General features: G+C 54.4%; 104 protein-coding genes and 1 other RNA gene (2 of these 105 running past the window's edge). 60 read left to right on the top strand and 45 right to left on the bottom strand.

Going from position 1 to position 115343, the window contains the following annotated elements:
- On the bottom strand, positions 1-917 hold the 5' end (the start) of the coding sequence (gene gyrB, locus H7F20_RS10435) for a DNA topoisomerase (ATP-hydrolyzing) subunit B (protein ID WP_185786128.1). 1030 nt of this gene lie to the left of the window's left edge; the window shows 917 of its 1947 coding nt (coding positions 1-917); its start codon is at positions 915-917; the stop codon falls past the left edge of the window.
- 216 nt (positions 918-1133) lie between these two features.
- On the bottom strand, positions 1134-2804 hold the full coding sequence (asnB, locus tag H7F20_RS10430) for an asparagine synthase B (protein ID WP_185786127.1): 1671 nt from the start codon (positions 2802-2804) through the stop codon (positions 1134-1136).
- 241 nt (positions 2805-3045) lie between these two features.
- Here asnB and H7F20_RS10425 point away from each other — a divergent pair, with 241 nt between their 5' ends.
- Positions 3046-3579, top strand: a complete 534-nt coding sequence (locus H7F20_RS10425) for a DUF2911 domain-containing protein (protein WP_185786126.1) — start codon at positions 3046-3048, stop codon at positions 3577-3579.
- 126 nt (positions 3580-3705) lie between these two features.
- On the opposite strand, the gene H7F20_RS10420 is transcribed toward H7F20_RS10425, so the two are convergent.
- The 4 genes from H7F20_RS10420 to H7F20_RS10405 all read right to left on the bottom strand — a co-directional run bounded on the left by H7F20_RS10420 (position 3706) and on the right by H7F20_RS10405 (position 11452).
- A complete protein-coding gene (locus tag H7F20_RS10420; protein WP_185786125.1) occupies positions 3706-5328 on the bottom strand; it encodes an amidohydrolase in 1623 nt (540 codons plus the stop codon).
- Positions 5329-5415: 87 nt separating this feature from the next.
- Positions 5416-6543, bottom strand: a complete 1128-nt coding sequence (locus tag H7F20_RS10415) for an OmpA family protein (protein WP_185786124.1) — start codon at positions 6541-6543, stop codon at positions 5416-5418.
- 112 nt (positions 6544-6655) lie between these two features.
- Entirely contained in the window at positions 6656-8428 is a 1773-nt protein-coding gene (locus H7F20_RS10410; protein ID WP_185786123.1) for a TonB-dependent receptor domain-containing protein, read from the bottom strand.
- A 3-nt stretch (positions 8429-8431) separates the two neighbouring features.
- Positions 8432-11452: a tetratricopeptide repeat protein gene (locus H7F20_RS10405; RefSeq protein WP_185786122.1), complete on the bottom strand. Its 3021-nt coding sequence runs from the start codon at positions 11450-11452 to the stop codon at positions 8432-8434.
- Between the two features lie 153 nt (positions 11453-11605).
- On the opposite strand from H7F20_RS10405, the gene H7F20_RS10400 reads away from it, so the two are divergent.
- The 5 genes from H7F20_RS10400 to ppgK all read left to right on the top strand — a co-directional run bounded on the left by H7F20_RS10400 (position 11606) and on the right by ppgK (position 16948).
- Complete coding sequence (locus H7F20_RS10400; protein ID WP_185786121.1) at positions 11606-12289, top strand: cell division ATP-binding protein FtsE; 684 nt, start codon at positions 11606-11608, stop codon at positions 12287-12289.
- 225 nt (positions 12290-12514) lie between these two features.
- Positions 12515-14188 carry an aryl-sulfate sulfotransferase gene (locus tag H7F20_RS10395; protein WP_185786120.1) on the top strand — a complete coding sequence of 558 codons (1674 nt, stop codon included), beginning with the start codon at positions 12515-12517 and terminating at the stop codon, positions 14186-14188.
- Positions 14189-14242: 54 nt separating this feature from the next.
- Positions 14243-14923, top strand: a complete 681-nt coding sequence (locus tag H7F20_RS10390) for a sulfotransferase family protein (protein ID WP_185786119.1) — start codon at positions 14243-14245, stop codon at positions 14921-14923.
- 51 nt (positions 14924-14974) lie between these two features.
- On the top strand, positions 14975-16108 hold the full coding sequence (locus H7F20_RS10385) for an MFS transporter (protein ID WP_255444060.1): 1134 nt from the start codon (positions 14975-14977) through the stop codon (positions 16106-16108).
- 81 nt (positions 16109-16189) lie between these two features.
- Positions 16190-16948, top strand: coding sequence for a polyphosphate--glucose phosphotransferase (ppgK, locus tag H7F20_RS10380; protein WP_185786117.1), 759 nt, complete (start codon positions 16190-16192; stop codon positions 16946-16948).
- A gap of 63 nt (positions 16949-17011) precedes the next feature.
- On the opposite strand, the gene typA is transcribed toward ppgK, so the two are convergent.
- Positions 17012-18808, bottom strand: coding sequence for a translational GTPase TypA (typA, locus tag H7F20_RS10375; RefSeq protein WP_185786116.1), 1797 nt, complete (start codon positions 18806-18808; stop codon positions 17012-17014).
- A gap of 288 nt (positions 18809-19096) precedes the next feature.
- Here typA and kdsA point away from each other — a divergent pair, with 288 nt between their 5' ends.
- Positions 19097-19915 carry a 3-deoxy-8-phosphooctulonate synthase gene (gene kdsA / locus H7F20_RS10370; protein WP_185786115.1) on the top strand — a complete coding sequence of 273 codons (819 nt, stop codon included), beginning with the start codon at positions 19097-19099 and terminating at the stop codon, positions 19913-19915.
- Between the two features lie 6 nt (positions 19916-19921).
- Here kdsA and H7F20_RS10365 read toward each other — a convergent pair whose 3' ends face one another.
- Positions 19922-20281, bottom strand: coding sequence for a DUF1801 domain-containing protein (locus tag H7F20_RS10365; protein ID WP_185786114.1), 360 nt, complete (start codon positions 20279-20281; stop codon positions 19922-19924).
- A 94-nt stretch (positions 20282-20375) separates the two neighbouring features.
- Between H7F20_RS10365 and H7F20_RS10360 the strand changes: the two genes are divergently transcribed.
- The 3 genes from H7F20_RS10360 (at position 20376) to H7F20_RS10350 (ending at position 22580) form a co-directional block, all read left to right on the top strand.
- Positions 20376-21491 carry an Sb-PDE family phosphodiesterase gene (locus H7F20_RS10360; protein WP_185786113.1) on the top strand — a complete coding sequence of 372 codons (1116 nt, stop codon included), beginning with the start codon at positions 20376-20378 and terminating at the stop codon, positions 21489-21491.
- Positions 21492-21583: 92 nt separating this feature from the next.
- The gene (locus H7F20_RS10355; protein WP_185786112.1) at positions 21584-22216 is read left to right on the top strand and encodes a hypothetical protein; all 633 of its coding nucleotides are present in this window, start codon (positions 21584-21586) and stop codon (positions 22214-22216) included.
- Between the two features lie 10 nt (positions 22217-22226).
- The gene (locus tag H7F20_RS10350) at positions 22227-22580 is read left to right on the top strand and encodes a transcriptional regulator (protein WP_185786111.1); all 354 of its coding nucleotides are present in this window, start codon (positions 22227-22229) and stop codon (positions 22578-22580) included.
- Here H7F20_RS10350 and H7F20_RS10345 read toward each other — a convergent pair.
- Positions 22525-23736 carry an NAD(P)-dependent oxidoreductase gene (locus H7F20_RS10345; protein WP_185786110.1) on the bottom strand — a complete coding sequence of 404 codons (1212 nt, stop codon included), beginning with the start codon at positions 23734-23736 and terminating at the stop codon, positions 22525-22527. The two genes, H7F20_RS10350 and H7F20_RS10345, sit on opposite strands and share 56 nt — an antisense overlap.
- 140 nt (positions 23737-23876) lie before the next feature.
- Between H7F20_RS10345 and ssrA the strand changes: the two genes are divergently transcribed.
- From ssrA to H7F20_RS10265, 16 genes are all read left to right on the top strand, one after another.
- Positions 23877-24273, top strand: a transfer-messenger RNA (tmRNA) gene (gene ssrA / locus H7F20_RS10340).
- Positions 24274-24522: 249 nt separating this feature from the next.
- On the top strand, positions 24523-25647 hold the full coding sequence (xerA, locus tag H7F20_RS10335; protein WP_185786109.1) for a site-specific tyrosine recombinase/integron integrase: 1125 nt from the start codon (positions 24523-24525) through the stop codon (positions 25645-25647).
- 96 nt (positions 25648-25743) lie between these two features.
- Positions 25744-26724, top strand: a complete 981-nt coding sequence (locus H7F20_RS10330; RefSeq protein ID WP_185786108.1) for an alpha/beta hydrolase — start codon at positions 25744-25746, stop codon at positions 26722-26724.
- Between the two features lie 80 nt (positions 26725-26804).
- Positions 26805-27545 (top strand): DUF6090 family protein, encoded by a 741-nt coding sequence (locus H7F20_RS10325; RefSeq protein WP_185786107.1) that lies wholly within the window; start codon positions 26805-26807, stop codon positions 27543-27545.
- A 148-nt stretch (positions 27546-27693) separates the two neighbouring features.
- Positions 27694-28131, top strand: a complete 438-nt coding sequence (locus tag H7F20_RS10320) for a hypothetical protein (protein ID WP_185786106.1) — start codon at positions 27694-27696, stop codon at positions 28129-28131.
- A gap of 131 nt (positions 28132-28262) precedes the next feature.
- The gene (locus H7F20_RS10315; protein WP_185786105.1) at positions 28263-29105 is read left to right on the top strand and encodes a hypothetical protein; all 843 of its coding nucleotides are present in this window, start codon (positions 28263-28265) and stop codon (positions 29103-29105) included.
- 67 nt (positions 29106-29172) lie between these two features.
- Positions 29173-30402: an agmatine/peptidylarginine deiminase gene (locus H7F20_RS10310; RefSeq protein ID WP_185786104.1), complete on the top strand. Its 1230-nt coding sequence runs from the start codon at positions 29173-29175 to the stop codon at positions 30400-30402.
- Positions 30403-30547: 145 nt separating this feature from the next.
- Positions 30548-30913: a hypothetical protein gene (locus H7F20_RS10305; protein WP_185786103.1), complete on the top strand. Its 366-nt coding sequence runs from the start codon at positions 30548-30550 to the stop codon at positions 30911-30913.
- Positions 30913-31563: an amidohydrolase family protein gene (locus tag H7F20_RS10300; protein WP_370588522.1), complete on the top strand. Its 651-nt coding sequence runs from the start codon at positions 30913-30915 to the stop codon at positions 31561-31563. The genes H7F20_RS10305 and H7F20_RS10300 overlap by 1 nt, the downstream gene beginning before the upstream one ends.
- A gap of 159 nt (positions 31564-31722) precedes the next feature.
- Positions 31723-32130, top strand: coding sequence for a nuclear transport factor 2 family protein (locus H7F20_RS10295; RefSeq protein WP_185786101.1), 408 nt, complete (start codon positions 31723-31725; stop codon positions 32128-32130).
- Between the two features lie 78 nt (positions 32131-32208).
- Positions 32209-33138 carry a nuclear transport factor 2 family protein gene (locus H7F20_RS10290; protein WP_185786100.1) on the top strand — a complete coding sequence of 310 codons (930 nt, stop codon included), beginning with the start codon at positions 32209-32211 and terminating at the stop codon, positions 33136-33138.
- A gap of 65 nt (positions 33139-33203) precedes the next feature.
- A complete protein-coding gene (locus H7F20_RS10285; protein ID WP_185786099.1) occupies positions 33204-33572 on the top strand; it encodes a hypothetical protein in 369 nt (122 codons plus the stop codon).
- 135 nt (positions 33573-33707) lie between these two features.
- A complete protein-coding gene (locus H7F20_RS10280) occupies positions 33708-34256 on the top strand; it encodes a DUF4440 domain-containing protein (protein ID WP_185786098.1) in 549 nt (182 codons plus the stop codon).
- Positions 34257-34337: 81 nt separating this feature from the next.
- Positions 34338-35174, top strand: coding sequence for a hypothetical protein (locus H7F20_RS10275; protein WP_185786097.1), 837 nt, complete (start codon positions 34338-34340; stop codon positions 35172-35174).
- A 102-nt stretch (positions 35175-35276) separates the two neighbouring features.
- A complete protein-coding gene (locus tag H7F20_RS10270) occupies positions 35277-36191 on the top strand; it encodes an amidohydrolase family protein (protein WP_185786096.1) in 915 nt (304 codons plus the stop codon).
- A 4-nt stretch (positions 36192-36195) separates the two neighbouring features.
- The gene (locus H7F20_RS10265; RefSeq protein WP_185786095.1) at positions 36196-37473 is read left to right on the top strand and encodes an amidohydrolase family protein; all 1278 of its coding nucleotides are present in this window, start codon (positions 36196-36198) and stop codon (positions 37471-37473) included.
- Positions 37474-37481: 8 nt separating this feature from the next.
- Here the strand turns inward: H7F20_RS10265 and H7F20_RS10260 are convergent, their stop codons facing one another.
- On the bottom strand, positions 37482-37934 hold the full coding sequence (locus H7F20_RS10260; RefSeq protein ID WP_185786094.1) for a hypothetical protein: 453 nt from the start codon (positions 37932-37934) through the stop codon (positions 37482-37484).
- A 172-nt stretch (positions 37935-38106) separates the two neighbouring features.
- Between H7F20_RS10260 and H7F20_RS10255 the strand changes: the two genes are divergently transcribed.
- Positions 38107-39489 (top strand): sodium:solute symporter, encoded by a 1383-nt coding sequence (locus H7F20_RS10255; RefSeq protein WP_185786093.1) that lies wholly within the window; start codon positions 38107-38109, stop codon positions 39487-39489.
- An 87-nt stretch (positions 39490-39576) separates the two neighbouring features.
- On the opposite strand, the gene H7F20_RS10250 is transcribed toward H7F20_RS10255, so the two are convergent.
- A complete protein-coding gene (locus H7F20_RS10250; RefSeq protein WP_185786092.1) occupies positions 39577-41445 on the bottom strand; it encodes a hypothetical protein in 1869 nt (622 codons plus the stop codon).
- A 196-nt stretch (positions 41446-41641) separates the two neighbouring features.
- On the opposite strand from H7F20_RS10250, the gene H7F20_RS10245 reads away from it, so the two are divergent.
- The 8 genes from H7F20_RS10245 to H7F20_RS10210 all read left to right on the top strand — a co-directional run bounded on the left by H7F20_RS10245 (position 41642) and on the right by H7F20_RS10210 (position 49681).
- Entirely contained in the window at positions 41642-42685 is a 1044-nt protein-coding gene (locus H7F20_RS10245; protein WP_185786091.1) for a peptidyl-alpha-hydroxyglycine alpha-amidating lyase family protein, read from the top strand.
- Entirely contained in the window at positions 42678-42941 is a 264-nt protein-coding gene (locus H7F20_RS10240; RefSeq protein ID WP_185786090.1) for a hypothetical protein, read from the top strand. The genes H7F20_RS10245 and H7F20_RS10240 overlap by 8 nt, the downstream gene beginning before the upstream one ends.
- A gap of 50 nt (positions 42942-42991) precedes the next feature.
- On the top strand, positions 42992-43501 hold the full coding sequence (locus H7F20_RS10235; protein WP_185786089.1) for a hypothetical protein: 510 nt from the start codon (positions 42992-42994) through the stop codon (positions 43499-43501).
- A 154-nt stretch (positions 43502-43655) separates the two neighbouring features.
- Positions 43656-45332, top strand: a complete 1677-nt coding sequence (locus H7F20_RS10230) for a hypothetical protein (protein WP_185786088.1) — start codon at positions 43656-43658, stop codon at positions 45330-45332.
- A gap of 277 nt (positions 45333-45609) precedes the next feature.
- Complete coding sequence (locus H7F20_RS10225; protein WP_185786087.1) at positions 45610-46374, top strand: DUF6090 family protein; 765 nt, start codon at positions 45610-45612, stop codon at positions 46372-46374.
- Between the two features lie 48 nt (positions 46375-46422).
- A complete protein-coding gene (locus H7F20_RS10220; RefSeq protein ID WP_185786086.1) occupies positions 46423-47592 on the top strand; it encodes a P1 family peptidase in 1170 nt (389 codons plus the stop codon).
- Positions 47593-47662: 70 nt separating this feature from the next.
- Positions 47663-48421, top strand: coding sequence for a DUF6090 family protein (locus H7F20_RS10215; RefSeq protein WP_185786085.1), 759 nt, complete (start codon positions 47663-47665; stop codon positions 48419-48421).
- 114 nt (positions 48422-48535) lie between these two features.
- Positions 48536-49681 (top strand): hypothetical protein, encoded by a 1146-nt coding sequence (locus H7F20_RS10210; RefSeq protein ID WP_185786084.1) that lies wholly within the window; start codon positions 48536-48538, stop codon positions 49679-49681.
- On the opposite strand, the gene H7F20_RS10205 is transcribed toward H7F20_RS10210, so the two are convergent.
- The 8 genes from H7F20_RS10205 to H7F20_RS10170 all read right to left on the bottom strand — a co-directional run bounded on the left by H7F20_RS10205 (position 49671) and on the right by H7F20_RS10170 (position 58840).
- Positions 49671-50363, bottom strand: a complete 693-nt coding sequence (locus H7F20_RS10205) for a DUF998 domain-containing protein (protein WP_185786083.1) — start codon at positions 50361-50363, stop codon at positions 49671-49673. The genes H7F20_RS10210 and H7F20_RS10205 overlap by 11 nt on opposite strands.
- An 18-nt stretch (positions 50364-50381) precedes the next feature.
- Positions 50382-51995: a hypothetical protein gene (locus tag H7F20_RS10200; protein WP_185786082.1), complete on the bottom strand. Its 1614-nt coding sequence runs from the start codon at positions 51993-51995 to the stop codon at positions 50382-50384.
- Positions 51996-52190: 195 nt separating this feature from the next.
- A complete protein-coding gene (locus tag H7F20_RS10195; protein WP_185786081.1) occupies positions 52191-52880 on the bottom strand; it encodes an SMUG2 DNA glycosylase family protein in 690 nt (229 codons plus the stop codon).
- Between the two features lie 73 nt (positions 52881-52953).
- Positions 52954-55731: a carboxypeptidase-like regulatory domain-containing protein gene (locus H7F20_RS10190; RefSeq protein ID WP_185786080.1), complete on the bottom strand. Its 2778-nt coding sequence runs from the start codon at positions 55729-55731 to the stop codon at positions 52954-52956.
- Positions 55715-56497 (bottom strand): GLPGLI family protein, encoded by a 783-nt coding sequence (locus H7F20_RS10185; protein ID WP_185786079.1) that lies wholly within the window; start codon positions 56495-56497, stop codon positions 55715-55717. Before H7F20_RS10185 ends, H7F20_RS10190 begins: the two co-directional genes overlap by 17 nt.
- The gene (locus tag H7F20_RS10180; RefSeq protein WP_185786078.1) at positions 56494-56913 is read right to left on the bottom strand and encodes a hypothetical protein; all 420 of its coding nucleotides are present in this window, start codon (positions 56911-56913) and stop codon (positions 56494-56496) included. The genes H7F20_RS10185 and H7F20_RS10180 overlap by 4 nt, the downstream gene beginning before the upstream one ends.
- A 162-nt stretch (positions 56914-57075) precedes the next feature.
- Entirely contained in the window at positions 57076-57540 is a 465-nt protein-coding gene (locus H7F20_RS10175) for an N-acetyltransferase (protein ID WP_185786077.1), read from the bottom strand.
- A 1-nt stretch (position 57541) separates the two neighbouring features.
- Positions 57542-58840, bottom strand: coding sequence for a phosphoribosylamine--glycine ligase (locus H7F20_RS10170; protein ID WP_185786076.1), 1299 nt, complete (start codon positions 58838-58840; stop codon positions 57542-57544).
- A gap of 350 nt (positions 58841-59190) precedes the next feature.
- On the opposite strand from H7F20_RS10170, the gene H7F20_RS10165 reads away from it, so the two are divergent.
- Positions 59191-60570, top strand: coding sequence for an exonuclease domain-containing protein (locus H7F20_RS10165; RefSeq protein ID WP_185786075.1), 1380 nt, complete (start codon positions 59191-59193; stop codon positions 60568-60570).
- A gap of 109 nt (positions 60571-60679) precedes the next feature.
- Here the strand turns inward: H7F20_RS10165 and H7F20_RS10160 are convergent, their stop codons facing one another.
- The 6 genes from H7F20_RS10160 to H7F20_RS10135 form a co-directional block, all read right to left on the bottom strand.
- Positions 60680-60862, bottom strand: coding sequence for a hypothetical protein (locus H7F20_RS10160; RefSeq protein WP_185786074.1), 183 nt, complete (start codon positions 60860-60862; stop codon positions 60680-60682).
- Between the two features lie 220 nt (positions 60863-61082).
- Complete coding sequence (locus H7F20_RS10155) at positions 61083-62498, bottom strand: rhodanese-like domain-containing protein (RefSeq protein WP_185786073.1); 1416 nt, start codon at positions 62496-62498, stop codon at positions 61083-61085.
- 47 nt (positions 62499-62545) lie between these two features.
- Positions 62546-63352: an aldose 1-epimerase gene (locus H7F20_RS10150; RefSeq protein ID WP_185786072.1), complete on the bottom strand. Its 807-nt coding sequence runs from the start codon at positions 63350-63352 to the stop codon at positions 62546-62548.
- 2 nt (positions 63353-63354) lie between these two features.
- Positions 63355-64650: a M20/M25/M40 family metallo-hydrolase gene (locus tag H7F20_RS10145; protein WP_185786071.1), complete on the bottom strand. Its 1296-nt coding sequence runs from the start codon at positions 64648-64650 to the stop codon at positions 63355-63357.
- Between the two features lie 6 nt (positions 64651-64656).
- A complete protein-coding gene (locus tag H7F20_RS10140; RefSeq protein WP_185786070.1) occupies positions 64657-65664 on the bottom strand; it encodes a PLP-dependent cysteine synthase family protein in 1008 nt (335 codons plus the stop codon).
- A 59-nt stretch (positions 65665-65723) separates the two neighbouring features.
- Positions 65724-66965, bottom strand: coding sequence for an ABC transporter permease (locus H7F20_RS10135; RefSeq protein WP_185786069.1), 1242 nt, complete (start codon positions 66963-66965; stop codon positions 65724-65726).
- A gap of 9 nt (positions 66966-66974) precedes the next feature.
- On the opposite strand from H7F20_RS10135, the gene H7F20_RS10130 reads away from it, so the two are divergent.
- Positions 66975-68183, top strand: coding sequence for a DUF1343 domain-containing protein (locus H7F20_RS10130; RefSeq protein WP_185786068.1), 1209 nt, complete (start codon positions 66975-66977; stop codon positions 68181-68183).
- On the opposite strand, the gene H7F20_RS10125 is transcribed toward H7F20_RS10130, so the two are convergent.
- A complete protein-coding gene (locus tag H7F20_RS10125; RefSeq protein WP_185786067.1) occupies positions 68180-69064 on the bottom strand; it encodes a sterol desaturase family protein in 885 nt (294 codons plus the stop codon). The two genes, H7F20_RS10130 and H7F20_RS10125, sit on opposite strands and share 4 nt — an antisense overlap.
- Before the next feature lie 73 nt (positions 69065-69137).
- The gene (locus H7F20_RS10120; protein ID WP_185786066.1) at positions 69138-69629 is read right to left on the bottom strand and encodes a YkgJ family cysteine cluster protein; all 492 of its coding nucleotides are present in this window, start codon (positions 69627-69629) and stop codon (positions 69138-69140) included.
- A gap of 70 nt (positions 69630-69699) precedes the next feature.
- On the opposite strand from H7F20_RS10120, the gene H7F20_RS10115 reads away from it, so the two are divergent.
- Both H7F20_RS10115 and H7F20_RS10110 read left to right on the top strand, forming a co-directional pair.
- Positions 69700-70407: a bifunctional 2-polyprenyl-6-hydroxyphenol methylase/3-demethylubiquinol 3-O-methyltransferase UbiG gene (locus tag H7F20_RS10115; RefSeq protein WP_185786065.1), complete on the top strand. Its 708-nt coding sequence runs from the start codon at positions 69700-69702 to the stop codon at positions 70405-70407.
- Between the two features lie 35 nt (positions 70408-70442).
- Positions 70443-71249, top strand: a complete 807-nt coding sequence (locus H7F20_RS10110) for a hypothetical protein (protein WP_255444059.1) — start codon at positions 70443-70445, stop codon at positions 71247-71249.
- Position 71250: 1 nt separating this feature from the next.
- On the opposite strand, the gene H7F20_RS10105 is transcribed toward H7F20_RS10110, so the two are convergent.
- Positions 71251-71883, bottom strand: coding sequence for a 7-carboxy-7-deazaguanine synthase QueE (locus tag H7F20_RS10105; protein WP_185786064.1), 633 nt, complete (start codon positions 71881-71883; stop codon positions 71251-71253).
- Positions 71884-71989: 106 nt separating this feature from the next.
- On the opposite strand from H7F20_RS10105, the gene H7F20_RS10100 reads away from it, so the two are divergent.
- The 5 genes from H7F20_RS10100 (at position 71990) to H7F20_RS10080 (ending at position 77172) form a co-directional block, all read left to right on the top strand.
- On the top strand, positions 71990-73498 hold the full coding sequence (locus tag H7F20_RS10100) for a helicase HerA-like domain-containing protein (RefSeq protein WP_185786063.1): 1509 nt from the start codon (positions 71990-71992) through the stop codon (positions 73496-73498).
- A 33-nt stretch (positions 73499-73531) separates the two neighbouring features.
- Positions 73532-74080: a hypothetical protein gene (locus H7F20_RS10095; RefSeq protein WP_185786062.1), complete on the top strand. Its 549-nt coding sequence runs from the start codon at positions 73532-73534 to the stop codon at positions 74078-74080.
- Between the two features lie 102 nt (positions 74081-74182).
- Positions 74183-75697 (top strand): PD40 domain-containing protein, encoded by a 1515-nt coding sequence (locus H7F20_RS10090; RefSeq protein ID WP_185786061.1) that lies wholly within the window; start codon positions 74183-74185, stop codon positions 75695-75697.
- A gap of 108 nt (positions 75698-75805) precedes the next feature.
- Positions 75806-76657 (top strand): alpha/beta fold hydrolase, encoded by an 852-nt coding sequence (locus H7F20_RS10085; RefSeq protein WP_185786060.1) that lies wholly within the window; start codon positions 75806-75808, stop codon positions 76655-76657.
- A 92-nt stretch (positions 76658-76749) separates the two neighbouring features.
- Positions 76750-77172 (top strand): VOC family protein, encoded by a 423-nt coding sequence (locus tag H7F20_RS10080; protein WP_185786059.1) that lies wholly within the window; start codon positions 76750-76752, stop codon positions 77170-77172.
- 4 nt (positions 77173-77176) lie between these two features.
- Here the strand turns inward: H7F20_RS10080 and H7F20_RS10075 are convergent, their stop codons facing one another.
- Genes H7F20_RS10075 through H7F20_RS10050 form a run of 6 tightly spaced genes read right to left on the bottom strand, consistent with a single transcriptional unit; the run spans position 77177 to position 82353 of the window.
- Complete coding sequence (locus H7F20_RS10075) at positions 77177-77368, bottom strand: hypothetical protein (RefSeq protein ID WP_185786058.1); 192 nt, start codon at positions 77366-77368, stop codon at positions 77177-77179.
- A gap of 43 nt (positions 77369-77411) precedes the next feature.
- Positions 77412-78383 (bottom strand): aldo/keto reductase, encoded by a 972-nt coding sequence (locus tag H7F20_RS10070; protein ID WP_185786057.1) that lies wholly within the window; start codon positions 78381-78383, stop codon positions 77412-77414.
- A gap of 19 nt (positions 78384-78402) precedes the next feature.
- The gene (locus H7F20_RS10065) at positions 78403-79434 is read right to left on the bottom strand and encodes a DUF3500 domain-containing protein (protein ID WP_185786056.1); all 1032 of its coding nucleotides are present in this window, start codon (positions 79432-79434) and stop codon (positions 78403-78405) included.
- Between the two features lie 32 nt (positions 79435-79466).
- The gene (locus H7F20_RS10060) at positions 79467-79955 is read right to left on the bottom strand and encodes a GNAT family N-acetyltransferase (protein ID WP_185786055.1); all 489 of its coding nucleotides are present in this window, start codon (positions 79953-79955) and stop codon (positions 79467-79469) included.
- 17 nt (positions 79956-79972) lie between these two features.
- On the bottom strand, positions 79973-80575 hold the full coding sequence (locus tag H7F20_RS10055; RefSeq protein WP_185786054.1) for a DUF2306 domain-containing protein: 603 nt from the start codon (positions 80573-80575) through the stop codon (positions 79973-79975).
- A 47-nt stretch (positions 80576-80622) separates the two neighbouring features.
- Positions 80623-82353: an alpha/beta hydrolase-fold protein gene (locus H7F20_RS10050; RefSeq protein ID WP_185786053.1), complete on the bottom strand. Its 1731-nt coding sequence runs from the start codon at positions 82351-82353 to the stop codon at positions 80623-80625.
- Between the two features lie 171 nt (positions 82354-82524).
- On the opposite strand from H7F20_RS10050, the gene H7F20_RS10045 reads away from it, so the two are divergent.
- A complete protein-coding gene (locus tag H7F20_RS10045; protein ID WP_185786052.1) occupies positions 82525-82686 on the top strand; it encodes a hypothetical protein in 162 nt (53 codons plus the stop codon).
- Between the two features lie 6 nt (positions 82687-82692).
- On the opposite strand, the gene folD is transcribed toward H7F20_RS10045, so the two are convergent.
- Positions 82693-83571: a bifunctional methylenetetrahydrofolate dehydrogenase/methenyltetrahydrofolate cyclohydrolase FolD gene (folD, locus tag H7F20_RS10040; RefSeq protein WP_185786051.1), complete on the bottom strand. Its 879-nt coding sequence runs from the start codon at positions 83569-83571 to the stop codon at positions 82693-82695.
- A 163-nt stretch (positions 83572-83734) separates the two neighbouring features.
- Positions 83735-85066, bottom strand: a complete 1332-nt coding sequence (gene ffh, locus H7F20_RS10035) for a signal recognition particle protein (protein WP_185786050.1) — start codon at positions 85064-85066, stop codon at positions 83735-83737.
- Positions 85067-85253: 187 nt separating this feature from the next.
- Between ffh and H7F20_RS10030 the strand changes: the two genes are divergently transcribed.
- The 5 genes from H7F20_RS10030 (at position 85254) to H7F20_RS10010 (ending at position 93989) form a co-directional block, all read left to right on the top strand.
- Positions 85254-86027, top strand: coding sequence for a DUF6090 family protein (locus H7F20_RS10030; RefSeq protein WP_185786049.1), 774 nt, complete (start codon positions 85254-85256; stop codon positions 86025-86027).
- Positions 86028-86406: 379 nt separating this feature from the next.
- Positions 86407-89439: a SusC/RagA family TonB-linked outer membrane protein gene (locus H7F20_RS10025; RefSeq protein ID WP_185786048.1), complete on the top strand. Its 3033-nt coding sequence runs from the start codon at positions 86407-86409 to the stop codon at positions 89437-89439.
- A gap of 13 nt (positions 89440-89452) precedes the next feature.
- Complete coding sequence (locus H7F20_RS10020; protein WP_185786047.1) at positions 89453-90943, top strand: RagB/SusD family nutrient uptake outer membrane protein; 1491 nt, start codon at positions 89453-89455, stop codon at positions 90941-90943.
- Positions 90944-90962: 19 nt separating this feature from the next.
- Positions 90963-91757, top strand: coding sequence for a hypothetical protein (locus tag H7F20_RS10015; protein WP_185786046.1), 795 nt, complete (start codon positions 90963-90965; stop codon positions 91755-91757).
- A gap of 168 nt (positions 91758-91925) precedes the next feature.
- On the top strand, positions 91926-93989 hold the full coding sequence (locus tag H7F20_RS10010) for a tetratricopeptide repeat protein (protein ID WP_185786045.1): 2064 nt from the start codon (positions 91926-91928) through the stop codon (positions 93987-93989).
- Between the two features lie 159 nt (positions 93990-94148).
- Here the strand turns inward: H7F20_RS10010 and H7F20_RS10005 are convergent, their stop codons facing one another.
- Both H7F20_RS10005 and H7F20_RS10000 read right to left on the bottom strand, forming a co-directional pair.
- Complete coding sequence (locus H7F20_RS10005; RefSeq protein WP_255444058.1) at positions 94149-94622, bottom strand: hypothetical protein; 474 nt, start codon at positions 94620-94622, stop codon at positions 94149-94151.
- 51 nt (positions 94623-94673) lie between these two features.
- Entirely contained in the window at positions 94674-96446 is a 1773-nt protein-coding gene (locus tag H7F20_RS10000; RefSeq protein ID WP_185786044.1) for a hypothetical protein, read from the bottom strand.
- A gap of 122 nt (positions 96447-96568) precedes the next feature.
- Here H7F20_RS10000 and H7F20_RS09995 point away from each other — a divergent pair, with 122 nt between their 5' ends.
- From H7F20_RS09995 to H7F20_RS09980, 4 genes are all read left to right on the top strand, one after another.
- A complete protein-coding gene (locus tag H7F20_RS09995) occupies positions 96569-97066 on the top strand; it encodes an RNA polymerase sigma factor (RefSeq protein ID WP_185786043.1) in 498 nt (165 codons plus the stop codon).
- 210 nt (positions 97067-97276) lie between these two features.
- Positions 97277-97765, top strand: a complete 489-nt coding sequence (locus tag H7F20_RS09990) for a hypothetical protein (protein WP_185786042.1) — start codon at positions 97277-97279, stop codon at positions 97763-97765.
- Between the two features lie 141 nt (positions 97766-97906).
- Positions 97907-98818: a FecR domain-containing protein gene (locus H7F20_RS09985; protein ID WP_185786041.1), complete on the top strand. Its 912-nt coding sequence runs from the start codon at positions 97907-97909 to the stop codon at positions 98816-98818.
- Positions 98799-101366, top strand: coding sequence for a TonB-dependent receptor plug domain-containing protein (locus H7F20_RS09980; RefSeq protein WP_185786040.1), 2568 nt, complete (start codon positions 98799-98801; stop codon positions 101364-101366). The genes H7F20_RS09985 and H7F20_RS09980 overlap by 20 nt, the downstream gene beginning before the upstream one ends.
- Here the strand turns inward: H7F20_RS09980 and H7F20_RS09975 are convergent.
- A complete protein-coding gene (locus tag H7F20_RS09975; RefSeq protein WP_185786039.1) occupies positions 101357-102235 on the bottom strand; it encodes a Brp/Blh family beta-carotene 15,15'-dioxygenase in 879 nt (292 codons plus the stop codon). The genes H7F20_RS09980 and H7F20_RS09975 overlap by 10 nt on opposite strands.
- A 115-nt stretch (positions 102236-102350) precedes the next feature.
- Between H7F20_RS09975 and H7F20_RS09970 the strand changes: the two genes are divergently transcribed.
- Both H7F20_RS09970 and H7F20_RS09965 read left to right on the top strand, forming a co-directional pair.
- A complete protein-coding gene (locus H7F20_RS09970) occupies positions 102351-103091 on the top strand; it encodes a bacteriorhodopsin-like (protein WP_185786038.1) in 741 nt (246 codons plus the stop codon).
- Positions 103092-103222: 131 nt separating this feature from the next.
- Positions 103223-103993: a DUF6090 family protein gene (locus H7F20_RS09965; protein WP_185786037.1), complete on the top strand. Its 771-nt coding sequence runs from the start codon at positions 103223-103225 to the stop codon at positions 103991-103993.
- Between the two features lie 65 nt (positions 103994-104058).
- Here H7F20_RS09965 and argS read toward each other — a convergent pair whose 3' ends face one another.
- On the bottom strand, positions 104059-105843 hold the full coding sequence (gene argS / locus H7F20_RS09960) for an arginine--tRNA ligase (protein WP_185786036.1): 1785 nt from the start codon (positions 105841-105843) through the stop codon (positions 104059-104061).
- Positions 105844-105978: 135 nt separating this feature from the next.
- On the opposite strand from argS, the gene H7F20_RS09955 reads away from it, so the two are divergent.
- Together H7F20_RS09955 and H7F20_RS09950 are read left to right on the top strand one after the other, a co-directional pair.
- A complete protein-coding gene (locus H7F20_RS09955) occupies positions 105979-106428 on the top strand; it encodes a hypothetical protein (RefSeq protein ID WP_185786035.1) in 450 nt (149 codons plus the stop codon).
- On the top strand, positions 106425-107852 hold the full coding sequence (locus H7F20_RS09950) for an SDR family oxidoreductase (protein ID WP_185786034.1): 1428 nt from the start codon (positions 106425-106427) through the stop codon (positions 107850-107852). Before H7F20_RS09955 ends, H7F20_RS09950 begins: the two co-directional genes overlap by 4 nt.
- A gap of 1 nt (position 107853) precedes the next feature.
- On the opposite strand, the gene ctlX is transcribed toward H7F20_RS09950, so the two are convergent.
- Positions 107854-108783 carry a citrulline utilization hydrolase CtlX gene (gene ctlX, locus H7F20_RS09945; protein WP_185786033.1) on the bottom strand — a complete coding sequence of 310 codons (930 nt, stop codon included), beginning with the start codon at positions 108781-108783 and terminating at the stop codon, positions 107854-107856.
- A 110-nt stretch (positions 108784-108893) separates the two neighbouring features.
- Between ctlX and H7F20_RS09940 the strand changes: the two genes are divergently transcribed.
- Both H7F20_RS09940 and H7F20_RS09935 read left to right on the top strand, forming a co-directional pair.
- Positions 108894-109718, top strand: coding sequence for a LytTR family DNA-binding domain-containing protein (locus H7F20_RS09940; RefSeq protein ID WP_185786032.1), 825 nt, complete (start codon positions 108894-108896; stop codon positions 109716-109718).
- 123 nt (positions 109719-109841) lie between these two features.
- Positions 109842-110975, top strand: coding sequence for a serine hydrolase (locus H7F20_RS09935; protein ID WP_185786031.1), 1134 nt, complete (start codon positions 109842-109844; stop codon positions 110973-110975).
- A 65-nt stretch (positions 110976-111040) separates the two neighbouring features.
- On the opposite strand, the gene H7F20_RS09930 is transcribed toward H7F20_RS09935, so the two are convergent.
- The 4 genes from H7F20_RS09930 to H7F20_RS09915 all read right to left on the bottom strand — a co-directional run.
- Positions 111041-111955, bottom strand: coding sequence for a dimethylarginine dimethylaminohydrolase family protein (locus tag H7F20_RS09930; RefSeq protein WP_185786030.1), 915 nt, complete (start codon positions 111953-111955; stop codon positions 111041-111043).
- A 66-nt stretch (positions 111956-112021) separates the two neighbouring features.
- On the bottom strand, positions 112022-113308 hold the full coding sequence (locus H7F20_RS09925) for a citrate synthase (RefSeq protein WP_185786029.1): 1287 nt from the start codon (positions 113306-113308) through the stop codon (positions 112022-112024).
- 91 nt (positions 113309-113399) lie between these two features.
- Positions 113400-114968, bottom strand: a complete 1569-nt coding sequence (locus H7F20_RS09920) for a glycogen synthase (RefSeq protein ID WP_185786028.1) — start codon at positions 114966-114968, stop codon at positions 113400-113402.
- Positions 114969-115024: 56 nt separating this feature from the next.
- Positions 115025-115343: the 3' portion of a PQQ-dependent sugar dehydrogenase gene (locus H7F20_RS09915; RefSeq protein ID WP_185786027.1), read on the bottom strand. Its footprint extends 2228 nt past the window's final position; only the last 319 of its 2547 coding nucleotides appear in the window; its start codon lies off the right edge, out of view — the gene reads right to left on this strand; the stop codon is at positions 115025-115027.

Raw genomic sequence — 115343 nt, 5'->3', positions numbered from 1 at the left:
GCGTATTTCTTGAGGGTGGTGGTCAGCCCCCGGCGGAAACCGGAGAGGTGCGTCCCCCCTTCGTGGGTGTTGATATTATTTACATAGGAATGCAGGTTCTCCGTGTAGGAGTTGTTGTAGACCATGGCAACTTCCACGGGGATGTCGTTCTTCTCCCCTTCCATGGAAATCACGTTTTTGATCAGCGGTTCCCGGTTACCGTCCAGGAAGCGGATAAATTCCTTGAGCCCTTCCTCCGAATAGAAGCGTTCACTCAGGTACTCGCCTTTCTCCTTGACCCGTCGGTCGGTAATGGTAATGGATACGCCTTTGTTCAGGTAGGCGAGCTCCCGCATCCGGTTCGACAGGGTATCGTAACTGAATTCGATGGTCTGCTGGAAGATATCCGTGTCCGGGTGAAAAGTAACGATGGTACCGTTCAGGTCCGATGTGCCGGTGCTTTTGACCGGGTACAGGGAGCGCCCGCGCTGGTATTCCTGTTCCCATATCTTGCCTTCCCGGTAAACCGTTGCCTTCAGGTGGTTGGACAGGGCATTCACCACGGACACACCTACCCCGTGCAACCCGCCGGAAACCTTGTAGGAATCCTTGTCGAATTTACCCCCTGCACCGATTTTGGTCATGACCACCTCCAGGGCGGACACGCCTTCTTTTTTGTGCAGGTCTACGGGGATCCCCCGGCCGTTATCCTCAACTGTTACCGAATTGTCTTCATTGATCGTCACGGAGATGGTATCGCAATGCCCCCCCATGGCCTCGTCGATGGAGTTGTCCACGACCTCGTACACCAGGTGGTGCAGGCCCCGGACGCCAATATCGCCGATGTACATCGAAGGGCGCATGCGCACGTGCTCGATGCCTTCGAGGGCCTGGATACTGTCTGCCGAGTAGCTTTTTCCTTTTACTTCTTCACTCATTCGTTTTGCGGTTGTTTTTCCTGCAATTTTGCAATCCTACAAATATAGCAAATACCCCTGCAAACAGGCGGGTTTCGGCATTTTTAACCCCTCTTAGTTATCAACAATTTTTGTGGAAAAATCCCCCGTAATTCCCCACCCCGGCCAAAACGGAAAAAGCACCGCCAAAACGGTGCTTTTAATTGCTGTATCGGTAGAAGGCGCGCTGATACCGGCCTATTTTTCATAGGCATCCGCGTGGACACGGGCCACGGCCCTCCCGGAAGGGTCATTCATGTTGCGGAAAGCCTCGTCCCACTCCAGGGCGATCCGCGTGCTGCAGGCTACTGAGGGCTCCTGGGGGACGCTTTTGGCTGCAGCGTCGCTTGGGAAATGCGACTCAAAAATACTCCTGTAGTAATACTCTTCCTTGGAAGTCGGGGTTTGTATGGGAAAACGAAAATGGGCGTTGGCCAGCTGTTCGTCGCTCACGGCCTGGCCGACCACCTCCTTGAGCGTGTCGATCCAGCTGTATCCCACCCCGTCCGAGAATTGTTCCTTCTGGCGCCAGGCGACGCTTTCGGGCAGGTAATCCTCAAAGGCTTTGCGGACCACCCACTTCTCCATCCGCTCCGGGGTGATCATCTTGTCTTTTGGGTTGAGCCGCATGGCCACATCCATGAATTCCTTGTCCAGGAAGGGGACGCGCCCCTCGATGCCCCAGGCCGCCAGCGACTTGTTGGCCCGGAGGCAGTCGTACATGTGGAGCTTGTCCAGCTTCCGGACCGTTTCTTCGTGAAAATCCCTGGCACCGGGCGCCTTGTGGAAATACAGGTACCCGCCGAAGAGTTCGTCAGCCCCTTCCCCGGAAAGGACCATTTTGATGCCCATAGACTTGATGACCCGGGCCATCAGGTACATGGGGGTCGACGCGCGTACCGTGGTGATGTCATAGGTTTCCAGGTGGTAGATCACGTCCCGCAGGGCATCCAGGCCTTCCTGAATGGTAAATTTGATCTCGTGGTGGACTGTCCCGATATGGTCGGCCACTTTCCGGGCGGCCGCCAAATCCGGGGAACCTTCCAGGCCCACGGAAAATGAGTGCAGCCGGGGCCACCAGGCATCCACCTGGTCATCCGACTCGATCCGTTTTTGCGCATATTTCTTGGCGATGGCGGAGGTAACGGATGAATCCAGCCCCCCCGAAAGCAACACCCCATAGGGGACATCGGACATCAGCTGCCGGTGTACGGCGTCCTCCAGCGCTTTTCGCAGGGCGGCGATATCCGTCGGGTTTTCCTCCACGGCCTCATAGTCCATCCAGTCCCGGCTGTACCAGCGCTGGTAGCCCGCCCCATCGCTCATCAGGTAATGCCCGGGGGGGAACAGCTCGATTTTTGTGCAGGTTCCTTCCAGCGCCTTCAGTTCGGAGGCCACGTAAAAGGTCCCGTGGGGGTCCCAGCCGATATAGAGCGGGATGATGCCCATGTGGTCCCTTGCGATAAAATAGCGGTCTGCTTCACTGTCGTAGAGCGCAAAGCCAAAGATGCCGTTCAACTCGTCGAGGAAGGCCGGGCCCTTCTCTTTATAGAGGGCCAGGATGACCTCGCAATCCGATTCGGTACGGAAGGTATACGACCCTTCGAATTGCTTCCGGAGTTTCTGGTGGTTGTAAATCTCACCGTTCGCGGCCAGGATCAGTGTCCCGTCCTGACTGTAGAGGGGTTGCTTGCCGGAGGCAGGATCCACGATGGCCAGGCGCTCATGGGCCAGGATCGCCTTTTCGGAGACATGGATGCCGTTCCAGTCGGGACCCCGGTGGCGGACCACCCGGGACATTTCAAGCAATTGGGGCCGCAGGGTCTCGGCAGGTTGTTTCAGATCGAAGGCACATACTATTCCGCACATGATGTATTATTTTATAGTGGAAGCAAATATGCGTTACATATTACATATTAGAAACATAATAAGGTTAAATGAGTATCAATTCGAATAATTATCTTTTAAATTGTTCCATATTGACATAATTGATGCTTAATCCGGGTAAGGATTGGTAAAAGTGTAAGCAATGAAAATTTTAACGACCCTTTAGAAGTATACCGGGCAAAAAGCCCCTAATTTTAACACACTTAAAAAAAACACCAACAACATGAAACGAATAGTTACCATTTTCGCCCTGGTCATCGCCATGGTTTGCACGGCTGGTCTGCAGGCTCAGGAATTCCCTGGACTCGACAAAAGCCCCCTGGATATTGCCCTTTACCCGGGTCGTGAGCCCGGAAAAGTAGTCCGGGTCATCTACAGCCGGCCCCAACTCAAGGGCCGTTCGCTTTCCGACCTGGCGCCCAGTGGCAAGGTTTGGCGTACCGGTGCCAACGAAAACACGGAAATTACCTTTTACCAGGATGTGAATTTCGGCGGAGCGGATATCACTGCCGGCACCTATTCCCTCTTTACCATCCCCGGGGAAAATGAGTGGACGGTAATACTCAACAAAAACCTGAACCAGTGGGGTGCCTATTCCTATGAGGAGGGTGCCGACGTGGCGCGCATCAAAGTGCCGTCTGCGGCGGAAGGCAATTCCTTGGAGCCTTTTTCCATCGCTTTTAAGGAAGTCGACAACGGCATCCATATGGTCATGGGATGGGACAAGACCCGCGTGGCGGTCCCGATTACCATGTAAGGTTCAAAACTTGCAGGCGTCCCAGGCAAATGTGGCGCTCAAGGTTTAAGCCGGCCCCCGTGTAGGGGCCGGCTTTTTTTGTCCCTGCTCCTGGAAGCCCCTCCTGAAAGGCTCGGCCGGGTAGCTTCAATACACTTTAACGCCGTCGATAAAGGTGTCGGTGACCCGGATGTCCCTGAGCTGCCGGGGGGGCAATTCCATCAGGTCCCCGCCCAGGATGACAAAGTCTGCCCGCTTCCCCGCCTCGATACTGCCCTTTTCACCTTCCGTAAAATTGGAATAGGCCGCCCAGCGGGTCATGCCCTTCAGCGCCTGCTCCCGGGTAAGCGCATCGTTCATCTGAAAGCCGCCTTCCGGGTAACCCTCAGCGTCCATGCGGGCTACCGCCGCGTAGAAGGTATCCATGGGGTTGACCTTTTCGACGGGAAAATCCGTGCCCAGGGCTACCAGGCCGGAAGCCTCCAGTAGTTTTTGGAAAGCATAGGCCCCCTCCATGCGCTCCGGGCCCAAACGGTCTTCGGCCCAGTACATGTCGCTGGTGGCATGGGTAGGCTGGACCGAAGGCAGGATTTTCGGGCTGAACAGGCCAATGTCTTCCGTATCCACGATCTGGGCGTGCTCCACCTTCCAGCGGGAGTCGTCAATGCCTTCCAGGGCCCGGGTATAGGCCCGCAATACGGCTACATTGGCGGAATCCCCGATTGCATGGGTATTCATTTGATAGCCGGCTGCCGCTATCCGCCGGGCAAGGGCCTCAAGGTCTTCCGCCGGGGTAATCATGGCCCCGTAATGGCCAGGCTGATCCGAATAGGGAGCCTTCAGGGCGGCACCCCGGGATCCCAGTGCCCCATCCGCGTAAACTTTCACCGAGCGCACGTTCAGTTTCGGCGTTTTGTAGATCCCCCGTTCCAGGAAATAATCCAGGTTTTCGGGGGTGTTGCTAACCATGGCGTATACCCGGATGCTGAGTTCTCCGGCCTGCTGGAGGCTGTCGATGAGTTCGATTTCACCCCGGCCGAGACCGGCGTCATTCACCGTCGTCAGGCCGTTTTCCAGGCACAGGGCCTCGGCCCGCTGCAGGGCGCGGATAAGCGCCTGTTTGTCCGGTACGGGCCATTGTCGGTACACCAGGTCCATCGGGGTATCGACCAGTATGCCCGTCGGCTCCCCATTTTCGAGGACCACTTCGCCCCCCGGTACCCGGGTTTCCCCAGTGATCCCGGCCAGGTCCAGGGTTCGCTGGTTGACCAGCAGGGCGTGCCCGTCCACGCGGACCAGGGCAACGGGGATATCCGGGAACAGGGAGTCCAGGGCCTTTTTATCCGGGAATTCCTTTACTTCCCAATCGTTCTGGTCCCACCCAGTACCCATGAGGTAATCGGGACGGGTGGCCTGGTAGGCGGCTGACAGGCTATCGAGGATGGCTTCAAAACTCGTGGTCCCCACCAGGTTCACCAGCTCCTGATCCAGGCCCAGGCCCAGGAAGTGGCAGTGTGCGTCAATCAGGCCCGGGACGATGGTCTTTCCCCCGGCATCCAGCATCCATGGGGCCGCATAAGCCGCACGGATGGAATCGTTGCTGCCCACAGCCAGGAACTCCCCGTTCCGGACGGCAAAGGCTTCTGCTTTTGAAAAAGAACTGTCAACCGTATACACCCGGGCATTGAAGACGATCAGGTCGGCCTCCCCGGTGGGGGGCTGGCACCCTGCCAGCAGGGCCAGGCATAAAAGTGTAAGAAATCGGTTCATGGATCTGTATTTAATTGGTGCGGGATTTGACCGCGGAATCTCTGAGTGGGACTTGCCCCCGGATCAGGGAGCCGAGGCTAAAGATACTTAATTCTCTGAAGGCAATGCGGGTCCCTTGGTGTGGATTATGAATTCTACCCTGCGGTTGCGCCGCCGGCCGGATTCCGTGGTATTCCGGGAAAGCGGCAGGGAGGCGCCATAGCCCGTCCATTGGATGCGGTCCGCCTGGATACCCAGCCCCTGCAGGTGGTCGGCAACCGCCCGGCAGCGCCGTTCGGAGAGCTGCTGGTTATAGGATGTGGCCCCCATGGAATCGGTATGTCCGCGAAGCTCCAGGGTCAGCCCGGTATCGGCCGCAAGCACCCCGTACAGGCCTGCAAGGGCCTCCCGGCCGGCTTCGGTGAGGCGGTGCGCATCAAATTCAAAAAGCAGGGCCGGCAACACCAGCAGGCTGTCGCGGGGAAAATCTGCTGCCGGGTTGTCCCGGTACCCCGGGGCCCCTTGGCCTGCTGGTTCCACGGACACCCCGTCCAGGTAGTAGTAGGCCCCCTTATTGGATCGGCGTCCCGTATCAAAGGTACGCGTCCTGGCATTTGGCAACAGGTTCCCGATCATCAGGTACTGTTCCGTCCCCCTGGCCGTAAAAACAGTGTCGATGTGCATCCAGTCCTCCATATCTGTATAAAAGGAGTGGGCGGCCACCTCCAGCAAATGGGCTTTGGCCTCCGGGTCGCCCAGCCAGTGACGGCGGGTCAGGTTCTTCTTGGTAGCCACCCGGATGGGTTTGGCTGTGAACAGGACCCCCAGGGTCTTCAGGGCAAAATCAGATCGTTCGGCCAGGCTGAGGGAAAATCGCAGCCGGTACTGCCGGCCTGCCTCGAGCCCACGGGTTAGGCGGGTTTGCACATACTCCCGGTAGTCCCCCGGGGCATAGGCATAGAATCCTGCATAGCCCTCCCCTTCCGCGGCCGCCTGCCTCCCGTTGAAGTTCTCAGGTGTTCCCATGTCCTCGCTGCAGTTGTTGAAATAATCGGTAGATCCATCGGTGGGGCATTCCCAACCGATCAGGTCGGCCCCAAAGTTCCCCAGGAAGCGCGGACAGCTGCGATAGGCTTCAAACCCCGGGTTGGGCACCAGGTTCTGAGCAGGGAGCTGACCTATCACGGTCAGCGCCAAAAGGGGGGTGAGGATGATTTGCGGGTACAGGCCTTTCATTGCCGGTCTATAGGTACTTCAAGATAGGAAATCCCATAAAACTGCGGGCCGCTGACGGGCCCGCTTCGACAAAATACCTCTCAGGCCGGTCAGGCGGCCGGGCCGGGCCGGGTTACAAGTCGAATTTGTAGCTGACCCCTCCCAGGACCTGCAGGCCCTGGACCCGGAAATTCGCCCATCGCTGGTACTCGTTGCCTGCCAGGTTGCTGCCGCGGGCAAAGATCGAAAGTTGCGGGTTGATGTGGTATCCAAGGCGGACATTCGCATCAAAATAACCGTCCAGGGTGAGTTGCTGGGCCGGGAACTGATTGGGCGGGACCCCCGGCTGGGCGCGGGATGCAAAATCCTCCCGTTCCCCCACGTAAAAAAGGTTGGCCCCCAGGTACCAGCCCGAATCATTCTGGTAGTCGAGGGTAAGGCTGCCTTCCAGGTTGGGCAGGTTCCAGGCCGGGTTGTCGGTTTCGGTATCGTACTCGTAAACCGAGGCATTGACCCCCAGGCTGAAGTTCCGGTTGACGCTGAACTGCAATTCCCCGAAAACCCCCAGGGTACGGATATCGTCATAAAATACCCGGAAGGAATTTCCGTAGATATATCCCTTTTCGTCGTTGCGCGCTTCATTGATCGGGTTGAGGATGAACAGGGGCCTGAAATTTTCGGCCGTGTACGACCCCTTCAGGTTGTAGCTCACCGATGGGGTGAGCTGCCCCTTAAGCCCCAGGTAGGCCTCGTATTGCCGGTCTGTGGGGGTGACCTCCAGGGTGGGGGATACAAAGGGGTTGACCTGGCTGAAATCGTAATAGGAATTCTGGTCCAGCCCCCCGTCGACACCGCCGTAGGCGATGACGTTTTCCTCCAGCACGTTGTAGGAGGCCTCCACGGAAGGGTAGATGTAGAAATTGTTTTCGTTGTTCTCCAGGTCCAGGCCGGTGACGATCCGCGCCCCCAGGCGGAGCTTGAGGTTGTCCCTGAGCATCAGCAGCCCGGGGCGGATACCCGCAATCAGGTACTGGTAATCGATATCGGAATCGTTGACAAACTGGTTCTGGGGGGCGTTTTCGAAATGCCCGCCCAGGTAATCCAATTCAATGCCCAGGCCAAAGGATTCCTCGGTGATCGGGAATTCAAAGGCAGCATTGAACTTCAGGCGGTTTTCGGCCGATTCCACGGCATCCCAGAACCGGCTGACGGTTAGCCCGGCATCCGTAAAGTAGGTCTCTTCCATGTGCACCTTGCCTTCCAGGCTGCCCCGGAAATAATCCTGGACCTCATCGATGCCCGCTACCGTTTGGGTGCCGTTGAGCAACAGGGTGGTATCCACCCCGTACCAGTTGTACCGGCGGTGTTCCACGCCGCCCGCGGCACTCCACTCCCAGTCGCGGTCCCGTTCGGAGTAGGTGACATCGAGGCCCGTGTTGTAAAAATCCGTATCAAGTGGGGTGCCATCGATATCCCCCCGGGAGGACAGGTGGTTCAACCCGACATCGATCCGCTTGTTCCCCCGGTCGAAATCCCGGCTGAGGTAAAAATCCGCCAGGGCGTTGTTGTAATTCCCCAGCCCAAGTGAGGCGTAGCTGTTGAACAGTTTTTCGGGTGCCTCCCGCTCCACCGCAGCTGCCTGGCCTTTGGCCGGGGTAAAGGTGGAGGCCACGGGCACGGAGTTGATCTGATAGTTGACCTCTTTTTTCTGCAGCACAATGGAATCGGTGAGGCTCGGGAGGGTCTTTATCTTCCGGGCATCGGAAACGGTCGGGGTATAGGATCGCACCACCGTGACGGTCTCGGTTCCGAGGTCTTCATCGTCCTGGGCCAGGCCGGTACCGGCATATAGAAGGGCCAGCACCAGGCCCGCATTTCGGATCAGGTATTTCATCATAGTGTTCATTCCTTAACGATTACCATCGGGGGTTATGGACGCGTTGCGCCTGGCTTCCCGCGTTTTGATCTGGGCGAGTTCCGTCCGGGCCTCCGCCACGATCTCCGGGAACGCCCCAAAATTGGAAATGACGTTTTCCAGGATATAGGTGGCCTGGAAGGCGTCTTCGAGTTGTTCAAAATTCTTTGCCATGAGGATCAGGCCTTTGCCCCCCCATTCCTTATAGGCGGCAAAATCCCGCGCCAACCGCTGCACAGACTGGTTGGATGCCTCATAGGCCCCATCCTCGCGTTTGAAAAAGGCGTCGAAATACAGGGCTTCGGCCGCCGTGCTCCCCGTGGCAATGGAAAGGACTTCGGCGTAGGCCTGCCGGGCCTTCTCCCGGTTCCCGGTTGCCCAGGCGGAACGGGCGATCATCAGGCGGGCATCGCTGCGGATCCGGTCGTCCAGGGAAGGGCTTGCCAGTACTTTTTCCGCATAGGCCAGGGTTTGGTCATAGGCTTTCTGCTCAAAGTATCCCTTCATCAGGTTGGATTGCGCAAAGGTGCGGTTCTGGGGGATATCGGCCGTCGCCTCCAGACGCTCCAGGTAGGGCATGGCTGCTTTATAATCGTTGCGGGAAACGAGGATTTCGCACACCCGGGTGAGCGACTGTTCGGCCCGCTCGCCACGGCCCGCATCGGTGACCACCTTGAAATGCGACAGCGCCTTGTCGGCCTCTCCGGCGGCAAAGGCGATCTGCCCTAGTTTGAAATGGGCCTCCACCCGGTTGGCCCCATTGGGGAATTGCTGCAGGTATTTTTCCAGGGCCCGGGTGGCCGCCGGGGTATTCCCCTGTACCAGTTGCCTGTCTGCCGCTTCGTAGCTCGCGGCCTCCAGTTCGCTGTCGGTGACCTCCACAAAATCCAGGCCCCGCACCCACGCGGCGTACTGGTCTACCTGGCCGAGGTCCACATAGATAAGCTTCGCAGTGGCCACGGCCTGTATCGCTTCCTGGGAATTCGGGTAGTCCGCGGCCACCTGTTTGAATATGCCCAGGGCCTGCTGGTTCTGCCCGCTGTTGAAGTACACCAGGCCTTTCCGCATTTTGGCAGCGGGTACCAGGCTGCTTCCCGGGGATTCCCGGATCAGCCGGTCATATGATTCAATGGCGCGTGCGTCGGCCCCCGATTGCACATATGAGTTCCCGAGCTCAAAGAGCGCATCGTCCTTGAGGCTGGAATTCGGGAAGCGGCCAATAAAGGTGCCCAGCGCTTCCCGCTTGGTTTCTTCCTGCCCCAGGAAGCCATAGCTGATGGCTTTCTGGTAGGCGGCGTAATCCCGTTCGGGGCTCCCGGTGGCCAGGGCATTGTCGTACGCCTCGATGGCCGGGCGGTACCGGCTGCTTACAAAATAGCTGTCCCCCAGGCGCATCCAGGCATCCGTCTTCATGGGGCCTTCCGGCGCACTCCCTGCATACCGCTGCAGGTGGGTTGCGGCATTGCCGTAATCCTTCAGCTTGAAATAGGTATACCCCATCTGGTAATCCAGTTCCCGGTATTCCTCCAGGGATGCGGCTACCGGGCTGGCCCGGAACTGGGCATACTGGGTAAGGGCCTGTTCGAAACTTCCCGTGGCAAAGGCGGACTCGGCCTTCCAGTAGCGCGAACGTGCAGTAAACCGTGCATCGGCCGCCGCCTGGATGGCTTTTTCAAAACTCATCAGCGCCCCGCTGTAATCCTCGGCGAGAAACTGTTCCACCCCATAGAGGAAAGCCACCTTCTGGTAGGTTGCCTTGCTGGCATACCCCGGGTTCTTTTCCAGGAGCTCCATGGCGCCGCTGAAATTCCGGGAGGTGATGTAGGAATCCACCAAAAGCTCACGTATTTCCTCGTGGCTGTCGGCATTCGGATAGGTTTTCATGTAATCTTGCAGCACCTCGGGCACGGGCTGGTAGGGGTTTCCGATCTCGTAGCTCAGGCGGGCGTAATTCAGGAAGGCGTCCTGCCGGATCTCCGGGCTGAATTCCATCTGGGAGGCATTCCGGAAGGCGTTGAGTGCCTCCTGCTTCTTGCCGAGTTCCAGGTAGCATTCCGCCAGGTGGTAGTAGGCATTCTGGGCCACGCTGTCGTTGCCGCCCACGATCTTGTTGAATTGCTGGGCGGCATTCTGGAAATCGCCCTGCTTGTAATAGGCATAGCCCAGCAGGTAATAGTCCGTGTTGTTCCAGCGCCCGCGGTTGCCCTGGTATTTTTCCAGGTAGGGGATGGCCTCCGCATACCGGCCGAGGTTGAAGTAGCTTTCGCCGATAATCTTGTTCAGCTCGGACACTTCCCGCCGGTCGGATTTGGGCAGTTGCTTCTCTGCCTGTTCAATGGCCTGCTCGAAATTCCCGAGCTTGAAATTCATGTCGGCCTGGTAGTAGGACAGCTTTTCCTCGAGCACCTCCTGGTCGGTGATCTGGTCGAAACGCTGGTTGGCCTCCTCGTAATCGTCCTGCTGATAGGAAATATACCCCAGGTAATACTTGGCCTGGGAACCGTACTCCTGGGAATTGCTGACCCGTTGCAGGTAGCGTTCGGCCTCGTCTGGTTTATGGGAGGAAAAGAGGGAATACCCCATGTTGAAATCGAAACGCTCGCGCTCCCGCCGGGAGAGGGAGCTTTGGTCTACCATCCCGTACCATTTCATGGCATAGGGGTACCGTCCGTTTTCGAAATAGTAATCCGCCACATCCATAAATGCCGAATTCCGGCGTACCGAGGTGGGATAGCGCGCCACGAAATCCTCCATCAACCGGTCTGCGCCCAACTGGTTCAGACGGACCGCCGCATTGGCGATATAATAGGCGCTGTTGGCTTCTGTTTCCGGATCGTCGGTCCGGTCCTTAACTTCCTGGAACAGGGTCTGGGCTGCCTGGTATTGCTTGCTGTTGTAGAGGGCAAGGGCATCCTGGTAGGTCTTGTTCTCGTGCGTATACACCGCGGATTCCTGCCCGGTTCCCTGTGCCCAGTAAAGGGCGCAGGCGAGCAGCACGGCAAATCTCTTTCGCATAATGTTCTCTTGGCGTTAGAATAACCGAATTTCCCTTAATAACGGTAAAACCGGCTCCGCAGTATGCGGGGCGGAGCCGAATTACGCGAAATAACCCCGCAGGTGCCAGCCGTATGGGTGGAACTTATTACTTTTATATCAACAAAACTCCACATGGCCGAAAGCGTATTATCCCTCAAGGACGTAGCCGTCTACCAACAGGACAACCTGGTCCTCAACGACATCAGCCTGGAAGTCCGCCCCGGGGAATTCGTCTACCTGATCGGAAAAACGGGGAGCGGGAAGAGCAGCTTTATGAAGACCCTCTATGCGGACCTCCCCCTGCGGGAAGGCAACGGCCGGATCGTGGGGTTCAACCTGAAGACTTTGAAGGAAAAAGACATCCCCGCCCTTCGGCGGAAGCTGGGGATTGTCTTCCAGGACTTCAAGCTGCTGCCGGACCGGAACGTCCACAACAACCTGGAGTTTGTCCTGAAAGCCACCGGCTGGAAAGACCCTTCGGAAATGGCCGCCCGCATCGAGGCCGTCCTGGACAAGGTGGGCATGAAAACCAAGGGGTTCAAATTCCCCCACGAGCTGTCAGGGGGCGAACAGCAGCGGATCGCCATTGCCCGGGCCCTCCTGAACGACCCGGAACTCATCCTGGCCGACGAACCCACGGGCAACCTCGACCCCCAGACCAGCGTGGAGGTGATGAAGGTCCTGCAGGAAATCAACAAGACCGGGCGGACCATCCTGATGGCCACCCACGATTACGCCCTGATCCTGAAATATCCTTCCAAGACCCTCAAGTGCGACGGAAACAAGGTGTTTGAGGTCATCCAGAAGGCGGGTTGAGGCCCGGGGGAAAGCCGGCAGGTAACACCTTACTTTTTCCGGGACAGGCCGGGCCATTTGTAAGCTGTTTCCTATAAAATCCATTTGATTATATGGCGGCTTTCAAAAAATAAATCCTTTTCTGAGGGCTCACCTTTTTTTTAATTATCTTCCAGAGGTTTTACAGGTTTCCGTACCCCCCTTGCCGTGTAACCTGCGCAGACCAACCAACTAACAACCACCTTTATGAAAAACTACCTGATTATTGCCCTGGGCGCCCTGTTGCTCCTGGGCACCTCCTGTAAACAAGAACCCGCCAAACAGGAACAGGCCCCTGATGAGGCCATGGCCGTACGGGAATGGCAACCCGAGGACATGCGGAACATGACCGGCCTCACCGCCGAACGGGGCGTCATCCTCGATACGGACCACGATTTGGAGGGCTATGTGCTTTTCGAACCATTCCTCACTACGTCAACCTTTCTGATAAACAAGGACGGGGAGGTTGTTCACCGCTGGGACACCGACCTGACTTCGATGGATTCGTACCTGCAACCCAACGGTCACCTGTTCCGCCTGGAGCGGGACGAAGAATTCCCCACTTTCGCCGCGGGCGGACAATCGGGACGCATCCGGGAATACGACTGGGATGGCAACATCGTCTGGGACTACAAAATGGCCAACGAGAAAGAATTGCTGCACCACGACTTCGAGATAATGCCTAACGGGAACATCCTGGCAATCGCCTATGAGGTGGTGCCGGCCGAAGAGGCCTTGTCCCTTGGGCGCGACCCGGAACACTTGCCCAAAGCCGGTCTCTGGCTGGACAAGGTCGTGGAGATCAAACCCACGCGGCCTTCAGGGGGTGAAATCGTCTGGACCTGGTACATGAAGGACCATCTGGTGCAGGACTTTGACAAATCCAAAAAGAATTTCGGCGACCCGGCCCAGAATCAAAGAAAAATCAACATCAACTTCCACAGCACCGAAGTTGGGGGAGAACCCGCAACCGAGGAGCAGATCAAACAGATGATTCAACAGGGCATGACCACCTCGAATGCCACGCCAGAAAACCAGGGTTCGGACATTACCCATACCAACGCCATCGGCTACAATGCCGAACTGGACCAAATCGTGTTGAGCATGCCGGGAATGAATGAAGTGGCTATAATAGACCACAGCACCACCATGGCCGAAGCCAAAGGCAGCACCGGCGGGCGGTGGGGCCACGGCGGCGATCTGCTCTACCGCTGGGGCAACCCGCAAAATTATGGGAAAGGGACCGAAGCAGACCGGAAACTGTTCGGTCAGCACGATGTCAAATGGATCCCCAAAGGCTTGCCCGGGGAAGGCCATCTGACCGTATTCAACAATGATATCTATGACGGGAAAGCCAAACTGCCAACCATATGGGCGGGATTCCCAACGGCCAGCCCACCCGAATTCGCCATGGCGATCGGGGACGTGGGCAACTACAGTGCCGTATGGGAATTTGTGCCCCCCACCGATGCGGAAGGTGCTTATACCATGAAGGACAATGGCACATTCGGACCTGACGAGCCGGTTTGGACCTATACGGCACCCGATACCTATTCCTTTTACTCGGCATTCATTTCCGGGGCACACCGTCTGCCCAACGGGCATACCTTCATAACACAGGGAATGAACGGACGTTTTTTTGAAGTTACCCCGGAGAAGGAAATCGTCTGGGAATTCTGGACCCCTTTTGCCGGGGACCACCGCCTTCCCGACGGATCTTTCCCGCAGCCCGCCGGGCCCATGCGCTACGCGACTTTCCGCAGTACGTTGCTGCCAGCGGATTACCCGGCCTTTTCCGGCCGTGAACTCGCCCCCCTGGACCCCCAGCCCGAACCGTTTAAAATGGCGCCCCCGGAACCGGAGGCATCCGAAGGACAGTAGCCATCCGTACAAAAACATGCGATCAAAACCAATAACCAAATAACTCAACGAAATATGTCTATTAAAATTATTGGTGCCGGATTTCCTAGAACCGGTACGACGACCCTGAAAAATTCCCTGGAAACCCTGGGATTCAATCACGTGTACCACATGAAGGAGTTACTGGTCAACCCGGAAAAACTCCACTACTGGAAGACCCTGGATGAAACGGGCACCACCGACTGGGACGGGCTCTACGATGGCTATGATGCCACCGTCGATTTCCCGGGATACCCGTGGTACAAGGAGCACATGGAGCGCTATCCGGAGGCCCGCGTCATCCTGACGGTCCGGGACTTCGAGTCCTGGTACAAGAGCGTTTCGAGCACGGTACTGAAAGCCGGGCCGCAGACGCCAGGGGAAAAATTGAAGATGATGGGCAAACTCATCGGCAGCGCCCGCGCCCGGCGGGTGGTCAAGTGCATCAAATTCTTCAAGAACAAATTCTTTGCCCGGGAATTCGAGGGCCGTTTCGAGGACAAGGCCTTTGCCGAAGCCAAGTGGAACGAGCACATCGAATCGGTGAAAAAATTTGTCCCGGAGGATAAACTCCTGGTCTATGATGTGCGGGACGGGTGGAAGCCACTCTGCAAATTCCTGGGGGTTCCCGAACCCAAGGATCCGCTGCCCCACCTGAACAAAAAGGAGAATTTCAAGGAGATGCTTCCCAAGCTGATGAAGGGAGAAATGGTCTAAAGCCGGGAGGATTCCAACCCACATATGTATGTAAACCGATGGGAGGTTAAGTTGAGCCTGCTGCTTATCAGCAGCCTCACGATCGCCTCCATGATAACTATTTCCTCGAGCTTGCCGGACATGAGCCGGGATTTCAGCGAGTACCCCAACGGACAGGCACTGGTAAAACTTTCCCTCTCCCTGCCGGCCCTCTTCATTGCCCTGACTGCCCTGCTGGCAGGCAGCTATATTGACCGAAAGGGGCGCAAACCCCTGTTGGGCATGGCCCTCGTGGCCTATGCCATTACCGGTAGTTCCGGCTACTGGTTGGATGACCTGTACGGCATCCTGATCGGCCGGGCATTGCTGGGCGTTTGCGTGGGCATCACCATGACCATTGTGACCACGCTGATCGCGGATTATTACCAGGGAAAGGCCCGACAGCAATTTGCAGGGATCCAGATTGCCGTCATGTCCCTGGCCGGGATCCTCTTTATCAGCCTGGGAGGCATCCTGGCGGATATCCGCTGGAATGTCCCCTTCCTGCTCTACCTGTTTTCCCTGCTTATCCTCCCCCTGGCCCTCCGGTACATAAAGGAGCCGGAACAGCCGGTGGAATCCGCGGAACAGCCGGTGGATATCCCGGTGCCGAAAGTCATCTGGATCGTTTTTTTCGCGGTGATGCTGATGTGGATCCTCTTTTTTATCATCCCCGTCCAGATCCCGTTTTACCTGAAGGGCCTGGGGGTTGAAAAGAACTCCCTCATCGGCGTGGCCATCGCCAGCAGCACGTTGTTTTCTGCCGTGGCTTCCTTTTTCTATGCGAAACTAAAATCCCGGCTTTCGTTTGCCCAACTGTTTTTTGCAGGCTTCGGCCTGATGTCCGTAGCCTTCCTGGTCGTCGCCTTTTCGGGCACCTATGCCCTGGTGATCGTCGGGATGCTGCTGGCGGGTATGGGCATGGGGTTGCTGATACCCAACGCGAATATCCTGGTGATGCAACTGGCGCCTCCTGCGGTCCGCGGCAGGCAGATCGGCAGGCTGACTACCTTCTGGTTTATGGGGCAGTTCCTCTCCCCCCTGATCCTGCTCCCGTTTATCAGCAGCTACGACCTGGAAACCGTATTCCTGGGGATCGGTATCCTTACCGGGTTGCTGGGGCTGCTTTTCCTGCTGAGCGGCCGGTTCTGGAAGCAGGCCGGATAATCCGGAACCTGTTGGCAGGGAAGGACCCCTGCAGGAAGCCGATCTTTTTTGTTACTTTGCACCCAAACCAAACAGACGTACATGGAAGTACTGGGAATTGATGTTGGCGGATCGGGAATCAAAGGCGCCATGGTCCATATGGAAACGGGGGAAATGCTCTCCGAACGGTATCGCATCCCCACCCCAAAATCCCGGAAACCGGACGCAATGGCCAAGGTCATCGCCGAAATCGTGCAACACTTCGATTATAAGGGGCCCGTGGGTTGCGGTTTCCCCTCCGTCATTAAAAAAGGGGTCTGCAAATCAAAAGGCAACCTGCACAAATCCTGGAAAGGGCTGAATGTGGAAGACCTTTTCGAAGAGGCTACCGGACTGGATTTCACGGTGATCAACGATGCGGATGCCGCCGGGTATGCCATGATGAACTACGGGATCGGGAAAGGCATGCAGGGTTTGGTGGTGATGATCACCATCGGCACCGGGTTGGGGAGCGGAGCCTTCCTGGACGGCCGGCTGATCCCTAATTTCGAACTCGGGCAAATCCCTTACGGGGACTACGACAAGATCGAATCCTGGGCGGCTGCATCTGCCAAGGAAAAAGGGGACCTCAGCTTTAAAAAGTGGGGAAAGCGCTTCAACAAGTTCCTCGAACTCGTGGAACTCATCGTGGCACCGGATACCATCGTACTTGGCGGCGGCACCTCAAAAGACTTTGACGAGTTCAGGAAATGGATCAAGATCGATACCCCGGTCATCCCGGCCGGGCTTCAGAACCACGCCGGCATCATCGGGGCTGCAACCGCCTGCCTGGTATGCCACCCGGAACTCAACGAGGGATAAACTTACCCAACGGTTCAAATACCCCCAATACCCTTTTCCGGTACTGACCGTTTCTGTCCGGCCCTAGTCTTTGGAGCGCTTGCGGTCGGTTTCCTTTAGCAGGATCTTACGCAGCCTCAGGTTTTTCGGGGTCACCTCCACATATTCATCCTTCTGGATATACTCCAGGGCTTCCTCCAGGGAAAACTTCACGGCGGGTACAATGCGCGCCCTATCGTCAGACCCGGAGGCCCTTACGTTGGTCAGCTTCTTGGTCTTGGTCACATTGACCACCATGTCGTCCCCGCGGGAATTCTCCCCGATCACCTGGCCTTCATAGATGTCTTCCCCCGGGTCGACAAAGAACCGTCCGCGTTCCTGCAGCTTATCGATGGAATAGGGAATCGCCTTACCCATTTCCATGGAAACCATGGAACCGTTCTGCCGCTGGGGAACCGCCCCTTTCATGGGCTGGTATTCCAAAAACCGGTGGGCCATAATGGCCTCCCCGGCCGTGGCCGTCAGCAACTGGTTCCTCAGGCCGATGATCCCGCGGGACGGGATGATGAATTCACAGACCATCCGCTCGCCCCGGGATTCCATCCGGGTCATTTCCCCCTTGCGCAGGGCCACCATCTCCACGGCCTTGCCTGAGACTTCCTCCGGAAGGTCAATGGTCAGCGCCTCTACCGGTTCGCAAGCCACCCCGTCTATCTGTTTGATGATCACCTGGGGCTGCCCGATCTGCAGTTCGTACCCCTCCCGCCTCATGGTCTCGATGAGTACGGAAAGGTGCAATACGCCCCGCCCGTAGACGATGAATTTTTCGGCGCTGTCCGTTTCCTCCACCCTAAGGGCCAGGTTCTTTTCGAGTTCCCGCTCCAGGCGTTCCTTGATGTGGCGGGAAGTCACATATTTCCCGTCCTTGCCAAAAAACGGGCTGTCGTTGATCGTAAAGAGCATGCTCATGGTGGGCTCGTCAATGGCAATGCTGGCCAGGGCCTCCGGGGCTTCGGCATCGGCAATCGTATCCCCGATATCAAAGCCTTCCAGCCCTACCAGGGCGCCGATATCGCCGGTCTGCAGTTCCTGCACCCGGGTCCGGCCCAACCCCTCGAAAGAGTAAAGTTCCTTGATCCGGGAACGCACCTTGCGCCCGTCCCGCTTGACCAGGGTGATGTCCTGCCCTTCCCGCAGGGGGCCGCGCAGCAGCCTGCCGATGGCAATCCGCCCGGTATAGGAAGAGTAATCCAGGGAAGTAATGAGCATCTGGGTGGTTCCCTTATCCGGGTCAAAAGTCGGGATGTGGTCCAGTACCATTTCCAGCAAAGGGGCGATGGTGCCGGTTGGCTCCTTAAAATCCTCCCCCATCCAGTTTTCCTTGGCCGAACCATAAACCACGGGGAAGTCCAGTTGCCACTCCTCCGCACCGAGCTCGAACATCAGGTCGAATACCTTTTCGTGCACCTCTTCCGGGGTACAGTTCGGCTTGTCCACCTTGTTGATGACCACGCAGGGTTTCAGCCCCATGGACAGGGCTTTCTGCAGGACAAAACGGGTCTGCGGCATGGGGCCTTCAAAGGCATCCACCAGCAGCAGCACGCCATCCGCCATGTTCAGCACCCGCTCCACTTCCCCGCCAAAGTCGGCGTGGCCAGGGGTGTCGATGATATTGATCTTGGTATCCTTGTAGGTTACCGAAACGTTTTTGGAAACGATGGTGATCCCCCGCTCCCGTTCCAGGTCGTTGTTGTCCAGGATCAGGTCGCCGGTCTGCTCGTTTTCACGGAAGAGCTGGCAGAAGTGCAGGATCTTGTCTACCAGGGTGGTTTTTCCGTGGTCTACGTGGGCAATGATGGCAATGTTGCGGATGTCTCGCATGGTCCGATTTTTTAAGGCGACAAAGATACACCGAATTCCGCTCGGTTGTCCAAATCCCCCCAAATTTCCCAGCGTTAGCTAAAATGCTGGTTTTTTGCGGGTTCCGCGCGTAAATTAAAATTGGGTGGGTGGTGGGATTCCCCTTTAGTTCTGTGTCCGCCGCTACTCCTCCCCCAACCCGGTCTCCCGCAAGCGCTCCCGGCCGGCTCCCTCGGGGTTAAACTCCGGCGAGGAATTCCCGATAAGTTGGCCCATTCAAAATAGTATCTTTGTAAAAAACTCTCAGCAATGGACCTCTCCACCATCCCGCAAATCAAACATACGGACAGCAATAATTTTTTCCTCCTTTCGGGGCCCTGCGCCATTGAAGGGGAGGAAATGGCGCTGCGGATCGCGGAAACCATCGTCTCCATTACCGATGAACTCCGGATACCCTATGTTTTCAAGGGGAGTTTCAAAAAGGCCAACCGAAGCCGGGCGGATTCCTTTACGGGTATCGGGGATGAAAAAGCCCTGAAGATCCTGCGGAAGGTATCGGAAACCTTCGGGGTTCCCACAGTGACGGATATCCACGAGGTGTCCGATGCGGCCATGGCGGCCGAATTTGTGGACGTCCTGCAGATCCCTGCCTTCCTGGTCCGACAGACCGACCTGTTGGTAGCCGCCGCCGAAACCGGCAAGGTGGTCAACCTGAAAAAAGGGCAGTTTATGAGCCCTGAAAGCATGAAACATGCCGTGGGCAAGGTCACTGAAACCGGCAACCAGCAGGCCATCATCACCGACCGGGGCACCATGTTCGGCTACCAGGACCTGATCGTGGATTTCCGCGGGGTTCCCGTGATGCGCCAATATGCCCCTGTGGTACTGGACGTGACCCATTCCCTCCAGCAACCCAACCAGGCATCCGGGGTTACCGGGGGCCGGCCGGAGCTCATCGGCACGATGGCCCGGGCCGGCATCGCAGCCGGGGTGGACGGCATCTTTATCGAAACCCACTTTGACCCGGCCAATGCCAAGAGCGACGGGGCCAACATGCTCCCCCTGGACCAACTGGAAGGCCTGTTGACGCGGCTGACCGCCATCCGGAATACAATCAACGCATTCTGACAACGGTTACTTCCGCAAAGGCTTCAACCGGACGGAATAGGCCTCCCGGAGGACGTCGGCCAGTATATCCGCATCGATATCCTCCTCCCTCCTGTAGCGCAGGGAACGCATGAATTTACGGCCTTTGGATTCCATCTTGTCCAGGTGGCGCGTCAGGTGGGCTGCCCGGGCAAAGCCCAGGTCCACGTAATCCCCGGACTGGTTCAGGTAACAGAAAGGCCGCCCTTCCACGTAATAGAACGGGATGCGGTACTTAAAACGCATTTCGGCCCCGGGCACCTCCGCTTCGATGAGCACCTGCAATTGCACCAGGATACTGCGATAGGGCTCCCTTGCGCTCAGGATATAGGTTTCTGCGGGATTCATTTTACGTGCATTACGCCCGCTAAATATATTGATAATGGCAGGATAACCTTATCCGGCCCGGAGTCTGTATATTTAGGGAAACAATCAGACCACCATGAAAACGCAACTCCTTTTTCTTTCCCTGTTGCTGGGTTTTGCCACCCTGCACGCCCAGGACCATTCCCATGCGGGTGCTACCCCCATGGAGTATCCGGATATCCCGGGATACCAGACCCTGGTTACCGACCTGCACCAGCATACCGTTTTCTCTGATGGCAGCGTCTGGCCCGATATCCGGGTAGGCGAAGCCCTCAGGGAAGGTATGGATGCCATCTCCCTGACCGAACATCTGGAATACCAGCCCCATGCCGCCGATATCCCGCACCCGGACCGGAATCGCTCCCATGAGATCGCCCTGAAGGAAGCGGCCGACCACGACCTGATGATCATCCGGGGGTCGGAGATCACCCGCCAGGCCCCCATGGGCCACAGCAACGCGGTATTTATTTCGGACGCCAACGAACTGCTTTCCCAGAGCGCCGAGGTATCCTTTGCCCAGGCCAGGGAACAGGGGGCCTTTATCTTCTGGAACCACCCGGCCTGGTATGCACAGCGCCCGCAGGGGAACCCGGTCCTGAGTGATTTCCAGAAGGCACGGATCGCCGCCGGGGAACTGCACGGCATCGAGGTGATCAATACCAGCGATTATTCGCAGGAAGCCCTGGCTATAGCCCTGGAACAGAACCTGACTATCATGGGCACCAGCGATATCCACGGGCTGATCGATTGGGATTACACCGAGAAGGGGAACCACCGGGCAGTCACACTGGTCTTTGCCCGGGAAAGGTCCCCGGAAAGCCTGCGGGAGGCCCTGTTCGCGGGTCGCACTGTTGCGGTATTCAATGAATTGCTTGTGGGCCGGGAGGCCTACCTGCTCCCCTTGCTGAAAGCATCTGTGGAAGTGGTTTCCGCCGCCTATATCCCGGGTACCCAGGTGCTCCGGGTGGAGCTTAAAAACAACAGCAGCAGCGACCTGCTCTTTGAAAACGCCATGGAATACAGCTTTTACAGCAGTTCCCCGGTGTTTACGCTCCCCGCCGGGGGGAGTTACGTGCTGCAAATCAAAACCCTGGAGGAACTTGCAAGCATCGAACTGGCACTGAAAGCCCTGGGCGCCTACACGGCCCCGCAGGTGCAGCCGGTAGTACGGTGGGAAATAACCCCCGAGTAGGACCCAAACAGAGAAAAAAAGGAGGATCATCGAACGCCAGGTTTGGGGCGAATCCGGAAATATGCGAACTTTGATTTTCAAAGTGCTTTCCTATGGCTTCAAATAAATACGAGGAGGACCTCAGCGAAATCCGGAACCTGATGAACCGGTCTTCCCGCTTCCTTTCCCTTAGCGGGCTGTCGGGGATCCTGGCCGGTGTCTATGCCCTGGCCGGTGCAGGCATAGCCGCATGGCGGATCCGCGCATTCAACGAAACCCATACCCTGGCCGACATCATCGAGTACCCGTTCCGGGACGAGAACCAACTGGTCGCCGAGTTGTTCCTGATTGCCATGGGGGTCCTGGGCCTCGCCTTGCTGACCGCCCTGCTCCTTTCCAGGCAAAAGGCCCGGAAGACAGGCGAGAAAATATGGAGCGCCTCCACCCGGAGGCTGCTGGAGAACTTTTTTATCCCCCTGCTGGCCGGGGGCCTGTTCTGCCTGGCCTTGTTGCAATACGGATTTGTTGCCCTGATTGGCCCGGCCACATTGGTGTTTTATGGCCTTGCGTGCCTGAATGCGGGCAAGTATACCCTGGGGGATATCCGCTACCTGGGACTCACCTGTATCGTCCTGGGCCTCTTTGCCACCCAGTTCCCGGGCTATGCGCTGATTTTCTGGGCCCTCGGGTTCGGGCTGTGCCATATCCTGTACGGCGGCATCATGTACTACAAATACGAAAAATAAACAACGGGGTTTGGGACTGATAGACGGCATTGACAAGGTTTTTGACCACCGGATCCGCCTCGGTATCATGTCCGTCCTCATGGTAAACGACCACATGGATTTTACGGGGCTCAGGGAGCTCCTTGGAGTTACGGACGGGAACCTGGCAAGCCATATCAGGGCGCTGGAAACAGCGCACTACCTGCAGGTGGAAAAAAAGTTTATCAACCGCAAACCCAATACCCGTTATGCCGCCACGGAAACCGGGAAAGAGGCGTTTGGGAAACACCTCACGGCCCTGGAAAAACTCCTTGGGGGGCAGGCGGATATCAGGGGGTATTCACCCCGTCCACATAATCCTGCAAATACGCATACCGGTCGGTAAGCCGTCCTCCCCGGGTCATCCGGGCGCGTTCCAGGATGCCTTCCGCATCCCCGTCAAAGAAGGCGGGGATCACCTGCTTCACAAACGCGGCGCCAAACCCCTCGCTGGCATCGCGCGGCAATTCGGCCGGCAGGTTGTCCACGGCCATAACGGCAACAGCACGGGGATTCCTGAAATCCGTTTCCGATTCCGTCATGGGGTCGTACCCGTAAACCGGGTTGGCAATGGTCGAGGCCCGGATAGTAGTTGCCACCGGGCCGTCGATATCACAGCTGATATCGGCCACCACCCGGATCCGGAATTCCGGGTCTTTGACGTCTTCCCTGGTGTACAGGTAGGGGGCGCCCTGCCCGTAAAAATGGCCGGCAATATACAGGTCCGTCACCCGGGCAAACCGGAAAAAATTGGACTTGTACGCCTCCGGGTTTGCAAAAAAGTCGGCCTTGTTCCCGCGTACCCCGTCTTTCCGCCTGTTGTAGTCGGACGCATCTATCTGGCAATACACGGGTTCGGCGAACTCCCGCTCCAGGTAGTCCGCCACGGTAACCTGCCTGAGGCCCATGCCATCGAGCATTTCCCTGGCCCCGCTGCCCACCCGGCCCCTGCCGGTCAGCAGGATTTTGATGGCAGGTAGTTGAAGCTTGCGCAACTCGGCAATCAGCGCTTCCCGGTCCGCAAGGGATTCGGCTTTCGGCAGGTCAAAAGTGCCGTATTTCATGCCATAGGCCCGGATGCCGTTATACGCCCCGACAATCCCCGCATAGCGGCCAAAAGCGACCAGGCGAACGCCCTTTTTATTGGTGAGTAATTCGTGGTCGTACAGTTCGATGTGCTTCTCCAGCACGGCCCGGAGCAGGTCCCGGTTATAGGGCTGCTTTTTGATGGTGTGGGAGAAGAAAAAATACTTCTTGCCGGGGATCAGCGCCTCCACCGGTACCTCCTTCACCCCCAGCAGCACGTCGCAATCCGATACATCGGAAACCACCGGGATCCCGGCCTTTTGGTATTCCGCATCCCCAAAAACCCGGATGGGCGACTCCTCCGCCACAATTTCAACCGCATCAAAACGCTGCAGGACTTTTTGGCAGGCCCCGGGGGACAGGACTACCCGCCGGTCCGGCGGGTTCTTGCGTTCTCTGATCAATCCAATCTTCATAGTGCTGCTTTGGTATGGAATTTGCGCTAAAATAGCGGGAAAGTCAAGGGTAAGCAAACGACCGCCGACCGAATTTGGCAACACGGGAGAAACCCCCGGATTTGCGTATCTTTGCCCCCCTGACACGTTCATTGAATTATGGGGCCGACTGGTTTTGACAGCAAGACCAATGGCGATGTAAGCATGCCGAGCGCTGGGATACAGCTCGTAAATCTCATGTTTCACACTTTTAATTGGCGATAATAATTACGCTCTCGCCGCATAATCCGAATTAGAGTAGGATAATGCCTCGTCTCCGCAAGGCGGAGAAGCGAGATGTCCCGGGATAGCCCTTGTTGACGGCGATCCACTCAGGGGCACCATAAAAGTCAACATAGTGTGGTTATTGCTTCGCTAACCGCATAAACCCAAAGAAGCTAAGCGCGTAATAGGCCGTCCCCGGTCAGTTGCGCGTCGACAATCAATCGGGGACTAAGCACGTAGAAAGCATGGTTATTGCTTGTTTGGACGGGAGTTCGAATCTCCCCGGCTCCACAATCACTCGCAAACCCCGCCGGGAAACCGGTGGGGTTTCGTGTTTCTGGGAACCGCGTCAAGCTCGCTTGAACGGGGGGAATAGAGACACGAAACCGCCCTGGCGGAGCCAGGGCAGGGTTTGCATTTGCAGCATGGGAGCCTGTGGAGATCACCGAGCGAAGCGAAGGTAATCTCCCTTCCCTTTCCATAGCGAACTGCTTGTTTTTAGCACCTTCACATATAAAATTAAGGCAGTCATGTTTCACCTCCATGCTCAACAAAAGCATCACCCTAAAGCACCTGTTAATTGGAGACGAACGCTGCATCGGGTTGCAATTCAAAGCCGATCGCGTTTTAATAGCCCTGGTGGAGCAATTGCCCGATGTGGCCTGGTCCGACCCGTTCGGCATGTACTTCATACCGAATACTCTCCAGAACCTTAAACTCCTATTCAGCAAATTCAAGGGGATTGCCTGGATCAACGGGAATTATTTCTTCGGTTCCAAACCCATCCCCGATTACCAGCCGGCCGATCGGTTTGCCCAGCGTCAGGAAACCTGGGAACGTCTCAAGGCCGAAAATTTTCCCAAAGCCTATCTGGACAAGCTCGAGTTGAAAAAATACGCCGACAACACGGCCCGGAACTACATCTCATGCTTCAGCGCCTTCATGCGACATGTAGACCCTACCCCGCTGGAGGAGGTCGATGAAAATACCATCAGGGACTACCTACTGGAGCTGGCCCGGGGAGACAAATCGGATTCCTATATCAATTTGTCTATCAACAGCATTAAGTTCTATTACGAAGTGGTCCTCGGCATGCCCAACCGGTTCTACAGCATTGAGCGCCCTCGAAAGACGCGCAAATTACCGGAAGTGCTTTCGGTGAAAGAAGTACTTGCGCTTCGGGCCGCGATCTCCAACCTGAAGCACCGGTGCATAGTGGGCTTGCTCTATGCCTCCGGATTGCGCCGGGCAGAAGTGCTCTCCCTTAAGTCGGACGATCTGCATTTTAAGCGCAAGCTGGTACATATCCGCCAGGGCAAGGGAAGGAAAGACCGGTACTCGGTGCTCAGCCCCAACCTCATCCCGGAACTTGAGGAATACCTTGAGCGCTATCAGCCCAGGGACTACTTATTTGAGGGGCAATGGGGAGGCCCCTACTCGGCTACCAGCGTGGTGCGCATTGTAGCAGCTGCCGCCGAAAGGGCGGGCATAAAAAAACGCGTTACTCCCCACATGCTTCGCCACAGCTTTGCCACCCACCTGCTGGATAAGGGCGTGGATCTGCGTAAAATCCAGGTCCTGTTGGGCCACAACTCGAGTAAAACCACCGAGATTTATACGCATGTTGCAGAAAGTTCCTTCAAGGGGATTGTGGATTTGTTATCTTAGACATAGATCGCATATAGTGCATAACGCACTATATTCATACGTTGTAGCATATTATAAATGATGAACTTTAAAAACATATTTAAAACCTGCATAGGCATGATATTATTTCTGCCTTTAGTAGCTAATGCCCAAAACAAAGCTTATATATCCAAATTAGTAACTACCGACAGACTTACCGTAGAATATATAGATTTCGGTGGTGAAGGCACCCACATAATAAATATTCAAGGCGCCCATAATTTTTTTGATGAAAGTTCTGACGAACCATTTATAGTTGAAACAAACAATAATTGGATTAATTTTTGTCAATCCTTCTCTGATAAATATCATGTGTTAGCGCCTTTAAATAGAGGATTTGGTCAAACTGACGATGCTCCAGAAAATTGGAGTGTTAAGTCACAGGTTGAAGATTTAATTTCCTTTATGGATTATTTGAAAATTGAAAAAGCATTCTTTTTCGGAAAAGGGCCTGCTGCAAAGAACATGCTTTATCTCTCAGAAAATTATCCTGAAAGAGTTCTTGGCATTGTATTCGTTCAGGCCATGATGGTTTTTACTGATATTAAAGACTCAATTGCTGCTGAATACAAATATTATGATGAGGTTAAATCGTATGAATCATCAGAATTTAAGAAATTCAAACCAAGCAGTAATAAAGAGGTTTTTCGCCCTAGAATATTTTCAGACTCTATCCTAAAAATCAATAACCCAACTCTTTACTTCTTTCATGAAAAGTATGATAATCGAACTTTATGGCAAGGCAGGATAGAAAGGTTTATTCAGAGAGTAGAAAAAAATCCAAATTATGATTGGACTAGCTACAGTAAGTCTAATGAGGTAAATTCTTATTTTAAAGAATTGGCCTCGGATAAAAAAAGGATGAAATATATTCAAGAGTATTTTGAAAATAACAATCCATATCCTCAAATGAATTCAGCTATAAGAAGAGCATATGGAAATCACCTGGTTCAGTTCAATGAATCAAATGATAATTCAGATTCTTGGTGGACATTGATTGAGAACGTATACATTCCCGTAATGAAAGGCTTTTTCTATATTAATGATGTTAAAGAATAACATGCTACAACAATGTATATAAGCCATTGAAACGGCTCATATACTTACCGTTGTGCTTCATTACCAGAAACCAATAACAAATGATTAAATTCTTTAGAAAAATTAGACAAAGTTTACTCTCTGAAGGTAAAACTATAAAGTATTTAAAGTATGCGATTGGAGAAATTGTGCTTGTGGTTATTGGAATTTTAATTGCACTTCAAATCAATAATTGGAATAACAACAGAATAGAACACAAAATTGAAACGAATATTTTAAGTGAAATTCTAGTAAACCTTGAAAAGGATGTCATTAACCTTAATTCAAAGATTACGTATAATAATGATAAAACCAAACTCAACAGAGACGTTTTGGAGCATTTAGAACAGAGAACACCCTTAACTGATTCATTAAAATGGTCTTATGCTAGAATAATTGGAAGAGGTAACTTTGAACCAATAACTGTCGCTTATGAAAATCTAAAATCTAAAGGAATAGACATCATTCATAATGATTCGCTCAGAATTGCTATTTCTGAATTGTATGATTTCAAATATTTCTACTTAACTGAAGATTTAAGGTCCGATTATGAGCATGTGAAATCATTGCATGAGACTGAAGCATATAAGAATATCAAGACGATATTTAGAGGTGATTTGTCCCAACGATGGGCAGAGCCCGTGAACCTAGCAGAAATACAAAATAACATCTATTTTCAAGAAGTATTAAAACAAGCTATTGGTTTTTATTCGTATATGAATAGTAATTATAAAAGAGGAATAAAAGAGAATATGACAGTACAGGAGCAAATTAAAAATGAATTAAAACAAAGAAAAAAATAACGAAAGCACAACAATGGCTATAAGTAATTGCTTGTTCTCGCCTACTTCTGAAAATCCTCAAGGATTTTCAGTTTGGTATGTACTTTTAAAGTTAAGTGCTAAACCACGCAACTACTCATAGCCGACGCGTTGTGCATAATTGTGAAATGTGAGAAATTTACCCTACCTCTACATACTGCTGCTTATTCTGATAGGGTGCAAGGAAAATAGTTCGAACAACAATGTCAACAATCAACAGGATATTGATCATGCAGAGATTGTTCAACTCATATTGAATGCCCCTATCCTTCAACAGTGGCTACACGGTGAAGTGCCTGAAAGATTACCGCTGAAAATATTAAAATCTAGTTTTATCAATGACTCTTTAACGGTCTATAAATTTGGCTATACGGTAAGAATAGTTGATTCAACTACTATTGCGCGTGAAGAAATTAAAGATGCTATAATATTAAAAATAAACAGATTAGAAAAGGATACTTTGAATTTCTCCATCTATCATCAAATTGAAGGCGCACATGTATGGGGTAGAGTGATTCCGTCAAAGCAAGGATGGATGCTAGAAGTTGTCGGAGCCGGGGAGGAATAACTATGCACAACACCGGGTATAGCTCATGGCTCTCCGCTTGGTCGCTTTTTGCTAACTTAAGAACATACTAAAAAGCTCGTGGCGCTTGCCACGAGCCATACCCAAACCGTTAGCCACCATTAATTGCATTTATGAAATCAATCCGAATTTTACTTTTACTCCTATTTCCAATAGCGGTGTGTAGTCAGTCGATTGGGAATAATTCCAAAAATGACTATCAATTAGTACCGGATAACGATGGAATCCTGGTCGAAAAATTTGATTCAATCAACGTGGATGAAAACAAGTACAATACAAATAATAGTGTTTTTAAGCCAGGAACCTCATTTAAATATGCCTTTGAGCATCTCACAGCAGCTGGAGAGCAACTATATTTTAAAGTCAATTCGGATCAAAAAAGTTGGGATTTTGTCGCGGTGGATAAAGCCGATTCCAGGACCATCAAATCTGTGGTTATCCAGGTTATGGCCGGCAACCCTATGGCACAATATGTGCCAGATTATAATCAGACCACAATTGCGTACATTTTTTTGGAAGGTGAGCCATTCTCAATGTCAGGGGTTATCGAGAATGAAGCCAATGTCTGGGCTCACCCACCCCGCGATCACTATTTTAAAATCCTGGAGTTAAATCCGTTTCCCTACATAAAAGCGCCCTATGCGGTAGGAACGGAATGGACTTGGAATTTAAAGATAGGAAGTAAATGGGGCGACCAGCGATGGAAAACCTGGGATGGTAATATTGACAACACATATAACTACAAAATAACCGATAAGGCAGTAATTAAAACTCCACTTGGAGAATTGGAATGTCTTGTAATTGAATCAACAGCGGCAAGCGAAATTGGTACAACGGAACTTGTCGCCTACTTCCATCCAAAATATGGTTTCGTTAAATTGAATTACACCAATATTGATGGAAGTAAAACAAATCTTGTATTGACTGAATACATTGAAAATGAAATGGGTGGCTAACATTGTTTGTAAGCCATATGCAAACGGATACGGCTCATACACTCACCGTTACCTTCAATTACTAAAAATGAAAGAATTTTTTTCAATATTACTCATATCCACTTTAATCATTGGATGCTCTTCGACAGGTAATTCGGAAAAACAATACGTTTATCCACCCGAATGGGAGCCACATGAAGCAATCTGGGCAGATTTCAACTTCGAACCATACAATGGTGTACCAAACGAACGGGCACGACTAGAACTGATCTCAATACTTTCAAGGTATGTAAAAACTAAAGTGGTCTACGATAATGATTCGCTTATGGAAGTAGGAAAGTCATCTCTGTTAGAATTAGAAGCAAATTTCGACAGTCTTGAATTTATCAAGCTTCCTTACCAATCCTCATGGATGAGAGATCCACTCATGTTTGTGACAAATAGAGATCAAGTTAAAATTCTTGATTTTGAATGGAGTTGCTACGGGATTTATAATTGTGAAGATGATCTTAGAGGGCAGCTTTCAAATACACTTCAAAAACTTTATGGTTATGAAAAAGATTCGACTGGTTTATATTTTGAAGGTGGAGCAATTGAGGTAAACAGTAATACAATCATTGCTTACAAGGTCTTGGCAACTCAGCGCAACACTGATAAAACAATTGAGGAAGTAGAGAAAATTCTACTGACCAGGCTGGGAAAAGAGCAAATTATTTGGCTAGACAGGTTTCCTCTGATTGATAAACCTATGTTGAAAATTGATCGATTCGTAGGGCAAGGAGCCAATGGCCATATTGATGTAACAACTCGTTTTTTAAATGATACCACAATTTTAGCTACTGTTATTAGTGAAGATGATCGGGATAAAAATGCTTTGCTAGCTCATGACTACGATGTTTTTCAAGAAAATCTCATTCAACTAAAAAAAGCAAGGCAACCCAATGGAAAACCCTACCATATCGAAACTATAGAAGCACCTGATTATTCGTTGCATGGTTTTCCATGGGTCATGAACGAACCGCTTTATTATGGTTTGTTTAACCAGGAAGAAAGAGAGAAGATTTCTTTAGGGGATTCCATTATCATGGTTCCTGCCCTTGAATATGCCAATTTCACAATTACAAATGGGGTGGTGATCGCTTCTAAATATTGGAAGGAAGGAATGCCTGACTCTGAGAAAACGAAAGATAAAAAGCTTCGTACTATTCTGGAAAGATATTTCCCAAATCGTGATATCATCATGATGGATGCACTCTCCATTAACTGGGGAGGCGGAGGTATTCACTGTAGAACACAGCAAGAACCTAAATTAAACTGAAGGTAACAATGTATATAAAAAATAGGCGAAAAAATTCTAAAACTAAGTCTTTTGACTTGTGTCGAATTTGGTGCTCAACCGAAAGTTTGATGATTCGAAATCGCCTACTTTTCATATACTAAACGTTGGGCGCAATCATTAAACCGTGAGAGTAATTCTAATATATTTCGCAACAGTATTACTAATAGGGTGTAACTCGAAAAGAGAAACAAAATCAAACCCTGAAGGCAATGAGGTTTATAAAGGACCCATAATTGATATGCATGTGCATTCGTCATTTGAGGAAGAATTCACAAATGGCGCCATATGTTTACCAATAATTAATACGATACAACACTTTGATCCAAGAGACAATTATCTGGAACTTTGGAACGAGAAATTTCAAAATCCAGAATGTGAAGATCCAATTTGGGCCCCCAAATCCTATGAAGAATTTGTACGGCGTATAAGGCAACAATTTGAACAGTACAATATTGTTGGGGCTGTGACCAGTGGCCCCCTCCAGATGTAATATTCCTTCAAGAGCGGATTGGCAAGCAAATTATTCGGAGCTCACAATACAGAATAGGCCGTGACAGCATTGATCCAGATAGCCTCCGATCACTCGTTAAAAACCATGACTTTAAAGTGCTGGGCGAAATCTCTAATCAATATGAAGGTATTGCACCCTCGGATTCTCGAATGCATCCTTACTATGCCCTGGCAGAAGAATTGAACATTCCCATTGCGATTCATATGGGAAGCGGACTTCCAGGCCATTTCTATTTTGAACCAAAAATGACCCCTCTCCTCTCCAATCCATTGGAGTTGGAGCCAATTATCCGGAAGTTCCCAAAATTAAGAATATCCGTTATGCATTACGGTGAACCATTCATAGATGAGTTAATCGCGATGATGGGTAATTTCCCGCAGATTTACGCCGACATTGGTGGTATACAGGTCTATTATCCTCGTGAGTACTTTTATGAATATCATCTGAAAAAATTAGTCAGCGCTGGATTTGGAAAGCATATTATGTTCGGCTCAGACATGATACTATTTCCTGAGCTATTGGGACGTGCCATCGAAGTAATCAATGAAGCACCTTTCCTCTCAATGGAACAGAAAGAAGATATTTTTTACAATAATGCTGCAAGGTTTTTAAATCTCGATGCGAAGTAAGAAATAAACTGCGCCCAACATAGGATATAGGTCATGCCATAAGGCACGATCTATACCCACACCATTGTGTGTCAACTAGTAACCCCTCTAAAAACAAAAGGATATTTACCTCTAAACATTTGAATGATGAAAACATGCTGTTGCTTCTTACTAAATCTCATGCTCGTTGCCACATTTGCTTTTGGGCAATCAGATGATGAAATGGATATCAGGAAACTGGAAAAACACTGGACCGAATTGCTCGATAAGGGGGACACAACCTCATTACTGGAAATTTGGTCAGAAAACTATGTGGTGAATAACCCAAATGGAAAAATTGTTACGACCCAGGATATTGTGGCGCTTATGAAAGGCGGGCATAAATTTCCCGCAGTTAAACGAATTATTGAAAATATAACTTTCAATCAGGACATTGCCATTGTAATGGGTAAGGAGCTGCAACAGCCTTCAAATATGAACCCCAACAGTGAGGAATGGATACCGAGGAGATTCACCAATGTTTGGATAAAAACCAAAAGTGGATGGCAACTGGCAGCAAGACAGTCATCAAAAGTAGTTGCTGAATAGCTCAGGCAGATTATAAAATAAAAAAGCGTTCACACAACAAGGGCTTAAAAAAATGCGCAGCAATGAATTCAACTCATAATGAATAGAAATTCGAGAATTCACATTTTATCATCTTCACTACTCTTCTTGCTGATTGTGAGTTGTCAGTTCAATCGGGATACAACTGATATAAGTGAAGAGGCAGCATCCGGCACAATAAATTCCACTTCAAATGAAGAAGGTGAAATAATAGCTGCCGTAGAAAAGATATTCAGGGCAGCTGGTAACTATAATCTGGAAGAACTGGACAATCTCACCTTTGACAAGGCTGTGATAGGATATACCAGGGAGCAAGATGGTGTATGGAAAAATACCGAAGTAACAATAAATGAATACATCAAAAACATTGAGAACAGGGAACTCAGACCCTATATTGAAATAGTGGGCGACTATGATATACTGGTTACTGAAGAACGTATGGCCCTGGTAAGAGCAGATGCGGTTGTAAATCGTTTTGGTATTCCTGGCTTAAGAGAAGTTAACCATATGATACTCATCAAAGAAAATAAACAATGGAAACTTCTGAGTATAGGCTGGACCGCACATGAACAATCTGAAGAAAAAAGAAAATTTGACATAAACATTTTTGCCCAAGGCTATGCCCAGGCCTGGAGCGGGAAGCGACCGGAGTTTGTTGCTATGTTTTTTGAAGAAGATGGATCGTTACAAGTCAACGAAGGAGATTCTGCAACCGGGAGATCTGCCATTTCGAACGTTGCACAAAGTTTTATGACCAAATTTCCAGATATGGAGGTTCGTTTTGATAGTTTAACTCCCAAACCGGATGGAGTAGCGTTTCATTGGACATTAACTGGAACGGATGCGGACCGCAACGGAAAGGGACATAAAGTGAAAATTAGTGGATTCGAGCTTTGGACGATGAGTAAAGGAAATCTGATTAAGGACTCAAAAGGCACCTTCTCTTCAGAAGAATACAACCGACAACTCAAATTTGGAATTGACAATTAAAAATTGCTGCTAACTCTATATAAGCGGTATTAAGACAACCCCATAAACTACCCGTTAGGCAGTATATGAAAGCGCTTAAAGCAATTGTTGTATTTCTGGTTATTTCTTGCCAAAACTCCGATTCAAAAGGAGTTGAAGTTCAGCTGGTAAACCAATCAGAAAATGCCATTACGCAAATCAAATTTTATACATCCGGCGGTAAGGATACATTAGAGCTGCATGCATTGGAGCCAAATGAGACATTTGAAGGATTTCTTTCTATGGAATTTGAACAAAGCGACGGCACGTACATCCTGGACTTAAAACGTCAGAATCTTCAAATGGACCATTTCATGAACGGTTACTACGCGAACGGCGCTCCATTAGACAAGAAAATTGTAGTAACCATTTTACCAGATACGGTAATGTGGCATTTCAGGCAATTGGATTATTAATAGCAATGCACCCCAACGGCTCTTACTCATAGGCCTTCGACTGATCCTTTTTGCTAACTTAGAAGTCAAACGGAACCGCTTGATGCTCGGCCAAGAGTCACAGCCAGGCAGTTGTACCTCATAAAATCAAAAATGATGAGAAAGTTATACTCAATGGCTGTATTAGGCCTTGTATTATTGTCATGCAATGAGAATGAAAAGTCAACCAACACTGTTGACGAAGAAGTATTAAATCATCAGCAAATTGAGCAGGAAGTGTGGAATGCGATTGAAAGTCGATTTAAAGCGTGGAAAGACAATGATTTTGATACTTATCTGGCATATTATCATCCTGAGTGGAAAAGATGGGCGTCAGGAAAGGATGAACTGACAACAAAAGAAGAGATAGCAGGCTTTTGGGCAATCATGAAAGAACAGGAAGAATGTATAGAAATGGAGGTTACGCCGATTTCCATTCGTTTGTCAAATGATGGAAGATCTGCCATTGCACACTATACCCATACAGAAACATTCATATATCAGGGAGAAGACAAGCCGGATGGAAGGACGAAAGGAAATACGTTTAAAGGTACTCTTAGATGGAGTGACTTCATGATCAAGGAGAACGAAAAGTGGCTTGTAATTGGAGGCCATAGAGATATGAGTATGCCTGAAGGAAAATTAATTCAAGTAAAGGCTAAATAACATTACGTGGTACAACAATGTATGAACTGCATTCATTCGCAGCTTATACGAAACTGTTAGCTTTTATTTAAAACCAACTTTATGAAAAAAATAAACTTCGCACTCATACTACTTACTCTATTAACGTCCTGTAATTCCAAGAAATCAAACAAGGATACTGAGAATAAAGTAAAAAGAGTAAATTCTGATGTAACCGTTGTAATTACAGATGACTCATTTAAAGCACCGGATTCTGTTCCTGCTGGACTCTTAAAATTGAAGCTATCGAACAATTCATCTGGAATGCATTCTGCACATCTTATCAAATTGGATAAGGGATATACAACTGAACAATTAATAAAAACCTATTCAGACTCTATTAGGACCGGAGGCGTTAGACCAAAGTGGATGACGCACAGAGGTGGAGTTATTTCAGAACCTGGGTCAAGTGAAATCGAACTCCTACTTGATTCTGGAAACTATGCATGGGTTTGTGTTATGGGCGATGATTCTGCGCCTCATTTCGCAGGATTCGAACACAAATCTTTTAAAGTTTACGGAACACTTGATAAGTCTCAAAATTTACCGCAATCTGATCTGACTATAACGATGACCGATGAAAACTTTGAGTTAAGCAGTCCTATTTCTAAAGGGAATCAATCTATCGAGGTAGTAAATTCAGGTTCAAAATATCATCTGGTAGCCATTTCAAGATTAAATGAAGATGCAAAAGCAGAAGATGTGATCAATTGGTATACTAATTACAATGGTCCCCCACCAGCACGAGGAATAATAGCGACATCTGCTATCGGACCCGAATTAGCAGCAAGAATTAATGTCGACTTTAACTCTGGTGAATATGTCCTTTTTTGTATGGCTAATGCTGAAGGAAAGTTCCATTTGCTCGATGGAGCCATAACATCATTTACAGTTAAATAAATACAAAAGCAAACATAGGAAGGCTATGAGTACGTGAAAAATTCATAGCCGACCCTCGCAACTGACTATACTCCAAACCGTCAAACTCAACCCCTTCACCCCATGAACAGAATACTACTGATCATCTTAATAGGCCTTATAAGCACGGATGTGCTGGTCGGACAGTCCGAAATAATAGACATGCACATCCATTCGTATACAGAGTCGGAAATTCGGGAATTGACCAATCCAACCGACTATTACGGAACTCCGGGTTCCGCATCGGCCGGGGAACTCAGGGAAGCTACCTTCAGGGAATTCGAGAAATGGAATATTACAACGGCTGTTGTGAGCGGAAGCCCTGAAAGTGTTCAGGAATGGGTGTCAAAAGACAAGAATCAAAAAATCATCAGGGGTATTTTGATTTTTCATCCCGACGACTATGGCCTTGATGCAGAAAAGTTTGAACAAATGGTCATCGACAAAGAAATTGAAGTATTCGGGGAAATCGGGGCATATTACAGCGGTACGACCCTGAGTGATGCGATCTGGCAGCCCTATCTGCGGATTTGTGAAAAGTATGACATCCCGGTTGCTGTTCATACCGGAGGAGGTGATCCCGGAGGAACCTATTCCTGGTCGCCAAAGGCACGGCTGCGGTTGGGGGACCCGTATTTGATTGAGGACGTATTGGTGAATTATCCCAAATTAAGGATCTATTTAATGCATAATGGAGGTGAAGAATGGCACGAACACGCTTTGCGGCTTATGGCGTATTACCCCCAACTATATACGGACATAGGCGTAATGTTATGGGTTGAGCCCAACACCCAGCGAACGGTAACCGACTTTTTAAGGAATGCACAACACGCCGGATACCTGGACCGGGTGATGTTCGGGTCTGACCAGATGACATGGCCATACGCGATAAGCAAATCAATTGAATTCCTGAATAGCCTGGAATTCCTTACTGAAGAGGAAAGGGAAGGTATATTCTACAACAATGCCGCAAGATTCCTGAAACTGGAAAAAAACTGAGAAAATGAAAAAATCCCTCTTTCTGATTGTATGCTGCACCCTCAATGCCTTGTTGCTTACGGGCCAGAACAGGACTGTAATTATCTGTGGCAACCTGATCGACGGAATCAGCGAAACCGCCAGGGCCAATACGGTCATCCTGGTCGAGGGGGAGCGGATTGTCCGGGTCGGGACGCGGGACCTTATTGCGCCCGGGGACTCCATTGTCGATTTATCCGGATATACCGTTATGCCGGGCCTGATCGACATGCACGTGCACCCCAACCTGAATGTGAGCGACTACCAGATCAGCCACCTGAAGGGCTCCTCTGCCCATAAGGCGCTGGTAGGGCTGAAAGCGGTGCAGGACCTGCTGGCAGCGGGGTGGACCACCTTGAGGGTAGCCGGGGACGGGGATGTAGGATATGCGAATATGGATATCCGGGATGCCATCAACAACGGCTTATTCAAGGGGCCGCGCATCTACGGGGCCGGACACTACCTGTCGATTTCCGGAGGGGGAGGCGACATCAATTTCCTTTCCCACGAGCAGGAGCTGATCCCGGATGGCCTGATCGTGGACGGGCCCGAAGAAATGCGGAAGGCCGTCCGCCGCGAGATCAAATACGGCAGCGACTGGATCAAGGTATTGGTGACCGGTGCCTTTATGAGCGCCGGTGATAACCCGAACAATGTCCACATGAGTAGTGAAGAATTGAAAATGGCGGTGGAAGAGGCTGCCCGGCGTGATGTGCCCGTAATGGCTCACGCCCATGCCGCAGAGGGGATCAAGATGGCGGTAAAAGCCGGGGCACGGACCATTGAGCACGGTTCCTTTATCGATGAAGAAGCCATGAACCTGATGATCCAGCATGGTACCTGGCTGATACCGACCCTCTCCGTCAGCACCTATTACGAAGGGACGGAAGATGCGTATTTGCAAAAGGCAAAGGAGATCCGGAAGCAAAGGAAGGAGTCCATGTACCGGAATTACCAGCTGGCCCGCCGCAAGGGGGTGAAGTTCGGGTTGGGATCTGATTTTGTCGGGTGGCCCGCCCCCTACTCCGGCAATGAATTCGCCGAGTACCTGAAGCTGGGATTTACTCCCATGCAGGCAATCATCACCGCGACGGCCGTCAACGCGCAAATTTTGAAGAAAGAAACAGAAATCGGCACCCTTGAAGCAGGAAAGTATGCCGATATTATTGCCACAAAAGGCAACCCGCTGGACGACATCTCTGAAATGACCCGGGTGAAATTTGTGATGAAAGGCGGGGAAATCATCAAAAATGAGGGGTTATAGCCCCGGGCCTATGGCAGCAGGTTCATCCTTTTGAATGCCTCAAGTACGATGTTCTTGTCCGTCGTACCCCGGAACCCACTGAATCCCACCGAGAAATGAAGGCCATTCTTCAGGGTAACGGGTTGGCCGCCTACCCAACCGATAAGGTCCGGGTTATCGATACCATTGGCGTTTTCCGGGATCTCCCCGGTGAATACCCGTCGTTCGTATTCCCCGGTTTCAATTCCGGTGAGCCAAACCTGGCTTGCCTTGGTCCATGCAACCCTGAATGACTGGCGCTGCCTGACCGTGTCGGACCCGAACATTTTGCCATGGACCCTGCCTTCCCCGTCGATCAGGCATACGGCCGTATTGCCCTCTGATACACGGGAATCCTCTGGTATTTTCATGGTTTCCCGGACCTCCGCCTCCAGCACGGCATAAAATTCGTGGAGCAGGCTGTAAACTGATTCGTATTGCATGATGGGTTTTTTAAGTACCTAAATGTAAACATGTAAGAGCCATTTCCAACGGAAACCGGAAAAGAATTACGGCCTGACAAAGATGGTATTGAATAAATACATAATTTGATGCCAGGGCCAACACGCCTAAAACCCAACAAGGCCAAACCAAAAGGGGCAATACCGAAAATCCATGAACGCAACCCAGTTTTTAATTCTCGTTTTCGGATGCCTGTATTTTGGTTTTATCCTTTTTACGCGTAAAAAAGGGAACTTTGAGGAGTATTCCGTGGCCGGGAGGGGGCTGGGCTTCTTCCTGATCTTTTCCTCCCTTTGCGCTTCGTTTATAGGGCCCGGCTGGACGATGGGATTAACCCGGGATGGCTTTTCCAGGGGGATGTTTATGGCCTGCCTGATTCCGCTTTGCGGGGTGGGTTTGATCCTGGTTGGCACCCTGTTGGTTCCCCGAATACGGAACAAGTTCGGGGATATCTACTCGATTGGGGATTTGGTCGGGGGTAAAAATGGACACAACCACAAAATCATCCAGCTGGCCACCGGTATCGCATCCCTTTTGTTTTTCGGGTCCGTAACGGTGGCCATGAGCTATGCGGGCGGGGAATTGATCAACAACGTCTTTGGTTTTTCCAAAATCGGGTCCATCATCATTGTAACCACCATTGTAATCGTCTATTCGTATTTCGGGGGTATCCGGGCAACCATCCAGACGGATGCCGTCCAATTTGTACATTTTATCATCCTGATCCCCATACTGGCTTTTTTGATCCTTTCCGACGAACAGTTTTCCTGGCAAGAGTACGTTGAGGTGACTGTGGCCCAGACTACCGGTGAATTCAATACACAACCCATGATTGGCATATTCGGTTTCGGATTGTTATGGCTTTTTAGTTCAACCGGCCTCGATGCAGGCGGGTTGGGCAGGTTCCTGGCGTCGAAAAGCAATAAGGTAGCGCGGAATGCGGCTATTGCCACCGGCTTGTTTTTGTCCGTCTGGCTTGTACTTATGGTCTTTATCGGCAGTACCGGGTATTACCTGTACCCGGAACTTGGCAATAGCGACCAGGTGTTGCTGCATATCGCTTCTGAACACTTTCCGGGCATCCTTTACGGGATATTCATTATTGCCATGATTGGGGTAGTCATGTCCACCCAGGATACCGTCCTGAACGCAGGGAGTATCCTGTTCAGCGAAGACATCATGGGCGCATTGCGACCGATGACGGAAAAGCAAAAATTAAAGGCCGCCAAACTCTACACGGTATTGATGGGGGTGATCTGTATTATGGTGGCCAGCTACCTGTCTTCCATCCTTGAAGTAATCATCCTTATTACGGAATTTTACATCCCCGTAATGATCCCCGTAATCGTCTTCTCCATCCTCAAAAAAACCCTGTACTGGCAATCCGCCCTTGTTTCCATGTCCGCAGGGCTTGTCTCGTACATCATCTGGAAACAGTTTTTCAGTGCCATCCTGCCGGAGTTGGCCGCAGCCCTTTTGGTCAGCACCTTATCCTATCTGGCAAGCGATTTTATATTAAACAGAAAGTCAGGCTGACGGATGCTGGCTGAAAACCAGCTGATCAAATACCTGTAACACGAAAGAATACACAAGAGGAACGCAATTGCAGGATGCATGAGGGCCCTAGAAATAGCGCCTCCAGTGGTACACCAGCCGCATCCCCATATACCAGACCGATTCAAGGTCAACCGCATCCGCATTTGCCGGGGCCAGGGTCCTTTCCCTCCAGGGCACATCCACGCCTACGGAGAACTGCACCTTGAGGCTGGCGCTCTGCGTATTTGAAAACGTCCGGGTGGGTTGATACTCCAAAAAGGGGAAGTCCCATTTGGTAGACCGGTAGGCCACCAGGGATGTCTCATTGAACGTCCTGTTGGGAATAACCAGGGACTCCTGGATCCGGCGTACCCCGTAGAAGGAGACCCCCACTTCCCTGCCCAGCACGAACTGGAAGCGTCCGATCCCCGTTGAAATACCCGATTGCCAGGGAATGAACCCCCCATTGCCCGCTGTCACGGCCATGCGTTCAAGTGTTTTTGGGGAGGCCCATGAAAAAATAGCCGCCCCCAGGATCAGGTCGCCGGGGATGAGCCAGAACGGCATGCGCACCCGCAGGTTGTAGGCAGACCTTCCCGGGATGGTAGCCGTAACGGAACTTCCCTGTATCGTGGAACTCGGGTCGGTAAACTGGCTGGTGGTCGGTGAATCCTGGCGCCATCCTACCTGGATAAACGCCAGTCCATCCCCGGCCTTGTTCATCACCCCGTCCAGGCCAAGTCCGAATACCAGGTTCGCTTCGATACTCCCGATAAGGGCCTGTTCCTCCTGGCCCGGGCCAAACCCACCGTTCAACCAACCGGTCTCCACGGAAGACGAGGCACCGATGAACGGCCCCAGCTCGGTGCGAAACCGGGCCAGCTGCCCCAATCCTTCCACAAGGCCCGGAGTGGGCGTACCCAGCAGTACCTCATCCAGCAGCTCCCTGTTTGTCAAACCTATGGGCATATTGTTGTTCGCGCACACGTCGAAGGTGTCGGGAAGAATTTCCAGGTCCCCCGGGGGGACAAGGGTTCCGCCCCTACCCTCCAGCATTGCCTGGCAAAACTGCTCCAGGCTGGTTTGAACCGCTTTGGCAACAACCAACGCGTCTGCGGGGCGCATGTACGCATCACCCGTGAGGACCAGGCGCTGTTCATCCCAGGTCTCGACCTCCAGCCCGGCCTCATTGTAGTGGTCGTGTGTCCCCTTGCGCTGGGCTGCATTCCCCCAGCTCCCGACCACGTGGCCTGCGGCAAAAGCGTCCTCCAGGAAATGGAGCGCAAATGCCTCGTTGGCCATGGCCGCCAGGAGGATTGCAGATCGCTGTTCCCGGGTAAGGTTGGGCGAATTTGACTGAGCTACCCTTTCCATTGCCCTGGTGTGGAAATACCCATACGCACCGAGGGCATTGAGCGGGGCGCCCTCCTGCAGGCTTTCGTTGAAATACTCCCCTGCAGTTGCCGCTACGGTGGTCCGCGCCAGCAGAAAATGCACATTGTTGGTCCCTGCACGCGTGGCATAGTCGCTGTCGGCACGTTGCAGCCTTATGTCGGAATTCCGGATCGCATTGATGGTCTGATCCGGTCGCTGGGCTTTGGCCAGGTCGTTCTGCAACCTGGTGGCGATGTGGTCTACCCGCAGGATCCAGTCACTGGCAAGGATAATATCCATCATTTGCTCCGGGGAACAGCTGTGGTCCCCCGCTATGGCCGGCCAGGAAGCAAAGTCGAGTACTTCCGGGTCCAAACCATGCCCGGGATCCAGGATTGAAGGGGACAGCCGGTCCTCGTAGCCTATCCGGACCTGCGCCCAGATTTCGTCCAGGATCCTTCGGTACTCGGGGCCCAGTTGCTGGATGGCCAAATAAGAGATCTGACGGTGTTCCGGATAGACCCAGGCCTTCCCGGGCCAGGGGAACACTAAGAGCGCTAAGCATAGAAGCAGGCGTACCATTTGGTTGGAAGGGAATAGTCTTGCAACTAAAGATAGCAAACTACCGGAAAGGAAAGCACTCCGGGAGCAAAAAGACAACAATTGTGGCGTTGAACCGGAAGGAAGCCAAAAAATAGAATTGCGAAGGGAAAAAATAATGTAGATTGATCCCTTGGTGAAAATCACCTCTGAAATTGAAAAATAACAATTGAAACACATGGCAAATTCCAACATCATAAAAATACCGCATCAGCTATTGGCGGTCCTTTATCTGTTGTCCGTACTGCTGGCTGCAGGTTGCGGGGAACCCGAAAAAAAGACACCGACTGAAACCGGGATTCCCGATTCCTATGAGCTGGTGCAAGACTGGCCCGACCTGCCGGAAGATGTGGTACTGGGCATGCCCACCGGATTGGGAATGGATGCTGCAAACAACCTGGTGGTCTTCCACCGGGCGGGAAGGCCCTGGATGTTCCCCCCGCCCGAAGAAAAAATTGAAGGCAATACGATTCTTACCATCGACAGCGAGACCGGAAAAGTATTAAAATCTTGGGGGGCTGGGTTATTCCTGATGCCCCACGGACTGGAGGTGGATCCGGATAACAATATATGGATCACGGATGTGGGCTTGCAGCAAATCCTGAAATTCAACCCGGACGGGGAACTCCTTTTGGCAATTGGGGAAGCAACGGTTTTAGGCAACGATTCCACCCATTTTGCGCTGCCAACCGATGTGGCGAGTGCGCGGGACGGATCGTTTTATGTGAGTGACGGCTATGGGAACAGCCGGGTGGTCAACTATTCAGGGGAGAACACCTTTTTATTCGAGTGGGGCGAGAACGGCCCGGACCGGGAATCCAACAGGAGCAAGGACAAAGGCGGGTTCAATACCCCCCATGGGATTGACCTGGACCCCTCCGGAAATGTCTATGTGGCCGATCGCGAAAACAACCGGATCCAGAAATTTGACGCTATGGGTAAGTTCCAAACACTATGGCAGAATACATCCGCCCATCAGCTCTACTCGGTTGCCTTTGACCCGAAAAACGAACTCCTTTTTGCCATTGATTACGATTCCATCGCTAAGAGCTCGACCATTTTTCGTTTTGACCTGGACCTGAATCTGCAAATGCAATTCAATAATCCATCAGCCCGCTACCACGACATTGCCGTCGACGACCAGGGAAACCTCTACCTGGGGGATATCCTGGAGAATAAAATCCAGAAGTTCCGGCCTGTAATAACCGGGAAAAATGAATAAGGATCCCTGCCAAGGCATCTGGGTCATGACGCCCTTTTTAACTAACAATTTTGAGATAGATCCAAGCAATGGAATGGCCATACCCAACGATTACACTGCGCTGATAAACGATCAGCAATTCAAAAATAAACTGACCTACCTGATGTCTATCAGGAGATACGGGGTTAATCGGAGCAAAGAGTTAAGTATCTTAATCAAGGGGTTAATCGCCGAAATTTCAGAAGAAGTTGAGCGGTTAAGAAATGGAAAATCATGACCGGCTGGCTAAATCTTAATCCTCGCCCAAGAATCCATAAAACGCAAAATATGTTCAGAAAAATGCTGCTCCTTGTTTCCCTGGTATTCTATTCTTCTGTCTCCGGACAATATACGGATCAGAAATATGCGGAAGACGTCCAATCGATCGATGCCATCATAAACGCGTACTACGATGTGGTTTCCGGTGCGGGCAGCGACCCCTGGGAATTTGAACGGGACCGGTTTATCCATGCTGAGAATGCCGTGATTACGCGGTTAGACGAAGAAGGCAATGCCGAATCCCATTCCCTGGAGGCCGAATACATCCCCATGGGGCTTGCTCCCCGGGAGGATTTCTATGAAAAGGAGTTGAAAAGGGCGGTGAGCCACTTTGGTAATGTCGCCCAGGTCTGGAGTGCCTTTGAAATTCGGAAGGACCCGGAAGTTGCAACCAATATCAGGGGGTTGAACAGTATCCAGCTGCATTTTGAAAAAGGCCGGTGGTGGATCGACAGCTGGACCTGTGAGATGGAATCCGGAGAGGCCTCCCCGGTATCGGATTTTTTGGGAAAAGGATAAAATATCAGCCGCAAGGCCTACCCTCTCCTTCCCAAATGCATGGCATGCCCGTAACCCTTTCCCGCACATAAGACCAATCCGCGGAATTTCCCTAAATTGACCTAAAATCACCCCTGGAAACCCTCGCTTCCACGGCAAGTTGTACCAACCACCTATGAAAACACCTCCCCTTATCCTCTCGCTTTTGACCGTGCTGCTGATCAGCTGCCAGGGTGACCCAAAAGCGGAAATCCCCGGTTCCACAGCCGACACAACCCAGTTTACATCCAATGACTACCGCGATCTGGCGGCCTTGTTCCAGGAGTGGCGGGCCTTTGAAAAACCCCCGCTCCGCGACGGCGCCCCGGACTATACAGCCGAAACCTTTGAGGCGCGATGGCCCGAATTCAAAGAACTCCAAGCCCGGTTACAGGCCATTGACACCACCGCCTGGCCGGTGGAACAGCAGGTGGACTGGATGGTTACCTGGGCGGAGATGAATGGCTACGATTTCAACTACCGGGTATTGCAGCCCTGGGCGCGGGACCCCGCCTATTACAAGTCGGTATGGACCGACCGCAGCGATGTGCCCGCCCATGAAGGACCCACCCACCATGCCACCACGGAACTCTGGACCTACCGCTTCCCCCTGTCGGCGGAAGAACGAAGCAGCTTGCTGTCCGACCTTAAAATCATTGCCCCCCTGAATGCCCAGGCCCGGCAAAACCTCACCGGTAATGCCCGGGACCTGTGGATAGCCGGCATCCGGGATATCCGGGAACAGGGGGTGGTGCTGAACGACCTGAAAATGCAGGAACCTGTCCGGGGCGATGCGGAACTGGTTTCAGTGATCGATGAAGCCATCGCCTCCACGGAGGAACTCGTTTCCTGGTTGCAGGCCGAATCGGAATCCAAAACGGGGCCCTCGGGAATCGGGAAGGACCACTACACCTGGTACCAGCAAAATGTCCACCTGGTCCCCCTGACCTGGGAAGACGAGGTAATGCTCCTCAAACGCGAACTGGCCCGGGCCTGGGCCTCACTGAAACTGGAAGAACACCGGAACCGGAACCTCCCGGAGCTGGTGGATGCCAACTCCCCGGAAGCCTATGCAGAGATGGCCGACGCGGCTGCCAGAAGCCTGATGGAATTCCTGGACCAGCAGGATATCGTAACGGTGAAACCCTATTTTGACCCTGCGTTGCGGGAGCATTTGGGGGCGTACGTACCCCGGGAAAAGCGGAACTTTTTCCTGATCGGGGAACATTTTGACCCCAGGCCCCTGTACTCCCATTTCTACCATTGGTTTGAGTTGGCGCGCATGGACAATGAGCCGCATGAAAGCGAGGTGCGCAAAGGCCCCCTGCTGTACAACATTTTCGATTCACGGAACGAGGGGACTGCCACCGCGGTTGAGGAACTATTTATGCAAGCCGGTCTGTATGACGACAGCCCCAGGACCCGGGAGATTGTCTATATCATGATCGCGCAGCGGGCTGCCAGGGGGCTGGGCTCGTTGTACGCCCATGCCAACGAGATGACCATGGAGGAAGCCGGCGGCATCCACAGCGAATACACCCCCCGAGGGTGGATGAAGACCGAAAAAGAGCTCCTCCTCTTTGAGCAGCATTTATACCTGCGGCAGCCGGGATATGGCACCAGTTACATCACGGGCAAATACCTGCTGGAAAGCGCCCTGGCCGACTACGCCCGGTTACGGGAATCCCGGGGTGAACCCTTTATACTTAAGGATTTTTTGGATACCCTGAACCAAATCGGCAACATCCCCATTTCGCTGGGGCACTGGCAGATGACGGGATCCAGGGAGCCACTGGAATATCTTGCGGATTGATTTCTGGGCAATCGCATTACCCACAGAACCTATCCTGGGGCGTATACACCCGATCAGCTGGGTTGGGCTGGGTTGGTTCTATGTTGCCTGGATCATCTCCATTTACTCGTAAACCAACCTTTTCAGCACTTTGGGTACTTTCTCCCCCCACCATATATAACCGGAGGAATTTTGCTACCTTGATCTTTATGAAATTCAGCATCCGCTGTAGCGGTTGCCGGGAATATTAGGCATATCAACTGCAACGCTGCATTTCATACCAGCCAACCCGCAACCCATGATTGCATTCTTCCGCAAAATCCGCCAAAGTCTGCTTAACGACTACAAAATCAGCAAGTACCTGATTTATGCAATCGGCGAGATTGCCCTGGTCGTAATAGGAATATTGATCGCCCTGCAGATCAATAACTGGAACGAGGACAAGCTTCTGTTAAAAAAGGAAATTGAAATCCTGCAGGCATTTGACCTGCAATTTAAGAATGACCTGGTCCAGTTCGAAGAAGGGCTGGCCTTCTACCGGCAAAATGAAAATTCCATCGACATCCTTTTGGACCACCTGGAGAACAACTTACCGTATAACGACTCCCTGGACCAGCACTTTTTTACCTCGACGCGTATTTTTATTGATGCAGACATGGCCAACCACGTATTCGAAACATTGAAATCAGTCGGTGTCAGCCTGATATCCAATGAGGTCATCCGGAATAAAATCGTCCTGCTTTACGAAGACGAAGACCTGTGGATCAAAAATTTCGAAACCCTTTACATCGAATTCCTGTTTCGCGCCAGGGATGAGTTGTTCCCCTCACGATTCAAGGATTTCTGGCAAGGTGACCATACCGATCTCAACTACAGCGGGGGCACCATGTCCCCACTGGATTTTGAACAGTTAAAAACGGATCAGGCCTACCTGTTCTTCCTGAGGTCGCAGAGGAATCAATTTGGTTGGCTTATCAAAAGGCCCCTGGAAGACACCCGGTCTAAAGTGATCGCTTTGCAAGAGGAGATAAAAAAAGAAATCGATCGACTTGAAACGAATTAACAGGAATTCCGACCATCACAAATGAAATCTTATTCTGAAACCAACCCTATGAAAAACACGCTAATCACCCTGTCTGCTCTGTTCCTGATAAGTCAGGCCTTTGGCCAAAACCCCAGGGCCCGGGACCTGGGCATCCCGCTGGACGGGCAGCCGGGGCCCCTGAATGCGATTACCGACGTCAGCGGGGTAACCGTAGGGCATACGACCCTCATATCCGGCGACGGGAAACTGGAAGTGGGCAATGGCCCCGTCCGGACCGGGGTAACGGCAGTTTTGCCCAGGGGAAAAAAATACGACCCCGTATTTGCCGGGTGGTACAGCCTCAACGGCAATGGGGAAATGACCGGCACCACCTGGATGGAGGAATCCGGCTTCCTCGAGGGGCCCGTAATGATCACCAATACGCACAGCGTAGGTGTTGTAAGGGATGCGGTGGTGGAGTGGCAGTTCAAAAACAACGTATATGACCCGCTTCCTGATGAACCGGACGTCTTTTGGGCACTGCCCGTGGTGGCAGAAACGTATGACGGGGACCTGAACGACATCAACGGATTCCATGTAACCAGGGAACATGCGTTTTCGGCCCTGGACAATGCCAAAACCGGGCCGGTTGAGGAGGGCGGTGTCGGCGGCGGCACCGGCATGATCTGCCACGCCTTTAAAGGGGGGATCGGGACTTCCTCCCGCCAATTGGAGGTTGGCGGGACCACCTACACCATCGGGGTGCTGGTCCAGGCCAACTACGGGAACCGCAGGACCTTCACGATTGCCGGGGTGCCCGTGGGTAGGGAAATCACGGATCTCATGCCCGTAATGGACCCGCTCAGGGCCGAAGAAGACCGGGGTTCGATCATCGTCATCGTCGCAACAGATGCGCCCCTGCTTCCGCACCAGCTCAAAAGGCTTGCCCGCAGGGTCCCCATTGGCATCAGCCGGCTTGGGGGATATGCCAGCAATGGTTCCGGGGATATTTTCATAGCCTTCTCAACGGCCAACCCGGGTGCCGCCAGCCGGGAAGAAGACCAGCAGGTCCGGATGATCCCCAACGATAAAATGTCGGGGCTCTTCGAAGCCACTGCCCAGGCCACCGAGGAATCCATCCTGAATGCACTGGTGGCCGCAGAAACCATGACCGGGAAGAACAATACCACCATATACGAACTGCCGGAGCAACGGGTAATCGAAATCCTGAAAAAATACAACCGGATAGCCGAGTGACTACAATCGCACTTTTCTGTGAACCGGTAAGAAGCAGCGCAAACAGCCAAAATAACCGAACCAAAAACCCATGATTGCATTCCTGCGCAAAATCCGCCAGCGCCTGCTGGCCGGGAACCAGTTCAGCAAATACCTCCTTTACGCCATCGGGGAAATCGCACTGGTGGTGATTGGCATCCTGATTGCCCTGGCCGTAAATAACTGGAATGAGGAACGGGTCCGGGAAAGGCGGGAACTGGAATCCCTCGCGTTTTTAAAAGCGGAGTTCGATGGGAACCTGCAGAAACTACGGATCAACCGGGACAAACACCATTCGAGGCTGGCCGCGATAAACGACCTGTTATTCTCGGATCTGGCAAACCGGGAACTACCCGAAATAGACTCCCTCTACCGCCTTGCCTTTTACAGCTGGACGTATAACCCCTCTTTCAGCACCTACACTTCCCTGGTGTCCTCCGGAAAACTGAACGATTTTTCCAACGACTCCCTGAAAATCCGTATCTCGGCCTTCCGGGATTTGGTGGCGGATTACCAGGAAGACGAGGAAAACCTCTGGAACCACTCCAGAGACCAATTGTTTGTTCAGGAGGTTTTGAACACCGGGATGCTTTCAGAAAACAAATTCAACCTGAGGCCCAGGACACCCGCTGAATTAAGAGACGACAAATCGGGATACCTGGAATTTTTCAATGACCCCGAATCCCGGAACAGCCTGACCCTGGCCGTACTGCACCTGAAACTGATCAATGAGGAAGGGGATGTTTTACTGAAGGAACTGCAGGAATTACTCAATGGGTTTGAGGCGCATATGCGCAAGATTGAAAAATAAGAAGCGACTGAGGGCAGGTCATTTCCCGGAAAGCGATGCCTCCGGGATAACATGGCCGTAAAACAGGGCTTCCTTCCCCGCTTTTCCCTATTTTTAGGACCGATAGGCTTCGCTATGAAAAAGAACCTGATCTTCCTGCTGGCAGCGCTCGCCCTGTCGGGGCTGTCTGCCTGTACTTCGGAAAGCCGGGATGAAGCGGGGGATACCCCCGTGGTATCCTTCACTGCCTTTGCCGATACGGGTACGGAAGTCGTCCAGGCCAATATGCGGACGGACGCCCCGGAACCCGAGTTAATCAGTGTGAGCGGGGAATTCAACCTGGAATTCCTTCAGAACGGCCGGAATCAGGTCGATACGGCCTCCATAGCCTATTATACCTGGGAAGGCCAGGAATCGCGGGTCTACTATAAGGACCTGGAATCCGGGGAGGTCTTTACCCAAATGGATGTGTGCGGTTTCTCCACGGAAACCGATTTTCCGAAATCGGTGCGGAGTATCTGGGGGAATGGGGACTATGTGGTGATGGCCTACAACCTGTTTTCCGGGGCCGGTATGCCGGAAACGCGCCTCCGGGTCCTGGACCGGGCGGCCGGGACATGCAGGGATTTGCTGCTTACGGAAAACGCCGGGCAGGATCAGATCAATATGCTGTTCAGCGGGGACCTGCTCATTGTGTATTTTACGGATTCCGGGTCCGGTTTGCCCCTGTTGCGCCTGGTTAACCTGGCCGCCGGAAGCCTGGTCACTTCCCTGAACCTTACCGACAATTTTGTGGCGGCGGCCCTGAGGGGGGAACAGTTGCTGCTCTTTGGCAGGGACCAGTCCTTTGAGACGTTCAATACCGGGAGCCTCACCTTCGGGGATATGGGGAACACCCCGGGGTTTCCCATCCTCAGCCAGGGGCTTTTCAGGACCCGCTTTTCCGGGGACCTGGTACTGGTTTCCTATATCTACCAGCAACCCAGCCTGTTTTTTTCCCAACCCGCCCTCTATGACCTGACGACAGGTAGCTATGCCGCAGGGGGGGAACCCTTCCTGCCCTTGCTGCAGGCGCGTATCGAACGTGAAACGGGCAACCGGTTCCTGTTCGGGAATTTCGATGCCGACCCGGATTCGGGGTTGATCCTGATCGCTTACGTACAGGGCGATGGATCCCCCCAGGGCGGCGTGGTCCTGACGGATTTCGAGGCCAACCCCCTGCAAATCATCCCGCTTCCCATCGTGCCGGAACAGATCGTATTGCGCGATATTATCCGCTGATCTCCTTTGTGGATTCCCTGAAGAAGAGCCGGCCCTTGGTAAGCCAGGAGAGCCCGAAAGCCCATAATGCAAGGGATTCAAGCCAGAATACCGGATCGTAGGCGCCCAGTTCCGGGTAGTGCTCCTCCAGCCAGAAGAAATACAGGGCCAGTAAACCGATACACCCCAGCATGACCATGCCGCATATCCGGTAAATGCGGTTGCGGTTCTTCTTGGGTCGGGCCCAATGGGACGGGGACCGGTTGCTCTGGGTGAAAAGGAAGAGGGAAATATAGGAGAGGGTCAGGAAAAATACCAAGGCGCTGATAAAATGGATGTTATTGACCAGGCCATTTTCGATTGGCCTGACGTCATTGCAGGGGGCAACGGCTTCCCCGGTGAAGATGGTCGGAAAAAAGGCCACCAAAAGGGCCGAGACCCCTGCGAGTCGCGTGGCTCGGAAATCCCTGACATCATACCCCTTATAGGCAAATAGGAAGAAGGCGATCGCGCAGATGGTCCCTACCAGGCCATCCCGCATCTGGGTGTGGTAATAATCGCTGATGGAGCTCTGGATTTCGGAGCAATCCCCGACCAGCACGGATCCCACCACCAGGAAAACAGGCATGCCTACCGCCACGTAGCCAATGGTCTTCCTCAGGGTGAGGTAGGAAACGATCATTTCATTGTTCATCTGCTGCATGGATCACATTTTAAGCCCTCAGGCAATAGGTTGTTGGTAGCGATAGGCATCCGTGAAATACGTTTTTAAAAACCGGCGCGTATTCCCGTAAAACACCCGCCCGGCGATCTGCTCGGGGGTCTGTCCCATCATCAGGCGCCGTATTTCCCCGGGTTCCATGGGGGCCTCCGAAGGCAGGGACAGCACCCTGAACTCCTTCATATAAGGCTGCTCCTGGGCTTTGAGCGCCTCCACCAGATGGTCCCGGAAGGCGGGCAGGTCCGCTGCCGTCCTGTAGGTATCAAAGGGGTCTACGATGCCGTCATTGTCCGTTCCCAACGCGATGACCTTCCACGGGTCCCGCTCCCCGGCAACTGCAGCACCCGTTTCGAGGTGGGCCGCCCCAACCCGGACGATGTGGAAGACATTGGTCAGGAACATCTGGGCATACAGGCGTTTCGCTTTTTCCTTATAGGCCCTGACCGCTTTCAGCTTCCTTTTGAATTTTTTCCCGGGCATGCGGCCGTCGTGCATACAGATACCGATCAGCCCATCGGAAGCCAGGGTTTCGCGAATATCCTCGTCGGTCAGGTTGATGGAAAATTTGCTTACAAAGGAGCGGCGCTCGTTGTGGTCGCTGTTGTTGTTGGCAGCGGCGGCATCCAGGCTTACCAGGCCATTGACCGCCGAGTGGCTGGAAATTACCGGTACGATATCTCCCGCCTCCCGCATGGCCTTGATGCGCTGGTAATATTCCTTCCGTGCCAACAGGGACATGTGTTTGGTGTCGATCAGGATCCGGCACGAATCCGGGCCCCGCTCCAGCAGCTGGTCTGCCAGCTGCCTGCCCAGGGAGGAGAACCCCCGTCCCATGCCGGGCTGCTGGTTAAAGACCAACCCGAACAACCCCCCGAAACTCCGGGCGTGCCCGGCCAGGAAATTATTCATGTGGTGGGAAAACGTAATAAAGAAAGGGGCGTATCCCGTTTCGCCTGTGTCCGGTTGCCGCTCAGAGGTCTTCAGCGCCCGCAGGTTCTTTACAAAGCTTTCGGTTATCTGGTTCCGCATCCTGACCTCAAGGTCTTCGAAGGGCCCGTCATTCCGCAGCAACCTTTTCGGGTACTTCCCCAGCCCGTGCAGGCCTTCCAGGGTAAGGATACCGCAAATTACAGGGCCGCCCTCCTGTTTTTCGAATTCCGCGAAGGACCGCACCAGCCGGAATTCGGGAAGCGCCACCCCGGACCCGATGCCCGGCCTGGGCCCCTGTGATTTCAGCAAATACCTGTATTCCCGGGTATAATCACCGAAATAGTCGATCCATGCTTCCCGTCCATGGACCTGGTCCAGGAACCATCCCGCCCACCTTTCGGAGATGCCGGTTACCAATCGGATCATTTTGATATCCACACTTTTTACATACCGGCTTCGCATCAGGATCCTCAGGGCCGTCCGTACCAAAAGGGAAGCCCGTTTAAAGGGGCGGTCGGGCCTTAGGAATTCCCGCTCAAAGGGATACAGGCTGCAGAAAAGCAACCGGTTATTGCCTGCCAGACACGAATCGAGGTTGGACTGGGTAACCCGGGCCAGCTTGCTGAGGGTCCGGGAGAGTGCCAGCTTGCGGATGCTGAACGCCCGGAAAACCTGCCAGGCCATAGGGTTACCGGCCGGATGCCAGATACTGGGTATCGATTCGTTGAGATGCGGCTTCAGGCTCGGATGACAGTGAAGATCGGCAATGGGCTTATCCACGGGCAAAGGATTGGTCTTTCTCCGGGGGTAACCTGAATATATGCGGAATTTTCCGGTATGGATGGTATAAAAACCATAGAAAAACGAGGGTTTCCCAGGTCAGCCCTGTTCCAGTGTCCGTTTGTATTTGGCCACATAACCCGGTATTTCCTTTGATTTATACTGAACGATATACCGCGGGTGGTCCAGGGCCAGGATTTGGCCGAACAGCCCCGCCTCCCGGTTCAATTCCTCGAGGAACCGGGCATTTTTTTTGCCCAGCGCATAGCATGTGGACGTGGCAACCCCAAACCCGGCCTGAATGCGTAGGTTCTCCAGGATAAAGGGTTTTACTACTGCGAACAATTCCGGGAAATCATAGTAATTGCAGTTGACCCAGTTCCCCTTTTTATTCCTGCGGACAAAACCGAGCGGGCTAACAGAATTGATATAGAATTGGCGGTAAAACGCCTCTGGCCCGCCCATGGCCTCGATCACTTCATAGACGAAGACCGAAGACGGCTCGTGGGTCTGCAGTTCCCCCGCTTCCAAACCGCAGGGGTCCTTCAGGCGTTTGCTGTCCGTAAACGGTATCCCCGTCGCCCCTGCGCCCAGCCTGCCCGGGTTGATCCCCAGGATCAGTTTTCGCGGTTGCTGATCCGAATAGAATTTCCTGTAAAATGCGGCTGAGATGCGCAGGACCTCCGGGTTGGAACGAAATGGATTCAGTATGCGGATACCATCGGGAAGGTCACCGGTATAGTGGACTTCCCGGTTAAATGCCAGTATCTGGTCGGCAAAGGTAGGCATGGGAGGAGTTTTTTGCATTTTACAAACTTTAACGGCCCTTTCCAAAAGCGCCGCCTATCCCGGCGCCGGGGATTCAGAACCTGAAGTCTGCTTCCAACAGGAACATCCTGGGGGTAAGCGCCAGTTCGGTTAGCACCTCCCCCGTATCGGTGGCCTGGCGCGAAAGATAACTGCGTGCATTGAACACATTGCGGATACCGAGCCGCAAACCCGCGCGCGCCGGCGCCGGCTGGAAGCGTACCTCCAGATCTGCCAACCAGGTCCCGGCATGGCTCCCGGCAGCCCGGAATCGCTGCCGGATGGATTTCAGGGTCAGGAACCATCGGGTATCCGGCCGGAATTCGAGGTCCAGGAAACTACTGTTCAGAAGGGAACTGGAAACGAGGCCGGCGCGGGCAGATGACAGGTTCCAGTTGCTGCCTGCATGGAAGTTGAACCCGCCTGTCCAGGCAGTCCGCCATTCGGCCCCCACCTGGAAGGAGGAAAGAGCAACGGTCCGTTTTTGAAAATTCACAGTATCTTCAAATGACTGCCAGGCCAGGTTTAGTTTCACCTTCAGGTTGGAGGCTAGGGCCTCCCGGAACCAGTCGAAGGAGGCACTGAAGGTAGCCAGGTCACGGCCCTGGTAAACCACCTTCCGGATAAGCGCAAAATCCGGTTGTACCCGGGAGGTGCTTCCCGCATATTCCTTATCGAACACATAGGAAAAGGAAGTATTTACAAGGGTTTGCCTGGCCCAGTTCCCGAACTGGTAGGCTGCCAGCAGGCGGTGGCTCCTCATCCGGATAAAACCCCCGATACCCTTTTGCAGAGTCCGGTACCCTTCCAGTATCCAGACCGCAGCCTGATCCTCCAAAGGGGGTATCTGCAGGTCATAGGCATAAGATAAGCGCCAGGCATTCAGGTTGTCCGGTTTCCAGGTCACGCCCACCCGGGGAATGAAGCTGGAGAAATGCCCCCCGACCAGCCTGTCCGAAGCCTGCGGTTGGGAACTCCAGTTGAACTCCGATATCCTCGGAAAATCGGTCCCCATCCCGGGATTGGCTTCCCTCAGCGTGTTCTGGCCCAGGATGCCCCTTAAGCCAATTTCCAATGAAACCGCTGTTCCGATCTGCCTTTCCAAATTACCCGCCAGGTAAAACTCACGCAATTGATTGGTAACCCTGGCGGCGAAATCGGGGCCGGGGAAGCGTATTTCTCCCTCTTTCTCAAAACCAAGGCGGGTCAAAAGATGTTCCCTCCCATTGGCAAACCCGAGCCTGCATCCTACCCGTCCCCGGGGGCCTTTGCCCAGAAAGGACCCTTCTGCCCCAATAAAGGTGAGCCTTCCATCCCGGTCCTGCTTGCCGTCTCCCGTACCGCTCATTTGCGGGAAAAAATTCCCTAAGGAAATATGCCGCACCAGGTTTTCAGAAGGACGCCGGTCATCGATATACCTGAAGGAGACCTGCAGGGCGTGGCTGCTGTCCATCCGACGGGTAAATTCCATCCGGCTGTCCACCCCGCGACGCGTCTCAACCGCCCGTTCGGGGAAAGGCCGGCCATTGAACTCCTGCACCTTTCGAATACCAGACCTGCCAAATTTCAAGGAATTCCCGATTAGCAAGCGGTTTTTGCCCTTTAGGTATTCCATGCTGACCCTTCCCATCAGAGCGCTTTCGCCGGTGCGCTCCATCCTGTATTCCGTATTGGTGAAATCCAGGCCAGCGGCCCGGTAAGTTTCCGTCGTGTTCCCCATGGCAGTTGTTTCATCCCCCGCGTAAACCAGCAGGGCCTGCAGGCCGGTTGATGCTCCACCCCGGAACCGCGCACTCACCGCTGCGAGCTCGGGGTTATTGGATTTATATCGGTTTTCTTGCAGCCCGCCTGCCCGCATACCTCCCGGTATATGGGATGGGAGGGAAAGGCCGTCACCCGGAGCCTCAAACCCGTCCCGCCCCTCGGGGTACAGCAACTCATAGGCTGTACCGGAGGCATCCCTCCCCGTATTGTTCAGGTTGCCGATCCCGAATAGTTTGCTGCCTTTCCGAAGGTTTGCCCCATTCAACAGCGTGGCATACCGATCCGGCAAACCAGCGCCCAGGGCCGCATTGCCAAAGAAGGAGTTCTTTGCTTCCTCCTTCAGTACCAGGTTGAGCGCAACCCCTTGGGAATCGCGGATGCCCTTCAGGAGCGGGTTGACATCGAAGTTACGGAGCACCTGAACCCGGTCGATGACCCCGGCCCCCAGGTTGTTGGTCAGGACCCGGTATCCCCTGCCGAACACGTCGTCTCCCTCAACAAGGACCTTTTCGACGGGTTTGCCCTGTACGCGGATGTTCCCCAAGGCATCGACTTCAATCCCCGGAAGGCGGGACAGCACGTCCCGCACCACGGATTCATTCCCCCGTCGAAAGGAAGAAACGCGCATTTCAACCGTATCCCCCCGAACCTGAATGGGGTTACCCGCACGGACAACCACCGTGTCCAGTTCCAGGGGCTGCATCTCCAGTTGCACCTCCAGGAATTCAGGGAGCCTGCCGGAGAGGTCACCACATCGCACGAAATTCCGGACGGGTTTCCAGCCCAGCGACCTGAACGTTACCCGGTACTGCCCGGGTGATGGGCAAAAGAGGTGGTAATATCCGGTGGTATCGGTATAGGTATAGCCCACCATAAGGGAATCCGGCAAACGCTCCAGGGTAATATTTGCAAAAGGGATGGGTTGTCCGGACCTGTCGGTCACGCGGCCCCGGATCCCTTCCTGGGATAGCCCCGGGGTGATCGCCAGCAAGGCAAGGCCCATCCAAAAAAAGACGGCGCCGGAAGGAATTTGGCAGGACCTCTCCGGGCGTTCACCGAAATATTTCAAGGTGTTTTTGTTCGGTGATCCTGATTTCCGTGCCTCGGGGCATCCGGGTCTGTATCCTGCGGAGCAGCCCAACCGCCCGCTTTTGACGATGCTCCCGGTATTCCTCCAGGTCCATGGGTTCAAAACCCACAAGCGGGGTTTCCGGGAAATCGGCAACAGCTTCCAGTGCCGTCAACCTGAAGAACACCGCATTATCCTCCTCCCGGGCCGTAACGACCAAACCCGGGAGGCCGTGCAGTTTCCAGGGGCCTGAACGGGCGGGGATATCCGGGGCGTACCAGACCCGGTAGTGCCGGCCCCGGAACCTGCCCCGTGCAAGCCGGCACCGGTACGGGCCAATCTCCGTCCGCTGCGGCGTCAGTTCCCAGTCAATTTCCGTAATGGCCTCCCGGAGCACCCGAATTCTGCCTTCGAGGGTAAATACAGGGGTATACAGAAATCCCTCCCGGAAGTCGGTGAAGTTGAACCGGCCCACGCTGTCGGGAACCTGCAGCTGTACCCGTACCTCGCGATCCTTTTCAGGTCCCAGGGGTTCCTCCGGAATCCCCCAGTCGAACCGGGACTGCTCTTCGGACACATACAGCTTTGCCCGGAATCGCTGCAACATACCCAGGTCCAGCAGCACTTCGTAATCGGCCGCCAGTTGCTGTCCGGGGAGTTCCCCGGACCAAAGCAGGCAGCTCAGAAAACAAGCCCTGCCCGCCTGTATCACATATTGGGACACAAGCTGCAGGGTTCCGGGGATGGCGTTGCCCGCCAGCCTCATTTTAGGGCCGACAGCAATTGGTTTTTCATGCGCCTGATGGTCGCCGCGACCTGGTCGCAGTCCACATCACTTACGGTCATGGAGGCTTCTGCATAGCTGGAGTCGATGCCTACCCTTACGGTTACCGTGATGGATACCTTGCAAAGGCCGGCCTCCATGAACCTTTCCTTTAATTCCCCGGAAGCAAAGGGCAACTCGAGGTTTTCAAAAACTTTTTCGGTAACGTACCCGGTCTGGAAGGTTTGTTGCACAACCTCGTTGCGAAGCAGGACGTGCAACCGGATCTTCTCGGTGGATTCCCGATTTTGTTCCGGCGCCTGGCAGGAGTGGGTCTCGGCATCGGCCGCCACCGGCCAATCCGCAGGAAAAGCATTGCCCAAAAGGCCCAGAAAGAGGATGGTGATCATTGTTTTCATATGAGTGGATTTGATACATTCCTACTCTTTCCAGGATTTTCGGAGGCCTCCTGCCGGCTCGGTGAACCGGCGGGACAAGAATAGCCCCGCGGGCTGCAGGGAGGTAGCACCCGGAAAAATTTCATGAGGGAAAACAGAAAAACCGCAAGGCCGGGCCAGCTTTCACCAATCCTCGCGGGCGCCGGCCAGAAGCCATTCCCGGCGCTTGCCGTCATGGAGGATTTCATGCACGTGGAAACCCGAGCGGGTGTAGAACTTCAAGAGGCCGATCTTCTCGATCACCAGCCAGAACCCGCGGGCCGGGACCTCTTTGCGCACCGCCTCCAGCCAGCGGGTGCCCAGGCCATCCGAACGGTAATCCGGGTGGACATACAGGTAACCGATATACCAGTACTGTTTCCTGTAAAAGGCCTGGGCCTGGGAGGCATAGCCTGCCATATCCGGGAAGAGAGCGCGGCTGACGATCCCCCCGCACCGGAACCCCGACTTATCGGCGCTGACCAGAATCCGGGATCCGTCGGCTATTTCGGGCCACATGGCCCGGAGGTCCCCGGACCAGTCATCGGGTAGTTCCCGGAAGAATTTTTCGGGGGATCCGGTCCAGTCTGTGAGCGTAAGTGCTTTCATATCACAGGTAGCCCCAGGACCAGAGTTTATCCGAATCTTCCTGCCACCGATCGCCGATATCCGTGCGGTAATACCCGTTGTTGACAATGACGCTTGCGATTCGGTTGTACATGGTGCGCTGGGCGTCTTTCATGGTCAGGCCGGTACCGGACACCAGTAGGGCAAGGCCGGTATTGCCGGTGATCAGCCACTGGTCCCCTACCTGTTTCAGGTGCATGGGGTGGATCCCCTCCATCCCTTTCTGGAAAACCACCACAGCGTCTTTTGAGAAGAGGTCAAAAGTCTTTTTATCGTCATAGGGAAAGGGGGGGACGGCGATAAAGGCACCTACCTGGAACCCTTTTCGGACCTGCAGGGTGGTGCGCTTCCCATTGGCCACCCCGAAGAACAGCTCCCCCAGGGGTTCGGTGATGCCGGCCCGCTGGATAAAGACCTGGGGGTAACCAAAGCGGGAAGTGAATTCCAGGGGGTACACCCCGTTGCCGTTGACGATGCAGTTGATATCGAGGTGCCCCCGGAAATTTTCCCGGGCCAGGGTTGGCCCGAATTTCTCCAGGGTGCGTTCGAACAGGGGGGATTGGGAGGTCCAGAACATGGAGGAACCCATCTCCCCGGTGGAGACCCCGACTTCCTTGGGGAAGAGCTTCTTGTGTTCGAAGGTAACATTATAGGGCGTCAGGAAGGTTTTTCCGTTGAAAAATGCCGAGATGGAAATCTCCACCCCTTTGACCCGACGCTGCAACTGGAAGGTCCCGAAATCGGCCCCCCAGGATTTTTCATAGGCCTTCAGCAGGCGCACCACGTCTTCTCCCCGGTCGTCCTTGCCTACAAACAAAAGCTGCTTGAGTTCCTGGGTCTCCCCCATGGGTTTGACCACATAGGCGTTCGGGTTGGCTTCCACAAACCGGATGGCATCCTGGAAACTCTGGAATTCGTGGGATGGGATCGTCTTTATTTTATGGCGCTGCAGTTCCTGCTGGCCAAAATTGCGGTCCAGTTCCAGGGAGTCCGTGTAGGCGGAACCGCCAAAGACCAAGCGGCCTTCGCTGCGCAGCCGGTCGGCTTCGGCCCCGTAACCCGTATAGTCGAAGATAATGAGGTCCGCCCAGTCCACATGCTTCCTCCAGTCCCGGACCTTGGGCACAAAACCATACCCGATTTCCCGGGAGGGCCGGTCGTCGATAAAGAATTTTATAGAGTGGCCTTCTTCCTGCATGGTTACGGCCACATCGAGGCTTTCCCCCCACCGGGAGACCAGCAGGATTCGCTTACCCTCGGGTTTCTTGGAACGTGCCGCCACTGTAAATTTGTATAAGGTTCAGGCTCCGTGCAGGCGCTGAGGGGCGATCGTTTGAAGGCATGTCCTCCGGCTGCTGCAGGGATGGGATTAAGACAGGAACACCGTGATAAACGATCCGGCGCATTGACTGCAATGCCATTTCCTCCTGGGGGTTCCTTCCGGAAGGAAAACCGGTTTGTACAAGTCGGTTCATAGACGGGACAGCAGGTCCCGGTTTCCAATATAACAGGGTACGAAATTCGCTAAATTTTTGATTCAAAGGAGCGGATTGCCTTATTTTTTTCAATCGAGCCCCGACTTGTATTCCGGGTCCGAAATCGTACTTTTATGATCCGCCAGACCAGGACCTTTTGTACACAGTCGTCGACATAGAAACCACCGGTAACGGGATCCACGGGAACCGGATAACCGAAATTGCGCTCTTCAATATCGATGAGGGCCGCATCGTGGATTCCTTCAGCAGCCTGGTAAACCCCGGTTGCGAAATCCCTGCCTTCATTACCGGGCTCACCGGCATCAGTACGGCCATGGTCCGCAACGCCCCTGATTTTTCCGCCCTTGCACCGGAGATTGAGGCCTTTACCTCCGGGCGGGTCTTCGTGGCGCATTCGGTAAACTTTGATTACCCGATCGTCCGGAAGGAATTCCAGCGTTGCGGGCTGGATTTTACGCGGAAAAAGCTCTGCACGGTCCGCCTGTCCCGCAAGGTTTTCCCGGGCCTTCGCTCCTACAGCCTTGGAAAACTGTGCAGTTCGCTGGAGATCCCCCTGAAAGACCGGCACCGGGCTGCAGGGGATGCCCATGCCACGGCCCTGCTCCTGTTGAAAGCCATAGAACAGCCCTCCGGGCCGGATACCATCGCCGGCTTCCTGAACGCCCGGTCCCGGGAAGGTACGCTGCCACCCCACCTGCCCGTCGAATCATTCCGGAAACTACCCGAAGCCCCGGGGATCTACTTTTTCAAAGATGCAAAAGGATCCGTGATCTACGTCGGGAAAGCGATCAATCTCAAAAAGCGCGTGCTCGGCCATTTTTACGACACCTCGGACCGGGAACGGAAACTGTGCCGGGAAACCAGCCGGATTGACTTTGAATTATCCGGTTCGGACCTGGTTGCGCTGCTGATGGAAGCCGCAGCCATCAAAAAACATTTTCCGCGCTTCAACCGGGCGCAGAAAAAGATCCGGCCTGCCTATGGCCTTTTCCGGTACCCGGACCAGAATGGCATCATCCACCTGGCCGTAAACCGGCTGAGCCGGGGGCAACAGGCCCTGCGGGTCTTTTTCAGGGAGGAGGATGCCCGGCTGTTTATGGAACAGTTGTGTACGGAATTCGGGCTTTGCGCCAAATACTGCCACCTCCAGGAAGGGGTCGCCACCTGCAGCCATTTCCGGGTGCCGGTCTGTGACGGCATCTGTCGGGGGGAGGAGTCGCCGGAAACCTATAATTCCCGGGTCCGCGCTGCACTGGAAGCCCGGAAACCGGAAGCCGAGCACCTGATCATTGCCGAACGGGGGCGGGAACCCGAAGAACGGGGAGTGGTATGGATTGCCGATGGCACCTACCGGGGGTATGGTTTTGTTTCAGAAGATCGCAGGTTGGACCACCTCCCCGACCTGGAAGCGCATATCAACCCGCAGCCCCATTACCCGGAAACCGAAAAAATACTGCAATCCTATATGCTGAAGCACCCGGCAAAAGTGAAGCGGATACCGGGTGGAACGGGATGAAATTACTTGCCTTTGTCCCGCAGTTTGTAGAACTGCCGGATCACAAAAAGCAACCAGATCATAAAAACCAGGCCGACAAAGATGGAATAAACAAGGACGAGGTCCATGGCTACTTCTTGTATTTAAGGTAATTCATAAATCCCAGTATGGTTGGCGCCCATAACCCGATGAATATGGCTTCCAGGGTATGTCCCTGCAAGTATCGTATCTCCGAAACCACAATGATGGAGAAGACAATCAGGAGCAGCACGATATTCATCCAACCGAGCCGTTCCAAAAATTCTTTAAACATGCCGCGTTTTCTGTTTCTAGGCTAAAATTACGGATTACTGTCCGAAGTTTTAAGAGTTTCTTGTGATTTTCTTAACATTCTAAAATTGCACAAAGTCCGGGACCTAAATGTGCCGGATTATAGCAAAAGGTGACGTAAAAGCATCCGCGTTGGAGGGAACTCTATCAGGGAGGGCCAAGGCCCATTTGCCGCTTGCCGTGCGTATTCCCGGGAACAGGGCCTATTTCCCGGCCTGCGTGGGGCAGCGAAAAGCCGATACGGGGAGGCCGGCTTCCTTCATGGCGGCAAACCCTCCCCCGATATCCGTAAGGTTGTGGTAGCCACGGCTCTTGAGGATGGAAGCGGCGATCATCGAACGGTACCCCCCTGCGCAGTGGATGTAAAAAGGGGCTTCCGCCGGGAATTGCTCCAGGTATTCGTTGATCTGTGCCAGGGGGGTGCTCCTTGCCCCTTCCAGGTGTTCTGCTTCGAATTCGCTTTCCTTCCGGACATCAAACACCCGGTCGGCTTCCTCTTTCAGGGAGTCCCCCAGTTCCGCAGCCGGTACGGAACGCACTTGGTCCGTTTGCTTCCCGGCAGCCTCCCAGGCGTCGAAACCCCCTTCGAGATAGCCCACTGTACGGTCAAAGCCTACGCGGGAGAGCCGCGTCACGGCTTCTTCCTCGGCCCCTTCCGGGGTAACCAGCAGGATGGGTTGTTCCACATCGGCTACCAAAGCCCCCACCCAGGGGGCGAAGTCGCCGTTCAGGCCAATGAATATGGAACGGGGGATATGGCCTTTGGCATAGTCCTCCTGCCGCCGGACATCGAGGACCAGGGCGCCGGTCTCCTCGGCTGCCGCCTCAAAGGCATCGGGGTCCAGGGCCCTTGTGCCCCTGGCGAGTACCTGGTCAAAATCTTCATAGCCCTCCCTGTTCATCCGGACGTTCAGGGGGAAATAGTCCGGGGGCGGCAACAGGCCCTCGGTGACTTCGGATATGAATTCCTCCCGGGTCATGTCGGCCCGCAACGCGTAGTTGACCCGCTTCTGGTTACCGAGGGTATCCACGGTTTCCTTCATCATGTTTTTGCCGCAGGCCGAGCCTGCCCCGTGGGCCGGGTAGACGATCACGTCATCCGGCAGCGGCATGATCTTTTCCCGCAGGCTGTCAAAGAGGGTGCCGGCCAGTTCCTCCTGGGTCATATCGGCCGCCTTCTGCGCCAGGTCCGGGCGCCCCACATCCCCGAGGAAGAGGGTGTCCCCGCTGAAAATGGCATGGGGCCTCCCGCCGGCATCCCGCAGCAGGTAGGTGGTGCTCTCCATGGTGTGTCCCGGGGTGTGCAGTACTTCAATGCTGATTTTCCCCAACTTGAAAACCTGCCCGTCCCCGGCGATTACCGCCTCAAAGGAGGGGTTGGCCATGGGGCCGTAGATGATGGGGGCCCCCGTCTCCCGCGACAGGGTCAGGTGGCCGCTCACAAAATCGGCGTGGAAATGCGTTTCGAAGATGTATTTGATAACCGCCTTGTCCGCCCTTGCCCTTTTCAGGTAGGGCCCGACTTCCCTCAGGGGATCGATGATTGCCGCTTCGCCTTCACTTTCAATATAATAAGCCCCCTGGGCCAGGCAGCCGGTGTAGATTTGCTCGATTTTCATATTCCTGCAATTGATCCCCTCAAAATTACGATTTTATGGCGAAGTGGTCACGGGAGTGCAACAGGTTCCAGGCAGACCGAAAATTCGGCCGGATCGCCTTCCAGGTAGCGGAACCCCTCGTGCAGGCGCGCGGCCCCGGAGGCATAGGGGTAGTAGGTGATGGGTTCCACGCAGACCATCCCCGGGTCCGGGGACCAGCACATAAAGTGGCCAAAGCCGGCAGTCCGGATCTGGATCCCGGATTCGCCCTTCAACACTACCGATTCGCAGTCCGGAATGGGGAAGGCCCGGTCCCCTGCCGCCTGTATTTTCTCCAAACCGACTAAAGCGCCGCAGGCATCAAGGGTCGTCTTGCCGCCGGCTGCCCGGAATGCGGGATGGTACCCGAACATAAAGGGCATGTCCCTTTCCCCCCGGATCCGGAAGGTAATCCGGAGGGCTCCCGGTTCCAGTGTAAAGTGCTTTTCGACCTGGAAATCGAACGGCCAGATCAGCAGGCGGGCCGTGGACCGGTCCGGATACTTGGAATTGGGCACGGGCGTGCCGGCCTTGTACTCCTTTACAAAGCTGGCCTGGGTGGGGGAAACGGATTTACGCGTATAGGGCAGTTCCCGCAACAGCCCGTGCTGGTCCTGGATGGCATTCCCCCTGGGTACCTGCACGCGGTAGGCAGCAGCGGCCGTGGGGCCGATCACCGGGAACATCTCCGTATCCGTATGCCCCCACCCCGGTTCGGAGGGATGGTGCATGTACTCCACCGGCCCCCGACGGAAGCTCCGGAGTTCACCCGCGACCACCTCAGCGGCCAGGTCGCCGTTAATCAGTTCGGTGATGGCTTGTGAATCTTTTTCCATGCTTACCTGGTTTCCCGGATGAGCCGGTAGATCATCAGCGCAGTGCGCTGGGTCAGGGCTTCGATGGTATTGAAGTTCACCGTCTCCTGGGGGGTATGTGCCCCGCTGCCCATGGTTCCCAGGCCGTCCAGGCAGGCCACGTACCTGGCCACAAAGGAAACGTCGGCGGCCCCACGCCTACCCGGGTCATAGGCGGTTACCGGGCCCTGGCCCAGGTCGCGGCTTACCGCGCTAAGCTTTTCCAGCAATTCGAGGTTCTCCGGTTTGGGGCCCATTGCGGGGTACGCATCGGTAAAGGATATCTTTGCATCCGTTTGCGGCAGGTGCCGGCTGACGATTTCGCGCATCCGGGCCCGAGCATTTTCCTTCTGCTCCTCGGATATGAAGCGCAAACCGCCCTGGGCCACGGCCGTCTGGGCCACTACGTTGCTCTTGCCGAAGACCCTGGTGTTGCCGCTTTTTTCATCGTATTCCACGAAGGTGCCCCCGGCCACACTCCCCGGGTTAAAGGTCAGGTACTCCTCCCCCCGGACCTCCTCGTAAAACCCATTGAGGATACGGGAAAGCTCAAAGATCGCCCCGGCCCCCGTCCGCTCGCTGAATACCCCGGAGGAATGGGCGCGTTTCCCTGTGGCCTCCACCTTCCAGCCCGAGGCACCCCGCCGGGCTACCGTGGCTTTGTCAAACCCGGTGGCCGTTTCGAAACCGAGGGCGACATCGCTGCGCTTGGCCGCCTCGATGAGATCGTACCGGCTGATGTCCAGGGGTTTTCCCGTGCTCTCCTCGTCTCCCGTAAAGGCCACGATGATCTGGGCATCCCCCAGCAGATCCTGCTCGGCCAGCGCCTTCAGGGCATACAACACCACCACGTCGCCCCCCTTCATATCGTTGCCGCCCGGGGCATGGGCGGTGCTGTCGTTGATGCGTTCAAAGGTCTGGAACGGGCTGTCCTCCTCAAAGACCGTATCCAGGTGGCCGATCAGCAGCAGGCGTTTGCCTGTGCCCCCCTGGATTTCCGCGAAGAAGTGCCCGGCCCGGTTCATGGAATCGGGCATGGCCACCCAGCGTGTCGCAAAGCCGATCTCCCGGAAGGCTTCCCCGAACACGCTGCCCACTTTGCGGACCCCTTCCAGGTTGAGCGTACCGCTGTTGATATTGACCACCTTCTCCAGGAAGTCCACAGCCTCGGGGGCCTGTTCACTGACCGTGGCGACAATGCGCCGCTCTGTCCGCGTGAGTTTCTGGGCCTGCAATCCCTGGCAGGCAAGGAGTAAAAGAAGGAGGTGCATTTTTTTCATATCGTTCTATTCTGAGGTTTTGGAGTCGGGTTGGGGATCCAGGAAGCCCTGCTCCTGCATCCACTGATCATTGTATATTTTGTTGACGTACCGGCTGCCGTGGTCGTGGAACAGGACCACCACCACATCGTCCGGCCCAAAATGGGGGGCGAGTTGCAGGACCCCTTTGATGGCTGCCCCGGCAGAATTTCCAAGGAACATCCCTTCCTCCCGGGCCAGGCGTCGCGTATACAGGGCAGCGTCCCGGTCGGTCACCTTGGTAAAGCCGTCTATGATCTCAAAGTCCACATTGTCGGGCAGGATATCCTCCCCGATGCCTTCGGTGATGTAGGGATAAATTTCTTCCGGGTCAAAAATCCCGGTTTCGTGGTACTTTTTGAACACGGAACCGTAGGTGTCCACCCCCCACACCTTCACCCGGGGGTTCTGCTCCTTCAGGTAGCGGCCCACGCCGGAAATGGTGCCCCCGGTACCCACGCCCACCACAAAGTGGGTGACCCGGCCGTCGGTCTGCGCCCAGATCTCCGGCCCGGTACTCTCGTAGTGCGCCAGGGTATTCGCCGGGTTGTCGTACTGGTTGACATACCAGGCCCCGGGGATTTCCCCCGCGAGCCGGCGGGCGGTGGAATAATAGCTCCGGGGGTCTTCCGGGGCCACATCGTTCGGGCAGACGTGCACTTCGCACCCCACCGCTTTGAGGATGTCTACCTTTTCCCTGGATTGCTTGTCGCTGATCACGCAGATCATGCGGTAGCCCCTCACGATGGCGGCCAGGGCCAGCCCCATGCCCGTGTTGCCGGAAGTCCCTTCCACGATGGTCCCCCCGGGTTTGAGCAGCCCGGCGGCCTCCGCGGCTTCCACCATCCGGACGGCCATACGGTCCTTGACGGAGTTGCCGGGGTTGAACGTTTCGTATTTGGCCAGCACCAGGCAGGGCAGCTCCCGTGTGATCCGGTTGATTCTGACCAGCGGCGTATTCCCGATGGTACCCAGGATGTTCTCTGCATATTCCATTCCAGCAAAGATAACAAGCCAGGATCGAATAGCCTTGCGCCGGGAGGCAGCAGTTGGGCCTAATCGAACTGTATGGCCCGCACCGGGCTGATGCGCGAAATGATATAGGAAGGCAGGAGCAGCATGAGCAGGCAGAGGAGCAATACCCCGAGGTTCAGCAGCAGCAGGGTGGGCACATCCATGTACACCGGGATGTATTCGATATAGTATTCCTCCGGGTTGGGGAATTTAAAGATCCGGTAGCGGTCCTGGATGGCCAGCAGGGCAAGGCCCAGCCCGTTCCCCCACAGCAAGCCGATACCGATCAGGTAGGCCGCGTTGTAGAGGAATACCTTGCGGATGCTCCAGTTGCGGGCCCCGAGTGCCTTGAGGATGCCGATCATCGGGGTGCGCTCCAGGATCAGTACGAGCAGGGCGGTGATCATGTTGATCCCGCCCACCAGGATCATGATGCCGATGATCAGGGCAATGTTGAAATCGAACAGGCCGATCCACTCAAAGATCTGGTAGTACTTGTTGATGATGGTCTGGGTATCCAGGTTGGAGAGCGTCTTGCCGTAGATCTCCGCACTCTTCTCCCGGATGTCGTCGAAGTTGTCCAGGAAGATCTCGAAGTTGCCAATCTGGTCCGCCTCCCACCCGTACATCCGCTGGATGTGGCGGATGTCCGCAATGACATAGGTGGCGTCGAATTCCTCAAAGCCGCTGTCAAAGATCCCAGCTACCCGGAACCGCCGCCGGTTGGGGACCCGTGAAGGGTCTTCGTCCTTGAGGAAAAGGCTGTTGAATTCGCTGCCAACCTCCAGGCCCAGCCGATTGGCCAGCAGGCGCGAGACCAGCACATCCTCGCCCAGTTCCCCCGTATAATCCGGCAGCTCGCCTGCCACCAGGAATTCCCGGAAAGCGGTCCAGTCGTAGTCCGGGCCCACCCCCTTGGCGATGATCCCCTCAAAGGTATCCTCCGTGCGGATAATCCCGGCCTTGGTGGCGACCGCCTGGATGTGCCGCACCCCGTCCGTCAGGTTGAAGTCCGGGTAGAATTCCTGATCCCGGGAGATGGGTACGACCGATACCTGGGACGCGTTGTTGTCGTAATTGTATATCTGGATGTGGCCGTTAAAGGCGGAGACCTTCTCGCGGATCTTGTGTTTGAGCCCCACCCCCGTGGCCAGGGCGACGATCATCATCAGCAGGCCCAGGGCAATGGCCGCAATCGCTATTTTAATGATTGGGGCGGAAATAGTACTTTTATGCTCCTTACTCCCGATCAGCCGCTTAGCGATGTATAACTCTAAATTCAATACCTGCCTGTGTTAGCCGCCATCAAAAATACGTTATTTGCGCTATTCCTGGGCCTCGCAGCCTGCGGAAGTTCCAACGGACAGCCCCAGGACACGCCCCGGGCCGAAACCCCCGTTGTGGTGGGCGCCAACCGTACCGGGAGCTATTTCCCGCTGCTGAGGGGAAAGCGGCTTGCCCTGGTCGCCAACCAGACCTCGGTGATATTCCGGGACGGGGGCGGGCCAGTCCACCTGGCCGATTCCCTCCTCGCCTCCGGGATGCAGCTCAAACGGGTATTTGCACCGGAACACGGTTTCCGCGGACAGGCCGATGCCGGGGAACACGTACAGGACGGGACGGATGTCCGGACCGGCCTACCGATCGTCTCCCTGTACGGGGCCAACCGAAAACCGGGGAAGGAGCAACTCGAGGGTCTGGACATGGTGGTGTTTGACATCCAGGACCTCGGGGTGCGGTTCTACACCTACATCGCCACCCTCCAACTGGTCATGGAAGCCTGCGCGGAAGCGGGGATACCGGTGCTGGTCCTGGACCGGCCGAACCCGAATGCGGATTTTGTGGACGGCCCCATCATGGAAAAGGAACACATGGGTTTCCTGGGGATGACGCCCATCCCACTAGCCTACGGCATGACCATAGGCGAATATGCCGAAATGATCAACGGGGAAGGCTGGCTGGAAGGGGGCGTAAAAGCCGACCTGACCGTGATACCCCTGGAATCGTACCGTCGGGATATCCCCTACGAGCTGCCGATCCCCCCCTCCCCCAATATCCCAAACACCCAGGCGGCCCGGCTCTACCCGAGCCTGGGGCTGTTCGAGGGGACCACAGCCAATGCCGGCCGGGGCACCGACTGGCAATTCCAGTGTTTCGGGGCCCCGTACCTGGACCCCGGGCATTTCGGGTTCAGCTACACCCCCCAGCCCAATGCGGGTGCCAGCCATCCCAAGCATGAAGGCGTACGATGCCACGGGAAGGACCTGCGACAGGTGGAGCCGCCCAAAGCCGTGGATCCCCGCTGGTTGATCGAGGCCTTTACCTTCCGGGATACGGGTTCCGAATTCTTTATCACCAGCGGGTTTACGCGCCACGCGGGCACTGCCCTTTTGCAACAGCAGATCGAAGGGGGGATGAATGCGGAAGCAATCCGGGAATCGTGGAAGCCCGGGCTGGAAGCGTTCCGGGCCGTCCGGGCCCGGTACCTGCGCTATCCTTAAGCGGGGGTGTTCTCAGCCGGGGTACGAACCCCGGGGGTATCGGTCCTGCCGGCCCCGGTAGTGGTGGGTTTCCGGTATTTGTGGAAGGGTTGGCGCAACAACCCCCAGACACTTCCGTTTTCCCTGCGGTCCGGGAAAGTGTCCACCCCGTAAATGATCGCCTCCCGGTCGAGTTCCCTATAGGTGCCCAGTAACCGGTCCCAGATCGAAAAAATATTCCCGTAGTTGGAATCCGTATAGGGCAGGATGTAATGGTGGTGCACTTTGTGCATGTCCGGGGAAACGACAACCCAGCTAAGGGCTTTGTCCACCTTCCGGGGCAGTCGGATATTGGCATGGGTAAACTGGGTGGAAACCAGGGACAGCGACTGGTAAAGCATCACGATTCCGATGGGGGTGCCCACGAGCAGGACCCCGACCAGGGTAAATGCAAAGCGGATCAGGCTTTCAATGGGATGGTGGCGGTTGGCGGTGGTGGTATCCACTTCGTGGTCCGTATGGTGGACCAGGTGGACCATCCAAAGCGGCTTGACCTGGTGTTCCACATAATGCGCCAGCCAGGCCCCGAAAAAATCGAGCAATACCACCCCCAGCAGCACATAGGCCCAGAGCGGTAGGCCGGGGATCCAGTTGATGATCCCGAAATCGTTTGCCCGGGTCCAGTCGCTCGCCTTGAGCAACAGGAAGGCCAGGGAAAAGTTCACCACAATTGTGGTCAGCGTAAAAAAGATATTGGGTAGCGCATGCCGCCATTTGCGGTAGTTAAAGCGCATCAACGGGACAGCGCCTTCCAGCAGCCAGAAAAATGTAATGCCGCTGACCAGGATGATGCTCCTGTGGGAAGACGGGATGGTTTCAAAATAATTCAGCAGGGATTCCAAAAGCGATGTTTTAACCCCATAAATATAAGGGATTTTCCACATTCCAACCGGCCCTTTATCCCCGGGGTGCCCGTCAGGGCAGGCGCTTTTTCATTTCCTCCACAATCCGGAATGCCGCAGGGCAAATGGCTGTATTCTTCAGGGTCAGGGATCCGATCTGGTGGAACTTCCGGCGGTCCGTATGCGGATATTCCCGGCAGGCCCTGGGCCGCACCTCGTAGATATGGCAGAAATTATCCTCTCCCAGGAAGGGGCAGGGCACCTGTTGCAGGACCTGGTCCCCGTCCTCGTCCACCCGCAGGTACCGCTCGGCAAAAGCCCCGGGTTTCATCCGAAGGTGGGCAGCAATCCGGCCGATATCCCCCTGGGTGAAGAGGGGGCCCGTGGTCCGGCAGCAATTCCCGCATTCCAGGCAGTCGGTCCGCTCAAACTCGGCCGTGTGCAATTCCTGCATCAGCTGGTCCAGGCCTTTGGGTGGCCGTTTTTTCAATTTGGACAGGAACCGCCGGTTTTCGGCGTATTTCTCCGCCGCCCGCTGGGGTAGTTTTTCCAGATCGTCATCCATGGGGTCGCTTCATTAATTTGTACATTTGGCGGGTTCCGTACCCGTTACGGATTCCTCAAAGGTAGGACCTATGGACGTTTATGGAAAGGCCTTGCTCGATTATAGCCTGGGGGAGACGGGGAAGGAACTGGTGAGCCATTCCTCCCTGGGCGAATCGGAAGCCGTCCCCCCCGCCTATTTTTTCAGGGGGTTCCGGGACATGCCAAAACTGGAACAACGGGCCCTGGAACTGGCCCGGGGCAGCGTTCTCGATATCGGTTGCGGCGCAGGTAGCCACAGCCTTTACCTGCAGGGGAAGGGGCTGGAGGTTACAGCCCTGGACAGTTCCCCGGATGCCATCCGGGTGGCCACAGACCGGGGGGTGTCCCGTGCCGTCTGTGCCGATATTGCGGATTTCCGGGTAGGGGATTTCCAGACCCTGTTGTTATTAATGAACGGGGTTGGCCTTGCCGGGACCCGGGCAAACCTGGCGCCGTTTTTGAGGCACCTGAAAGGGTTGCTCGCATACGACGGGCAGATATTGCTGGATTCAAGCGATATCATCTATATGTTCGACGCAGATTCCGACGGAGGTGTCTGGGTGCCCGGCGACCGGGAATATTACGGGGAGGTCACCTATTGGTGGGAATACGGGGGAAAGCGCAGCAAACCTTTCCCCTGGCTTTTCGCCGACTTTGATACCCTGGGTGAATATGCATCCATTGCCGGCCTTCGGGCCGAATTGCTCCGAAGGGGGCCTCATTACGATTACCTGGCGCGGCTCACCCCCGCCAGATAAGAAACCGTTGGAAACAACGTTAACTTAAAAAAACCATGATGAAAGAGATCAATCGCCCACTGGCCCTGTTGTTTTTGCTGATATCCCTTGGGTGCTCCAAAGACGAGGCACCCGTGGTGGTACCTATTGACAGGTCGGCCAACCTGCTGGCAACCGGTGACAGTGCCACCGATTTCCTGACCAATACCGAATTTGACGCCCTGCGTGTACAAATTGCCTATGTCCAGGGCTTCAGGCCCCGTGAAGCCACCCTTGACGACATACGGGAATTCCTGCTGGCACGCACCTATAAAACCGATATTTCCTATGAATTCCTGCCGCTCCCAGCTACCGGTGAAGAAAGCCTGAGCCTGACCGAAATCGCGAACCTGGAAAACGAAAACCGGACCCTGTACAACGAGGGCAGCGCCCTGGGCCTGTATATCTTCTTTGCCGATGCGCCCGCGGATGCGGATATGGAGGAGGGGGAAAACATCGTCACCCTGGGGGCCGTTTACCGCAACACCTCCATGGTGGTGCACGCAACCACCATCCGTGAAGTCGCCTCGCTTTCGAATCTCCTTGAAGTGGCCGACGTGGAAACGGCGACCATCGGCCATGAACTGGGCCACCTATTTGGCCTGGTGGACCTGGGCACGCCCGAAGTCAATCCCCATGAGGACCCGGAGGCGCCCAACCACTGCAACGAGGCCGACTGCCTGATGCAGGCCAAACTCGAATTTGGCGGGGGGATGGCCAAGATGCTGGAAAACCGAACTGCCAAGGGGTTGGCGGCCGTACCATCCCTGGGCCCGGAATGTATCCTGGACCTGGTGAATGCCGGTGGCAGGCCAATCAATTGAATCAGGGGATATTCAAATACTTATGGGTCTGCAGGGACACCCGCCATTTCGGGTGCTGCATCACGTAATCGACGATCAGCGGGGTGACCTTATCCCTTACGCTCCATTCCGGCTGCAGGTATAACAGGCAATCCGGCCCTGCCTGCGCCGCATGCTCCTCGGCAAACTTCAGGTCGTGGCGGTTATAGACAATCACCTTGAGCTCGTGTGCCCGCTGGTGGATGTCCCCCACCGGGGCTTTGTTTTTTTTGGGTGAAAGGCAGATCCAGTCCCAGGTACCCGTCAGCGGGTAGGCCCCGGAGGTTTCGATATGGATTTTCATGCCGCGGGACTTCAGGCCCGCGGTCAGCGGGTCCATATCCCACATCAGGGGTTCCCCCCCGGTCACGACAATCGTATCTGACGCCGCCGCGGCATCCGTGATGATCTTGTCAACAGGTGTCGGGGGATGCAGGTCGGCATTCCAGCTCTCCTTCACGTCGCACCAGTGGCACCCCACGTCGCAACCGCCCACCCGGATGAAGTAGGCTGCGGTCCCTTTGTGGAAGCCCTCCCCCTGGATCGTGTAGAACGCTTCCATGAGGGGAAGCATGAGCCCCTTGTCTACCTGCTGCATGACTGCTGCTTTTTCCATGCCGCAAAGATAGTGAATCCCGGACGCCCGGACAGGGCCCGGGGCCGGAAAGGAATTGTTTTACTATTCTGGGTAATTCCCCTATTTTTAACCCAAAATCCAGCCTATGTCCAGCGCGGAATCCTTCCGGGAACATATCGAAACCGGGTATCAGTGCAAGGGGGACTTCATCACCGTGGGGGCCGCCATGCTCAACGGCGAGGCCCTGACCGGCGCCCATGTAAATATCCCGCTCAAAACCATGAACCGCCACGGCCTGATTGCAGGCGCCACGGGTACCGGAAAAACCAAGACCCTGCAGGTGCTCGCCGAAAACCTCTCGCTGAAGGGCGTCCCCGTTCTGCTGATGGACCTCAAAGGCGACCTGAGCGGGCTGGCGAAACCCAGCCCGGGCCACCCCAAGATCGACGAGCGGATGGCCCAGATCGGGCTCGACTTTGAGCCTGACTCCTTCCCCGTTGAAATCCTGACCCTCTCCGAACAGGAAGGCGTCAAATTGCGGGCCACGGTCTCCGAATTCGGGCCGGTGCTCCTCTCCCGTATCCTCGACCTTTCGACCGTGCAGGAAGGCATCGTGGCGGTGATTTTCAAGTATTGCGACGACAACAAGCTACCCCTGCTGGACCTCAAGGACTTCAAAAAGGTGCTGCAGTATGCCACGGGCGAGGGCAAGGAGGAATTCGAGGAGAGCTACGGGCGGATTTCCACCAGCTCTACCGGTACCATCCTGCGGAAGGTCATCGAGCTCGAACAGCAGGGGGCCGACCTGTTTTTCGGCGAAAAATCCTTTGACGTGGACGACCTGACCCGGATAGACCCCCGGGGCCGCGGCTATATCAACATCATCCGCCTGACGGACATCCAGGACAGGCCCAAGCTTTTTTCCACCTTCATGCTGAGCCTGCTGGCGGAGATCTACAGCACTTTTCCCGAGCAGGGAGACAGTGAACGCCCCGAACTGGTACTGTTCATCGATGAGGCCCACCTCATTTTCAAGGAGGCCTCCCGGGCTCTGCTGGACCAGATCGAAAGTATCGTCAAGCTGATCCGTTCCAAGGGGATTGGCCTGTATTTCGTGACCCAGAACCCGACGGATGTCCCCAACGAAGTGCTGGCACAGCTGGGGCTCAAGGTCCAGCACGCCCTGCGGGCATTTACTGCCCGGGACCGCAAGGCGATCAAGCTGACAGCCGAAAATTACCCCATCTCCGAATACTACGACACCAAGGAGGTGCTCACCTCCCTGGGAACCGGGGAAGCACTGGTTTCGGCCCTGGACGAAAAGGGTCGTCCCACCCCCCTGGCCGCTACCCTGATGCGGGCCCCGATGAGCCGCATGGACATCCTCACCGAAGCGGAACTCCGGGACGTGATCCAATCTTCCGGTATCCGCAGCAAATACAACGAGGTGATCGACCGGGAAAGCGCCTATGAAATGCTGAATGAAAAAATCGAAAAGGCGGAGGCAGAAGCTGCCCGGGAGGAAAAATCCACCGCAAGGCGAAGTACCCCGTCCGGGCGCCGGTCCACCCGCATGAACCCAGTGGTCAAAGTGCTGACCAGTGCAACCTTTATCCGGGGGGTGCTGGGCGTACTGAAAAAAGTTATCCGATAATCCTTTTCCGAATCCCAGTCTAACCATTTATCCATGAAAAAACTGACCTTCCTGCTCGCCATTGGCAGCCTGCTCGTTGCGGGTTGCACTACGGACCCCGCGGCAGACCCGTTCCTGATTACCCAGGACCAGGTTGGCAAATTGCACCGGGACCATACCCTCTCACAGCTCGACAGCATATACCGGGCAGACTCCCTGGTCCGGGACACCACCCGGTCCCAGCTCGGTTCCGCCAGCCGGATCGAGGTGTATGAAAAAGGCGGCAAACACTTGCTGACGCTGAGCCCTGCCGGGGACAGCCTGAACCTGATCGGCAATATCCGCGTCCACGACAAGCGCTTCACAACGGACAAGAACATCTTCCTTGGGAGTACTTTCGGAGAGATTAAGGAACAATATGAAATCCGGAAGGTGATTACCTCCCTGAACAACGTTCTGGTCCTTTTGAAAGGAACCGATGTCTATATAACCATCTCCAGGGAATCTTTGCCGGCCTCCCTCCGCTATTCGCGGGACCCGATTGAGGCCGTGCAGATACCGGACTCCGCCCCTGTCAAGTATCTTATGGTAGGCTGGGATTGATTCCCTGATTGGGAGGGCTCATTTTAGCCACCGACCCGTATTTTTTCATATCTTTTCAAAAGCCGGGCCCGGGAGGCCCGCGCCATCCTTAAAACCACCTCCATGACCTCTCCAATTCGCCGTTTTACCGCAGCTGCCGCTCTGGCAATCTGCCTCTTTGCCTCTAATTCCATGAATGCCCAGTCCGCCCCGGGGGCCTTTGACAGGAACCAGGACATCGGTCCGGTGCGCATCCCGGGCTCGGTAGCCTTTGAACCGGAAACAGGGGTCTACCGGATTACCGGCTCAGGGACCAATATGTGGCTTGGATCAGACGAATTCCATTACGCCTGGACCAGCGTGCAGGGCGACTTTATCCTGCGGGCCGAAATGGCCTTTGAGGGCAACGGGGCAGACCCGCACCGGAAAATCGGGTGGATCGTTCGGGAATCCCTGCGGCCGGATGCTGCCCATGCCAATGCCTGCCTGCACGGCGACGGCCTGGCCGCCCTGCAGTTTCGGAGCGAAACGGGGGCAGAGACACAGGAAGACAGCCTGGAAACAAGAAACCCGGATGTGGTGCAACTCGAACGGCGGGGGAACACCTTTACCATGTCCGTGGCCCGGATGGGGGAGCCTTTTGAGTCGGTCAGCCGGGAACTGGAGCTGGATTCGGAATTGTTTGCCGGACTCTATGTGTGTTCGCATAACCCGGAGGTTGCCGAAACGGCCACTTTCCGGAACGTGCGCATCGTAAAGCCCGAAGACCCCGGGGATACCCCCTACCGCGATTACCTGGGCAGCCGCCTGGAGGTGCTGGACCTGCAGACGGGTCTCCGTAAGGTGCTCTTTTATTCGGCCCACAGCATACAGGCGCCCAACTGGACCCCGGACGGGAAAACACTCATCTACAACTCCAACGGCTACCTCTACACCTACGACCTGGAAAGCGGCCGCATCGGGGTGCTGAATACAGGCTTTGCGAATTCCAACAACAACGACCACGTGCTGCTCCCGGATGGCAGCCGGATCGGCATCAGCCACCACAACCCGGATGATGGCGGGGTGTCCTCCATCTACCACCTGCCGATATCCGGATCGGACAACCCGGAAAAGGTGACCGGGGAAGGCCTTGGTGCCTCCTACCTCCACGGTTGGTCCCGGGACGGGAAAACCATGCTGTTTACGGGGAACCGCAACGGGCAATACGACATCTATGCCGTGGATGTCGCCAGCGGGGAGGAAACCCGGCTGACCGACGAGCCTACCCTGGACGACGGTTCGGAATACAGCCCCGACGGGGAGTGGATCTACTTCAACTCGAACCGCACGGGCACCATGCAGATCTGGCGCATGAAGCCGGACGGGTCCCAACAGGCCCAGCTGACCACCGACCGCTTCAACGACTGGTTTCCCCATGTTTCCCCTGATGGCAAACAGGTGGTGATGATCAGTTTCCCCACGAGCGTCCCCTCCGGGGACCACCCGTTTTACAAACACTGCATGCTGCGCATCATGCCCTACGAAGGCGGGACACCCCGGGCGATTGCCTACGTGTATGGCGGACAGGGGACCATCAACGTACCGAGCTGGTCGCCCGACAGCCGCTATATCGCCTTTGTCACCAATTCCGATTGACCCCGCACCCGACCACCTTGGGATTAGGGCTGGAATCCGCTTTGGGTTCCCGTGAAAACCGCGTAATTTTGCCCCGTCTTTAACGACCGCCTGCTTAAAACGATGCATATGGCAACCCGGGGAAACGCAAAAAAAGCCCTGCTGGTCCGGGCCTACGGGACCTATTTCAACCTCCTGTCCTATATAGACCGCCGGGCCGCCGGCCGGCGGGCCCTGCTCACCTTTTCCAAAGTGCGCAAAGGCCGGATCCTGCCGGAGCAGGAAGCCTTCCTATCGCCGGCAAAAGACCGGGTGCACCACATCGCCGGACACCGGATACAGGGATATCGCTGGCCGGGCAACGGCCCCAGAGTTTTACTCCTTCACGGTTGGGAAAGCAATGCCTTCCGCTGGAGGAACCTGATCGCCTTCCTCCGGGAGGCCGGCTTTGACATCATGGCCTTCGATGCCCCGGCACACGGGGATTCCAGCGGCGATTATTTCTACGTCCCTGTTTACACGGAATGCGTGGAATACCTGGTGCAGCACTACCAGCCGGAAGTAGTGGTGGGCCATTCAGTCGGGGGGACGACCGCCCTGTACCACAACTACAAATACCCGAATGAATTCGTGGAGAAAATCGTCACCATCGGCTCTCCTTCGGAATTGCACGAGATCATGCAGAGCTACCAGTCCTTGCTGGGTTTTAACAACCGAGTGCTGGCTGCCCTGGACGAACAGGTCCGGGAAAAGTTCGGCTTTGGTATCCGGGAATTCTCCACTTCAGAATTTGTGAGGGACAACCAAAAGGCCGGCCTGCTTTTGCACGACAAACACGACCGGATTGCCCCCTTCGAGGCTTCCCGCCGCGTCCATGAAGCCTGGGAAGGCAGTGAGCTGGTCCCCACGGAGGGGCTTGGCCATTCCATGCACCAGGAAATGGTCAACCGTCGCATCGTGGATTTCCTCCTGAAGCAGTAGACCCCTCCGAAAGCAGTAAACCCGTTCAAAATCCCTGCAGGAAGCCTGTTTGCAGCGGGCGCTTTTTCGTATTTTTGAACCAAAACGGAAACATGCAAAACGTTACCCCTTTCCACGTGGCGATTCCCGTCCACAACCTGGCCGAATGCCGGAAATTCTACAATGAGGTCCTCGAATGCGAAGAAGGCCGCAGCAGCGACCACTGGGTGGACTTCAACCTTTTCGGGCACCAGCTGGTGATCCATTACAAACCCAAATCCGAAGAGGCCCTGCACACCAACCCGGTGGATGGGAAAAATGTCCCAGTGCCCCATTACGGGGTGGTCCTCCCCTGGGAGGCTTTCCAGGACTTTTCAAAGAAACTCGAGGGTAAGGGGGTTGATTTTGTCATTGAACCCTATATCCGGTTCAAGGGGGAAGTCGGGGAACAGGCCACCATGTTTTTCCTGGACCCTGCGGGAAATGCCCTGGAATTCAAGGCATTCCGGAATATGGACCAGCTCTTTGCCAAATAGGGCCCTATTTGCCGTCGCCCTTCTTCTTGCCGAACTTTTCCATGGCGAGCAGGAACAAGGCATAAAAAACGCCGAAGGCCAGGGCGTATTTGGATTCTTCCAAAAAGGCTTCCGGGGTGTACACACCCCCCAGGACCAGCTTAAAAATATAGAAAAATACTGCCCCGAAGGCGGCGCGGAGAACAATCCGTTTCATCTGTTTCCTTTTTTACGGGGTCCCGATTGAACGGACCCGCCGTTTATTGCGACCAGGAAGTAGGTACCCGGTCCCACCGGTGGTCCTTGAGTTTTGCCAGTAAGCCCTGCGGCAACCCTGCGCCATCACTGGTAGCGGTATTGGCCATCACGTGAGGCGCTTTGCGCATGCCGGGGATGATCGTGCCCACATCCGGGTTTTCGAGGATAAACCTAAGGGCCATTTCGGCCATGGTCATCCCCTCCGGCACCAGGGGCCGCAACTGGTCGGCCCGGTCTGCAGAGGCGTGGAGGTTCTCGGGCACAAAGTAGGTGGCCCGCCAGTCACCTTCCGGGAACACGGTGTCCCGGGTGATGTTACCGGTCAATGTCCCCTCGTCAAAGGGAACCCGCGCAATCACCCCGATCCCGTTCTCACGGCAATAGGGAAACAACGCATCTTCCGGCGCCTGGTCAAAAATGTTGTAGATCACCTGTACGGCATCGATCAGCCCGGACTCCAGGGCACGCATCCCGTTCTCGGGCTCCCAGCGGTTCATGCTGATGCCCATGGCAGCGATTTTTCCTTCCGCCTTGAGGTCTTCCACGGCCCGTTTCCATTCATCCCGGTCCGCCCAGCGGTCGTCCCAGGTGTGGAACTGCATTAGGTCAATCCGCTCGGCACCCAGGTTTGTCAGAGTTTTTTCCGTGTACTCCCGGATATGTTCCGCCGGATAGGACTCCTCCAGGGAGTACTCCGGTTTTGCAGGCCACTGGAAGTTTTTGGGCGGGATTTTACTGGCCGCATAGAGATTTTTCCCGGGATGGCGCCTGAGGAGTTTTCCCAGCAGGCGTTCGCTGTGGCCTTCGCCATATCCCCAGGCCGTATCAAAAAAAGTTACGCCCTGTTCCACGGCCAGGTCCAGGGAACGTTCCGATTGGGTATCGTCGGACCCTTTCCAGCCTGCCATGCCCCACATGCCATATCCGATTTCGCTTACTTTCCAGCCGGTCCTTCCGAAGGTTCTGTATTTCATGTCCTAGTTTTTTGTTTTTTCAATCATGGTGTTCTTCCCCGTAGTGTTCCCTCAAAAAATCCTCCGCAAAATCGTTGGTCAGGTCCCGGACAACGGTATGCACGTGATTGGCATTGTTCTGGGTGTTGTCGTATTCGATGATCAGCATGGGCCCCTGAATGCGGTAATAATGCGGCAAACCCCATCGGGTACCCCCTGCCCAGGCAAAATAAAGGTTTTCCAGCCCGGCATCAACAATCTTCCGGCGGAACGTCTCTGAAAAATCAAATATATAATTCCCGATATAGACTTCCAATAATTCGCGGAGGGCCGCTTGCTGGGTCGGGGTGAGTTCCTCATATCCGATACCCATGGGCTCGAGGAGCGCTATGTCCCGGTCTCTGCCCGTGACAATTTCCTTCAGGGCCGTTTCCGAAAACCGGGCTTTGGCCATCTGAGCCTCAGAAAAGGACCCCAACAGGTCGAGGGCGAGGGTGCTTTCCCGTTTCAGGACCTGTTTGCCACGGGACGGCCCAACCGGCACAATGGCCGGGTTCGATCCCATAAAAGACGGGGTCGACGATACGAGCAGCCCCTTTCCCGAGGTAAAGTTCAGCGAGAGGTGGTGTCCTTCAAAACGCCAGCCCCAGGCAGCCTCGGGTGAAGGTTCCCCGAAAATGCAAAAGTGGTAGTTCAGTGGGTCGCGAACCGGGGAGCCATCCGGAAATTTGTAATCTTCCCCCATGGCGATAAGCACCTCCTCAAGTCCCATGATTTCCGTACTCTTCCGATACCCGTTGTCACTCAGGCTGGCACGCAGCAGGGCCAGGGCCGCACTTTTCTGGCTGGCGTCAAAATCATGGAAAGTGGGCCCCTTGCGTCCCGGCAGGGGCACAAAATGGAAGTTTTCCCTTTCCGCATCAGACATTGGGAACTGGGCTGCCCGTCGCAATTCGGGTGAGAGGCTGTTTAAAAATGCCCGGGCGTTTTCGGACAGGTCCTGCGAAGCCAGGTCGTTTGCCGTACCGAAAGCCAGGGATAAAACGGCAAGGCAGTTGATCAGTTTTTTCATTTTCATTAGTTAGGTCTGTTAAAGGTTCTCCCTTAGGTCTTTTCAAGGTTCTCCCTGCTTTTTTTGCCTGCTGCTTCCAGGTGCTTTTCAAAGCAAACGCTGTTGTCGACACCCTGGTAAGGCGGGTAATTCGGGATGCGCAGGTACCCGTGCTTTTGGTACAGGGCGATGGCCTCCGGTTGCCGTTTCCCGGTCTCGAGTACCACGCGGGTGACCCCGTCTTCCCATGCCCAGGCTTCCAGGAGCTCTAAAATGTGCCCGGCAATGCCGCGGCCGCGGTGGGAAGGCCGTGTATACATCCGCTTTACTTCCACACTGCCGGCCCCGAATTCCTTGAGGGCCCCGCAACCCACTGGCAGCGTTCCGTCAATAAGCACCACCACCCGGTTGAGGGCTTCGACCCCGTTAAACTGATTGTAGAACGCATGGTCCGGGCCATCCCGCTCTGCCAGCTCCGCATTCAGGGCCTGGACCAGGGTACGGAAATCCGGGTTATCAGATGTTGTCCTCAGGGTTGTCAATCTTTAAAAATAAACATTTAGCCCAGTTCCATTCCCCTGTGGCGGACCCAAAAGTAAGCAAACACCAGGTTGGGCACCCAGCACAACCAGGCTACGATTTTATAGGCAGGCAGGAAGTCGCCCAGCGCAAAGGTCAGGACGGGCATCCAGATCCGGAGGGTCACCGCGGCAAAGCAGGCGGCATAACTGTATACCATCCAATGACCGTGTTCATTGTAGCGTCCCTGCCGGACAGCCCGGTAAGCGCGGAGGGTAAAAAAGATCCAGGAAACCCCCAGCAGGAAAAAACCCAACCCGGGGATCCATCCGCCCGTGGCAAAGAATGACAGGTATACGGCGCATACGCCGCTGAGCAGGACGGCCACGAGATACGTGGTGCCCAGCGCCCGGTGCCAGGACAGGTAGTTCCGGCGGATGCGGCGGCTGAACTGGGTCCAGCCCGTAAGCAGACTCAGCCCGCCGAAGGAAATATGCCCGTAAAAGGCGAGGCGCCAGGTTACCTGCCCGAACAATTCATCGCTTTTGGAGGCGAGCAGGCCCATATCCCGTTCCATACCCGCATACACCAAAGGGTATAGCCCGATGGCGATGGCCAGGGTGCCAAATGCGATCCAGGCCATTTTGTTGGTTGTCGTTTTCCAGCTCATTTTTTTCCGACAGTAAATAGCTAACGGTACCGCCAGCTGCTCAGGTCGGCCCCTGCCGGGGCCGATTTGGCAATGCGGTCCATGATCTTGGGCACGTACATGCTGTTGTAACGGAGCCGGCTGATATGGTTGGGCAATTCCGGGTCCCCGTTCCAGCAGTGTTCTGCCCGGTCCCCGTAAAGCACTTCCCCTTCGTAATACGGATCGGTGGTTTGTTCCAGGAAGTCCTCCATCAGGTAGACGGCGTTATTCAGGTAATAATTGTCCATGTCCCCGCAATAGATGTGGATCTTCCCGCGGAGGGAAGGGCCGAGTTTGTCCCAGTCCCGTTCCAGGATGTGGCGGAGGTCGTAATTTTCCCGCCAGTAGGCAGCCACTTCCGGGTCGATCTCCCCTGTGGCCTTGTCCCAGATCCGCCGGGGGTAGCCATCGGGCCCCTGGGGGGAATAGGTGGCCTCCCAGATATCCCACTGCTGGCCGGAGCGGCTCTTGTCGCCCAGGACGGCCTCCAGGTGGTTTTCCTCCCTTATGGTGGACTGAATATTGCCCAGGTAGTCCCGGTGGGCGGGCACCTCCAGGTCTTTATGGTCGCTTTCGTACCAGTAGGCATTTTTGTCTTCGTAGATATTTGTCAGGCAATAGGCCCTGAAATCGATGGGATCCGGACAGGCCGCAAAGCAGCCGTTGTATTCCTCCGGGTATTTGACCTGCACGGCCAGGGCCTCCCACCCACCGGTGGAACCCCCGTAGAGGAAGCGGGCCCAACCCTGGCCCAACCCCCGGAACTGCTCCTCGATATACGGGATCAGCTCGTAGGTAATGGCATCCCCGTACGGCCCCTGACTAGCCGAATTTACCGCATAGGAATCATCGTAGTAGGGTGTCGGGTGCTGAATTTCAATAATCAGGAAGCGGGGGAACTCCGGGGAATTCCAGCGCTGGTAAAAATCATAGGCTTCCTGCTGCTGGATGATGTTGTACCCTTCCACGCCAAAGCGCTCGGAATACTCCGGCTCCAGGTCCGGGTCCGGGGGGGTGGTGCGGAAACCGCCAAAATCCGACGGGAAATGCCCCTGGAACACCATGAGGGGGTAGCGCGCTTCCGGATGCTCCTCGAACCCTTTCGGCAGCAGCACGTGCGCCCCCAGGTACATGTCGCGCCCCCAGTACTCGGACAACCGCTCTGAACGGATCCTGATATGCTTGATCCAGGGGGTATCCTCCGGCTCGGGGATGGGTGGTATCTTCTGGTCCATAACCAGCTCCAGGCCGGTGATGCCGTCTTCGGTTACCGTAACGGTCACGGGCTGGCTGTACAGGTTGCCGGGCGATCGGTTCCATTGCTGGCCTTCCCCGTTGTCCATGGGGAGCTTGACCGTGTGCCCGGTGGAGAGGTTAAACGTCTCGTAAACATGCAACAGGGCCTGGGCGCGGTATTCCCCGGGGGGTACGCTGCCCAGGTCCGGGTAGGGAAAACCGGGCTCGGCGCCCGTAAAATTCCGGGATTCCCCGGGGGCCATCCCTTCCACGTTCATCCCGAAAATCAACTGGGTCTTCAGGCCCGAATTGATCTGGAACCGCGGCTCGTTTTCAGGGTCGTCGGAAAGCATCAGCAGGAGCCGCCCGTCCAGGGGCACGTCGCTGACGGCACTGGAAAAGGATACGGCTACGTCGGCCGCAGGTTTATCGGCCTGTTTGCCGCAGGATATAAGCAGCAGCAGGGCCAGTAAAGTGGTTGGTAGGTGGCGCATGGATTGAATTTTCCATCAAGATACGAGTTTTTGTGAGGCGTCCCCCCCGGTCCGCCGTGATTTTCACTCCCGGCAAATGGCGCCCCCCGTGCCCTGCCGTTCATCGAAAAAATCACAAGAATTCCCCCCGCGCGCCGTTAGAAACTTATAAACCCACGAAATTCAACCGCTATGAAGAAATTTGCACTGGGAATGGTTTCAGCCTTCTTCGCCCTCTCCCTGGGCAGCTGCACCAATGACGAAACGGATCCGGAATTCGATACGCTCACCCCGAACGAAGAGCAGACGCAGCTCCATCAGGAACCCGGCATCGAAAAGCAGGACGGCAGGTAACCTGATTCAGGCCCGGTGCCGCTGTCGGGCAAGCAGGGTGTTCTTCAGCAACATGGCGATGGTCATGGGGCCCACCCCCCCGGGTACCGGGGTAATATAGGAAGCCTTTTTGCTGACGGTTTCAAACTCCACATCCCCGCACAGGTAATAGCCGCGTTCCCGGGTTTCGTCCGGGACCCGCGTGATCCCCACATCGATCACAACGACGCCTTCCTTCACCATATCGGCTTTCACAAAGTTGGGCACGCCCAGGGCGGAGACGATGATATCGGCCTGCCGGGTGAGGTCGGCCAGGTTTTTGGTGCGGCTGTGGGCCAGGGTGACCGTAGCGTTCCCCGCCGGGCCTTTCTGGCTCAGCAGGATGCTGATCGGGCGCCCGACGATGTGGCTGCGGCCGATCACCACGGCGTGTTTGCCGGATGTCTCCACCCCGTAACGCCTCAGCATTTCCATGATGCCATAGGGGGTTGCCGAGATAAAGGTTTCAAGTTCCAGTGCCATCTTCCCGAAGTTGGCCGGGTGGAATCCATCCACGTCCTTATCCGGGTCCACGGCCATCAGGATTTTCTGTTCGTCTATATGGGCAGGGAGCGGCAACTGGACGATGTAGCCGTCGATGTCCGGGTTTTCATTGAGTTCCCGGACGATGGCCAGCAGCTCTTCCTCCGTGGTGGATTCCGGCAGTCTTTTCAGGGTGGATTCAAAGCCGATGCGTTCGCAGGCGCGGACCTTGCTCCCCACATAGGTCAGGCTGGCGCCATCCTCCCCGACGAGTACTGCCGCCAGGTGCGGCACCTTCTCCCCCCTTTCCTTCATTTGCGCCACATCGGCTGCAATTTCATCCTTGATTTCGTTGGAGAGCTTTTTACCGTCTAGAAGGTTCATCTGGTTGGAATTTGATAATGGCGTTTTGGAACTGGGTTTCGAAATTTCGGTTATTGGAACCGGGTATGGGACTTAGATTGTGACTCTTGAATTTGAATTTTAGGCTTGAGGCCTGATCCTAAGGTTTGGGATACCGCATGTATGGGAGCTCCCCGCATTCCCCTCAGGGTTTCATCTGCTGCATCATCTGCATCATCTTCTTGCCGCCGCCGCCCTGCATCATCTTCATCATCTTGCTCATCTGGTTGAACTGCTTCAGCAGCTGGTTGACCTCCTGGATGCTGGTGCCGCTGCCCCCTGCGATCCGCTTCTTCCGGCGCGCATCCAGGATAGAGGGGTTGGACCGTTCCTCCGGGGTCATCGAATGGATGATGGCTTCGATATGCTTAAAGGCGTCGTCGTCTATGTCCATGCCTTTGAGCGCCTTCCCTGCACCCGGCAGCATGCCGATCAGGTCTTTCATGCTCCCCATCTTCTTGATCTGCTGGATCTGGCTCAGAAAATCGTCGAACCCGAAGCGGTTCTTGGCAATCTTTTTCTGGATCTTCCGGGCCTGCTCCTCGTCGAACTGCTCCTGGGCGCGTTCCACCAGGGATACCACATCCCCCATCCCCAAAATCCGGTCGGCCATACGCGAGGGGTAGAACACATCGATAGCGTCCATTTTCTCTCCCGTCCCGATGAATTTGATGGGCTTGTCCACCACCGATCTGATGGAGATGGCGGCCCCGCCCCGGGTATCCCCGTCGAGCTTGGTGAGCACCACCCCGTCGAAATCGAGCACGTCGTTGAAGGCCTTGGCTGTGTTCACCGCATCCTGCCCCGTCATCGCATCCACCACGAATAGCGTCTCCCCGGGGGTGACTGCGTCCCGGATATTGGCAATCTCGGTCATCATCTGCTCGTCCACGGCCAGGCGGCCGGCGGTATCGATGATCACCACGTTGTGGCCATTTTGTCTGGCGTGGGCAACACCGGCCTTAGCGAGCTTTACCGGGTCTTTTTCCTCCTTGTCGGAATACACCGCAACCCCCACCTGCTCCCCGACCACATGCAGCTGGTCGATGGCTGCCGGACGATACACGTCACAGGCTACCAACAACGGGTTTTTGGTTTTTTTGGACTTGAGGTAGTTGGCGAGCTTGCCCGAGAAGGTGGTCTTACCGGAGCCCTGCAGCCCCGACATCAGGATTACGGCCGGGCTGCCCTGCAGCTCAACCCCCTCGGCTTCACCCCCCATCAGTTCGGTGAGTTCGTCCTTGACGATCTTGGTCAGCAGCTGCCCGGGTTGCAGGGTGGTGAGTACGTTCTGGCCAATGGCCTTTTCCTTGACCTTGTTGGTGAATTCCTTGGCGATCTTGAAGTTGACGTCGGCATCCAGCAGCGCGCGCCGGATCTCCTTGGTGGTCTCCGCCACATTGATCTCCGTAATCTGCCCGTGCCCGCGGAGCACGTGCATTGCCTTATCCAGTTTCTCGCTTAAGCTATCGAACATATTGGGCCGTGTTTTTCAGGAGTTGCAAAGGTACGGAATGACGATGAATATGCATAAAGGGGAACCTGCAGCTGTACGAATTGATTCGGGGGTGCTCCTGGCCGATTTCAAAGTCGCTGCAAATCTCATTATATTCCCCCTGAACACCTGCCCTGGGAACCCTAAATCGGGATATATAAATAGAGAAATGGCAAAATTCCTGCGGCCTTACCGGCTAAAACTTATCACTCAAATCCGATCCTATATCAGCAGGCGGTGGTATTCCTACCTGTTTTATGCCCTCGGCGAGATCGTGCTGGTGGTTATCGGCATTCTGATTGCCGTGCAGATCAATGGCATGAACGAGGCGCGGAAACAAAAAGAGGATGAGATCGAAAGCCTTTCGGAGATCCTGACGGGCCTGCAGAACACCTGGGAGGAGGTCATCCTGGCCCTGGAGCAGGAAAAGCGCTGGCGTGCCTGCAATTATGCCATTCTGGAGCACCTGGATAACCAAAGACCCTACGACCCGGAACTGGACCAGTGCTTCGGTTGCTATTACTGGTCGCCCACGGTACAACTATCCACCTCGGCCTACGACCAGCTCAAGATCCGCGGCCTGGAACTCATCTCCAATACCGAACTCCGAAATGCCATCACCCATATGTTCGATTCCCAGTTTGACGTGTTGAAATCCGAAATCGAGACCTGGGATTCCCAGTTGCTGAGCTCTACCATCTATCCGATGCACACCAGGTTGTTCCGAAAATACTATCCAGAGGGCTGGCAGGTTTTTGAGGATGAATTTGCAAAGCCCGTCGACTACGAAGAACTGCTGCAAAACGACACGTACAAGAATATCCTCTCCGAGATTATTTCACTCCGGAATTACGGCATCACTACCAATACGGCCCTGAAAGCCGACCTCGAAGTGTTGATCGCGGCCATTGAGGAGGAACTTGAAACTTTGCGAACCGGTTGAGATGTTGGCCGAGCAGTTGGAATAGATTGCATGTGATCGATTCCTGGTTACCCCCCTTATAAGAACTTAAAAAACCCCTCACCATTTAGCGAATCATCATCCATTAAGGATTTAATTATCATTAAAATAAATTGCAAGAATGCGTGTTATAAATATTTTTTTATGTTTTTAGTTGTCATATACATTAATTATTTGCCAATTACTTGAATATTTTATACCTTTTTTAAATCACTCAACCAAATTAATAGACGGTCAACTCTTGTAGTGGAACTCCCCCGCCACATAATCCAAGGTTAGAGCATACACTAAAAAAAAGGAACCGATACGTTACGACCTTTCTTTACCCTTCCAATAGTCGAGCCTTTCCAATCCGCTAGAAATGCCAAATGCATTCAAAATAATTTTGACCCCGATTGTCATTTTTATTTGCCTTCAATCCTCGCAGGGTCAGCAGAAGAGTATAAGCGGAACCATTTCTGATGTAGACGGCCTTCCCCTGCCAGGGGTGAACATTGTGGTTAAAGGCACCTCTTTGGGGACACTTTCCGATTTTGAAGGAAGATATTCAATTAACGCTCCCGAAGGAGCGCTACTTCAATTTTCCTATGTAGGCCTGAGAACAGTAACCGCTACCGTTGGGGCTAATACCGTGATTAACGTAACCATGGAAGAGCGTTCGGAAGCCCTGGAGGAAGTAGTTGTTACCGGTTACAGGACTACTACGAGAGAAAATTCGAGTATTGCTTCCCAAACAGTCTCCGCAGAAACCATTGAAAACAGGCCGAATGCCAGTGTGGTCCAAACACTCGCCGGCCAGGTGGCCGGGCTGGAAATAATGACCTGGAGCGGGCAGCCCGGGGCGAACTCGACCGTTGCAATCCGGGGTTATAATTCAATCAACGGGAATATAGAACCTCTTTTTATAATTGACGGCACACCTGTTGACGAAGACAATTTCCGAAGCATCAATCCGCAGGAAATTGCTTCGGTCTCCGTTTTGAAGGATGCTGCAGCCACAGCGGTATATGGAAACCGGGGGGCCAATGGTGTAATCGTCATCAAAACAAGACAGGGAAGTTACAATACCCGCCTGCAGGTTAAATACTCAGGGATTCTTGGGTTTAACTACCTGCAGGACAATGACTACAACCTGATGGATTCCCAGGAGCAACTCACTCTCGAAAACATGCGGGGTCTGGGCCGGGGAGCCACACTGACCCCCGGGGAAATTGCAGCGGCCCCTACTTTTGACTGGGCCGGCTTTTTCTTCCGTACCGGGCTTACCCAGAACCACAATGTGAGCCTTTCAAGCGGAGGGGAGAACTTCACTCAATTTACCTCCCTGGGGTACTTTGACCAGGAAGGGATCTTGAAGAACACCGATCTGAAGCGTTTCAGCGTCCGAAACAACACCACCGGCAAAACGGGAAACGACCGCTTCAGCTATGGCTCCAACATGTCGATTAATTACTCAAAATCGAATGAGCCCGAATTTATTGGCACAGATGCCATTAATCATAACTATGTTTTAGGAGCTTTTATCTCGCCACCCTACATTACCCCGGAAGAATATGTGGACGGAGCATCTCTTTTGGATCCGTTAGTGATTTCCAACACGCCCCTCTTTCTTCTAGATAAGCTGCGAACCTATAAACGCCAGGAAGAGGAGTTGCGGATCATCGGGAGCTTCAACGCTTCCTACAAACTATTGCCCCAGCTTTCGGCAGCAGTAATAATCGGTGCGGATTACTGGAACATAATTCGGACCGTGGCAGAACCCCCCGAATCCTTCAATGCACTCGTATTCGGCGGGGCGGAAAACCCTACATCCGGGTTTCAGGACCAAATCACGGCCCGGGAATTGCGGTATAATCAGGTAACCTCCCTGAATTACACCAACAAATGGAGGAAACACTCCCTGGATATAACCGCCTATATCGAATATTTCAAAGCGCATAACAGGTTCTTCGGATACCGTGCTAATGGCCTGAACCCGAAGACTTTTTACCCGGGGGATGGAGACGGGTTACTCCAGGTCCGATTTGACCAGGACCGTCAGGCCCTGTTGTTCAGGGATCGCGCCCGGGCCAACATTATTGACATGGGGCTCTTTTCCTATTTTTCTCAGGCAGATTACGATTATGACGGTAGATATGGTTTTACCGGTACCATTCGGCGGGATGCTTCATTTCGGTTTGCTGAAAGTAACAGATGGGCTACTTTCTATTCGGTGGCCGCCCGATGGAACTTGCATAATGATGTCCTATCCAAGGTCCCTGAGGTGGATCTCTTAAAAATCCGGGGATCCTACGGCACTTCGGGTAACCAGCGAATATTGGGAGGGGTATTCAATGGCCTGGACCTGACCCGGAATTTCTATGCGACGGGAAGCGGGTACGGCGGACAGAATGCCATATTTCTTTCTCAGATTGCCAATACGACACTCGAATGGGAAACTGTGGCACAGCTTAACCTGGGGGTGGACTTCGAATTTTTCGAGCGGCGCCTCCGTGGCAATATCGACTTTTACAATAAAAAAACCACCGACTTATACCAGGACCAGCCGATCTCTGCCATCAATGGCGTTACCTCCCTCCGAGCCAATGTGGGTGACCTTTCCAATACCGGGTTCGACTTTTCCCTGAACTACGACCTGATAAAAAGTGCTGATACTGGAGGATTCAACCTTACACTCAATGCTGTGGGGAATTTCAATGAAACCCGGGTAAGCAACATCCCAACGGAAGACGGCCGGCAACTCAACAACGATGGCCTCAGAGGCACTCGTAACGGCGGGATAATCAGAGAATTCTTTCTGGTCCGCTACGCAGGGGTAAACCCGGCAAATGGGAACCTCTTATTTTACACCGCAGACGGGAACATCACGGAGAACCCGGATGCCGATACAGACCGGGTCTGGCTCGGTAAGAACCTGATCCCGGACTGGCAGGGCAGCTTCGGTTTCAATATGGACTACAAGGGGTTCTTTCTAACCACCCAATTCAACTATGTTACCGGTATTGACCGACTGGACCGTAACCTGGAGCTGGTCCAGGACCCCAATTTCATTGGGCAGCAACGGACCTCCCGTGACCTGCTCAGGGCTTGGACCCCGGAAAACCCCATTACCGATATTCCCTCGTTAGACGCCGTCAACCGGGATGCGTATACATCGGATCGCTATCTACGAGAAGCCGATTATCTAAGGCTCAGGTTTTTGTCCATAGGATATGATTTCCCGAAGCTCTACCTGCAAAATACAGGTCTCACGCGGTTGCGGATCTTTGGGAATGCAGAGAACTTGTTAACCTGGTCCAAATGGCGCGGATTTGATCCGGAGGCCCAGAACAATGATGTTGGCAACTATCCAACTCCAAAAATTCTCTCGGTCGGATTTGAAATCGGGTTATAAAATGGGTTTCGCAATGAAAATATCAAGAAATACCTTCCTATTGTTTAGTCTTCTGGCAGGGGTCTTCTCGTGTAATGATGCAATCGAAATCGAGCAGCCCGGACGGTTGGACGCCAATGCCGCATTCCAAACAGTCAGTGATCTGGAGGAAGGGCTTTTCGGCGTATATGCCGAATTTGACATCGCTCCGGATATTGCCTTTCAATCCGTATTTACCGATGAACTGGCCATTGGAATAGGCAATGGCGGCCGGGGACTGGCGGATTATTCCTTTATCCTGAACGCCGGCAGCGTGGCCCCTGAGGTTTTTTGGGTAAACGGGTATAGACAGCTGAATGCGGCAAATCGGGTTATCGAAGCTGCCGCGCTTGTCGAGCCCGGAGAGAAGGAGTTGGGACGTTATAATCAGGTGTTGGGCGAGACCTTTGCGCTTCGGGCCTGGGGTCATTTTATCCTGCTTTCCTATTTCAGCACAGACTTTTCCGATGACAATGCTCTCAGCATCATAAACCTGGACTTCGTTCCCACCATTGACCAACAGCTCTTGCGTAATACCAACGGGGAGACCTTTGCCCTGATCGAATCGGATTTGACTATGGCGGAGAGCCTGTTAGCCAATACTGCATCGGATGTAACGCGTATCAATAAGGATTTCATTACCGCGCTTAGGGCAAGGATTGCCGCGTACCGCCAGGATTATACGATAGCCGCAGCCTTTAGTCAGGAACTTACAGACAAGTACCGCCTCGCCAATCGGGCAGAATACCGAGCAATGTTCCGGGATGAGTCCGATGGGGAAGTGCTTTTTAAATTAGAACGTACTCTAGGCGATTTTTACGACTGGCAGAGTAACTCCGGCGACCCAATGGGTGGCGGTTGGGCCGGGTCGATCTTTGCCGACGCGGACGCCACGATTGACGGGAACCCGTACTTTGAAATGGGCCGCTCGCTGTTTAACCTCCTGGACCCTGCGGATATCCGTTACGATGTAAACGTGGCACCGAGCAGTCTGATTGACCCGGATTACGCGTCCAATCAGAACCCCGAAACGGATGTCCTGGTCATTCAAAAATATCCGGGTTCCGAAGGACGGCCGTTAATGAACGACTTGAAGGTGTTTCGCGTATCAGAAATGTACCTGATCCGTGCTGAGGCCGCCGTTGCACAAGGTAATCTGAGCCAGGCAGCCAACCTATTAAAGATTCTTCGTGATGCGCGGTTCGGGACCAGCACGCCAACACCCGACTTTTCCGACACAGCCACGGCCTACGCCGCCATTCTGGAAGAGCGGCGTATAGAACTGGCCTTCGAAGGCCACCGCTACCTGGACCTCAAGCGACTGGGCACCCGGGCAAATCGCGGTGTACAAAGGGATCCGATAGACTGTGCCTTCAATGGCGCCTGTTTTCTGCCGGCGGATGATTACCGCTTTAGCCTTCCACTGCCATTAATTGAGTTCAATGCCAATCCGCGTCTTCGGGACCAACAAAACCCAGGCTATTGAATCATAAAATCACAAGGATATGAATAAGTATGTTGTAAGCGCTATATGTTTGTTACTTACAGCTGTTTCCTGTGAGGAAGATCTGGTGGTTTACGATGTGACGAATGGCCAGACCTTGGCCAAATTCAGCACAACTTCAGCTAATCTGGGTGTTCCTATAGGAGGTTCAAGTATTGAGATTTTCGTGGAGGTGACCACGCAATCCGAAAACCCAAGGAGCTTTACTCTGGCAATAGATCCTTCTTCCACTGCCACTTCGGATCAGTATTCTATAAAGGAGGCCGGGATTCCGTCTGGATCATTTCGGGGTTCAATTACCATCACCGGCAATTTTGAAGCCCTTCCGGATGTGGGAGCAACAACCCTGGTGCTGATCCTTGCAGATGTTTCGGATTCCAATAACCTGACAATACCCGAATCGACATTAACAATATCCCTTTTCAGGGAATGTGATCCGGCACCCACTCCGGGATTATGGAGCGTCACCATGAGGGACAGTTTCGGAGATGGGTGGCAGACATCCACTGGCAGCGGAGGTCCGGGTCTTACGTGTACGTTAAATACAGGGGAAGTCTTTGAGTTCGGCCTGTGTTCGCCTTACGAGCCGCAAAGCTATGATTGTATCTCTGAGCCTTATGTAGGTTCTGCGACCTTTTCAATTCCGGAGGGTACAAATTCTGCCGAATGGTATTTCCCTGGAGATTTTTATGGGGAGATCTCCTTCAGTATCCTGGCGCCAAACGGAAATGTTGTAGCCGAATACGGGCAGGGATCCCCGGCAGGTCCCGTGCCAATTGATTATTGTTCACAATGATCACATATAGACCTGATAAAATTCATACAGGTATGTTGCACTGTCCACTAATCTAAAGGAAATAAGAGGATTTGTGTGGGCGAAAGATCAGGTGGCGCCTTTTTTATTCTAGGAAATTTTATACTAACTTAGAATACAGTTCTTTAGATCACGTTTAATACGCAGTAAATGAGCAATTTCTGGGACGAACTTAAGCGGCGTAATGTGATCCGGGAAACCCTGGCCTACCTGGCCGTGGCCTGGGTGCTGCTGGAGGTATCAACCGTGGTATTGGATACCTTCAATGCCCCGGACTGGATCTCCCAAACCCTGATAATCATCCTGGCCATTGGTCTGCCCATTTGGGTTCTCATATCATGGGCATACAAGATCACCCTCAAGGGTTTTGAAAGAGTGTCGGGACCTGGCGGGGAAATTGCCGATAAAAGTTCCCGCAAGAATTTGTTCATCACGTTTGTATTTGCCGCCATAGTTGCGGTGGGGCTCATATTCGCCTTCCGAGGCATTGGCTTGAAGATCCGCGAAGACACCCAGTACGCGGTGGCCATTCTCCCCCCCCGCTTCATCGGCGAAAATAATTTTGACTGGTTCAGCAGCGGTCTGGCCTCCGACATCCGCAACAAGATCTCCCGGGTGAAAAACCTAAGTCCCACAGCCATGCGATCGGCCAGTCGGTATCAGAATTCCGAAAAGCTGATTACCGAGATAGCCGAAGATTTGAGGGTTAACTATTTACTTGACGGGGAGATCCGAATGAATGGTAACCTCTTTTTAATAGACCTCCAGTTGGTAAAGGAAAATGGGGATGTCGTATGGTCAGAGCAGTTCATGGTGCCAAAAGGATCGCATTACCAGGTATCCCAGAAGGTGATCGAGCAAATCATCGAGTCCCTCGAGGTCAATGTCACAAAGGAAGAATTTGGATTTTTCAGCCGTGAAGGCACCCAGGACGAAAAGGCCTGGGAAAGTTTTGCCAAAGGAGAAAAGTTGATCAATAACCTTCACGGATTGGATCTGTACCGGAAAGCATCTGAACATTTTAAAGAAGCCATCCGACTCGATCCCGAGTTTGCCGAAGCCTATGCAGGCCTGGCCGTATGCCAGAATTTTGACGCGGCCTGGTATGCTGATGCGAACAAGGGACTTCTGAAGGAGTCGGTCATAAATGCCGAAAAAGCTCTTCAATTAGATTCTACATCCGCGTTGGCCCACGCGGTGTTGGGTATCTATAACTGGCGTTGGAAGAGAGATTCACAAAAGGCCAGGGAATATTACGACACAGCCCTCGATTTGGATCCGAATAATGTGTATATCCTCTGGGATTATGCCTGGGCACTCAGCGCGGAATGGGAATATGATTTGGATCGGGCCCTCTCACATATCAACAAAGCCTACCAGCTTGATCCTTTTGCCGAAAAGGTGATCTGGATGAAAGAACGGATTATGTGGCAAAGTCGAGATTTAAAAGGTCTGGAGACTTATCTGGAATCACAGAACGACACCGCATTTTACTGGCCCATTGAACGACTTGAAGGAAATTTGGAGGTGCTCCGACACCGGGATGCAAGGAGTCGCGTTACCTATTACCTGGATAAAATTAATTCTGACAGCCTGAATCCACAGCTGTATTGGGAAATAGCAGATGTATATTGGGGATTGAACAGAGGTGATAAATGGATGGAATACAAATTGAAAGCGCTGGAATTTGCCCCTAATGAGAAAGAAAGGATTGAGGCGGCACGCCGTATTAGAGAGCAATTATATCAGCTCGGTCATTTTGATAAAGCCCTGGAGCTACTTGGAATTGATGATCCGGAAAATATCGAGGAGCCTGAACGTGTGCTCGGATGGTGGTACTATTACCATAAGGGTGATTACGAAAGAGCCTTAAGCATCATGAATGGCAGAACTGATGAGGGGATGTGGAACAGCTATTCAAAATGCCTGATTCTGACACGGATGGGGAGGATAGATGAAGTCCATGAAATCATTAAGAGAATTCATGAAGATGAGATAGAGGTTTGGGACCCCAGACCCCTGGTCCAGATATATGCCACTTTAGGGGAGCGGGACTCCATGTACCGCTGGCTGAACCACCCTATCAACATTGGCTTCGGTGGAGGACATAACGGAAATCCGGTTTTTGACCCCTACCGCACAGAGCCTCGCTACCGGGATTGGCTGCGCAAACATTACCTGCCCCAGCCTGAAGACACCATTGTTCCGGAATAATCAATTTACACCTTTATTTATGAAGGACTAAGCCCGGCACTCCAGGCGGTATTGCATCCGGAGCTTTGTCTGGATTAAATTTGGTGAAGGCTCCGGAAAAAGAAAAAGGGCAGCTCCACTTGCGTGAAGCCACCCTTCCGATTGGGGGCAAAAAAGGCCTTAAATCTTTTCAAAGGTCAGGAAATCCGTCCCTCCGTTCCCGCCGCTGACATCTGTTAGCCGGATACTAGTATCCGAGTATTCCAGGATATCCCAGTCATCGGTAAGCTCTGCAAAATCCGGTGGCGAGGCGAACGACAGATTAAAATCCACATCGTCCGAATCATCGGGGCTGTCATCCATGGAGTTGCCGGAATCCATGGTTACCGACCAGGCGCCTGTGATCTCTATCGCGCCATTCACCGCGGTCACCGTGGCGTCTGTGGCAAAGGTGAAGACATACCCGTTGAAATCGGCGGTCTCGTCCGAGTCCGTATCGAAGAAATAGGTGACCTGCCATTGTCCGCTCTGGACCGTGGCCCGCAACTCGGTAGCGTCCACCTGGTTCCCATCCGCCGGGTCATCCGAAGAATCGCAGGACACAGCCAGGGCCATCAGGGCCAGCAAGGCGAGGGAAATTGATTTGATTTTCATGATAGAGTAATTATTTAATTTTCAGTTTCATACAGTGTTCCCGCCGGGGGATTATTTCTCAAAGACCAGCACCGTTACCTTGCCGTCGCTGCTAACGTCCTTAAGCTCAATCCGGTTCTCGGACATCGTCCAGAAATGCCAGTCCTCGGTGAATTCCGACAGGACATCCCCATCGTCGCCCATGTTCAGGTAGACCCTGATCTTCCCGTCGCTGTCGCGCATTACCCGCCAGAGGCCGTCCTTGAGCGGATCCATGTTGGTGCTGACGGACAGGATATGCTCGGCGCCGAAGCTGAAGTCGTAGCCTGCATAATCGGCTTTTAAATCCAGTGTTTCTCCCATGAAGGTTTCCGTGTAGGCGGCCACCGTCCAGTTGCCTCCCATCAGGACGTTGCTGATCTCAGCTACGTCCCCGTCGATGGTTCCGGGGCAAACGCGCTCCAGGATCAGTTCGTAATCAATTTCAGGCACTTCGAACCTCAGGCGGTTATCGTCCAGGTCGCGCAGCGGCCATTCAAAATTCACTCCGGGCTCGTCCCCCATGGAGATGGCCAGTACCAGTCCGCCTTCCGCTCCGGTTGCCACTTCCCAGGTACCTTGGCTCACGGTGATGCCGTTGCTCAGGGTAACCACCCCTTCGGCCTGGAACTGGAATTCGTATCCGAGCAGGCGATCGATCTCCTCGCCCTGGTTCTTGACTTTTTTGATGATCCAGCTGCATTCGCGCAGGATCTCGCCCAGGGTTCCGGGCAGGATGGATCCCGGGTCGCCACAGGTAATCTTCATGATGATCCGGTTGCCGCCTTCGGCATACAACTTGATCTTGCCATCGCCGATCTCGTAGACCAACCAGGTCAGGTTGAAATCCACCAGGGTATCAAAGCTCAGCTGGAGCAGCACGCCCCGGTCGGACATCCTCAGGTTCCATTCGCCCACCAGGGTATTCCCTTCACGATCCTTCACCTCCACGGCGCCATCGACCCCGAAGAACATCTTATAAGCATCGTACTGGTCGGACAGGTTCGCGGCATCCCGCTCAACGGTCAGCACCAGCCAGGGGCATTCGGTCAGCAGGTTTGCCAGACGCTCCTCGTCAAAATCGTCGTCGTTGTAATCGTTGTCGTCATCCTCATCGCAAAGGTCCCTGGCCATGGTCAGGGCCGCTGCGAGTTGCTCATTGCTGGAAACCTGTACTTCCGTGCCGTCATACTTGATCAGGGTCAGGGGGTACTGGATGCTGATGATATCATTATCGTCCCGCTCCTTGAGGAAGCGCTTCAGTTGCTCATCGTTCTCCACTGAAACCTGCCCGGTCTGGGTATTGTTCAGGTCAAAGGTGAAAAAGGTCACCGGGTAAACGAAATCGATACACTCGATATCGTCGTCATCCCCGCCTTCCACGCAATCGCGGACCAGTTCGGCAAGTGCCTCAGGCCCACTGATCACTACCTCATCCAGGTCTTTGGTGGTAATGGTGATGGGGAAGATGATTTCCAGGAAGTCATTGTCTTCCTCGAATTCATCAAAAATATCCTCTATGAGCTCGAGGTCCTCCCGGGAATCGATGGTGATATCGATCCCGTTAACATTCACCGAGTAGGGAAAATTCAGGGCGATACAGCTGGCCCCGTCGACGATATTGTCAAAAGACCCGTCGAGGGTAACCGTATTTTCAATCAACAGGGCTGTTGAAGAACCGGCCGAAAAGGATTCCCCCTGGGTATCCGAGGTGTTCACCTCTTCAAATTCCGACTGACAGGACGTAAACGCCAGGAACACCAGCAGGAACAGTGTGTAGGTTGGGAGGTTCAAAAACTTTTTCATAACGATTTGGTTTAATTATGCGATTTACCATTATAACAACCAACTTTTGGATTACCCTACCCGATTGTTAAATTTTTTGGGATATCTTTGGATTACCCGGGGCAACCAATCAATGAATATCTATGGACAACGTCTGTGACGACCAGGTATATAGCGAAATCTTCCGCGCCCATTCCAAAACGATTTTCAACTACATATATTATAAATTCGGCAACGAGGAGAAAGCCCACGATGCCGTGCAGGAAGCCTTTGTCAAGCTCTGGGAGCACTGTGCCAAGGTTACTCCGGAAAAGGCCCGTGCTTTTGTCTCCACAGTTGCCAATAATTTATACCTTAATGTTATCAAGGCCGAAAAAGTCCGGCTGAAACACCGGGAACCCGGCGGGAATGTGACCCGGGAAAGCCCGGAATTCCTGTTGGAAGAACAGGAGTTCAAGGAGAAACTCGAAACCGCCCTCTCGGCCCTCCCGGAAAACCAGCGGACGACCTTCCTGCTCAACAGGATCGACGGGAAAACCTATGCCCAGATTGCGGAACTGGAAGGGGTCAGCGTGAAGGCAATCGAAAAGCGGATGCACCAGGCGCTTAAATCGCTCCGGGAAGATATTGACGGCATCTGACACCTGTTAATTATTCATAGCCAGCAACTTACAAACTGACCAGTCGGTTTGAGGACTTCCCGCCGACTGCCTGGGTCATTCCCCGGTAAAAGCGCCCAATTCACCGAAAATCAATCGATAAAAGGAGTCCGGAAATGGGCAGGAGACCAAAAATTCCTACTTTGGGGATCCCCTGGACCCATTTCCTGAAGAAGGGATAGCCCACAGAAAATGAAAACACCCGAAAAAAGCCGACAAGCCCTGACGCTCTCCGAGCTGATGCAGCTTGCCGCCAAATTGCGGGAAAACGGTTTTGCGCCGGCGCATTCCTCATTGGGACTTTCCGGGCAACAGCTCCGGGGGGTGATCGCTTCTTTTATCCGCTACAGGCGCAGTATCCGCATGGCCCTCCTGGTCCACCTGATGTTCCTGTCCCTTGCCTTTGGTTCCTGGGTAGCGTCTCCCGACTGGTACAGCATCCTGCTCTGCACTGTGTGTTTTATCGCCTTCCTGGCTTTCCTCGGACTGGCACTTTTCCATAAAACCGGGTTCTACGAGGCACTCGGGAAAGAGCTGCGGCTCCGGCATCCGCTGCTCGGGCTGCTCGGGCTACCGCTTTTTTTCCTGATGTATCCCCGGTACGAAAGGGGCATGCGGGAGGAACTCTCCTCCATGTTCCGCGACCTGGGCATGACTGCCGGCCTCCGCCCGGCCCACTGAACCTTGCCCCTCCCCTGACACTCCTGAAAAACCACGCTACGCCGAATATTTAATATCTTTAACCGAAATCCCTCAAAAAACCGCCGATCCGGGTAGGGTATCCTGAGGGTTAGTTGTTTAAGGGGTATAAAGGATAAAACCGTGAAAGAGAATTATCTGGCAAAATGGTTGAACGGCGAGCTTTCGGATGCCGAACTAAAGGCCTTCAGGGAAACCCCCGAGTTTAAGGCCTACGAGCGCATTGCTTCGTTTTCGTCCCGTCTGGAAGGCCCCGGTTTTGATACGGAAGCCGCACTGGCCCGGGTCAAATCGGCACGCCCGGGTACCGGCGGCAAGGTAGTGCGGCTGCAACCGGCCATGCGCTGGCTGAGCATCGCGGCCGCGGTGATCCTGATGCTGGCAGCCGGGTATTACTATGTCAATACCCTGGATGCCTCCGTAGAGGCCGCCTATGCCCAACGGCAGGAAGTCCGCTTACCCGATGCCTCGGAGGTGCTGCTCAATGCCGGTACCGAACTTACCTACAGCAAAAACAACTGGGACCGGGAGCGCCATGTCCGGCTTTCCGGGGAAGCCTTTTTCAAGGTGGCCAAAGGGAAGACCTTTACGGTGGAAACCGCATCCGGCGATGTAACCGTCCTGGGTACCCAGTTCAATGTCCTGCAGCGCGGGGACGTCTTTATCGTATCCTGTTACGAGGGACTGGTCCGGGTTGACCACCAGGGCCAATCCATCGAATTGCCTGCCGGAAGCGCCTACCGCGTAGAAGGCGGAGCCGCCCTCAAATCTGAAACCGTGGAATCGGAAGTTCCTTCCTGGACAGGGGGCGAAACCGCGTTCCGTTCCATGCCCATGTCCTTCGTAATCGATGAGTTCCGCCGGCAGTACAATATGGAGGTGGAAACCCGGGGGGTTGACCTGTCCAGGCGATATACCGGAACCATCAGCAACACAAATATGAATTTGGCGTTACAAAGTATAAGTGCCCCCATGCAGCTCAAATATGAAGTGGAAGGGAACAAAGTGCTTTTATATGCCGAAAACGCTCCGTAAAGCCCGGTTGCACTGGATGCTCCTGCTTTTGACGCTCCTCGCCTGCCCGCCCCTTCAGGTCAGCGGGCAAACGCCGGAACAGCAGGATGTGATTGGCCTGCTCCGGCAGCTCGAAGCACAGTACGACATCGCCTTTTCCTACGCCGATGAAGACCTCCGGGACCTGCGGGTAACCCTCGCCCCGGGTTCCACCCTCCCCGAAATCCTGAAGGAACTCCGCGAGCAGGCCCAGTTACGGGTGGAAAAACTGAACGACCGCTACTACACGGTCTCCAGGAGCCCCCTGGTGGATATCTGCGCGCGCATCCTGGACAACTTTGAGGAATCTACTATCGACGGGGCCACCGTAGAGGTCCTTGGCACCGAAATTACCACTCTGAGCGGACCCGACGGGTCCTTCCGCCTGGAGTCCGTCCCGCGGAACGCAACGCTGCGAATCCGCCACCTGGGGTTTAAAACGCTGTTTGTAAGTGCCGGGCAGCTCATACGGCAGGAACCCTGCTCCTCATTGCTATTGCCGGTACGCTACCAGGAACTGGAGGAGGTAGTCGTCTATAAATTCCTGACCAGCGGGCTCAGCCGGCAGGCAGATGGCAGCATCCTGATGAATACCTCCGAATTCGGCGTGCTGCCGGGGCTCACGGACCCGGATGTACTGCAGACCATCCAGGCGCTGCCCGGCATCAAAAGCGTGGATGAAACCGTGTCTAACATCAATATCCGCGGGGGTACCAATGACCAGAACCTGCTCTTGTGGGACGGGATCCGGATGTATCAGTCCGGGCATTTTTTCGGTTTGATATCCGCCTTCAACCCCTACCTGACGGAGCAGGTGGAGATTATCAAAAACGGTACAAGCGCCCGATACGGCGACGGGTTGAGCGGCATCATCAGCATGCATACCCACGACGCGGTGGAGCGGACCTATTTCGGGGGAGCCGGGGCCAACCTCCTCAGCGGGGACGCCTATGGGCATATCCCGGTAACGGACCGGCTGGCGATACAGGTTTCCGGGCGGCGGTCCGTGACGGATTTCCTCAATACGCCCACCTACTCAAACTTTTCTGACCGGGCCTTCCAGGATACCCAGGTCAGCGGGCCGGGCGGGCAGAACACCGACCGGTTCCTCAACCGGGACGAAGACTTCTACTTTTACGACCTAAGCGGAAAACTGCTCTACGACATAGACGACCGCCATAAACTGCGCGTAAGTGCCCTCAACATCGAGAACCGCCTGGCCTATACCGAAGTGCTGGCTGCAGACAGCACGGAAAACCACAGTCGCCTGGACCAGTCGAACCTGGCACTGGGCGGAAAGCTCAGCAGCGAATTTTCGGACTCCTTTTCCACTGAGGTAAGCGGGTATTTTACCCGGTACATCCTGGATTCCTTTTATGCCACGGAGGCAAGCGGACAGGAGCTGTCCCAGGCAAACGAAGTGGAGGAGAGCGCCCTGAAGACCCGTGCAACCTTCCGCTTCAGCGACTTGCTCAGCTGGCAATACGGCTACCAGTTCCTGGTGACCGGGATCACCAACAATTCCGAGGTAAACCAACCGCCCTTCCTTAGCCGGATCAAGGATGTGCTCTACACGCATGCGGCATTTACCGAATGGCAGTATACCGGGCCCGGCGGACGCCTGGACGCCCGCGCCGGGGTCCGGCTGAACTACCTCAACAACCCGGATGATTTTTCCCGCTTCCGGCTGGAACCCAGGCTCAACCTGCAGTACCGGCCGGTGCCCCACCTGGCGGTAAGCCTGCTGGGTGAAATGAAGAACCAGGCCACCCTCCAGAAAGTGGACCTGGAACAGAATTTCCTGGGTATCGAAAAGAGGCGCTGGATCCTGGCAGACGGCCAATCCCTGCCCCTGGTAACCAGCCGCCAGGCCTCCCTGGGGCTGCATTACGACCGGGGCCACTGGATTGCCGGCCTGGAAGGGTTTTACAAGGATGTGGACGGGATCAATACGGATACCCAGGGCTTCCAGAACGAATACCAGTTCAACGGGGAACTCGGCCGGTACCGGGTTTATGGCCTGGAGGCCCTGCTGAATTACAAAAGCGAGGCATGGAGCAGCTGGGTGAGCTATTCCTGGAACAAGAACAATTACCGGTTTGAAGCCCTCGCCCCCCCGGAATTCCCAAATAACCTCGATATCCGGCACACCCTGAGCCTGGGGACGAACTATACCGTAGGTAACCTGAAGGTCGGGGTCGGGGTGAACTACCGCACCGGGCGCCCCTTTACCGAGCCCCAGCCCCCGCCTGATTCCGTAGACAACACGGTTTTCCCCAACCGGGTGAACTTTGCGGACCCCAACAGCAGCCGCTTGCCGGAGTACTTCCGGGCCGATGCCTCTGCGGTGTATGCCTTCCGCCTGTCAGCGGGCCTGAAGGCTTCCCTGGGGGCCTCCGTTCTCAACCTGACCAACCGGCGCAACATCCTCAACACTTATTACCGCCTGAACGACCAGGGGGAAGTGGAAAAGGTGGAAAGCCTGTCGCTGGGGCTTACCCCCAACATCAGTTTCCGGCTTCAGTTCTGAGCCCGGTACAAACCGCTCATCACCCATACATGGGGGAACGTAATGGCGGCAAGGAAGGAGAAGAAAAGCGGCAAAAACCCGAAAGAGGGATCCCGGAAAAAGAAATAGACCACCGCCAGGCTGCCCAGGGCTGCTCCCCAGTAGACCGCCGATGCGTTCAAATATTTCAGGCTGTTTTTGCGGTTGATGCTGCCGTAGAGCAACCGCACCTGGTCCATGAGGGAAGGCAGGGCATGCCACAGGATGAAATAGATGGCAAATGCCCAGAGGAGGCTCGCCGTCCTGAACACCACGAAAAACACCGCAAGGAGGAACAATTCGGCCGGGATTACCCGGATCCACCGCCTCCAGGGGTACGCCATTAAGGTAAGCCCCAGGAAGGACGTAAACGCAACTGTCCCCGCCCAGATAAACACCGTCTCCGATACCCGGACCCCACTGATCTCCTGCATGATTTCCGAAGATGCCCCGGCGTGCAGGGAGAAAAGCAGCAGGAGGATGGTCAGGCCGTAGCTGACAAACAGGGCCTGGTGAATCCACGAATCCCTTTCCAGCCGGCCTACCCAATGTTGCTCCCCGAAATGAAACGCACTGTACAGGATAAAGCTGCAGAGGGCCAGGGCCGGCAGGAAATAAAAAAAGCAGGCAATCCCGACCACAAACAGGACGTACAGGGACAACAGGCGAAAATTGCGTCCCGGGCGCTTTGGCCCATCCTTTAAATGATTGAGGATCAGCAGGTCGTTGGACCCGTGCAGGATCCCGAAACTGAAAATCAGGACCAGGGCCAGGGCCTGTTGGGCCTGGTCGTCAAAGAATCCGGAAATCCAGAGGCAGAAAAAAGTAATCGGTACCAGGAAATTTCGCATATCGGAAATTTAAATCCCTTAAAAATACAAAATGTTTAATAATTTATGATTTTTTTTAAACGTTAATTGTTTAAGCAATGTTATATTTACTTAAACATTCTAAATAAAAATTACTATGGGAAATCTTATTACCAACCTTTCACTCGTGGCCAAGATGGCCCCGGATGATTATGTAGGCTTTACCTTTTTTGTAGGGTGTATGGCCATGATGGCCGCTGCGGCCTTCTTCTTTTTATCCATGAACCAGTTCGACCGGAAATGGCGTACCTCCATCCTCGTATCGGGGTTGATTACGTTTATCGCCGCCGTCCACTACTGGTACATGCGCGACTATTGGGCAACCAATATGGAGTCGCCCACGTTCTTCCGTTATGTGGACTGGGTACTGACCGTGCCGCTCATGTGCGTGGAATTCTTCCTGATCCTGCGCGTGGCCGGGGCCAAAAAATCCCTGATGTGGAAACTCATCGCCCTTTCGGTCATCATGCTGGTCACCGGGTACTTCGGGGAGGCCGTCTACCGTGACGCCGCCTGGTTCTGGGGGCTTGTCTCGGGGATTGCCTATTTCGCGATCGTTTACATCATCTGGTTCGGCGAGGCCAAAAAACTGGCCGAGAACGCTGGTGGTGCCGTCCTCAAGGCCCACAAAACCCTCTGCTGGTTCGTACTGGTCGGATGGGCCATCTACCCCCTGGGCTATATGGCCGGGACTCCGGGATGGTACGAGGGGTGGTTCAGCGGCCTGAACATGGACGTGATCTACAACATCGGCGACGCCATCAACAAAATCGGTTTCGGACTGGTGGTCTACAACCTGGCTACAATGGCTTCCTCAGGGGAGAAAGCTGCAGCCTGATCCCAACCTGATTGACCAGGAAAGGCCCCCGCTTTGCGGGGGCTTTTTATTTTGGGTGGGCTGCTCCGGGACCTAACAGAAAATCTGTTACTTTTAGTTCCGAATTCCTGTAGGATCAATACCGTTTTGCCATGCTCAGCCTGCTTCGCCGCGCCCGCCGGAACCTGTTGGAAAAAAAGAATTTCAGTCACTACCTGCTCTACGCACTGGGGGAAGTAATCCTCATCGTAATCGGGATCCTGATTGCCCTTTGGATCAGCAATGCGAACGAGGATTCCCAGCGCCGGCAGCGCGAACAATTCTACCTGGGAGGCCTGCAGGCAGAGTTTGAGCAAAGCCGGGCCAAACTGGAAATCCTGGTAGAGGTTAACCGCCAGACCTATAGCCGGGCCAGGGTAATTGCCGATGCGATCGCCAGTCCCGATTCGGTCCTCAGCGAGAGCGAACTCGCGGTGTTGCTTTTTCAGGCCTTCTCCGACGATCTCGCCTACAACCCGAACAATTCCCTCCTGCAGGAAATGCTCAATGCCGGGCGCATGGAACTGCTCGGCGATACGGAGCTCCGCAAACACCTGACTTCCTGGAGTGCCCGCATAGAGCGCATCCGCCAGCAGGAAACCAGCCTGCGGGAGCAACGGTACCGCGTCCTGGACGTGGCACGGGAAGGCACTGGAAGCATCCGGAGTATTTTCGAAAACACCGGGGTGGCTTCCGGGGAGTTGGGCCTCCTCCCCAGCGCGGACCCGGGGTCCAACCTGCCGCTGCTGGATTCGCCCGCCTTTGAAAACAATGTGCTGATCTTTATCCTGACGTCCGTTTATACCGAAAAAATGCATTACCAGCCGTTGCTGGAGGAAATCGATGCGATCCTGGCGCTGATTGAAAAATCCAGAGTGGAATAGGATTTCCGGGTATCCGGGTATCCGGGGTGCCCGGAAGACAATAGGTGCCGCTGCGGCGGCCCTGCCTACATGCGTTCCGGGACCTCGATACCCAACAGGGAGCAACCCCGTTTTACCACAATCCCCACCTGCTCGGTGAGTTGTACCCGGAAGGCCCGGTGGTCCGGGTCTTCTTCGCCCAGGATGGAAACCTGCTGGTAAAGGGAGTTAAAATCCTTCACCAGGTCGTAGACGTAATTGGCCACCAGGGCGGGGCTGTACTGTGCTGCGGCCTGCCGGACCACCTCCGGAAAATCGACCAGGTCCTTCAGCAATTGTTTTTCCTTCTCGTGCAACTCCCCCAGCTTCAGCCCGGAAACGGGAGTGTCGTATGCGAAGTCGGCCTTCCGGAGGATGGACTGGATGCGCGCATAGGTGTACTGGATAAAGGGCCCGGTATTCCCCTGGAAATCCACGGACTCCTCCGGGTCGAACAAGATCCGCTTTTTGGGGTCTACCTTCAGGATAAAATACTTGAGCGCCCCCATGCCGATCTCGTGGTACAGGGCGGCCTTCTCCTCCGGGGTGTAGCCGTCCAGCTTGCCCATTTCCTCCCCGATGGCTTCTGCGGTAGCCGCCATCTCGTCCATCAGGTCGTCTGCATCCACAACGGTCCCTTCCCGGCTCTTCATCTTCCCGCTTGGCAGGTCCACCATGCCATAGCTGAGGTGGTACAGGTGGTTGGCCCAGGAATACCCAAGCTTTTGGAGGATCAGGAACAGCACCTTGAAATGATAATCCTGTTCGTTCCCCACGGTGTATACCATCCCGGTAATATCCGGGTAATCCGCCACCCGTTGGATGGCCGTCCCGAAATCCTGGGTCATGTACACCGCCGTGCCGTCCGAGCGGAGGACAATCTTTTCGTCCAACCCCTCATCGGTGAGGTCGATCCAGACACTGCCGTCATCCTTTTTGTAAAAAACCCCTTTCTTCAGGCCCTCGGCCACCACATCCTTGCCCAGGAGGTAGGTATCGCTTTCGTAGTAGAGCTTGTCGAAATCCACCCCCAGGTTCCGGTAGGTCTGCTCAAAGCCCTCGTACACCCAGCCATTCATCCGCTCCCACAGGGCCACCACTTCCAGGTCCCCCGCCTCCCAGCGGCGCAGCAAATCCTGGGCCGCCAGCAGGATGGGGGCCTGGCGGGCAGCTTCCTTCTCGTCCATGCCTCCGGCCACCAGTTCGGCAATTTCCTCCTTGTACGCCTTGTCGAAGGCGACGTAATAGTTGCCCACCAGCTTGTCCCCTTTCAGGCCAGTACTCTGGGGGGTCTCCCCTTTGCCGAAGCGTTGCCAGGCGAGCATGCTCTTGCAGATATGGATGCCCCGGTCGTTCACGATCTGGGTCTTGTATACCCGGTATCCCGCGGCTTTGAGGATTTCGGCCACCGAATAGCCCAGCAGGTTGTTCCGGATATGCCCCAGGTGCAGGGGCTTGTTCGTGTTCGGGGAGGAGTATTCCACCATGACCGTACCCCTGGGCGCCCCGCTGTGGAACCCGTAATCGTCTTGCTCCTGCATCCCTTCGAAAAACCCGAGGTACCAGGCATCGCTGATGTTCAGGTTCAAAAACCCCTTGATGACATTGTACCCGCTTACCTCTTCCAGGTGGCGGGTCAGGTAGGCGCCGATAGCTTCGCCAATGGCGGCCGGGTTGCCCTTGACCTGCCGGAGCATCGGGAATACCACCACGGTGATATCGCCTTCGAATTCCTTGCGGGTAGGCTGTAATTCAACGGAGTCCAGCTCCACATCGAAGTGGGCGGCAACGGCTTCCCGGACTCCCCGGGTCAATAGGCTTTCCAGAGGCATATCACTTGCTTTACAAGCCGCAAAATTACACAAAACCATTGGGTTTCGCCCAGCCCGGTACACGGGTTTCAAATCCCCGGCCTATTTGGCTACCTTTATGGGAAAATTTTGCTATGAAAAGTCTACACCCGGGACATGCTGGTTAATGTGTCCTACAACAACCGGGAACTGGACCGCCGCATCGACGACCTGGTGGGCAAACCCTTTACCCTGAAACAGCGATGGGCCATGAAGGGGATCGGGTCCCCGAAACTCTTTATCCTGGGCGCGAGCATCGAGATCCGGAACCTGCTCCTGCTTGACAACAACCGGGATTCCTGCAATATTGAACTGCGCCCGGGGGGGATCATCCTGAGGTTCCGGTCGCTGCTGGAAACCTATGGGCTCATCATCCCCTGGTATAAACTGACCCTCTACAAGGGGGACCTGGGGGTCTACACCATCCATGTGGACCACCATTTTATCCGCGTGCAGGCCGATACCAAGGCCATTCAGAAATTCTTTGTGAAAATGCTGGGGCACAAGGCGGACCAGCACCCGCCCGGACCGCCCGACCCCCCGGCCCAAGGATCCCCGAAACCATGAAGATACTGCTGACCGGGGCCAACGGCTACATAGGCATGCGGCTCCTTCCGCAACTGCTGGATGCAGGGCACCAGGTGGTCTGCGCGGTCCGCGACCAAAACCGGCTGTCCGTGGATGCCGAAATCCAGGAACGGATCGAAATCGTGGAAATCGACTTTTTGAAAGAACCCGAGCCCGGGAAGATGCCAAAAGGCCTGGACGCCGCCTATTACCTGATTCACTCCATGAGTTCCTCCACCGGGGATTTTGACAGGCTGGAGGCCCAGGCTGCCCGGAATTTCAACCAGTACATGGAAGCAGCGCGCCCGTCGCAGGTAATCTACCTCAGCGGGATCGTAAACAATGACGAGCTTTCCAAACACCTGAGTTCCCGAAAACAGGTCGAAGAGATCCTCTACTCCGGGCCGTTTGAGCTGACCGTGCTGCGGGCCGGGATCATCGTGGGTTCGGGCAGTGCCTCCTTCGAAATCATCCGCGACCTCTGTGAAAAACTACCCGTGATGATCACGCCCAAATGGGTGCTGACAAAGACCCAGCCCATCGCGATCCGGGATGTCATCCGCTTCCTCACCGGGGTGCTGGGACGTACGGAAACCCTGGGGCACTCCTACGATATTGCCGGCCCGGACGTACTCTCCTACAAGGAAATGCTGCAGGGCTATGCCCGGGTAAGAGGTTTTAAAAACTGGATTTTCACCGTTCCGGTAATGACCCCGAAGCTGTCGTCCTACTGGTTGTATTTTGTGACTTCCACCTCCTATAAGCTGGCGGTAAACCTGGTGGACAGCATGAAAATGGAGGTCGTGGCGCGCGACCGGAAGCTCCAGGACCTGCTGGGCATCGAAACCCATACCTACGAGCAGGCCATCGACATGGCCTTCAAGAAAATCGAGCAGAACCTGGTGGTCAGCAGCTGGAAGGACAGCATGGTCAGCGGCCGGTTCAACCAGCAGCTCGAAAAATACATACAGGTACCCAAATACGGGGTGCTGACCGATAAAAAACAACTCCGGATCGAAGACCGGGAAGCCGTTCTGGACAATATCTGGAGGATCGGGGGGGAAACCGGCTGGTACTACATGAACTGGTTGTGGAAAATCCGGGGATTCATGGACAAACTCGGCGGGGGCGTCGGGCTCCGAAGGGGGCGCACCCACCCGGACAAGATATTTACCGGGGATTCCCTGGATTTCTGGAGAGTACTCCTGGCCGACCGGGAGAAGGCCCGCCTGCTGCTGTTTGCAGAGATGAAACTGCCCGGCGAAGCCTGGCTGGAATTCCGCATCGACTCTGACAACGTCCTGCACCAGAACGCCACCTTCCGGCCCAGGGGCCTCAAAGGCAGGCTTTACTGGTACAGCATCCTGCCCTTCCACTATTTTATCTTCGGGGGGATGATCAGAAACATCGCCAAAAGCAAGTGACCTAGGCCTTTGGCAGGAACACCTCGGCAATCATGCAGCGGGCGCTGCCGCCACCGCAGGTCTCAATGGTTTCCAGGGGGCTCGAAACAATCCGGGAGGATTTCTCAATGGCCGCTACCTGTGCCGCGGTCAGCGAATCATGGGCGCTTTTGCTCATGACCAGCAACCGTTCGCCCTGCCGGTTGCACAACTGGATCATGTTGCCCGCAAAGGCATGCACCTGTGCCTCGGTGATCTCGATCAGCTCCCGGCCGTCGGCATGCAGCTGGTCCGCCACCAGTTTGCGCTCCTTCCGGTCATCGATGGACTCCAGGCAGATCACTGCAAAGTCCTCGGCAATGCACATCATCACGTTGGTGTGGTAGATGGGTTTGCGCTCCCCATCGACAGACTGGTTGGCGGTAAAGATCACCGGCAGGAGCTCAAAGTCCTCGCAGAATTCAATGAGCAGGCCTTCATCGGCCCGGTCCGAAAGTGCACAATACGCTTTTTGGTTTACCCGGTCCAGCACGACGCTCCCCGTGCCCTCCAGAAAGATCCCGTCCGCCTCGGCCGAGGTATAATCAACTACCTCCCGAATGACGAAGCCTTCCGACTCCAGGCGGTCAAAGATATCCTCCCGCCTTTCCCGCCGGCGGTTCACTGCATACATCGGATAGATTACCACCAGGCCGCTGGCGTGGAAGGAGATCCAGTTATTCGGGAAAATGGAGTCCGGGGTGTCCGTTTCCAACCGGTCCTCGACCACGGTCACATGGATGCCTGCATCCCTCAAAACGTCCACAAAGGTGTCGAACTCCTCCTGGGCACGACGGTTGATTTCCGCATTGCTCAGGCTCAGGTCCTCCTGGAAAAAGTTATTGACGGCCGTTTGCTCGTTCATCCGGAACTGCACCGGGCGGATCATCAGTATGGAGTCGGTAATCTGCATATGGGAACTTGAAATTCGAGGGTAAAAGTAGGTATTTCCCCAACCAAAACTCCATAGAATTTGTAACATCTTGCGGGGTCAACTATCTTTAAACAAAAGCCTACGGAAAGATGCTGGGCAGATATCTCGGCAAATACAACGATGTCCTGCTGGCGGTGGTTTTGATCCCCGTTATCAACACCATCAATTACCATCTGACCTATTCGGTCATCCGATGGGACTGGTACACTGTGGCCACCTATACCATCGATACGGTATCCGGCTACATCTCCTGGTGGATCATTCGCACTGTGATCCGTAGACTGGACCGAACCATGAGGTATGAGAACGGCCTGGCCCGCCGGCTCGCTGTGCAGATCGGCCTGACCAACGCACTTGTTCTGGCATTTACCATCGGGGCTACCGAAGGCGTCAATGCCCTCTATTGGGACAAGCCGCTCCCACGAAGCTTCTACACTTACAACCTGTTTATCTTCTTTATCTGGATCCTCGTGATCAACGGCATTTATACGGGGCTCTATTTTTACGACCAGTTGCGCGAAGTAAGGCAGCTCAGGGAGCGCGAACGCAACCTGAAATCGAGCGGTTTCCAGGTGCAGCGCGGCGCGCGTGTCGCCCGACTGCCTTTTGCTGAAATCGCCGCCTTCTATTCGGATGAAGGACAGACCTACCTGCAAACCCTGGAAGGGGAAACCTTTGCCCTGGAACGCTCCCTGAACCGTATTGAACCCCTGGTACCGGATACGGATTTTTTCAGGGTCAACCGCAAGTACATTATCAACCGGCGCCTCATCCTGGGATACCGCAAGCAGGAATACGGCAAACTGGTATTGGAATTGCGGCCGGGTTCCCGGCTCCCCGATCTGCCCGGGGTAAGCCGACTTACGGCCCCTGCATTCAAGGAATGGCTGGGCATGGCAATTGAACGGGTATGAACTGCAAGGTCAACATTTCAAGGTGATAATTCGTGCACTTCATGATTTTACCCGCCCATGAACCGGGCCAGGTACCCGGTTATACTGCAATTTTACTGCCGAAACAATAGTAAAAGCATTGTCATGAAATATCTTATGCTGGCCATGGGGCTGATAGTGAGCGCCGGGGTATACTCCCAAGACGGAAATTTCCCAGAGGCCCGGAAAGAAGCTGTAAAATCGGTGATGAAAAAGCACATCTCCCAGGGAATCCCGGGACTTGCCCTGACCGTCTACACGAGGGAAACGGGATACTGGAGCCATGCAGAAGGTGTGTCAAACCTCGGAACGGTCGCACCACTTACACCGGACAACCTGTTTTACCTGCAAAGCGTCAGCAAGCTCTACATGGCCGTCACCATCCTCCACCTTGAGGAACGGGGACAGATTGACCTGGAGGATCCGATTACCCGCTACCTGAACTATCCCTGGCTCGAGCAACTGGACGGAATCGAAAAAGTGACCGTGCGCATGCTGCTGAACCATACGTCGGGCCTGCCGGAGTACAGTACGGAACCCAGGTTGGTTTCCCGGATTATTCAGGATCCTCGCCAGGTCCTGAGCCCGGAGGAAATGCTTCCGTATATCTCGGGACACCCGATGGACTTTGCGCCGGGCAGCCGGTACGCGTACCGGAACACGAACTACGCATTGCTTGCGCTGATCGCGGACCAAATAACCGGGGACCACCGGCACTACATGAAGACCCATATCCTGAAACCCCAGGGATTACAGCAAACCCACATCCTGGATGGCACCAATTACATGGATATTGAGGGGATCACCAGTTCCTACTGGGATGTACTACTGGAAGGAAAACCAGTGGACATTTCCATACTGCAACGGGCCAATGTCGCTTCCATGAAGGGCGATGACGGCCTGGTAGCTTCTACACGCGATGCCGTGGATTTCCTGAAAGCGCTCGTCCTTGGGAAGATCCTCAAGCCCGGGACCCTGAAACTCATGCAGGATTGGGTGACCAATGAGAACGGGGATCCGGTTTACGGCCTGGGCCTTGCCCGGTACGACCTGGACGTAACCTATGCGATAGGGCATTCGGGAGGTGGCGTCGGGGCAGGATGCGTCCTACTGTACCTGCCGGATCTGGATGCCATTGTATTTCTGGCTACCAACTTCAATACCATGATGGATTCCCCGATCCGCAGGGCGAACGAGGACCTGCAAATGAACTTGTTGCTGGCACTTTTTACCGATTGACCCGGGTTCGCGCCCGGATGGCCATCAGGGCTTCCCGCGATATTTCCGTGATTTGCACCTTTTCCTCACCCGCGGGCCAGTGGCAGCGTGCTGCAGCGCAGCAGCCCCCCCTGTTTGCCCACTTCCCCGTACGGGATCCGCTCCACGGTGAGTCCCCTGGATTCCAGCCAGTCGTTCAGGCGGGTAAAGCCCTGTTCGCTGACCACCACTTCGGGGGAGATGGAAAAGACGTTGCTGAACATCCGGTACATCTCCTCCGTGGTGATCTCCAGGATGTTGTCCGGCCCAAAATACGCCCGGAGCCATTCAAAATCGGCCGGGTTCAGGAAGCTGTCCCGGTGAAGGATGGCAAGGTCGTTACCCACCGGCTGGAAACAGCAATCCAGGTGCAGCGCATTCTTGCGCGGGTCCTTGTTGTGCTTGCGCAATTCGAACGCCCGCACTTCCCGGTTGGGAAATGCCTCCCGGAGGTATTCGACAGCCGCGCGGTTGGTCCTCGCGGTAATGTAACGGGGGTAATCCGGTGCCGTGTAGGTACCCACAAAGAGGAACTCCTTCCAGGGCATCACATCCCCGCCCTCCACATGGACTTCATCCGGGGGTACCAGGAGCTGGCCCGGGCCCACCTGCTCAAGGACGTGTACGATCGCTTCGAATTCCCTGTCCCTATCCGGGAGGATATTGGCCTCCACCAGTTTGTCGTCGACCACAAAGGCGATATCCCGGGAAAAGATCTGGTTGCAATCCGCGATGACCTCGGGGCGAAAAACCCGGGCCCCATGTTTTTTCAGGACTGCCTCAAACCCGTCCATTTCCCGGACCATGTCCGCCTCGTCCGGGTAGGTGCCGGCCAGGATATGCTGCAGGGACTTGGGGTCGTAGGCGGCTTCCGGTTTGGGCACGGGGCCGCTGCTGGCAGCCGTTCCCAGAACCACTGCCTTCAGGGGGGACGTTTCGTCCTTGATATTCAGTTCCAACATAGTTGTAGCGTAATACGGGATATAAAAAGGGGGCCTGACTGCGGCCCCCGGAATTGCTTGCCTGTGCTACTTGCGCTGGCTCAATTCCTTGAAGGGTCGTTGGTTCTCCCCTATATATACCTGGCGCGGGCGCCCGATGGGTTCCCCCCGCAGGCGCATTTCCCGCCATTGGGCAATCCAGCCGGGCAGGCGGCCCAGTGCGAACATCACGGTGAACATCTCCACGGGGATTCCCAGTGCGCGGTAAATGATGCCTGAGTAAAAGTCCACGTTGGGATAGAGCTTCCGCTTTACGAAGTAGTCGTCTTCCAGGGCTTCCTTTTCAAGGCCCTTGGCGATGTCCAGGATCGCGTCTTCGATTCCGAGATCTGCCAGCACCTCGTCGGCCGCCTTCTTGATGATCCGTGCCCGGGGGTCAAAATTCTTGTAGACCCGGTGCCCGAAGCCCATCAGCCTGAAGGGGTCGTCCTTGTCCTTGGCCTTGGCCATATAGCGCTTGGTATCGCCCCCGTCTGCCTCGATGGCCTGGAGCATTTCAAGTACCGCCTGGTTGGCGCCCCCGTGCAGCGGCCCCCAGAGAGCCGAGATACCTGCGGAGATGGATGCAAACAGGCCGGCATGCGAGGATCCCACAATGCGCACGGTGGACGTGGAGCAATTCTGTTCGTGGTCCGCATGGAGGATGAGCAATTTATCGAGGGCGTTGATGGCAACGGCATTGCGGTGGTATTCCCGGTTGGGGCGCTTGAACATCATTTTATGGATGTTCTCCACGTAACCCAGGGAATCGTCCCCGTAATCCAGCGGCAGGCCCATCTTTTTGCGGTGGGTCCAGGCCACCAGGACCGGAAACTTCGCCAGCAGGCGCACGATGGCGTGGTACATATCCTCCTTGGAGGAAACGTTGACCGAGGAAGGGTTAAAGGCGATCAGCGCGCTGGTAAGGGAGGAGATCACCCCCATCGGGTGGGCCGATTTCGGGAAACCGTCCAGGATTTTCTTCATTTCCTCATCCACGTGGGACTCGGCCTTGATATCCTTGTGGAATTTTTCCAGCTCATCCTTGTTGGGTAGCTCCCCGAAAATAAGCAGGTAGGCCACTTCGAGGAAATCTGCTTTCTCTGCCAGCTCTTCGATGGAGTATCCCCGGTAGCGAAGCACGCCCTTTTCCCCGTCGAGGAAGGTGATCGCACTTTCGCAGGAACCGGTGTTCTTGAAACCGGGATCCAGGGTAATAATGCCCGAGGCGCTCCTCAGGGTCTTGATATCGATGGCAATTTCGTCCTCCGTTCCCTCTACCACGGGAAACTCATAGGTCTTGCCATTGAATGAAATACTCGCTTTGTCTGACATTTGTTCGGTTTAAGGGTTTCGTTAGCAGGTCTTGTAAAACTACGAAAAAGCCCCCTTTTTAACAATCGCCATCCATCGTTTTAGGGTATCCTTAACGGAGTTTGGAGGCCTTTTTTGCAGCGGCCGGAACCCGATAGAGTTTTCCGTAGTAGGCAGCTACCGAATCTGCCCACGTAAACCGCGTCTTCCGGGCATTTTCCCGGATTTCCCGCCATTTGCCGGGCTCGTTGCGGTACATGTCCAGGGCCAGCCCGAAAACGGTCTGCAACCCACCGATTTTTTCCTCGTAGGTATCCCCGTCAAAGAGGAAGCCGGTTTCCAAATGGCGGATGGTATCCTTCAGGCCGCCGGTTGCGTGGGCCAGAACGGGGTTCCCGTTGCGCATGGCGAGCATCTGGCTGATCCCGCAGGGTTCGAACTGGCTCGGCATCAGGTACAGGTCGGTTTCCAGGTAGATGGAATCGATCAGGTCCTCGGATTGCCCGTTGGTAAAGATGAAGTTGGGGTGTTTGTAACTCATTTTCCGGAACAGCTCTTCGTATACGGGGTCCCCGGTACCCAGCAACAGGAAAATCCCGTTGACGGATTCGAGTTGCCCGAGCAGGTGCTCCAGGCATTCGGGACTCTTCTTGAAGAAGTAGAATTTCTGCTCGGTCAGCCGGGCGACGCTGGAACAGATAAAGTCGGGCGGGGCATCCATCAGCCGTACGATCTTCTCGCCCGTATGGGCCAGGAAGTCCGCCTTGTATTTCTTGGATTCCTCCTGCAGCCACCCGAACAAGGCCCGGATGGTATTGGGGAAGAGCCGGCCCGGGGCCACCGTCCGGATGCTGTCATAATTGCAGCCGTTGAGGATGCCAAAGAGCCGCTTTTCCTTCTTTGCCCGAACCAGGTCGGCTTCCAGGCCTTCCCCCCCGATAAATTCCGGGGGCGAGCTCGGTTTCTGGATATCTTCCATGTACGAAGGCGAAACCGTGTGCACGGCATCGGCCAGGCGGATCCCCACCGCCATCAGGTTGATGCAGTCCGGGTAGCGCCGGTCGCTGAGGGCCCGGGTTTCGTAGTCCAGGCCGGGGAACCAGGTATCCAGGGAGGCGTGGTTGTTTCCAAAGGGGCGTATCCCCTGAATGGCCAGGTTGTGGATGCTGTAGACAAACCGGATTTCCCGGAGCGACAGGAACTGCGGATGGTATTCCCGGAGGAACAACAAGAGGCTGGTGTGCCAGTCGTGCAGGTGCACCACATCCACGGCCCCGAAAACACCGTCCCTGAGGGCAGCCCCCACCCCAGTACAGAAAATGGCAAACTTGATAAAATCCGAATAAAAGGGTTCTTCCGGATCGTTGTGGTAGATGTGCGCAATATCTCCTGCAGTGATCTCCGGGTGGTGCAGTACATAGTGGGAAACCCCCGGAATATCCTTTTTGCCTGGTACGCGATAGATGCTGATCTCATAAAGCCGGCCGCGCAGGGGCACCTCCAGCACCCGCACCAGGGTGCCGTTGCCGTGCAACCTCCCGTAGGCGGGTACCACCACGTGGGCTTCATCGCCCCGGGCAGCAATCTGCCGGGGCACGTCCCGCACCACGTCCCCCATCCCCCCGGCCTTGCAGTTAGGGATCCCATCGTTTTCAGCCGCGACAAATAAGAATCGGTTCAAGTGAAGGTTTTATTAAAAGTGGGTTACGGACAAGTAATCGGATCTTCTCCCGAGGATTATCGGATCAATACCTTAAGGGATTTTTTGGAATCCCCGTCATCGATAATCAGGAAATAAATACCCGTTTTCAACCAGGACACATTCACTTCGATAAGGTCATTTACAACCTTCCAAATTCCATCCGTTGAAATAAACTGCCCGGAATAACTGTACAATTCCAAGTTGTAGTTCCTTTCCGGGTCAATGCCCCCGATTTCTATATACTCAGAGGCCGGGATAGGCGATACCATATATTTTTCGGGTTTCACACTTCCCTGAAATTTAAACTGTACGGAGTTCCAATCAGATTCACCTGCACCATTTATCGATTTAATA

Origin of the sequence: Robiginitalea sp. SC105 (assembly GCF_014243345.1) — a bacterium.
Lineage (GTDB): Bacteria > Bacteroidota > Bacteroidia > Flavobacteriales > Flavobacteriaceae > Robiginitalea.
This window is presented reverse-complemented; position numbering and strand designations above follow the sequence as displayed.

Excerpts from the sequence above, each read along its gene's own strand:
- asnB (WP_185786127.1), bottom strand. The coding sequence starts at position 2,804 with ATGTGCGGAATAGTATGTGCCTTCGATCTGAAACAACCTGCCGAGACC.
- H7F20_RS10425 (WP_185786126.1), top strand. The coding sequence starts at position 3,046 with ATGAAACGAATAGTTACCATTTTCGCCCTGGTCATCGCCATGGTTTGC.
- H7F20_RS10420 (WP_185786125.1), bottom strand. The coding sequence starts at position 5,328 with ATGAACCGATTTCTTACACTTTTATGCCTGGCCCTGCTGGCAGGGTGC.
- H7F20_RS10415 (WP_185786124.1), bottom strand. The coding sequence starts at position 6,543 with ATGAAAGGCCTGTACCCGCAAATCATCCTCACCCCCCTTTTGGCGCTG.
- H7F20_RS10410 (WP_185786123.1), bottom strand. The coding sequence starts at position 8,428 with ATGAACACTATGATGAAATACCTGATCCGAAATGCGGGCCTGGTGCTG.
- H7F20_RS10405 (WP_185786122.1), bottom strand. The coding sequence starts at position 11,452 with ATGCGAAAGAGATTTGCCGTGCTGCTCGCCTGCGCCCTTTACTGGGCA.
- H7F20_RS10400 (WP_185786121.1), top strand. The coding sequence starts at position 11,606 with ATGGCCGAAAGCGTATTATCCCTCAAGGACGTAGCCGTCTACCAACAG.
- H7F20_RS10395 (WP_185786120.1), top strand. The coding sequence starts at position 12,515 with ATGAAAAACTACCTGATTATTGCCCTGGGCGCCCTGTTGCTCCTGGGC.
- H7F20_RS10390 (WP_185786119.1), top strand. The coding sequence starts at position 14,243 with ATGTCTATTAAAATTATTGGTGCCGGATTTCCTAGAACCGGTACGACG.
- ppgK (WP_185786117.1), top strand. The coding sequence starts at position 16,190 with ATGGAAGTACTGGGAATTGATGTTGGCGGATCGGGAATCAAAGGCGCC.
- typA (WP_185786116.1), bottom strand. The coding sequence starts at position 18,808 with ATGCGAGACATCCGCAACATTGCCATCATTGCCCACGTAGACCACGGA.
- kdsA (WP_185786115.1), top strand. The coding sequence starts at position 19,097 with ATGGACCTCTCCACCATCCCGCAAATCAAACATACGGACAGCAATAAT.
- H7F20_RS10365 (WP_185786114.1), bottom strand. The coding sequence starts at position 20,281 with ATGAATCCCGCAGAAACCTATATCCTGAGCGCAAGGGAGCCCTATCGC.
- H7F20_RS10360 (WP_185786113.1), top strand. The coding sequence starts at position 20,376 with ATGAAAACGCAACTCCTTTTTCTTTCCCTGTTGCTGGGTTTTGCCACC.
- H7F20_RS10355 (WP_185786112.1), top strand. The coding sequence starts at position 21,584 with ATGGCTTCAAATAAATACGAGGAGGACCTCAGCGAAATCCGGAACCTG.
- H7F20_RS10345 (WP_185786110.1), bottom strand. The coding sequence starts at position 23,736 with ATGAAGATTGGATTGATCAGAGAACGCAAGAACCCGCCGGACCGGCGG.
- xerA (WP_185786109.1), top strand. The coding sequence starts at position 24,523 with ATGCTCAACAAAAGCATCACCCTAAAGCACCTGTTAATTGGAGACGAA.
- H7F20_RS10330 (WP_185786108.1), top strand. The coding sequence starts at position 25,744 with ATGATATTATTTCTGCCTTTAGTAGCTAATGCCCAAAACAAAGCTTAT.
- H7F20_RS10325 (WP_185786107.1), top strand. The coding sequence starts at position 26,805 with ATGATTAAATTCTTTAGAAAAATTAGACAAAGTTTACTCTCTGAAGGT.
- H7F20_RS10315 (WP_185786105.1), top strand. The coding sequence starts at position 28,263 with ATGAAATCAATCCGAATTTTACTTTTACTCCTATTTCCAATAGCGGTG.
- H7F20_RS10310 (WP_185786104.1), top strand. The coding sequence starts at position 29,173 with ATGAAAGAATTTTTTTCAATATTACTCATATCCACTTTAATCATTGGA.
- H7F20_RS10295 (WP_185786101.1), top strand. The coding sequence starts at position 31,723 with ATGCTCGTTGCCACATTTGCTTTTGGGCAATCAGATGATGAAATGGAT.
- H7F20_RS10290 (WP_185786100.1), top strand. The coding sequence starts at position 32,209 with ATGAATAGAAATTCGAGAATTCACATTTTATCATCTTCACTACTCTTC.
- H7F20_RS10285 (WP_185786099.1), top strand. The coding sequence starts at position 33,204 with ATGAAAGCGCTTAAAGCAATTGTTGTATTTCTGGTTATTTCTTGCCAA.
- H7F20_RS10280 (WP_185786098.1), top strand. The coding sequence starts at position 33,708 with ATGAGAAAGTTATACTCAATGGCTGTATTAGGCCTTGTATTATTGTCA.
- H7F20_RS10275 (WP_185786097.1), top strand. The coding sequence starts at position 34,338 with ATGAAAAAAATAAACTTCGCACTCATACTACTTACTCTATTAACGTCC.
- H7F20_RS10270 (WP_185786096.1), top strand. The coding sequence starts at position 35,277 with ATGAACAGAATACTACTGATCATCTTAATAGGCCTTATAAGCACGGAT.
- H7F20_RS10265 (WP_185786095.1), top strand. The coding sequence starts at position 36,196 with ATGAAAAAATCCCTCTTTCTGATTGTATGCTGCACCCTCAATGCCTTG.
- H7F20_RS10260 (WP_185786094.1), bottom strand. The coding sequence starts at position 37,934 with ATGCAATACGAATCAGTTTACAGCCTGCTCCACGAATTTTATGCCGTG.
- H7F20_RS10255 (WP_185786093.1), top strand. The coding sequence starts at position 38,107 with ATGAACGCAACCCAGTTTTTAATTCTCGTTTTCGGATGCCTGTATTTT.
- H7F20_RS10250 (WP_185786092.1), bottom strand. The coding sequence starts at position 41,445 with ATGGTACGCCTGCTTCTATGCTTAGCGCTCTTAGTGTTCCCCTGGCCC.
- H7F20_RS10245 (WP_185786091.1), top strand. The coding sequence starts at position 41,642 with ATGGCAAATTCCAACATCATAAAAATACCGCATCAGCTATTGGCGGTC.
- H7F20_RS10240 (WP_185786090.1), top strand. The coding sequence starts at position 42,678 with ATGAATAAGGATCCCTGCCAAGGCATCTGGGTCATGACGCCCTTTTTA.
- H7F20_RS10235 (WP_185786089.1), top strand. The coding sequence starts at position 42,992 with ATGTTCAGAAAAATGCTGCTCCTTGTTTCCCTGGTATTCTATTCTTCT.
- H7F20_RS10230 (WP_185786088.1), top strand. The coding sequence starts at position 43,656 with ATGAAAACACCTCCCCTTATCCTCTCGCTTTTGACCGTGCTGCTGATC.
- H7F20_RS10225 (WP_185786087.1), top strand. The coding sequence starts at position 45,610 with ATGATTGCATTCTTCCGCAAAATCCGCCAAAGTCTGCTTAACGACTAC.
- H7F20_RS10220 (WP_185786086.1), top strand. The coding sequence starts at position 46,423 with ATGAAAAACACGCTAATCACCCTGTCTGCTCTGTTCCTGATAAGTCAG.
- H7F20_RS10215 (WP_185786085.1), top strand. The coding sequence starts at position 47,663 with ATGATTGCATTCCTGCGCAAAATCCGCCAGCGCCTGCTGGCCGGGAAC.
- H7F20_RS10210 (WP_185786084.1), top strand. The coding sequence starts at position 48,536 with ATGAAAAAGAACCTGATCTTCCTGCTGGCAGCGCTCGCCCTGTCGGGG.
- H7F20_RS10205 (WP_185786083.1), bottom strand. The coding sequence starts at position 50,363 with ATGCAGCAGATGAACAATGAAATGATCGTTTCCTACCTCACCCTGAGG.
- H7F20_RS10200 (WP_185786082.1), bottom strand. The coding sequence starts at position 51,995 with ATGGCCTGGCAGGTTTTCCGGGCGTTCAGCATCCGCAAGCTGGCACTC.
- H7F20_RS10195 (WP_185786081.1), bottom strand. The coding sequence starts at position 52,880 with ATGCCTACCTTTGCCGACCAGATACTGGCATTTAACCGGGAAGTCCAC.
- H7F20_RS10185 (WP_185786079.1), bottom strand. The coding sequence starts at position 56,497 with ATGAGGCTGGCGGGCAACGCCATCCCCGGAACCCTGCAGCTTGTGTCC.
- H7F20_RS10180 (WP_185786078.1), bottom strand. The coding sequence starts at position 56,913 with ATGAAAACAATGATCACCATCCTCTTTCTGGGCCTTTTGGGCAATGCT.
- H7F20_RS10175 (WP_185786077.1), bottom strand. The coding sequence starts at position 57,540 with ATGAAAGCACTTACGCTCACAGACTGGACCGGATCCCCCGAAAAATTC.
- H7F20_RS10160 (WP_185786074.1), bottom strand. The coding sequence starts at position 60,862 with ATGTTTAAAGAATTTTTGGAACGGCTCGGTTGGATGAATATCGTGCTG.
- H7F20_RS10155 (WP_185786073.1), bottom strand. The coding sequence starts at position 62,498 with ATGAAAATCGAGCAAATCTACACCGGCTGCCTGGCCCAGGGGGCTTAT.
- H7F20_RS10150 (WP_185786072.1), bottom strand. The coding sequence starts at position 63,352 with ATGGAAAAAGATTCACAAGCCATCACCGAACTGATTAACGGCGACCTG.
- H7F20_RS10145 (WP_185786071.1), bottom strand. The coding sequence starts at position 64,650 with ATGAAAAAAATGCACCTCCTTCTTTTACTCCTTGCCTGCCAGGGATTG.
- H7F20_RS10140 (WP_185786070.1), bottom strand. The coding sequence starts at position 65,664 with ATGGAATATGCAGAGAACATCCTGGGTACCATCGGGAATACGCCGCTG.
- H7F20_RS10120 (WP_185786066.1), bottom strand. The coding sequence starts at position 69,629 with ATGGATGACGATCTGGAAAAACTACCCCAGCGGGCGGCGGAGAAATAC.
- H7F20_RS10115 (WP_185786065.1), top strand. The coding sequence starts at position 69,700 with ATGGACGTTTATGGAAAGGCCTTGCTCGATTATAGCCTGGGGGAGACG.
- H7F20_RS10110 (WP_255444059.1), top strand. The coding sequence starts at position 70,443 with ATGATGAAAGAGATCAATCGCCCACTGGCCCTGTTGTTTTTGCTGATA.
- H7F20_RS10105 (WP_185786064.1), bottom strand. The coding sequence starts at position 71,883 with ATGGAAAAAGCAGCAGTCATGCAGCAGGTAGACAAGGGGCTCATGCTT.
- H7F20_RS10100 (WP_185786063.1), top strand. The coding sequence starts at position 71,990 with ATGTCCAGCGCGGAATCCTTCCGGGAACATATCGAAACCGGGTATCAG.
- H7F20_RS10095 (WP_185786062.1), top strand. The coding sequence starts at position 73,532 with ATGAAAAAACTGACCTTCCTGCTCGCCATTGGCAGCCTGCTCGTTGCG.
- H7F20_RS10090 (WP_185786061.1), top strand. The coding sequence starts at position 74,183 with ATGACCTCTCCAATTCGCCGTTTTACCGCAGCTGCCGCTCTGGCAATC.
- H7F20_RS10085 (WP_185786060.1), top strand. The coding sequence starts at position 75,806 with ATGGCAACCCGGGGAAACGCAAAAAAAGCCCTGCTGGTCCGGGCCTAC.
- H7F20_RS10080 (WP_185786059.1), top strand. The coding sequence starts at position 76,750 with ATGCAAAACGTTACCCCTTTCCACGTGGCGATTCCCGTCCACAACCTG.
- H7F20_RS10075 (WP_185786058.1), bottom strand. The coding sequence starts at position 77,368 with ATGAAACGGATTGTTCTCCGCGCCGCCTTCGGGGCAGTATTTTTCTAT.
- H7F20_RS10070 (WP_185786057.1), bottom strand. The coding sequence starts at position 78,383 with ATGAAATACAGAACCTTCGGAAGGACCGGCTGGAAAGTAAGCGAAATC.
- H7F20_RS10065 (WP_185786056.1), bottom strand. The coding sequence starts at position 79,434 with ATGAAAAAACTGATCAACTGCCTTGCCGTTTTATCCCTGGCTTTCGGT.
- H7F20_RS10055 (WP_185786054.1), bottom strand. The coding sequence starts at position 80,575 with ATGGCCTGGATCGCATTTGGCACCCTGGCCATCGCCATCGGGCTATAC.
- H7F20_RS10050 (WP_185786053.1), bottom strand. The coding sequence starts at position 82,353 with ATGCGCCACCTACCAACCACTTTACTGGCCCTGCTGCTGCTTATATCC.
- H7F20_RS10045 (WP_185786052.1), top strand. The coding sequence starts at position 82,525 with ATGAAGAAATTTGCACTGGGAATGGTTTCAGCCTTCTTCGCCCTCTCC.
- folD (WP_185786051.1), bottom strand. The coding sequence starts at position 83,571 with ATGAACCTTCTAGACGGTAAAAAGCTCTCCAACGAAATCAAGGATGAA.
- ffh (WP_185786050.1), bottom strand. The coding sequence starts at position 85,066 with ATGTTCGATAGCTTAAGCGAGAAACTGGATAAGGCAATGCACGTGCTC.
- H7F20_RS10030 (WP_185786049.1), top strand. The coding sequence starts at position 85,254 with ATGGCAAAATTCCTGCGGCCTTACCGGCTAAAACTTATCACTCAAATC.
- H7F20_RS10025 (WP_185786048.1), top strand. The coding sequence starts at position 86,407 with ATGCCAAATGCATTCAAAATAATTTTGACCCCGATTGTCATTTTTATT.
- H7F20_RS10020 (WP_185786047.1), top strand. The coding sequence starts at position 89,453 with ATGAAAATATCAAGAAATACCTTCCTATTGTTTAGTCTTCTGGCAGGG.
- H7F20_RS10015 (WP_185786046.1), top strand. The coding sequence starts at position 90,963 with ATGAATAAGTATGTTGTAAGCGCTATATGTTTGTTACTTACAGCTGTT.
- H7F20_RS10010 (WP_185786045.1), top strand. The coding sequence starts at position 91,926 with ATGAGCAATTTCTGGGACGAACTTAAGCGGCGTAATGTGATCCGGGAA.
- H7F20_RS10005 (WP_255444058.1), bottom strand. The coding sequence starts at position 94,622 with ATGAAAATCAAATCAATTTCCCTCGCCTTGCTGGCCCTGATGGCCCTG.
- H7F20_RS10000 (WP_185786044.1), bottom strand. The coding sequence starts at position 96,446 with ATGAAAAAGTTTTTGAACCTCCCAACCTACACACTGTTCCTGCTGGTG.
- H7F20_RS09995 (WP_185786043.1), top strand. The coding sequence starts at position 96,569 with ATGGACAACGTCTGTGACGACCAGGTATATAGCGAAATCTTCCGCGCC.
- H7F20_RS09990 (WP_185786042.1), top strand. The coding sequence starts at position 97,277 with ATGAAAACACCCGAAAAAAGCCGACAAGCCCTGACGCTCTCCGAGCTG.
- H7F20_RS09980 (WP_185786040.1), top strand. The coding sequence starts at position 98,799 with ATGCCGAAAACGCTCCGTAAAGCCCGGTTGCACTGGATGCTCCTGCTT.
- H7F20_RS09975 (WP_185786039.1), bottom strand. The coding sequence starts at position 102,235 with ATGCGAAATTTCCTGGTACCGATTACTTTTTTCTGCCTCTGGATTTCC.
- H7F20_RS09970 (WP_185786038.1), top strand. The coding sequence starts at position 102,351 with ATGGGAAATCTTATTACCAACCTTTCACTCGTGGCCAAGATGGCCCCG.
- H7F20_RS09965 (WP_185786037.1), top strand. The coding sequence starts at position 103,223 with ATGCTCAGCCTGCTTCGCCGCGCCCGCCGGAACCTGTTGGAAAAAAAG.
- argS (WP_185786036.1), bottom strand. The coding sequence starts at position 105,843 with ATGCCTCTGGAAAGCCTATTGACCCGGGGAGTCCGGGAAGCCGTTGCC.
- H7F20_RS09955 (WP_185786035.1), top strand. The coding sequence starts at position 105,979 with ATGCTGGTTAATGTGTCCTACAACAACCGGGAACTGGACCGCCGCATC.
- H7F20_RS09950 (WP_185786034.1), top strand. The coding sequence starts at position 106,425 with ATGAAGATACTGCTGACCGGGGCCAACGGCTACATAGGCATGCGGCTC.
- ctlX (WP_185786033.1), bottom strand. The coding sequence starts at position 108,783 with ATGCAGATTACCGACTCCATACTGATGATCCGCCCGGTGCAGTTCCGG.
- H7F20_RS09940 (WP_185786032.1), top strand. The coding sequence starts at position 108,894 with ATGCTGGGCAGATATCTCGGCAAATACAACGATGTCCTGCTGGCGGTG.
- H7F20_RS09935 (WP_185786031.1), top strand. The coding sequence starts at position 109,842 with ATGAAATATCTTATGCTGGCCATGGGGCTGATAGTGAGCGCCGGGGTA.
- H7F20_RS09930 (WP_185786030.1), bottom strand. The coding sequence starts at position 111,955 with ATGTTGGAACTGAATATCAAGGACGAAACGTCCCCCCTGAAGGCAGTG.
- H7F20_RS09925 (WP_185786029.1), bottom strand. The coding sequence starts at position 113,308 with ATGTCAGACAAAGCGAGTATTTCATTCAATGGCAAGACCTATGAGTTT.